This window comes from Paenibacillus sp. AN1007 (assembly GCF_040702995.1).
Classification (GTDB): Bacteria; Bacillota; Bacilli; order Paenibacillales; family Paenibacillaceae; genus Paenibacillus.
On record NZ_CP159992.1, the window covers coordinates 4340802 to 4456144 of the forward strand.

The following is a 115343-nucleotide window of genomic DNA, read 5'->3' on the forward strand; positions in this document are numbered from 1 at the left end:
GCTCGGTGATCTGAAGAAAGCCCATTTTTCATTCGAAACGGCTGTCATGTCCGGCAAGGAAGTGCTTCGCGTAGATCAGCTGTCGGCTGCATATGATGAAGGTCCACCGCTGTTCCGCAATGTATCCTTTGATCTGCGGCGCGGCGAGACGGTTGCACTGATCGGACCTAACGGGATCGGGAAATCAACGATGCTGAAATGCCTTACCGGAAGTCTTCGCCCTGCGCAGGGCGACATTCAGTGGGGCACCAAAGTACAGATCGGTTATTATGACCAGGAACAGACCGGACTTAATCCGTCCAATACCGTACTGGAGGAACTTTGGAGTGCCTACCCAGGCATGGAAGAAGCACGCATCCGTACCGTACTGGGTAACTTTTTGTTCAGCGGTGACGATGTGCTCAAAAAAATATCCTCACTGAGCGGTGGAGAGAAAGCGCGTGTGTCTCTGTCCAAGCTTATGTTGAAGGAAGCCAATGTGCTGATTCTCGACGAACCGACGAACCATCTTGATCTCTTCGCCAAAGAAGTGCTGGAAGCCGCGTTAATGGATTACGAGGGAACACTCCTCTTTATCTCCCATGACCGTTATTTCCTGAATAAAATGGCAGAACGTATCGTTGAACTTCATCCTGAAGGTACAGAGCACTATCTGGGCAACTATGATGATTACGTGGAGAAAAAGCAGGAGCTGGAAGAGATTGCGCGCGAAGCCGCCGAAGCTCGCCAGTCAACGTCAAAATCAGCTTCATCAGCCGCAAAGACGAGTCCGCAAGCTTCCGAGAAATCCGGTGCAGCTTCCCTTCGAGGCAGACAAACAAGCCAAGCGCGAGGAACGGAACAGACAGCGCAGACAGGAAGCTCTGGAACAGCAGATTTCCGAGCTGGAGGCAGAGATTACCTCACTGGAGGAACAGATGGCTTTGCCCGAAGTTTATCAGGACTATATGAAGCTTCAGGAGCTTCAGCAGACCTCCGAAGAGCACAAATCCCAGCTTGCCAAGGCTTATGAGGAATGGGAAGCACTGGCTATGGGCTAGACCGCGATCGTAATCCTGGTTACGAATAACAATATCACTCAGGGTATGTGAACGGGGTAAGTCCTGTTGAACATTCATATATTAAATTCATGTAAAAGGGGCACACCGTTAACATGGTAACGGTGTGCCCCTTTTCGTATACCCCCATAAACTCTCGGGTGACTATATAGAAATTTAGATGTTAAGAATGGTAAGATCAGAAATCTGTCGACTCGCCAGAGATCCTGAAATCATGTTTTCACAATTGTCAAATTCAATCGAATTTCGCAAAATAATTTTCCAGGTTGTACACCGTTTTTATCCACAAGAGCAGGCATTCCTTCTCAGCCCATTTCAAGTAATTAAACGTTGGTAGAATAAGGTTTCTTTAAAAAAGCCATAATTATCCACCATTTTATCCACATTATCCACAATGTTGTGGGTAAATGAGGCACATTATATCCCCTATAAGCTGTATGTTTCGAAAACATGACTTACAGGGCTTTGCCTTAGTTACCCACATTTTACACTGGATATGTGGATAACTATAATAACACCTTGACAGATTCGAATACTGCACAGTTATTTCGCGCTTAAGCTAATACTTCTTCATCTTCCGCAGATTCGACTTTCAGGCCTGCTGCATTACACGCCGCAACGTAAGCCAAACCTGCTGCCATGACGATATCATGATGTGTAGCAGTTCCCCGGAATTCTCGTCCGGCACGCTCTACCGTCACCACCGCTTCCGCACTGGCTGCTTCTCCACCGCTCAAGGCATGCATCTCCATGTCTACAAACGTAATATCGTCCGAAATACACTGCCCAATCGCCTGAATCGTCGCGTCTACAGGACCTCCGCCTACAGCAGAGTAAGAATGTTCCCCTGCACTGGTTCGAATACGTACCGCCGCCATGCGGTCTGTCATACTTCCCGCGGTCACCTGCAGCTCAACCAATTCATAATCCTGAGCCGGGATGTTCATCGTTTGGCTCACCATCTGCAGCAGCTGGTCATCACTCACCACTTTTTGTTGATCCGCGGTGACTTTGAACACTTCGTACAGCTGTTCCATCTGCTGCTCATCCGGTTCAAAACCGTATTTGCGTACCCGATCCTTCAGGGCGTGTCGGCCGGAGTGTTTCCCCAAAATAATCATGCTCCGCGGAATGCCCAGTGCTTCCGGGTCCATAATCTCATACGTATTACGATTCTTCAGCAGACCATCCTGATGGATGCCTGACTCGTGCTGGAAGGCATTGCGTCCAACCACCGGCTTGTTATATGCAATCGGAAAATGCATAGCCCGGCTGATCTGGCGGGATGTTTCATACAGCTGATTCAGCTTGATGTTGGTTGCGGCTCCGATAACATCACCACGTGTCTCCAATGCCATAATCAGCTCCTCCAGCGCACAATTCCCCGTCCGCTCGCCAATTCCATTAATCGTCACTTCAATCTGTGAAGCTCCGTTTGCAATGGCAGCCAGACTGTTCGCAACCGCAAGCCCCAAATCATTGTGACAGTGTGCACTATAGCGAACCCGATCGCCGCCTCTTGCTCCTTCGCGCACTCGCCGGAACATCTCTCCATATTCATGCGGCAGCGCATAGCCAACCGTATCCGGAAGATTGATAATACTTGCCCCAGCTTCAATGGCCGTTTCGACCATTTCGATCAGATCATCCATCTTGGTACGCGCAGCATCCATCGCCGTGAACTCAACCGTATCTGTAAACTGGCGTGCATAGGCGACCATCTCCCTGGCAGTTGCGACGACCTCACTCCGTGGACGACGAAGCTGATGCTCGATATGAATATCCGACGAAGAGATAAACAGGTGAATCCGGCGCCTCGCGGCATCCTGCGTCGCTTTCACTGCTGCGTCAATATCCCCTTTGACTGCACGTGCAAACCCGCAAATTTCTACCTGCTGCAGCTGCCTTGAAATCGCCTGAACCGCCGCGAATTCTCCTGGACTGGAGATCGGGAATCCAGGCTCGATGACGTCAATACCAAGCGAAGCCAGCTGATGAGCCAGTTCTATTTTCTGCTCAGGCTGCAGACTGGCTCCCGGTGCCTGCTCTCCATCACGCAGCGTCGTATCAAAAATTTCAATCATTCGTTTATTCGAGTTAGTTGTCATCGTAAATCAGCCTCCATTAAATTTCGGGTTATTGTGCACGTTTCTTCATAGTCATATCGCTGAAAACACGGGTGAAATACTTCTCTCAGCTCACTTCGTTGTTATATGTTTGGGGTTGTAAAAAGTTATATTCAAGGTAATGATTCAAAGTGTACGTCGACTTACACTCTGACCTGATTCTGATGTTGACTTGATGCCGCATCCCATATGGTTGTTTCTTTTGCCCACCCTGCTGCCGGCAGCAAATACAAATAACCCGCCATCTCATCTAAGAGACGGCGGGTTATTCTCCCCTCCGCGGTACCACTCTCGCTTGACAGCCTCAGCCCTGCGCTGACACCATCCACCTCGTGTTCTCCATAAATGCATTGAACTGCGCAGCCGTCTGCGTGAAGCCAGTCAATGAATCCAAGAGAAACACCCTGTAACGGGGGTTAACCGTTGCTTTGTACACATGAGATGCCGCCTCCAAGGCAGTGGTTAATCAGATCCCATGTTTCCAAAACTCTGTTCCCGGGCGAGATTCAAACGTTTCCGGCCGCTGCGTCGCACCACCCCGCAGCTCTCTGAGCACCTTTGCCGTTCTACTGCTCCCGTTCATTACATTTGTTTGATATGTTCACATTTGTCGTCCAAAATCAAAAAAGCCTGCCCTCTCCTGCATAAATGCAAGAGACGACAGGCTGTTCACCTTCGCGGTACCACTCTTGTTGACTCCCATCCTGTATAAATAACGGGTTGAAAGTCCCCTCAGTATTGTTCATCGATCTTTCGGTTAGACTCAGGTATCGTCAATGTATCCCCGCTCTAATCTGAAGTAAATCGATAACAACGCCCGTTCACGGAGGCCAGCCGTAACAATATACTGCCGGGTTGCTTCAGCCTTCGGCTCTGCAAACAACAGCGTTCCATCGTTCCGCTTCCAGGTGAGTTTCAGGTTTCCTTCGGCTGCGTTGCACCATCCCGCAACTCTCTAATGACCGGGAGTGACCTTACTGTTCCTGTTCATTGCGTTTATCGGTTCAGGAGATAACTCCTGTTTAAATTTGTAACTAATATACAATCTTCACAACCTGCTGTCAACTACCTTCTCACCGTCTGCTGTCAGACATTCAATCCAAAGCTAAATAATCTCTTTTCAGAATGCGCTTTGCTCCTGCAAAATCATCAGGCTTCAGCCTGTACCGACCAGGCTTCCAGAGAAAGCCCGGGATCAGCCTTCGCGTCAAAATCAGTCCCTTCGCCGCGAATCCATTTCAGATGCGCTGCCGCACCAATCATGGCTGCATTATCTGTGCAGTATTCCATCGGCGGAATAACGAGTTCCAGCCCTTCCTTCGCACAGCGTTCCTGCAGGGCCGTCCGCAAGCCGCGATTAGCCGCAACTCCGCCGCACAGGAGCAGCTGCCGTGAGCCGTATTCCCGGACAGCTCGTACCGCTTTTTCAACCAGCACCTCCACGACAGCTTCCTGAAAACCACGTGCCACCGCAGACGGCTCCAGTGTTTCGCCGCGCATTTTAGCCTGATTCAGCGCATTCAATACCGCCGATTTCAGCCCGCTAAGACTGAAATCATAGGACCCTGCTTCAAGCCATACTCGCGGCAGCGGAACAACGTCCTCCGCTTCGGACGCCATCCGGTCTACATGCGGCCCGCCCGGATAAGGGCACCCTAGGGCGCGGGCAACTTTGTCGTACGCCTCACCAACCGCATCGTCTCGTGTGCGGCCAATCAGCTTGAATTTGCCTTCGGACTCCAGATGCACAAGCTCTGTGTGCCCCCCCGATACGACAAGGGCCATTGCCGGATACTGCAGTTCACGCACAAGGCGGTTTGCATAAATATGCCCGGCAATATGGTGGGTGCCGATTAGTGGTTTGCCCAGCGCCATCGCCAGCGTTTTGGCAGCTACGATGCCCACCAACAGTGCGCCGACCAATCCAGGTCCCTGGGTGACTGCGATCGCGCTCAGATCACGTGGACGAATGCCCGACTGTTCAATCGCCTGCTCCAGCATCAGAGTGATGACTTCGACGTGCTTACGCGAAGCCACCTCCGGTACAACTCCACCGAACGCTTTATGTGTTTCGATCTGACTAGAGATCAGATTGGACAGCACTTCCCGCCCGTCTTTGACAACGGCTACCGATGTTTCATCACAGCTTGTCTCTACCGCCAGAATATAGGACGGGGCATAACTTTGATTATCTATAAAATCGTTCATGAATCCAGTACGCTTCCTTCCTCTTCGCCGCTCCGGCTCACAGGCGGCAGTGCCGCCCACATGATCATTGCATCCTCTCCGTTATCGGAGTAGTACCCTTTGCGCAGACCTGCCGATTCAAACCCTTTTTTCTGATACAAATTCTGGGCTACGATATTGGACACCCTGACCTCCAGCGTCATTCGCTCCATGCCGAGATAAGCCGCTGTTTTCATCAGCTCGTCCAGCAGCTTCTCGCCCAGCTTGCGGCCTTGGTATGCTTTTCTTACCGCAATATTGGTAATGTGAGCTTCGTCCATAATCGTCCACATGCCCGCATACCCAATGGCTGTACCGTCTAACTCCATGACCATATATTTTGCAAAATGATTATGCTTCAATTCATTATGAAAAGCCTCTTCCGTCCAAGGGAGGGTAAATGCCTCATGCTCAATCTCCATCACATCCGGAATATCCGCTACCGTCATGAGTCTGAACTGAAACATGGTTTCCTGTCCTTCTTTCGCTGCGTTGTCCATCCGCTCTCCCTCTCCCTTCAGCCTTTGCGCAGCAGGTTCGCTTCCGCTTCGGACAGCTGGGTGTAGTTTGGCACCAAAGCATGTACGTCGTCGCGCTGACCTGCCAGCAGCGCTTCAGCGCCGAGGCGCCCAATCCAGCGGCCTTCCAGCTCATATGGTACGAGCTGAAGCGCCGTTCCTGCGGGACAGCGAAGCGCTGCCGCTGCCTCCGCATGCTGGCCCGTCTCGCCGACGATCCAGACGGCAGCGGGCCGCTCTTCCGGCGCCGCCTCCGCTATGCGGGCGGCGAGCTCTTCCAGCCATCCGTCCATTTGACGGATGGCATCCGGCGCCAGCCGGCGGGGCGCATCGCCGCCGGCGGAGGCGAACAGCGCGGTATAGGCTTGACCGCGCCGCGCATCCACGAGCGGAACGATCCAGTGGACAGGGGCGGCACTCGTGCCGCCCTGGTCCGCGGATGGCGTTCCGCCAGACCCGGCTGCGGTATCGTCTGCCGCAGCCATCGCCTTGGCGGCGAGGCCGCTGTGCCAGCCGCCCCAGGCGATGGCCTGAAGGCTGGACACCCCCGCAACGGGGATGTCCCATGCCCAGGCCAGCGTCTTCGCCGCGGTCACCGCGATGCGGATGCCCGTGTACGATCCTGGCCCAATGCCGACGGCGATCCCGCTGAGCTGGCCCGGCTCGGTACTGCTGGCGGCCAGCAGCTGCTCCATTACAGGCACAACGTGCACCGAGTGGTTACGTTCAGCTCGTTCATTGCGCTCCTCCAGCAGTGATCGTTCTTCCATCACCGCTGCGGCCATCACCGCGGTAGATGTATCCAACACCAAAAACCGCTGACGCGGCTTTTCTTGCAAAGGTTCGATCAGATCCTTTTCTTGCGAATCCTTGATTATACTTTTATTTTCCATATCCTTGATCATCTTCTTATTTTGCAGTTCTTCCATCACACTCTTGTTTTGCAGCTCTTTTGTCATCCCAAGACTCCATTCTGTCTGAACTGTCGGCACAGCTCAGCATACACCTCACCATACCCATCCAGCGTTATCGTTCGCTCTTCAAGACCTGTCGTCTCGATCTGCACATGAAGATGCTCCTGCGGCAGCAGCTCGGGAATGATGCTGGACCACTCTACCAAACTGACACCATCACCGTAAAAATACTCCTCAAGCCCCAGCTCGTCCGCTTCTTCCAGCGAAATACGGTACACATCCATGTGATACAGCGGCAATCGCCCTTCGTATTCCTTGATCAGTGTGAACGTCGGACTGCTCACGACATCTCTCACACCCAAATGCCAGGCAAACTTCTGTGAAAATGCTGTTTTGCCTGCGCCCAAATTGCCATCCAGCGCAATGACCATTCCGGCCTGTGCCCGCACCGCGAGTGCGGACGCAAGCGCTTCTGTATCTGCAATGCTGCGGGATGGATACACCCACTGCTCATGCGTCTGATTCAATATACGCCCCACCTTTGACGGTTCCCCGCCTGAGTTCACTTTGACCCTTATTATATCGGTCCCTTTCCTCGCCCGCAACATTGAAGGAACAAGCTGGAAGCCCTAGACTTCATAACCATCTTGATGGACGATCGTGGATAAAATCAAAACAAATAAACCGGCACCTTTAGGTACCGGATTTGTGAATCCATGAACAGCTGGAATTCCCCTTCTCCTCTTCATCAATCACCAATAGGCCCTACCTGCTATTCCTCCAGACGATCCACACGGACTGTCTGTGTATTGCCAGGTCTGCTGCCAACCTGTACGGTCGCCATACCGTTAGCTTCATCTACATTCTCAATCCAGACAGGCTCCCCTTCAAGCATGACTGCAATCGTATCTTTGGATTCATATATTGCTTTTGCCCGCTTCGCATCCATCATGTTATTCGTAATCTCCTTCCGGGTCTTCGTTATGGGTTTCCTGAACCATCGTATCTGTCGTACTATCCCCAATATAGCCGTTGTCCTCCGTAACCTGACCGCCGCCTAAACCTTCATTGACCATACGATCGATGTCCAGCATAAATGATTCACGATCCAGCGGCAGCTTCTCCGAAGTAACTGCTTCCCAATTTACAGCCGATGCGGGGGTATAAAACTCTTCTGCACTTTCGGCATCCTCCAGAGGATAGGGTGTGAACGTATGCTTGTGCGCCTCTTCCTCGTCCCGCCTGTTCTTCATTTGGCACCTCCCCTGTTGTTTCTGTTATCATCCCCGACTCTTACAGAACCATTCAGTCCATTACACTGCCCCTGCGAAACCATGTAATCAGCGGATTTACGATTATCCCTCATTACAGCTGCCCATACTATTATAAAAAAGAAATTTCGAAAGGAGCCGCCCCCATGCATACCGTCTGGAAAGGCGCCATCAGTTTCGGCCTCGTGCATGTGCCCGTCAAAATGTTCTCCGCTACAGAGGACAAGGATATCTCCATGCGTTATATCCACAATGTCTGCGGAAGTCCGCTCGCTTATGTACGTCAGTGTCCCTCCTGTGAGGTTGAAGTGAAATGGGAAGAGATCACCAAAGGTTACGAATATGAGAAGGGTAAATTTGTTTTGTTTGAAAAAGAAGAACTCGAGGCGTTAAACGAGTCCGCCAGCAAAACCATTACCATTCTGGATTTTGTAGATTTAACCGAGATTGACCCGATCTACTTCCAAAAAACCTATTACCTCTCTCCCGATCAGGCTGGCGGAAACGCCTATCAACTGCTTATGAACGCCATGCGGGATACGGGTAAAATCGGAATCGCCAAAATCTCCATCCGTTCTAAAAGCAGTCTAGCCGCCATTCGTGTACTGGATGACTGTTTATCGATGGAAACGATCTTTTACCCTGATGAGATTCGCCCGGTGTCTCAAGTCCCTAACCTTCCTGAAATTCAGAATGTGAATGAAAAGGAACTCACGATGGCCAAGCTGTTGATCGATCAGCTCTCCACCCCGTTTGATCCTGGTAAATACACAGATGACTACCGGGCGAAGCTGCTCGATCTTATTCAGCACAAAGTAGCAGGTGAGGAAATTAAAATTGCACCAGCCAAACCGGAAGCCAATGTGATGGATCTCATGGCAGCGCTGCAGGCCAGTATTGAAGCGGTTAAACCGATTCCTGCCGATCCGGGCACATCTACGGCCAAACCAAAAAAGCGTGCTCCACGAAAAACAACTGCTCAGGCTGCCGCCGGAGGAGAAACCGATGTTACTGCTGCACCCAAACGCAAAAAGGCCCCAGCCAAGCCAAAAGCTTAACCCCTCTGGGAAGAGCTGATGTAACGATCTGAGAAGCTGTTTCTTGAAATTCAAAGGTAAATAGTCGATTCAATACTCAAAATTCAAGGAACAGCACTTCTCAGGTTCTTTCGGTTATAAGACATTGACGAATAAAGATAAATATTTTATACTTAATTACGAAAAGTAACTTGTTTATATTTTTAAAGTGAGTTTACTCTTATTGTTTTTCAATACTCATCATCTCCCTTGATCCCGGCGTTCTTTCATTTGTTATTCAATACTTATCTTATACACATTACTAGGAGGAAATCATGATGAACACCCCTTATCAAATTCCAGCGACAACCCATCTGGGTGAGGTTAGTCTTAAAATCAGCGATCTGGACCGCTCTATTCAATTCTATTCAGACGTTGTCGGTCTAAAATTGCTGGAGCGCGAAGATCACATGGCTTCGATGACTGCGGACGGAAAGAACGTACTTCTTCGCCTCGAAGAGGTCAGCGGCAGCATCACTCTGCCTGAGCGTTCCCATACAGGTTTGTACCACTTTGCCATTTTGCTTCCTGACCGCAAATCACTTGGACTTGCCGTTCGTAATCTGGCCGCATCCGGTATCGAGATTGGTCAAGGAGATCATTTGGTAAGTGAAGCCTTTTATATCTCTGACCCCGATTTAAACGGGATTGAAATTTACGCCGACCGCCCTCGGGACACCTGGAAACGCGATGCGGATAACAATTATGTTATGGCCAGTGATCCAGTCGATGTACAGAGCTTATTTGATATTTCGGAAAATGAAACCTGGAAGGGTCTGCCCGCCGGCACCGTTATTGGTCATGTTCACTTTCACGTTCGCAGTCTGGAAGAAGCCCGGAGCTTCTATTCGGATATCCTCGGATTTGATGTTGTAGGAAACTTTGCTAATATGTCCGCGTTGTTCGTGTCTGCAGGCGGTTACCATCATCATATCGGGCTGAACATCTGGGCGGGCGTTAACGCTCCGGTCAATCCTGCCAATGGTACGGGGATCGACTATTTTACCATTGTGTATGCTCATTCGGACGAAGTCGAACAGGCTGCTGCACGTTTGCGCCAATCGGGTGTTGAAGTGATTCAAGATGACAAGGCATACTATGCGGCAGACCCGCAAAACATTCGGATCCGTATGATCGCAAAAGCATAAATAAATCTCTACTTCACCAAGCAAGTTATAATGAACTCGGTAGTGCAAAAATGCCTGACAAATGTCTCTTCGCAGCTTTATCTGAAGAACATGCTGTTCAGGCTTTTTGATATGTTTTCATAAAACCCGAAATGTTGGCACATCCTAACCCTACCCAAACAACGCCAGATGAAGGAGTTTTATTCCAATGATTGAAAAGGGACGTTTGACCGTCAGGCAGCTCGCTTCGCTCATGTTCCTTTGTACGATCGGGGAGCAGATTCTGGTCTTCCCCTCGATGATTACGTCTTATGCACAGCAGGATGCCTGGATTTCCTCCTTACTTGGAGTGGGCGGTGGGCTGGGGGTACTTCTAATCCTGTTCGCTGTGTACAACCTGAATCCGCGGCTGAATCTGATTGAACATATACTTCGCATCCTGGGGCCATGGATCGGGGCTGTAGTCAGCCTGTTTTATTTATTTTACTTTCTGATCAGCACATCCACCTTTATCCGGGAAATCGGCGACTTCATGGCCACCGAAATTCTGACCAGTTCTCCACTATGGGTGCTGCATCTGGTATTTATCTGTGCACTGGCCTGGGGATTAAAATCAGGACTCGTGAATATCGGCAGGACCGCCGAAGCTTTCTTACCTCTAATTGTGCTGTTTCTGATTATTCTTACTTTGTGTCTGCTGCCCAAAGCAGAACTGGATAACATCAAGCCCGTTCTCGCTCAAGGTTTTCTCGCCCCTTTCAAGGGCTTTATTGCTGTACTTACATATCCGTACTGTGAACTATGTATTTTCATGATGCTTTTACCTTACACCGAGCGGAGTCCCCATCTGAAAAGAGACTTTTTACTCATGGGTATGATTGGCGGATTACTGTTAACGCTAACACTAAGTATATGTCTGCTGGTTTTGGGACCATTCATGACACAGCATCACTGGTTTGCATCGTTTAGCGTATCTCGATTGATTAACATCGGCAACTTTGTACAGCGGATTGAAGCTTTCATGGCCTCCGTCTGGGTTATCGCTGTGTTTTTCAAAAGCGTTCTCTTTTTCTACAGTTTTGCACTCGGCATGGCTCACCTGTTTCGATTATCCAGTTACCGGATTCTGATACTGCCCGCCTCACTTCTCATTTTAGCCTGTTCCATACTGGTGGCTCCGAATGAAACTTTTTACCTTAAATTTGTCATCCCCTACTGGATCGATTGGGATTTAACCTGCGGCATCTTCCTGCCGCTGCTGCTGATTCTGATTCACCACTTGAGACATCGTATGCAAAAACAATGACTGCCTTCGCCCGTTTATGTGTACCTTTATTATTCCAGCGCTGGCTTAAGGAAAGGAGTCACCCATGTTCAAACCCGTTATTCCGTTCGAACCCATCTCCCGCGACACCCTGCCTGCAGGCTCACAGTGGACTGCCCAAATCAAGTGGGACGGCGTGCGCATGCTGGCTTACGAGAACGGACAGGAGCTGCGGCTGGTCAATCGCAGATTACATGACCGGACAGCCCAGTATCCCGAACTGGTACAACCGCGTAATCTGTGTGCCGGCTCTTCTTACATTCTGGACGGAGAGATTATCGCGCTGGACCCGGACACGGGACGCCCCTCCTTTTACCATGTACTGCGCCGGGACCGGATGAGCAAACCGGGTGGTATCGCCCATGCCGTTCAGCAGATACCGGTTACTTATATGGTATTTGATATTCTTTTTTATGAGGGGAAATGGATCACTGACCAAGCGCTCGAAGTTCGCCAGCAGCTGCTGCACAAGGTGCTGCAAACCAGCGATCATGTACAGGAAGTGACCAACTCACGAGATGCATCCGCTCTGCTTACGGTGATGAGACAGCACCAGATGGAAGGCATCGTCTGTAAAGATCTTTCCAGTACCTACGGGATCGGAGGTAAAGATGCGCGCTGGCAGAAGGTCAAAATCATGCATGACCTCTATGGCATGATTGGGGGAGTTACCTATCGAAGCGGTATCGTCAATGCTGTTGCGATCGGCGTATATGACGGACCTCATTTTATTTATATCGGTCATGTCGGGACAGGGAAATTAAACATCAATCGCTGGCGTGAACTCACTGCACAAGTTGAGCCGCTTATTGTAAATGAAAGGCCATTCCATAACATTCCTGAACGCAGCGCGGAGACCACATGGGTAACACCACGCATCGGCCTTAAAGTGCAGTATATGGAACTGACTCACCATCAGACACTGCGTCACCCCAGCATCCAGACTTTCGCTGATGTGAAACCTGAAGATTGTCCGATAAGCCAACTTGAACAGTAAAAGTCTATCTCGCGGATAAACCATTTCACTCCTTTCATACGTTTAACCAAGAGTTACATACACAGGAGGTGCTCTGCCCTATGCCGCATAAAATCAAAGGTTCCATCACAATCGAAGGTGTGGAACTCACCGTCACCAATCCAGACAAGCCCTTATGGCCTGAAGCAGGCATAACCAAAGCCATTTATTTGCAAAAGCTGGCCGCACTTGCGCCTTACCTGCTGACCTACACCCGTAATCGACTTCTGACAACGATTCGTTACCCTCATGGTGCAGGCGGAACGTTCTTTTATCAGAAAAATGCGCCCGAACCTGTGCCTGATTTTGTTCATACACACGATCACGAGGGCATCCGTTACGTTGTTATGAACGGACTGCCGGAGCTGCTCTGGCTTGGCAATCTTGCGGCACTTGAGTTTCACCCTTCGCTGCATGCCATTAACAGCACACTTCCATGTGAATGGATGATCGATCTCGATCCTTCAATGGAACATGAGCCGCGGATTATGCAGGCTGCCTTGATTGTAGGCGAAACGTTATCCTCTCTTGGATTGCAATCGGTTCCCAAAACGTCCGGGGCCACGGGTGTGCAGATCATTGTGCCGGTTACCCGTGGTGTGACATTTGATGAACTGCGGGATATCGGTCATTTTGTAGGCAAATATGTCACGCAAAAACATCCTGAACTGTTTACACTGGAGCGGCTGAAAAAAGATAGGGGTGATCGAATTTACTTTGATTATCTCCAGCATTATGGCGGCAAAACGCTGGCCTCTCCCTATACGCCTCGCGCCAAACCAGGCGGCACTGTCTCCACCCCCCTGACTTGGGATGAGGTCCGCCGAAATGTCTCCATTCAGGATTATCACCTGATGAATATTATCGAACGGTTGAATGACGTCGGCGATCTGATTGCAGCGGTTCCTCCGCAGCCAATCGAGCTGATTCTGAAACATTTGCAGAAAAAATAGCCGATCCCCTGTGAACCAGGGAATCGGCTATTTTTTCTGCACAATTCGTGCAGGATGTTTCCTTCATTATCTCATCCTGCAGCATGCTCCGAAATAGAAGCGGCTAGTGGATACCTTTTTTCTTGAAACGTCCACCCTTAACATCGTGAATGTTACCGATTGCTACGAATGCCTGCGGGTCCCAATCCTCTACAATAGACTTCAGCTTCGCTTCTTCCAGACGGGTAATCACAACAAAAATAATTTTTTTCTCATCTCCGCTGAATCCGCCTTCTCCGTCCAGATACGTTACACCACGACCGAGACGATCTGTCAAAGCGGAACCGATATCGCGATACTTCTCACTGATGATCCAGACCGACTTGGACTGATCAAGCCCCTCGTTCACGATATCAATCATCTTCATAGCGATGTAATAAGCAATCATCGAATAAAGGGCATTCGGCCAGCCGAATACGAAACCTGCACCCGCAAAGATAAATACGTTAATGATCAAAACAATCTGCCCTACTGACAGCGGAGACTTCTCACTAAACAGAATGGCAACAATCTCTGTACCGTCCAGTGAACCACCGGAACGAATGACCAGACCTACCCCCACACCCAGAATTAAGCCGCCGAATACAGCACCGAGCAGCGGTTCGCCTGGTGTAAGCGCCGGAACTTTGTGCAGTAGAGATGTACCAATGGACATCACAACAATGCCCAGCAGCGTTGATAATGCAAAGGTCTTACCGATCTGCTTGTATCCAAGGATCAGAAAAGGCAAATTGAGCAAAGTCAGGAATATCCCCAGCGGCAGATGCGTGAGCTCCGAAACCATAATTGAAATCCCCGTGATCCCGCCGTCGATGACGCCATTCGGCACCAGGAACACTTCAAGTGATACAGCCATCAGCGCGGCACCGATCAGGATCATTACAATACGCTGCAGTAACTTCAGCGTAAACACCGAGCTTTTGACGCCGCGGTCAGCTTGTTTGGCCGTTAGTTCTTTCACCGTTACATTGGACATGGTATCCCCCCCGTTAAGTTAAATCAGAATGTGAATCCATTTTATATATCCATTAAATAACTCCACGGGGAAGATGCATGTAGAAAAAACGAGCCAAGCTTTATTCTGCATGTACTTTAACCCAACATCAAACGGGCATCTAAAGGCGATATAAAATAGATTCAAGATATACTGCTTGCCGGATCACACTTCCAAAAGAGAGCAAAAGGGAGCCTGTTTCCCCAGACTCCCTCCTTCGCCACGACATGATTTATATAACTATTATATCATAAAAGATCAAATTGGAGCAAAATACTTAGCAAAAAGAAGATAAATTCGCAAAAAGTGAATTTATCTTCAGAAATCTGCCTTAAATCGGCTATAGAAGCGGAGAAAGCATCCGAGAAAGCATTTCAGCCCCTTTTTGCAGGCGTGAGCGATGTTGGAATACGAGGGGTTCGATCTGGCTGCACTCCTCCAGATCCCGTTCAAAATCATGCAGTAGACGATGAATTGCAGCGTCCTCAAACAATACAGCCGTTAATTCAAAGTTGCAGAAAAAACTGCGCATATCCATATTGGCTGTGCCTACCGTAGCCAGCAGCTCATCTACAATCATCACTTTCGCATGAACAAAACCTTTGCGGTATTGATAAAACTTCACACCAGCGCGAAGCAGCTCTTCTACATAAGAGAGGGATGCCAAATGCACCAGCCGGGAATCGGATTGATAAGGAATGATAATCCTTACATCCACACCACTGACTGCTGCGGTCTTAAGAGCCTCGTAAAGGGCAGGATCAGGAATAAAGTACGGCGTTGTTATATATATGCGTTCACACGCAACGGAAATCGCGCCAAAACACATTTCCTGTATGGCATCCCAATCCTGATCAGGCCCACTCCCCAAAATCTGAATGCGTTCCCCTCCACTGCAAATATGCGGTGGAAATAATTCCGCAAGCTGAGGCTCCATAATTCGTTTTCCCGAAGCGAGTTTCCAGTCATTCAGAAACGTGCTTTGGAGAAAATAAACCGCATCCCCTTCAATCTGCACATGAGTATCCCGCCAAAAGCCAACCTCCGGGTATAGACCCAGGTAATCATCACCGACGTTAATGCCACCGACAAAGCCAACCTTGCCATCGACAACTACAATTTTACGATGGTTGCGATAGTTGACCCTGCGATCAATTGTGGCAATAAGCGGCGGCAGAAAAAAATGAAACTCGACACCTGCATCCTGCATTTTGCGAATATAATTCCAGCTCAGGTGATGACTGCCTAGTCCATCGCAGATGAACCGGACCTTCACTCCCTCCTGCGCTTTACGGATCATCACCTGCTGAAAGCGAGTTCCGATTACATCATCCCTGAAAATATAAAACTCCACATGCAGATGATGCTCGGCCTTCTCCATCTCTCTAAGCATCGCCGCGAAAGCCTCTTCTCCATTCGTCAGCACCTTGCTCCGATTACATCCCGTAATCGGACTCTCGGACAGATGAGATATAAGGTTAAACAGACGATGCTGGTGATTGTATTTATCTCCTGGCATTTGAGCAATCTCATGGACGATGTGGGCCTGCTTCCATATAGTTTCACGCATTTCCCGGAAAATTCGCGATCCGCCCTTTCGCAGCTTTTTACGTTTACTGTAGTCTTGAGCCACAAAATAATACACCACAAAACCAATCAGAGGCACACAAAATAAGATGAACAGCCAAGCCACCGCTTTGGCCGGGTTGCGGAATTCCAGTATAAGAATTGTAGCAGCCTGAAAAATAAAAATAAGTAAAATAATAACCAGCCAGAACATGCGGCCTCCCCCTTAACCCCTTACTTTTCTATTGTTCCGTTCTCCTGTTTTCAAGCTTGTCTATTTGTCCGTCATTTTAACCAGCTTTGACGGTATTGCTCCCAGCTAATCATAGATACCCAATGTCGACCCGGTTCGTAACGATAACTTAGATAAAACTTTACATAGCCAGCTTCTCGTAAAATTTGGGTAAGAGATTTTTCTCTCCAGGCTTGTCCATAATGACTCTGTATCTTATGACATAACAGCTGAAGCTGCAGAAAAATCCCCTTATGCTGTACTGTTTTGACCAACCTGCCTTCCAGACTCTTCCTCTTTTCTGCAGGAGAAGGTGGTCTTCTTACGTAAAATTAGATATAATACTCGTTAAAACTTATTACTTAGAAGGAGAAGAGTAGTGAATGGACAGTGAGAGGTATGCGATAAATTTGGTTATGGTTGCATTTTTGATAGGATTATCAGCATTTTTTGTGGCAGTGGAGTTCGCTCTGGTACGGGTTCGTCCGAGCCGAATCGATCAAATGATTGCTGAAGGGAACAAACGTGCACTTGCGGTCAAGCAGACCGTTGCCAATCTGGATGGGTATCTGTCTGCATGTCAGCTCGGAATAACCATCACGTCTCTCGGACTGGGCTGGCTTGGTGAACCCACGGTTGAGAAGATCCTCCACCCTGTGTTCGAAAGCATGAGCATCCCGGATGCACTTGCTTCCTTCTTGTCATTTGTTATTGCTTTTGTAGCGATTACTTATCTGCACGTGGTTGTAGGCGAGCTTGCGCCCAAAACCATTGCGATCCGCAAAGCCGAGACCGTAGCACTGCTGACGTCCGGTCCTATCATCTTGTTTAACCGAGTGATGTATCCTTTTATCTGGCTGTTAAACGGCTCTGCGAACCAATTGGTTAAATTGTTTGGCATCAAGCCAGCTTCTGAACATGAAGAGGCACACTCTGAAGAGGAGCTGCAGATCATCATTAATGAAAGCTTCGAGAGTGGTAAAATCAACCAGGCTGAATTTGGCTACGTGAGCCGAATTTTTGCTTTTGACGAGATGCTGGCCAAAGAAATCATGGTTCCACGGACCGACATGGTCTGCCTTTATCTAAATAAAACGAACGAGGAAAATCTGGAGATCATTCGAGAAGAACAGTACACCCGTTTCCCGGTCGTTAATGAGAGCAAGGACGATATTATCGGAATCATTAATACGAAACAATTCTTCCTTGAACTGTACGGTAATCATGAACCTGTGGACCTGTCTTCGCTGATTCAGCCTGTGTCCGCTGTGCATGAGACAACTCCCGTCAAGGATCTGCTCAAGAAAATGCAGAAGGACGGCGTACACATCGCTGTGCTGGTTGATGAGTACGGAGGCACTTCCGGTATTGTAACGATCGAGGATGTGCTGGAGCAGATCGTCGGCGAGATCCGCGACGAGTTCGATGCAGATGAAGAGGAAGAGATTCAGATTGTGAATGAGCACTATGTCATTTTCGACGGCAAAGTTTCACTATCGAAGGTCAACGATATGTTCATGTCTTCCCTGGATGCAGATGAGTGGGACACCATCGGCGGATGGCTCTACAGCCATCGTCCGGAGATGGATGAACAGGAAGAGTATGAATATGAGAACATGACCTTCGTTCTGCTGGAAAAAGATAAAAATCGCTTCTACAAAGTCGCCATCGTTCCGAAAGAACCGCTGGATATGTCAGGGTACACTAATCAAGACGAAAAAGAAGCACAAGCATAATTTTAAAAGGTCTGTCTCATCGTTATCATTGACGAAGGACAGACCTTTTCTATTCCACCACATGAAGCATTTGGCACTGTTCGCTCCCCTCGTACCACGATCCTGTACTGCTTCACATGAATTCAACACTCTCTCATTTCACCTCTGCTTTATCCTCAACAATCCGGTTCTGAATTTTACGGAATATAATTTTGAGAATCATATACAGCGGGATAATAATTATCATCCCGAGAATGCCGCCGAGGTCCGCTCCGACGAGCAGCAGGATGACCGTGGTCAGCGGATGAATATCAAGCTGCTTGCCATACACATACGGCGAGATCAGATTATCCTGGATCTGCTGGGCAACTACGATAATAATTAAGGACCAGAGCGCCATGGAAGGTGAGTCGATAAAAGCAACGATTACAACGGGAATGGCAGCCAGCAGGGCCCCCACATAAGGGATAAAGTTCAGGATGATGGACACCACTGTTAATAACAGCGCATAAGGCAGGCCGATTAAGATAAAACCGATAAACATCAGAATACCCAGTGCCACATTAACGATAACCCGGCCTACAATATAATTGCTCAAGGCCTCATCAATTTCATGTACGGTCTCTTCTCCGTCTTTCCGATAATGCCTTGGCAGCAGCAGTGTCAGGTTGGTACCAAACTTACTCCCTTCCTTGAGCATGTAATAGAGCATAATCGGGAAGGTGGCCAAAATAATGACCAGGTTGGACACGACGGAAAACAAACCGGAAACATAATCGGTCACCTGCGTAATCCCCTGGCTTAGATACTGGGATAAACGAGTGAATAAATCCGAATCCTCAGGCAGGTACCGGGCGAGAAAACGATTATTTTCCAGTGCTTTAATCTGCTCTATAAGGGAAGAAATAAGCGCAGGTGTGTTTTCAATAAAATTCCATAACTGCTCCCGCAGCGAAGGCCATACGACAACACTGAATCCTGCGATAAGGAGTCCAACAGCGACATAAATAATGAGAACAGCCAGCGCCCTTTTGATTTTGTGTCGCTCCATGAAGTCCACGAGCGGACGCAGCAAATAATAGAAAAATCCTGCGATCAGCAGCGGGATAATAATGATATGAACCAGCGAAGTGAGAGGGCGGAAAATAAAGTTGACTTTATCCCCCAAATACACGATTAGCAATAGTAAAATAATTGCCGTGCATATGCGGTAAAATTTGTTGTTAATCAAGAAACGTGATCCCCCCATGCGCTGCCATGCCAAAGTGACTGCGACGATAATATGATTCTAACATTACAATTAATTCTAATATTACAATACCAGTATGTACCCTAAATAGACAGCTATGCCTCATATGAACACAAAAAAGAGGCAGGAATTAACCTGCCACATCTCTTTTGTTAAATACAACCCAGGAAATCACCATAAAGATGACATAATATACACCGAGAACCGCTAAAGAGAACCCGAGAGTCATCCCTTCACTTGGGCCGTTTAATAATCCCATGCCCGACGAAGGGTTCATATATTTGCTCAGATCCATATTGTTGAACAGAACATATTTAGCCCATTCATATCGATCCGGATTAAAAATCAGTGAAAATATATTTTGCGTGAACATGATAAACAAGGACAAACCGATTGCAAGCGCACCCGAACGAAATACAGAAGATACCATAAAAGCAATCGCGAGTGTAATGAAAAGGTCGATATACAGATAGCTCCATCTCGTAAACGCATCGCCTGCCATTACACCACTCTCTACCGAAACATCATGGGAGAACAGAATATAAGAACTGAGCATGGCCATACCAATGACGAGTAGTGTACTTAGTATACTAAAGCCCACTACCGTCAGATATTTGGAAGCCAGAATTTTGCTGCGTGACCACGGACGGATGAGTAACAGTTTAATGGTGCCCCATGTGAATTCACCCGCTACCGATTCCGCTGCAACGACGACACAGAAAATCGTATTCAGGAAAAATGCAATTTGAACCGTTGTAGCTGCTGGCTGCCAATACAGCACATCGCTTGTTCCCATCCCCTGCTTCATTAACACAGGCATTAGAAGCGATATAAGAGCAAGAATAGCTAACATAACCCAGGTGCGCACACGACGGAACACTTTCATATTTTCATTCAGCAGCAGATTGCCGAAACTACCCAATACCGCCACCTCCAGTCACTTGCAAGAATTGATCTTCCAACGTACGAGTCACACTGCGAATGCCGTAAACCTGCACGCCTTCACGTACCAGTCTGGCATTCACCTCCGGAATCTGTTCCCGTGAGAGAGACATGACGATAACGTTACCCTGAATAACGGCCTCTCCCTCCAAAAGTTGGACAGCACGCTCAGCCTCATTCACTTCAAAGGCAACTTCAGTTAAAGCATCTGAACTCTGCTCATCCCGCAGATTTCGAACATCGATCAGTTTGCCGTTCTGAATAATAGCCACGGTGTCACACATCAATTCCATCTCGGACAACAGATGGCTCGATACAAAGACGGTGATCCCTTCTTCATGCGTGAGAAGCCGCAGATAATCTCTCAGCTCCCTAATCCCCTGAGGGTCCAGACCATTGGTTGGCTCATCCAGAACAAGCAGCTTAGGTCTATGTAGTATAGCCTGTGCGACACCAAGACGCTGGCGCATACCCAAGGAATAGGTTTTGACCTTGTCGTGAATGCGGGCTGTCAAGCCTACACGCTCAATGGTTTCTGTAATGCGCTCCTTGGTAACACCCGGCGACATGCGGGCAAAGTGCACCAGATTCTGGTATCCGGTCAGAAACTTGTACATTTCCGGATTTTCTACTATTGCGCCTACCTGGGATATGGCCTTTTCAAACTCATTCTTCACACTGTGTCCAGAGATCAAAATATCTCCTTTACTAATGGACATCAAACCGACCATCATACGAATAGTCGTTGTTTTCCCCGCGCCATTCGGTCCTAAAAAACCAAAAACCTGCCCCGGAGAAATATCCAGGGTCAGGTCGCTGACCAATGATCGGGAGGAAATGATTTTACTGACACCCTGAAGTCGGACAACCGGCTCCTGCTGCATTCAATCCTCTCCTTCATGGACGGGCTTATGTTATGCCCGTTTCTCATATGAGCATAGTGTATCATAATCTTTAGTATATTGTCCTGCAAACTGGGATTTCCCTTCTCGTTTTGACTCAACTACACACGCTTCACAGTATCCAAGCGGCATTTCACTCCGATAAAATCCGGTACGAAACACGTGATTGCCTCCGCAGCCCTCATCCTTCAAGGCTTCGTCTCTGGCGACCGACACAATCATCCCACAACTGACACAGTAAAAGCGGCCCGTTTCATTCAATGGAATACCTTCCCCTCACAGGGAGCCTCTGGTCCCCTGTTATTTGTCGTTAGACGCTGAAAATTGATACATTTTGTATCCTAATTCGTAATTTACTTGACACCGGGACTATTGTCAAGCTTTTTAAGCATAAAAACAGGGCCGAAACTAAAAAAAGCGCTATAAACGCGACAAAAGTCTCGCATTTACAGCGCTTGATTAGGGACTAATGATACAAATCGGTCCGGTCAACCTTCAAATACATAACATAATATGTAACAGTCGATTCATTCACTGCTGTTATGCAGCAGAATCGCTCACGACTTATTTTCAGTGTTGGTATTCCTCTCATCAGGATAATACCACAGCAGCGTCCATTCCTTACCATCCTGTACCAGATAACACATCTGCACTAGATCAAATTCCCCAAAGGTTCCGGAATACGTCTGTGTAACTTTTATTTTGTAAGCTTCCGGAAAAGGTTTCACGCCTTGAATGATCTGCACATCGAACTCCCGCTCCGGCGATTCCATCTGTAATTTAAAGGTCTGCACACCAAAATGCTGCATGAAAATATGCGCCCTGTTCTGGACATAGGCACTCTTCGGGAATCGTTCTTTCATTAATGGATGAAACAGCTCCCAGGAGCTCCCGAAGTCACCTGATTGCTCGTATTTATAGAACTCTTCCGCTGCTGCTGCAGCCTCATCAGGGGCATCTGCACGGAACAGTGCGGGTAAGCTCCTGCCGATGAGCCACAGTAAAAGCAGCACGAACAATATAAAAACAATCCTTTTGAGCATTGTATTCCGATTTCTTCTTCGCAGCATAATCCAGCCCCCTTGTCCTGCTATCCCATAATTATGATGGTTGGCAGACAAGTAGAAGTTCAATGGGACAGGAAACTGCATTTCCTGGGAAATCCATTTTATTTTTTGGTAAATAAAGCTCTGATCCCGGTATAAATCGCGATCCCGCAGCACCCGCCGATCAAATCCACACCGACATCCCAGATTGAACTTGTCCGATTAGGACTGAACTGTTGGATATATTCGTCGGTGGAGGCAATGATCACTACAATGACCAGGGCCGTAATAATACAGGTCATTACACGTACTCTCTTGTATCGCAATCCTCCATAAACCAGCACGGCGAGTACAGCATACACAAACAAATGTGCAGTTTTACGAAATACAAACTCGATAAACGCGTAAGGTCTCTGCTGCAGCGAATACTCATGACCATTATAAAACAGGTGCACATCGGGTAGTGTAACCCCGATGTGCACCTGTTGGGTTAATCGATGAAGCCACGGCTGAATGTCCTGCTGCTGATAGGATTGACCGGATAACGACCAGATGACAGCAATCCAGCATCCAGCCAGCATCAGCCAAAAAATATAGGTGTATGCTCGAGGCTTTCGCTGCTGTTTTCGTATTTTACTTGCTTTCCGTCCCTCCGTCTTGAGCAATGTTTTCACCACTTTCCTTGCTGTACTGCAGACTATCTTTACGGCTCCAGATGCTGCTTCAGTATTCCATGAATGCGATCCTTTTCCTGCTGATTGACGATAAAATAATAAATTCCGTTGATTTTCTCACCCTTACCCTTGATTTCTACCGTATCAATCTCTTCTAGATCACCTGGATAGTCCAGAAGCAGCTCTTTCATCTCATCAAATGTTAGATCAGTCCTGACATGTGTTCCCAGTTCATCAAGCATATTCTGAAGATGAAGCACACTGGAGAACTGCATCGTATTCTTCAGCAACTGTTTCAGCACCTCCCGCTGACGATCATTACGGCCCAAGTCTCCCTTCGGATCATCGTAACGCATTCTGGAGAACCCGAGTGCTCGCAGCACCATCCAGGTGGATACTGCCCTGCTCATACCGTCTCCCTTCATAATCAAAGGCAAAAGGGTTATTCACATCTACTCCACCTAACAGATCAATAATTTTGGAGAAGCCCTCCATATCTACTTTCATGTAATAGTGAATGGGCGTGCCCAAAAATTGCTCCACGGTAGCCAGAGACATATCCACGCCTCCAAAGGCGTACGCATGATTGATCTTGTCTTCGGTGCTGCGCCCCACTATTTCCGTTCGCGTATCCCGCGGAATATTAAACATAAGCACTTTCTTTTTCCCCGGATTTACACTTAGAACAATCATTGTATCCGAACGGCCTCTGTCATTCGGGCGCTCATCCACCCCTAGGATTAGTGCATTGAAAGGCTCTTTGCGGTTGATATCCACCTGAAGTCCGCCTCTCTCATCAGTTACCGCAACAGGCTGCACCGGATTGCGCGGCTCATATATCTGATCTGCGGTTGATTTGACCGATTGATAGAGATAGATGGCGTAACCGAATACAACGATAACAAACAGCGAAACCAGCCATGCTGTCCATTTCATCCACTTTTTCATGGGGATCTTCCTCACTCATATTCTTAATATTCATCAGCCCGTCAAATGATCGCTGCTGCTTTCCCTTCCAGCTTGGTCAGACTTGGACGTCCCACCGAGTAATATTGGATGGCAGATGCCTGAATCTGTTCTGCACTGTAAACATTGCGGCCATCAATCATAACCGGCACCTTCATCATTTTAGCTAATGCATTCAGATCTACCTGGGCAAACTCTTTCCATTCCGTCAGCACACAGATTGCATCTGCACCCTCGGCAGCTTGGAGCGGATTATTCCCCCACGAGATGGAGGTTATGTCGATCTCTTTACGGAAGTTATCTGCTGCAATCGGATCATACGCTTTGACTGCAGCTCCAGCATCTATTAAGTATTGAATAATATCAATGGCCGGAGCGTCACGAACATCGTCCGTATCCGGTTTGAACGCAAGCCCCCAGACCGCAATCGTTTTACCAGCCAGTGACCCGATCGCTTCCTCCAGCTTGTAAATGACCTGCATACGCTGATCCTGATTCACCTGCACGACGGATTTCAACAGCCTGAAATCATAATCGACCATGCCTGCAATCTGGATCAGCGCCTGCGTATCTTTGGGAAAACAAGATCCTCCATAACCGATACCCGCCTTCAAAAAGGAAGCCCCAATGCGCTTGTCATACCCCATGCCTTCTGCAACGCGTGTAACATCAGCTCCGACTTTCTCGCAAATATTCGAAATCTCATTAATAAATGAGATTTTGGTTGCCAGAAATGCGTTGGAGGCATATTTAATCATTTCGGCCGAGCGGATGTCTGTGATGACCAGATTGTTGGTCAATGGGCGATGAAGCTTCTTCAACGTTTGAATGGCCCGATTACTGCTGGTTCCGATTACAATCCGGTCGGGGTTCAGCGTATCCTTGATCGCCGATCCTTCACGCAGAAACTCGGGAACCGAGGCCATGTCGAAGGGCTGAGAAGATATGCTGCGAATGAGATCACGAATACGGTCATTGGTACCTACAGGGACGGTGCTTTTGGTCACGATTATTTTGTAGCTTTCGATGTGGGTCCCGATTTCGTACGCTGCCTGCTCTACATAACTCAGGTTGGCCTCGCCATTAGGAAGAGATGGAGTGCCTACCGCAATAAATACAATGTCCGCCTGGTGTACTGCCTCACCGATCTTGGAAGTGAAGGATAATTTGCCTGCCTGCATATTGGAGGTCATCAACTCTTGAAGACCAGGTTCGTAGATGGGCACGACGCCCTTGTTCAGCATCTCTACTTTGTCCTCATTGTTGTCTACACAGATGACCTGATTGCCGATCTCCGAAAAGCATACCCCCGATACAAGACCTACGTATCCCGTTCCAATCACCGCAATATTCATCTTGTTTTCCTCCAATTCACGCAATTTTGTAAAATATCCTGCCACTCCATCTCAACGCGCACGATATCCTCTTCTACCAGTTCTCGGCCCATCTGCACCTCGATAATTTCGAGTTCTGTCACTGCCTTTACACTGTGTTTCCCGCCTGCAGGAATCACAACGACATCCCCCTGATGAAGTGGCCTCAGCTCACCATCCAGAATGAACTCACCTCGACCCGAGACAACGGTCCAAACTTCATTTCGCTCGAGATGGTACTGATAAGAAAAGTTTTTATTTGGCTCGATGATAATGCGCTTGGTTAGTACCTCTTCTCCTTTGACATTGCGTGTATAATCCAGAACCTTGTAACAGCCCCAGCGGCGTTCCTCATACATAGGTCGCTCAGCGCTATCCTTCAGCACCTCTTTAATCTGCGGACTTGCCTCTTTCTCACTAACGAGAATCCCGTCAGGACTTGCCGCGACGATAAGATTGGATACGCCCAGCACACATACCGGAATGTTTAATTCATTGATCAGATGTGTATTGACGGTACTGTTCGTCATGACACCTTTGCCTACAATATGGGTGCTCATCTCGTCCGTCAGTGTGTTCCATGTGCCCAGGTCTTTCCAATATCCTTCATACGGTGTGACGACAATATGACGAGCCTTCTCCACCACCTGGTAATCAAAGCTGATTTTCTGCAATCTGCCGTACTGCTTCAGCATTTCTTCATATTGAATGGGCAGCTCCAGTGAAATCAGCAGATTGATTAGATAATTCAGCTTGAATGCAAAAACCCCGCAATTCCAAAGGGCAGATTGTTCAATCATCTCTGCCGCTTCAGCTTCACGGGGTTTCTCATGAAAACGGGATACTTTGGTGTAACGCTCGGATTGCTTGGTTTCAAGCTGCTCTGGAATGATATATCCATACTTCTCGGAAGGATACGTCGGTTTTACTCCAATTAAGGCCAGTTCTGCACCGGACTCGTGCAGCACGCTCTCCAGCTCTGTAACTTTATAAAAAAAGGATTCGTCCACGTAGGGATCAACGGGAAGCATCACGACCGTTTCATTTAAGCCGGCTCCCTGCACGGAGTATAGATATACGGCTGCCAAAGCAATGGCAGGAAAGGTGTCCCTGCGTTCAGGCTCCACAACCAGATCTACGTCATAACCCAGCTGGCTTCTCAAAATTTCCACCTGAGGTTTGCTCGTTGCAATCACTGCCTGCCCACCAAGCCCTGTACGTTCCAGCTGCCTCCATACGCGCTGTACCATCGATTCCGTCTGTCCATCTTCACCTTCAAGTACTTTCAAAAATTGCTTGGACCTTGTGTCGTTGGACAACGGCCATAACCTTTTGCCCGATCCGCCGGATAGAAGTACAATTCTCAAAGCAACCACTCCAATTCGTGTATTCGGCTTTAGACTGTTATTGTTTGTTTCTCTCTGTAATTCGGCTTCACAGATATGCTTCCAGATATGGTTTCAGCCAGATTTGCCGTGTTAACTTTATGCGTCCAGAGATGATAGTAACCGGAATTTTTACCATAGGAGTTGTCAATAAGCACATTGGGTTTGGCCATCAAACAGGACAGAATATGTCCGTGCAATCGGGAGGTATAAATGGTTTCGTATTTGGCAAAACGACGAATTGCCTTATTGACCAAATAATCGCTGTACAGCCTCCATCCTAACTGAAGCAGTTTGCTTCCTTTCATTCTACGAAGCCCGCCTCCTGCCCACTGCACCAGTTTTCTCTCGTACCTGTTATACAGTGTATGCCAATCCAGCGTATTGTCCTGCATCTGGGAAGCGACAGCAGCTTGTTCATCGCCTGCTTCAATATCCATTCGTAGAAAGTTTAACCTCTCCTTACTTGGTGATCCCTTGAACGGAATAGGCCACAGTTGGTGTGCCATATCAGGCATTAATCTCGCCTTACAATTCGGGAAATGATCGGATATAAGCTGAAATGATTTCTCATCTCTAAGGTATAGATGAAGATCTTTATGTTTATTAAAAATAGAGACGGTCTGTCGCAAAGCTTCTTCACTTTGGTAATAGACAGTCTGCGGCAGCAGTACGATCCGATGATGCGGATAATTTTCCACTATTTTTTCCCGCAAGTTCTGATGCATTACGTACAAATCACCGAAGTTTCCTCCTCCGTGCAAAACAAGGATATGATCACGAGGAATGTCCATTCGCTCGTCAAAATCATACACGCTGAACCGCTGGATCACTTGAATTTGATTATCCTTGAAAAAGGCCTCTGTTCCTTTCATGATCAAAAGGTCGCCGCAATTACTATGAACGGGATAATCGATATAATAAACTTTTGAACGCGGAGGAATGACCTCCAAGATCTGTTCAAGACGCTGTTTCAATTCACTCATGGGATGAATCTGCTGCACGTTCGGCATCTTTCCCGGCTCCTTTGAATGGATTTTTCTCTCTGAATTTTCTTCTCAGAAATACGATATCTTCTTTGTTGTAGAGCATGCGGCGCATAGGAAGTTTGAATAGGAGGGAAATCGAGATCAAAGACATCAAAATCCGGACCATCGCCCCCGCTAACAATGCCACGCCGATCCCATTAAGACCGAATGTTGGTGTAAGTATAAAAAATAACGTAACTGTCACAGCCAGCGCACATATCTGCCTTAACAGAATAACACCTGGCCGCCCAAGCGCATTGAACGCCGAAGCGAGAATCCATGAACCTCCACCAATGATGCATTCAAACGAAAGTAAATAAAATACTGTACTTGCTTGCAAAAATTCTTCGCCATAGAAAAGACCGATAAAATAACGCCCGATAAACATGCTTGGTACAACAATTAGAGTCATTAGAAAAATACTGATCCGAAAAGCTCTGCCCACTAACGACAAAACCTGGTCTTTATCCTTGCCAGCGACTTTTGGGAAAATGACGTTTGCGATCGCATTTTGAACAACATCGAACATTCTGGACAGCGCAAAAACCACTGAATACAAACCGAAATCACGCGGAGTAAGCAGTGTGATGATAATAATCTTGTCAAACTGCGTATAAAGCGTTCCGAGAAGCTCAACGCCATATACGCGAACACCGTAGTTGAAGAGCTCCATACCGGCTTTGAATTGGCGGAACAGCGTACCAACCGACTCAAAAATATGAGTTCGCATCATGTACATGTACATGCCTAATACGATTAGTGTCGAAATCAGACTTGTCACTACAGCACGTTCGACTGTCAATGTACCGGAAATCCACAATATAAGCAGACCAATCAAGTTAAAGCAAGGTACAAGCAGACGTGAAAGATTATAAATAATGAATCGTTCAGTTCCCTGTGCAGATGCCGCAAGAACACCCATAAGCAGCAGCAGAGGAACCATGAGCACTGTATACCACTGAGCCAGAACTATAATCGATTCCGAATACCCGCCCAGCCAAAAGGATACCCCATACCAGCTAATACATCCTACAATTACACTAATGGGTACCTGGATCGCAAAACTCATACCGATATACGTCGACAGCTGATGCTGATTTCTTTTTACATTAAAGATCAATGAAGTCGGCAGCCCCAAAGCTGCGAGCCCCGACAGAAAAGATGGCCAGAACAAAACCGCCGCCAGTTCACCTCTTCCCTCTGCCCCAAACATGCGAGCTGTCAGAATGGAGGTAAGCGTCGTTACGGCCATAATCAAAATATTAGCGAAACTCGTCATAAGAATCGTATGGAGCAAACCAAACTGCCGAGTTGAGGGAGCTGCGACGCTGCTCATTAGACATTCATTCCTTTACTTTTACGAAAAGTCCCAACGATACTCCCATTCCGATAAACGATTTTAGCTAACCCCTTGGTGACTTTTTTGACGTTCGTCATGGAAACGATGATATAGACGCATGCTAGAATGATAACCAACAGATGCTTGAAGATTCCGCTTGAATTTTTCTGCTGTAAAGCTGCATCACTGATTCCCTGCCAATAGACTCTGCGCAGCAACCAGCGTCGATTAAGCCTGCTTTTTGAAATCTTGTGTTCAACCGCTGCGTATGGATTGTAATAAATCTTATATTTTGCTCGAACACGTCCGATGAGATCCGTTTCTTCACCAGACAATAGATTTTTTCCTATTCGCCCCAAATCCGTTCTGAATGGCTCAATTTCCTTAAATATACTCTTTCTGAAAGAAACGTTCGCTCCAAATGGAATATGGGGATCACTCATCTCTACGATTTCGTTCGAAAAGTCCAAAATGGAGTACATACTCACAAAATCGTCCGGTATCCAATCCGGCTTTCCGCCTTCCCATATGGGAGTAATCTTTCCCCCTACACATCCTATGGCAGCATCCATATCAAATATTTTCACGACTTCTCTAATCCATGACGTTGAAGCCAAGGCATCATCATCCAGAAACATGACAATTTCCCCTTCTGCTTCTTCAATTGCCCTATTCCTTGCGAAGGATAGTCCCAATCGAGACTCGTATACATAACGTACATGTGCAGGGAAATCCATAGACTCAAATAATACTTTGGTATGATCCGTGGAACAGTTATCAATGACCAGAATTTCATAGGATGCAGCATCGGTATCGCCTTTCAACAGACTTTCGATCGCCTGCATCGTATCACTGCCTCGGTTATGTGTGCAAATGGCTACAGATGCCCTCATGTTCTCACCTCAGACTTGCCGTTTTTTTCTTGAAATACTCCGTTATACTGCATTCATAATGATGTTAATCGTATCTTTGGCACATTTATTCCAGGAAAAGAAGGAAGAGTGTTCCTTACCCTTGGCGGATAATTGCTGCACCAGTTCCGGATTAGATGAAATTTCCACCAATCGCGAAGCTGCCTCTTGAGGCTGATGGGGATCAAAATATAAACCGACCTCTCCGCAAACTTCAGGAATAGACCCTCTGGAGGAGACAATTACCGGGCATCCTAATGCCATTGCTTCGAGTGGGGGTAATCCAAAACCTTCATACAATGAGGGGAATATGAAACCTGCTGCATTTTCGTAAAGTGCCTTAAGTTCCTCATCCGATACATATCCCACCCATTGAACAGCCTCTGATTCATCCTGAATATGACTGCTGAAGACCTTGCTGTTTTGTGAGCCAACAATGACGACATTCAGGTTCTGAGCCTTTACTTCAGGTAAAATTTCGAATATCAGCTTGAAATTTTTATAGGGGTTCATCGTGCTTACAGCCAAAACGTATGGTGATTCAATGCCATATTTCTCAAGCGTACCTTGAGCCGCCTGCCTTTCATGAATATGATCAATGCCCAGATGCGTAACGGAAACTTTTTGTGCAGCAATTTTACAATGTTGAATCAACTCTCCCTTGGAGAAGTTGGATACGGTGATCACCCGTTTAGAGATTTTCCCCAAACGTACAGTCAAAAACTGATACCATGAGCGAAAAGCAAACGAAAATGCGTTAGGGTAACTGAAGACAGATGCATCATGAATGGTGACCACCTGATTACGTTTAAACGCCGGACCAGTATTGCACAGGTTAATTAACAGTCCACCCTTGGAATAGAACGGAAGTTCAAACTGTTCCCATGCATGCCCCTTGAGTTTCCCGACGCTCCGATGACGAATATGTTTTAAATCCAAATGAGTGAGTACATTGGTTGGAGAAAGCAAACAGAACTCATACTTCGTGCCGTCAACTTCTCCGCAATCAATGAGTTTATCGATTTCTTTCATGAGTTCGATGGCATACCGCTGCACTCCCGTAACGGTCTGAGTCAAAAAGCGAGCATTAATGTATATCGTATTCATGTTTAGGTGACTCTCCATTCCTGTTATAGTTTTCAGAGCGTGAGGTAAGTGTGCCGTGCTGAAGCGTTACATTCACATTGCGAGCTTCATAATACAAGCTGACAAATTCTTCATTCATCCGATCCGCACTGAACTTTTCCACAAATATACTTCGTCCGATTTCTCCCATTTCAGTTAGTTTCTTCTTATTCAGTCGTCTCAATATGTGCACCAATTCCTCGGGCTGATCGAGATCAAAAATGTATCCATTAACTTCATGCGATACCAGTTCCGGCAAGGAGGCACGGCTGCTCGATATAACCGCTTTACGATTCTTCATTGCTTCGAGTGCAACCAGCGGAAGCCCTTCCCATCTAGATGGCATAATAACGGCATCACATTGCTGGTAATACAGGTCAATCGAAGCGTTGTCCACCCACCCTAGACGTACGACATTCTCCGGAAATGTCCACTCGTTTTTTTCAAGCACACTGTCTCCGATCACATACAATTGGGTCAGGTCCTGAAGATCCGGATATTGGGCGAGTACATCCAGAAGCACATCCAATCCCTTCTGACGATCATATCGGCCAACAAATAAAAGCCGGATTACGTTATCTCCTTTTACAGGATCGAGGAGAACTGAAGTGTTGGATTCTGATGGAGGTCTTGAATTTCTCTCTCGCAAACCACTATATACGAATCTGGATTTGGTAGATGACATGCCTAAACGTACGGATTGTTCCAATTCATATTTTGAAATATTAATAATAAAATCCGTCTTGAACTCCAACATCTTCTCGATCATGTAGTAAGCCTTTTTCAGCCTAGGTTTGGTATCCATTAAAAAAGACCACCCGTGGGAACAATAAAATACACTGGCTTTTGGGGGGAAAACAAAAAATAAGCTCCTTGCCAGCATCCCTGCAAAAGAGCTGTGGATATGAATGATATCCGGTTGAATACGTTGAATCGCTTTGCGAATGCAGTTCATGGCCGACAAGAAATACTTGGGATGACGTCTATACTCGTAACGCAGGATATGATCCGGGTCCAAGTCAAAATCAGAGGCTGAATTGTAGTCGCTCATCATTAGATACACATCGAAAAATTGACTTTGATACGCTGCTAGTTCGTTTAGATAGGTTGCTACGCCACCAACAACGTATTCTCCTATATGCAAAACCTTCATGAATACCCTCACCTGCTTTGTATTGGTATTTCGTCTACATCCCTTTGTTGATATAGTGCCATGCCAACAACCAGCCATATGGATACATTGCCTGGGAACAGCTCCAGTACATTTGTAGTAAAACTGGCTGCTGCCGCACCCATTAACAGTGCAATGGCCATCTGAGGCAATCTCATGGCATCGGCTGCGGGAAGACTTATCATTCGTTTATGAAGGCATGCCGCCATCCATGCAAACAAAACAACCAGATAAATAATACCGATCCAACCGATCTGTTCATAGAATGAAAAGTACTGGTTGTCTACCGGGTAATCACGAGATTCCAAACCAAGCATATGGGTTCGGCGGCTGGCTGCACCTACCGCGCCGATTCCGTTCCCAATCACGCCGTTCATTGTAAATGGAGATGTCAAATAAGATCCCCAGCTCTGAAATCGTACTAACATAGAATTGATGGAAAGCAGATTATAGTTCTCCATTAAACGAAATCCAAACACGACTGCTCCCGGCAGCAGTAGGAACACACCGGACAGCAGCAGCATATTATTACGATTGTATTTGCGAACACGGAGAACAAATGTCACGATCTGATAGATGATCCAGAAGACCAAAGCAGATCGGATCGTGGATAAAAGCAGGAAGCTGAAAACCAGCAAACGGATAAACATCTGAAATAAACGATATTTTTCTGCTGTTCGGACTTTTTCAGCAATTAGTCCTGTTATCAACAGAGCATATGCATAGCTATCCGGAGACACCGTGATGGAATTCAGACGAGGAACTCCTTCCAGATAATGCTTGATGTTTACACCATAAACAAAACCTAACGAAATAAGCTTATCAATCCCTAGAGAATATTGGATCAGCCAGCCTGTAATTAACAGAAAAAGAATGATTAGATTGGTTCTGGCAAATGTATAGATCGCCTTTTTTTCAGCTATATACATTCCGGCAAATAACATTAACATAGGCAAAAAAGTAACCTTCACTCCGTACACCCACGAGACGATGCTCCCGCCCAGAAGAAGATTCATAGAACCTATGAATAATATCGAACTAAACAGGAACAGAAACAAAACGATGAAATTAGGCTGACCGCGATACAGCCTGCTCATACCAACTACAGCTAACAAAAGCATTCCGACGTCCTTAAGTGAGCGAAACACAATGTTATCCACATAGACCGATACCAGGCCGTAAAACGACAGATACACCAGCAAAACGTAAAACATAACCTGATATGCTGATCCCTTTGATTCGACATACGAAGTGATATATACAGGTTTGCCTCTATTCATGGAAATCGTCTGCATCTTAACCTCCACACTCGATAAGCCTATCGTAAACATCCGCATGTTTTTGGAGCTGGTAAGATTCATTAAAAGTCAGGCTGTATTGATGGCATTGCTCCTTTAACGCCACCTTCTCGCTTTCACTCATATGAAAGTATTCCAGAATAGAACGGGTTATATCTTCTGAGCTATTAGGTTGAAACGAATATTTCTCCGTATTGAGCAGGATCTCGGCCATACCTCCAACCCGCGAGGCATACACCGGTGTACCCACTTGATAGGCTTCAATCACGACTAATCCAAAGGGTTCATTCCACGTAGAGGGAACAATGACCAGATCTACCGCTGCCATATATTTCATGACATCCGTTTTGGGGATCTTACCCTTGAATTCAATACGATGATCCGGTAACGCACACTCTTTCAATGAATCCAACAATGGACCGTCACCAAAGATATACAGTTTCTCGACAATGTCAGGACCAAGCGCCTTGACTGCACGAATCAGATAATGCACGCCCTTCACATCCGTGAGCTGTCCAAAATATCCGACGATCATCGGTCCGCTTGTATTCACCTTTTTCTCTTTATACCGTTCCGCGGCACATGGATTGTTATCAACAATGTTGTATATGACATGTTTCGTGGAGTTTTCAAATAGTCCTAGCGAGGTATGCGTACCCAGAATGTGATTGGAAACTCCAATAACCGATGCAGTCATGCGGCTGAACCTTTTGGAGATCAATCTATACATTTTGGAATATGCAGGTATTTTTATTGGATCAATAAGAGCAAAATCATGAATGGTGTGTACTACAGGGATATTCAACTCGTGAGCAGCTCTCCACATGGCCAGACTTAGTCCAGCGAGGTTATGCGTATGCACCAGATCAGGTTTATGTTCGGTAAGATGCTTCTTAATATGCTGATACTGTCTGAAATTGAAAATATCTCGAACCCGCCACACGACCTTGTTTAGAACAGATGAATTTCTTCCATGTTCTCCAATCCAATACCGATTGTTATAGGGAAGGCGAATCACGTTGATTCCGTTTACGATGTCGGTTCGGACCTGGCTGTCATTATGTCCACCAACCGTCATAACCTGTACTTCATATTGACGGTTTATCGTTTGGGCCAGGATCTGAGTAGAAACTTCCGCACCTCCAATCATATCCGGCGGGTACAGACTGTGGGCGATCATTATTTTGGCCATGGGATCAGATTGCCCCAAGCAGCATGGAACGATAATGTTGAATCATTTGTCCCAGCCCCTCTTCCAGGCTGATTTTTGGTTCCCAATCCAGCAGTTCCTTCGCTTTATCAATCACCGGTCTTCTGACTTTCGGATCGTCTTGAGGCAAAGGCATATATACAATTTGACTTTCCGACTGTGTCAGCCTTTTGATCATGTGGGCTACTTCAACCACGCTGTATTCAGATGGATTACCTATGTTAACGATTTCCCCCTCTGCCTGTTCCGACGCCATCAATTTCTCAAGGCCTTCGATATTGTCGTCTACGTAGCAGAATGACCGGGTCTGCGAACCATCACCATACACTGTAATATCCTGACCTGTAAGTGCCTGAGTAACAAAATTCGAGATGACTCTGCCATCATCGTTGCGTAGGCCTGCAGAATACGTGTTAAAAATACGGGCAACTCTTACAGCTACCTGATATTTTGTGTAGTATTCGTAACACAGCACTTCCCCCAAACGCTTGGACTCATCGTAGCAAGCTCGGGGGCCCCATGTATTCACATGCCCGCGATAACTCTCGGGTTGTGGATGGACCTCAGGATCCCCATAGGCCTCACTCGTACTGGAGTATAGGAATCGAGCTTTTTTATTGCGAGCCAGCTCCAGCATATGATAGGTCCCCTGCGTATTGACCCAGATTGTCTCTATCGAACTGGCTTGATAGAATTTGGGAGAAGCGGGTGATGCAAGATGATAGATTTCCTCCACGGGTTCTTGATTCAGAAAATCGAGCGCCTCCCGGTTCGTAACATCGACTTCAGCAAAAGAAAAAAGGGGGCTTTTCGCCACCTCTCGCAAATTGGAAATCATACCGGTGGAGAGATTATCCAACCCGGTTACCCGATGTCCTTTACTAATTAGAGATTTGACAAGATGCGATCCCAGGAATCCCGCTGCCCCCGTAACAACAATATGTTTCAATCCAATCATCCTCCAATTCAGCAGCTTAAAATGTATTGCTTTTAATCATGACACGTACCGTTCGAATGATAACTTTAAGATCCATGACCAAAGACATATTTAAGATATAATGAAAATCATATTGCAAGTTGTGGTGGATTGGCTCTTTACGTGCTTCGCTTACCTGCCACAGGCCGGTAATTCCCGGTTTTACGAGAAAACGTCTGCGTTCCAACTCGGTATAGTGCTGCTCCACGATCGTTTTCAGCTCAGGTCTTGGCCCGATAAAACTCATTTCTCCTTTGAGAATGTTGAGCAGCTGCGGTAATTCATCCAGACTCGTTTTTCGAAGAAATCGACCAACTCTTGTAATCCTCGGGTCCAGACTGCTCGTAGGAGAAACACTGTATTTGGGTGCATCTACATACATCGTTCTGAATTTATAAATACTGAACTTGACTCCATTTTTCCCATAACGGTCTTGGCGAAAAATGATAGAACCCTTCGAATCAACCTTAATCAATATAGATAACAGTATCATCACAGGCGAAACCGCAAGCAGCAGTATCGCGGCTGCTGTAACGTCGATTAGGGGTTTCCAAAAATTGGCGTATCCCCCGAGCCGCTGCGAATAAGTCTGGCCCAGAACAGCTGCACTTCCTTCTAGGGCCGCAGTTTCATGATTTACAACATATTCTGTTCCTGATAAATTCACAGATTATCACCTCCCGCCACTAACAGCCGTTGATTTGCCTGTTCTCTCATTAAAATTTCTTCAATTGAAGTGAGTACGGAGGCTCGAAGATCCGCATTATTCAATGCAAAATCAAGGGTAGTTAGAATATAACCCAGCTTCTCGCCAACATCGTAACGCGTGCCTTCAAAATCATAGGCATACAGACCTTCCTCATTGTTCAACTTCTGCAATGCATCTGTCAGCTGTATTTCCCCACCAGCTCCAATATGCTGCTGCTCCAAATACTTAAATACATCAGGAGTCAGGATATATCGCCCCATAATCGCCAGATTGGACGGAGCCGAACCCAATGGCGGTTTTTCTACCATGCTGTTAACTGAAGACAATCGTCCTTCCGTGCATAGAGGATCAATGATCCCATATCTATAGGTCTCGCTTGGGCTTACCGTCTTCACGCCCAGGACCGATTGTTGAACCGTCTCATACTGCTGAATCAGCTGCCGAGTGCAGGGGACATCCGAAACAACAATGTCATCACCAAGCAGCACGGCAAAAGGTTCGCTGCCTATAAAGTTTCGCGCGCACCAAACGGCATGTCCCAGACCCAACGGTTCCTTTTGTCTTATGTAATGAATGTCCACATTGGAGGATTTTTTGACTTCTTCAAGCAAAGAAAGTTTTCCTTTCTCAAGCAGGTTCTGCTCCAGCTCAAATGCACTGTCAAAATGATCCTCAATTGCACGTTTTCCCTTTCCCGTCACAATAATAATATCTTCAATACCTGAAGCGATGGCTTCTTCAACAATGTATTGAATCGTTGGCTTATCAACGATAGGGAGCATTTCTTTAGGCATCGCCTTTGTGGCAGGCAAAAATCGGGTTCCCAGACCCGCCGCAGGAATAATTGCTTTCCTAACTCTACTCATAAATACCACCCTATCCTCTATTATTTTTATGAAATCAGAACCACATGACATCAAGAGCAAAAATATTGTTTTTATTGGGCATTTAACCCTGCCTCACGTCACACCCTTGACGATTAACGTCTAAGGTACACTACCCACAGTGTGACCGAGTGCCTACCTTGATAAAGGTGTAGTAGACATGACCTTAAAATGGTAGATGAAGGGTCAACGTGATTCACGGTAAATGAGCTTCTATGCCTCCTCACCGTAACGTCTTTTGGATTGTTGGACATTATTCAACGCCGCACCCAAAATACGTGCATTCACATGTTCCAAATAGCCCTTTGCTTTTTTTACAAGATCCTTTTTGACCTTGCCTGCACTGACAACAAGAATGACGCCATCACATAGTGAGCTGATAATTAACGCATCCGTTACAGTCAAAACAGGTGGAGTGTCAAATAGAATGACATCATATTCCTCCTTTAGATCCTCAAGCAGTGCAAGCATTTTTCGTGAGCCGATCATTTCTGAAGGATTGGGTGGAATTGGACCAGAGGTCAGCACGTGTAAACCTTCAACAACCGTTTCCCGCAACACTTCGGTTACCTGATATTGGCTTGATAACACGCTCGTTAATCCGATGTGATTTGGCACGTTAAACATTCGATGCAGCGCTGGTTTGCGCAAATCCGTATCCATGAGCAATACTTTCTTCCCTTCTTGCGCATACGCTACAGCTAAATTTCCAATGGTTGTTGTTTTACCTTCACCCGAGACAGCAGAAGCGATCATTATCGTTCTAATCTGACTATCAATCGAAGAAAATTGAATGTTAGTTCTTAATTTTCGATAAGCCTCTGACGAAACAGACTTTGGGTTAGCGACCGTAACGAGGTTGCCTTTGTCATTGGTTTGCCGTGACATATTGTCCATCTCCTACTTTCTTTTGAGGTGTGGATGATTGTTTGGAAGGACGTGCCTCTTCTTTACGTATTTTGGAGATGACTGCAAGAGCAGGTATTTCAAGTTCCTTCTCCAATTCATCTTCCGTTTTCAAGGTGTCATCCAAGTATTCCAATAAAAGGACAAAGCCGATAGCAAGCATTAATCCAACGAAGAAACTGATCAGGATATTCAGTGCGGGTTTAACATTGATAGGTTTGGAAAGTTCTGTAGGTTTGGCTTCACTAAGAATCGTCACGTTATCGACCTTCATAATGACGGGGATTTGAGATTGAAATACCTTTGCGACTGCATTTACCGTTTTTGCCGCTTTCTCGGATGATATTCCTGAGGCGGTCAGGCTCATCACTTGGGATTCATTCGCGGTAGATACCCGAATGCTCTCACCCAATTGGTTGGCAGTCAGACCAAGATCGGGGTATGTAGTAACGACTTTATCGAGGATAGCGGAAGATTTGATGATCTCCATGTAGGAACTGATTACTTTAATATTTGTTTGAATGGAGGAAATATCCAGGTTAGGCACACCGTTCGCGTTATAGACTTGATTCACAATTAATTTTGAATTTGCTTCATATATAGGTGTTGTAAAGAAGTAGCTTTTCACCCCCGCACCGATGCATGCAACCAGAACAAAAGCAGCGATAATCCAGATCCTTTTGCGCAGAATCCCCATGTACTCCTTCAATCCCATCTCATTTCCTCCATTCAACTTTGCTTTTCATCCGTTGAAACATGGGCAGCCCCTCAAAATAACGATAGCGTCTTCGAATAGGCGGCTTCTGCCCTTCCACCGTTTGGTTACACCACAACAAGGCTGCATTTTCCTTGAGAATCTGAACGACACTGTAATCGAACTTTCGAGCAATTAATCTATAGGCCCCGTTTAATTCAAATGTTCTCAGCCTCACATCATGTGCGTCTGATGAAATGAAATGAAACCCGTTTTCTTTGCAAAAATGAAAACACCACTTCTGAACTTTTCGTCCGAAAAGCCCCGTGAAAGATTGAGCCGTAAGCTGACACAGTCCGCCTTGATTCAAATAATCGGACAACAGCATTGGCTTTTTCAAAATAACAAGGTTGCGCTCAGGATGAGCGATAATTGGGGTAATTCCCGCGATTCGCAGTTCATGCAGTATTTCGGGGAACTGTGAGGGAATATGACCAAAGGGCAGCTCCAGCAGCATGTAGCGGCTGCCTGCAAGTGTGCAGCACTTACCTGCATACAAGTCTTCAATCAGTCTGTCGTGCACTCGGATCTCCTGTCCGGGTCTAACCTGCAAACGAATATTTCGTTTGGCGAGCTCTGCACGAAGCATATGAACAGCCTGATTCACTACCATTGGTTCATTGTGGTACTGTCCGTTCAGGTGATGCGGAGTTGCAATAATGGAGGTTATTCCTGAGGCTGCTGCCTTCTCAGCCATCGCAACGGACTGCTCCATTCGAACAGGGCCATCATCCAGACCGGATAAAATGTGGCAGTGCATTTCAACCATATCCAAACTTCCTCAATGTATGATCCTCCTCGCCTCTTTATTCATTGCGCAAATGCTTTTGGTGTTAAAGAACTAATGCATAACGCTATGAAATATAGTAAAATGGCGTTAAGTACATGCTTGTTCAGAAATTGTTCAGATTTAACCAACACTATATGGTAAAATCGATGTAACGATAAGGTTTTGACTGAGGAGATGGGTCTGCCAACTTCTCATACGCAAAACGGGAAACTGCCTCAAATTCAACTTCAGTGAGCATTCTGTTTAACTGTCCAGTTATATATAGTGTCTGCTCTTTGTGAATATGCAAGTTCGAATGATACAATATTAGCTCTCCAAAGGGCTGCTTCCACTGCAGCTTGGCATGAAGCCTGACGCATACACGGCTGTCTTCGACATCCAAACCTATTAGCATTTCTGATATTACCGGCAGGTTCAGGTCGCTCAGGAAAGTGATCGCTTGTGTGTCCATACCAAGTAACAGGACGGGACGTCTTTTGCGGTCTACCATTTTTCCATGAAACTCCTGAATGTACATATGGACATTTGGTTTGAGATCAGCCCATTCCTGAAGAAATTTTGAATTCATGATTTCATTCCTTTTAGAATGGATTAGTCTGCACGCACTGCCCCTGTTCCTCTCTGAAAGGTATAAAGCCAGGGCAATGTGGAAACACTTTAAATACTTCGAATGATACATTTTGTAACTCCATACGTTCAATTTACGATACAAAACGTATCATGTCAAGCGGTATTTGGACATGGTTCTTTTGATTTACGACAATTTGAGCTGTCCTTAGACAGACCTATTTACAGGAGTATATGAGACGAATGAGGCGTAGTACATTTGCAGGAAAACTTGCCCTGATCAAAGACTTGGCTCAGGATTGTTTCAATATATATGATGGTGTTCAGGGGGAAATAGCTTATGAGCTACGGAAATCGCATTGCTGAATTAAGAGAACAGCGGGGACTTACTCAAGAAGAACTTGCGAACTCCATTCATATCACCAGAGCGGCTCTCTCCCACTACGAGAAAAACCGGCGCAAACCGGATTTCGAGGTGTTAACACGACTTGCCGACATCTTCGATGTGTCCATTGATTATTTGATTGGACGTACGAAGCAGAGTGATATGGTCATGGATGAAGACGTGCGTGAATTCGTGGATGCTCTTGAATTATCGGATAAAGAAGTGTTGGAACGTTTTGATCTGATGATCGATGGTAAACCTCTAACGGAGGAAGAAGCTCGCCGCTTTATCGCTTTTGTGCGCATGGAGCGCAGTATGGATTAATCAGGAGCTTACCCGAAAAGAAAACCCAGTATCCGAGTACATACTGCTCCGGGTTCTGGGCCTTTTTGTGTATCTTGAATTCCCTCCATTCTATGGTGTGTACTGGATCAAGAACGCTTGATGTCGGAGGAAACGAAATGTTTCAAACGCTCCGGGTCGATTCCACATTGCAGCAAAACTTTCATGATGTCGATCTGGGTTGCTTCGACTGGTTCACCTGTCGGCTTAGAATCGCCCATGTTTGGATGCTTCATCTTCATTCCGCTAACCTCTCTTATCTTATACTTTCTCTGCACTCCAAAACTAAGCCTAATTATACTTGAGAACGTTCCTTGATGTTGTCGTCTCATGGCGATAACGTTTTTTGAGCGGGTTCTAATTTTGTCGAAAGCAAAAAGGAGCCTTATGACGCCGGGGTGGCGACCATAAAAGCTCCCTTTGTTTTATATCTTTTTGCAGCGATGAATAAAGACTTAACCTCCGGTACGTGCAAGCTCACGCATATTGGCTTCAAATGCTGCAAGCAGAGCAGCTTCACCTGTCAGACCTGTCGCTTGTACGCGTTCGATCTGTTCCGTCATGCGTTTGAAGTCCTTTGGAATAACACGTACAAAATGATTCAGGGAATCCTGCCAATTATCCAGAATGCGCTGACCTGCAGCACTTCCCGTGAGCGCTGTGTGACGCTGAATCATACCGCGCAGATCTGCGCTCTCGGAAGCATCCTCGATACGCTCCAAAAGAACCATTTCCAGGTTGCAGCGCTGCAGGAATGTGCCGTTTGGATCGTACACGTAAGCAATACCTCCAGACATCCCTGCTGCGAAGTTACGGCCTGTATCGCCCAGTACAACGACACGACCACCCGTCATATATTCGCAGCCATGATCGCCGACACCCTCAACGACCACTTTGGCACCCGAGTTACGTACGGCAAAACGCTCTCCAGCAATTCCGCGAATGTACGCTTCACCACTCGTCGCACCATACAGTGCTGTGTTTCCGATAATAATGTTATTCTCTGCCTCAAATGTTGCTTTTGGCGAAGGCATCACAATCAGTTTGCCTCCAGACAATCCTTTACCCACGTAGTCATTGGAGTCTCCTTCGACCGTGAGCGTCATGCCTTTTGGTACAAAAGCACCAAAGCTTTGTCCGGCAGAGCCGACAAACTTGAATTGAACGGTATCTTCAGGCAAACCGGCAAGGCCGTATTTGCGCGTAATCTCACTACCCAGAATCGTACCGACTGCACGGTTAACGTTGGTAATTGGCAGTACGGCCTCGACCGGTTGACCGGATTCGATTGCCGGCTGTGCGAGTGGTACGAGCTGCTGCATATCCAGCGTCTCCTCCAGCTGGTGGTTCTGGTGCTGCGTACGATAACGTGCAGAACCTTCAGGCATCTCAGGCACGTGCAGCAGTACAGACAGATCCACACCTTTTTTCTTCCAGTGGTCTACCGCTTCGACCGCTTCCAGACAGTCTGTGCGACCAACCATCTCCTGAATAGTACGGAAACCGAGTTCAGCCATAATCTCACGCATATCCTCCGCCACAAAACGCATGAAGTTCACGACATGTTCAGGATCACCCATGTAGTTTTTACGCAGCTCCGGATTTTGTGTTGCTACACCGACTGGACAAGTATCCATCTGACATACACGCATCATGATGCAGCCAAGTGCAACAAGTGGTGCAGTAGAGAAACCATATTCTTCCGCTCCAAGAAGTGCGGCAATCGCAAGATCGCGCCCGTTCAGCATTTTACCGTCTGTTTCAAGGACTACACGATCACGCAAATTGTTCAGCATCAGCGTTTGATGCGTTTCCGCCAGTCCCAGCTCCCATGGCATACCCGCATGACGGATTGAACCTTGTGGAGATGCGCCTGTACCGCCATCATATCCACTAACCAGGATAATGTCTGCACGGCCTTTAGCTACACCGGCTGCAATCGTTCCAACGCCGACTTCCGATACCAGTTTCACGTTAATTTCGGCACGTGGATTGGCATTTTTCAAGTCGTAGATCAACTCGGCCAAGTCCTCGATCGAATAAATATCGTGATGTGGTGGCGGTGAGATCAAACCTACGCCCGGCGTGGAACCGCGAACCTCAGCTACCCAAGGATACACTTTACGTCCCGGCAGCTGTCCGCCTTCACCCGGTTTAGCCCCTTGAGCCATCTTGATCTGAATCTCGTCCGCATTCACCAGGTAGTTGGATGTTACACCAAAACGTCCGGATGCAACCTGCTTGATCGCACTGCGGCGGGAATCCCCATTGCTGTCTTTAATGAAACGAGCCGGGTCTTCTCCGCCTTCACCTGTATTGGATTTACCACCCACACGGTTCATGGCGATCGCCAAGTCTTCGTGGGCTTCTTTACTAATCGAACCGAAGGACATCGCACCGGTTTTGAAACGACGCATGATGTTTTCTACGGATTCTACTTCTTCCAATGGAATGGAAGCTCCTACCGGTTTCAGCTTCAGCATGGAACGAATGGTCAGCAGCTGATCATTCTCACCCTGCACAAGTTTCGAGTACTTTTTGTACAGTTTATAATCTCCGGTACGTACGGCATGCTGCAGCGTGTGGATCGTTTGCGGGTTGAACAGATGCTCTTCGCCATCATTACGCCACTGGTATTCACCGCCGGAATCGAGCACTCGGTCATTGCCGTCTTTATCCGTGAAAGCACGGTTATGATGCGTGAGCGCTTCTGCGGCCACTTCCTCCAAGCCGATGCCTCCGATTCGGGAAGGTGTCCAAGTGAAGTAACGGTCAACGAAATCGGATTTCAGACCCACTGCTTCGAAGATTTGAGCACCGCGATACGACTGAATCGTGGAAATCCCCATTTTGGACAAAATTTTAATAACGCCTTTGGTTGCGGCTTTAATGTAATTCTTAACGGCTTTCTCATGGGAGATACCGCGCAGCAGACCTTGCTGAATCATGTCATCCAGCGTTTCAAACGCCAGATAAGGGTTAACCGCACTAACGCCATAACCCAGAAGCAGTGCGTAGTGGTGAATATCACGCGGCTCTCCCGATTCGAGCAAAATGCTGACTTTGGTTCTTGTGCCCTGACGAATCAGGTGGTGATGCAGCCCTGCAACAGCAAGCAATGCAGGAATTGCGGCATTCTCGGCATCCACACCGCGGTCAGACAGGATCAAAATATTATGTCCCTTGTCGATAACACGGTCTGCTGCTTCAAAAAGCAGGTCCATCGCTTTACGCAGTCCTTCTGCTCCTTCAGCAGCAGTGAAGAAGATCGGGATCGTCATCGAGCGGAAGCCCGGACGACGTACGTGGCGAATTTTTGCAAAGTCTTCATTAGATAATACCGGCGTATCCAGACGAATCTGGCGACAGCTCTCCGGTTCAGGGTTAAGCAGGTTCCGCTCCGGACCGATCGTTGTCGCTGTAGATGTAACAATCTCTTCGCGGATTGCGTCAATCGGCGGATTGGTTACCTGTGCAAACATCTGTTTAAAGTAGTTATACAGGCGCTGCGGACGATCGGACAGAACGGCCAGCGGCGCATCATAACCCATGGAACCTGTTGCTTCCATTCCCGTGGATGCCATGGGCTCCAGCACTTTGCGCAGTTCTTCAAACGTATAGCCGTAAGCCAGCTGAAGCTGGGTTACGTTATCATGTTTAGGGTCTGGCAGCTCCGGCGCTTCAGGCAGCTCGTTCAGATCCATCAAATGCTCTTCCAGCCATTCCTCATAAGGGTTCTCGGCTGCAATGATCGCTTTGACTTCTTCATCCGAGATAATGCGGCCCTCTTGGGTATCTACGAGCAGCATCCGTCCTGGACGAAGACGATCCTTATACAGGATGTCTTCCGGTGCGATATCCAGAACACCGACTTCGGAAGAAAGGATGATTCGGTCATCCTTCGTTACATAATAACGGGCGGGACGCAAACCGTTACGGTCAAGCGTGGCACCAATCTGTAAACCGTCGGTAAATGCCATTGCAGCCGGGCCATCCCATGGCTCCATCATTGTGCTGTGATATTCATAGAAAGCTTTTTTCGCAGGGTCCATGCCTTCATCGGTGCTCCACGGCTCGGGAACCATCATCATCGCCACATGCGGCAGAGAGCGTCCGCTCAGATACAAAAACTCCAGCGTGTTATCGAACATTGCTGTATCCGAACCATCCGGATTAATAACCGGTTTTACTTTGGCAATATCATCGCCGAACAGTTCACTTTCGAACAAGGATTGACGCGCATGCATCCAGTTCACGTTACCACGCATCGTGTTGATCTCACCGTTGTGGATCATGAAGCGGTACGGGTGAGCCCGTTCCCAGCTTGGGAAGGTGTTCGTACTGAATCGGGAGTGCACGAGCGCAATGGCCGATTCAACCAGTTCTTCCTGCAGATCCAGATAGAACTTGCCTACCTGTTCGGTGGTCAGCATGCCTTTGTAAACCACTTTGCGGCACGACAAGCTCGGCAGGTAGAACGATTCCCCCTCCGCCTCATCTGCGGAATAGCGAATCGCGAGTTCGGCGCGTCTGCGAATAACATATAATTTGCGCTCAAATGCAAGCTCATCCTTCACTTCATCCGATCTTCCGATAAATACCTGACGTACATAAGGTTTCGCAGCCAGTGCCGAACGGCCCAGCATCTCATCATACGTAGGTACATCCCGGAAACCCAGGAAGATCTGTCCTTCTTCTTCAATAATGTTCTTCAAGCTCTCTTCATGTGCAGTCCGAACTGCTGGATCATGAGACAGGAACAGCATGCCTACGCCGTAGAAGCCCTGTTCAGGCAGTGCAAAACCGAGACGGTCTGCTTCCTTGGCAAAATAACGATGTGGAATCTGAATCAGGATCCCCGCTCCGTCGCCGGAGTTCGGTTCACTTCCCTGACCTCCGCGGTGCTCCATATTGCTGAGCATGGTCAGTGCCTGACTAACGATATCGTGTGAAGGTACTCCTTTGATGTTGGCAACAAAACCCATTCCGCATGCATCTTTTTCGAATTGTGGATCGTACAGACCTTGTTTTGGAGGTAATCCGATGTGTCTCATGGAACGCAACCTTTCTATAATGAAGTATTTCGGAAAGATCAAGAACATAGCAACAGGCAACAATGAAACGGGAGGAGCCGGCATTTCGCTTGCGATAAGCCTGCCTGCTGAAATGAAGAGGTGACAGCTTCTTAGGATCAGCCATCGGTTATAAATCTGGTACTGCGGCAAAGGCCGCGACATTTGCGAGGGACTGACACCGATCATCCGGTAACAGCATGTATACAACAAGACGCAGTCGCTGGCACGACTACTCCTTGTGGAGCGACGTTTTTTGATATAGTTCTATTATTTTAACACCGACCTAACATCAGCGCAATTTAAACTTTTTAATATCTCTGATAAGAAATGCTTTGCAGTACAGCTTTAGTGTGATGACGTTTAAAAACGTCTCTTTTTCGAATAATTATACACATTTTAAGGCAGAGCACAACTGATTTTAATTGCAGGTAAAAGAAAATCGTTCCATATACAGCATGCGTTTGACCATATTTTCGCAATTTTCATACTCAAGCTTCCAATAAAGCTTTCTATTTTCATACAATCGTATACAAAATAGCCTGCAGCTCATTTTAGAGCCGCAGGCTATTTGCACTATTTGACTACTATATTGCATAATTCCGCTGCATATCTTTTAACTTTTTTTTTGCAAAAGTTGTCCGAAATGTCGTTTTGTTTCTCGATTATACGGTCAAGGGCTGACCGGATTCTGCCACTTCAGCTTCTTTCTTCGGACGTCGGCCATTCCAGAGAAAGTACGCCAGCGTCAGCAGAATGGATACACATGCGTAGATGCTCAGTATTCCTGCCTGATGCCACATGACATCAAAGTTACCGCTGGATACGACGGCTCTGAGGCCCATAATGCTGTGTGTCATCGGCAGCCACTCACTGATCGCCTGAAGCCATGAAGGAATCAGTTCTAGCGGGAATGTACCTGCACTCGCTGCAAGCTGGAAGACCAGAAGCAGGATGATAACATAACGTCCAGGCAGATCAAGCCAGGTCACCAGTGCCTGAACGATCAGCATGAAGGTCAGGCCCGTTATGATGGTAAATAGATAGAACAACCCTGTACTGTGTGTTTCCAGTCCAAGCCCGTACAGCATAAAGCTTGCTACGATAACCGACTGGAATATGCTTACCGAACCAAACACAAGCGTACGGCTGACAAACCGATTCCAGCCTGACGCACCCGGTACGGACGTTTCACGCATTTTCAGAACAATAGTGGAGATCAGCGATCCCACAAACAAACCGATGGACAGGAAGAACGGTGTCATACCTGTTCCGTAGTTGCTTACGTTTTCCGCTTTATTCTCGGAGGAGCTGACCGGTTCTGCGAACATATTTACCACGTCATCCGTTTTCTTCACTTCGGATGTTTTCTTGGCTGCATCTTTCAGCTTGGTCGCCAGTTCACCGGAGCCGTCTTTCAGTTCAGAAAGGCCGTCAGCCAGTTTGCCCGCACCGTCTCCAAGCTGTTTGGAGCCGTCAGCCAGTGATGTAACACCGCCGCTGAGCTTACCAACACCGGTCTGCAGTGCCGTTGTGCCTGTACCCAGCTGTTTCGCGCCTGCGGCCAGCTGTGTGCCGCCCGACGCCGCTTCACCCAGCTTGCTGCTGAACTGCTTCAAGCCGTCGGAGAGTTTCGCTCCGCCTTGGCTGAGTTGTCCAGCACCTGCGAGCAGCTGTTTCTGCCCATCTGCCAATTGAGATGCTCCGGCGAGAAGCTGCTGCTGCCCGTTATGCAGTTCGGATGCCCCTGCAGCCAGCTGTTGATTTCCTTGATGAAGCTGATCCGCGCCCTGCGCCAGCTTCTGTTCGCTCTCATGCAGCTGTGCGCTGCCGTCAGCAACAGCCTGGCTCGCCGCAATCAGCTTCTGTACATCTTCGCTTGCAGCCAGCTCGGGGCTGTTTGCAGCAAGCTGTTTCAGACCAGCAGCCACGCCCTGTGCCCCGTCAGCAACTTTACCGCTGCCATCCACAGCGGACTGCAGTCCACCTGCCAGTGTTCCACTCCCCTGTACTGCGGTCTGCAGTCCGTCAGACAGCTTGGCGCTGCCCTGCTCAGATGACTGCAGTCCAGCCTGCAGCTTGTTGGTGCCGTCTAATGAAGACTGAAGACCTGCCGCGAGTTGGCTGCTGCCGTCTTTCAACTGGTCAGCACCGCTTTGAAGCTGACCCGTGGCTGCCTCATGGAGCTGCTGTAAACCCGATACCAGACTCGTTGTTCCAGTCTCCAGTTTCGAAGCACCGTTGTGCAGTGCATTAACACCATTACTTAATGGAGATAGTCCATCCTGAAGTTTCAACGTACCCGATGCAAGTTTAGCCAGATTATCCTTGAGCTTCACAGCGCCGTCATCGAGCTTGCCTGCTCCGCTTTTCAGATCTCCCGCACCATCGCCCGCTTCAGCCAAACCGTCTGATACCTCAGAGAATTTATCAAGCAGTGTCTCTGCGTAGGATTCTGTAACTTTGGCTGAAACTTTCGCTTTCAAATCCTTGATTGCCGTTTTACCGATCTGTGCCCCGACAAAGTTGTAATTGCCGTTTGGCTCATAGATCAAATCTGCTGGTGCAGGTTTATCATCGAGCAGTGTCGTTGCTTTCGATGAGAAGTTTTCCGGAATCGTAATCTGCATGTAATATTTGTCGTTCTGCATACCTTCCTGTGCCTTGGCAGCACTAACGAAATCCCATTTGAAATCTTCATTTTTCTTCAATTCATCAATAAGGTCCTTACCTACATGAAGAGATTTACCTTCAAGCTCCGCACCTTTATCCAGATTGACAACAGCCACCGGCAGTTTATCCACATTACCGTAAGGGTCCCAGTAAGCTGCCAAATAAATGCCGCTGTACAGGATCGGTATAAATAGAATTGCAATGACAGGGATCAACACCTTCGGGTTTCTCACGGCTGATCCCAAATCCTTGAAAAACACGTTTAATGATTTCATGTTATTTTCTCCCCTTAATCTCTCTGCCGACAGCAGGAATATCCAATATGAAAACAGAATGAAAATCTCTGGAATTTTTACCGAAATACGTGATGACCATTTCTCTCAAACGGTCAGTCCAGAGCAAAAAACAAACTTGTCCTTAGACAAGTTTCATATATAACGCGTTGTGTTCATGACCTTTGACGTCCTGCACGTCCTCTCACAGACCTTCGGCTGATTGGATGGCCGCAATGCCTTCCATTAGGAAAAGACGAAAGTAGTTCTTGATTTCTTCTTTGCTAAGCGGCTCATGGTGCTTGCTCCAGTCTGAGGTTAGTGCGATGTACAGACGAATCATCATAAAAGAAACCACTTGCGGATTGCAATCGCGGATTTCTCCGCTATCTCTTGCTTTCTCCAATTCACGGGCCAGAAAATCCGTAATGACTTTCTCTACTTTTTCAAGACCCTCTTTGGCCTGAAGCGTTCCGAAATCCTTCAATTCCTGAGACAGTTTAACGAGCAGTTCATGATCACGGCGGAATTCCAGCAGCGCGTCCAGCACGCGAAACAAGTTATCAAAGAATGCACTCTCCTGATGAACTTCGCGCTGCGCGATATTTTTCATCTCCTGAATGACTTCCACCAGAATCTGATCAAACAGCTGTTCCTTATTCGTAAAAAAAGTATAAATCGTGCCTTTGCCCACATTGGCGATCTTGGCAACTTGATCCATCGTGGTCGCTTTGTATCCAAACATGGCAAACGACTGGGCGGCTGCATGAATGACCTGCTGTCTCCTGTCGATCGGAGCCATCTTATCTCCTCCTTGCTTCATATCAAATGTGATGAGTGATTCAATCGCTCTTCTTCGAATGACCAGAAATACAAAACGGTCATTTGGTCAAAAACTACAATATCACCTTGAAAATAAGATTGCAAGCCTAACAATAAAAAAATGTATTAATATTTTTTAACCGAAATGCAGTGGAAACTGTCCGCTTCGTCGTCTATAGTGTAAGATGACTTAAACAATCCGCACATAACTGAAGTTTGCTGTCTCAAAACTCGGTGTACCGTGTAAATATTGTTTGGATGAAACATGATTCGGTGTTTTACTGTATATTCATGTAGTAACAAACCTAGCAGGACTATCCTACTTAAAACTTACGAATGCTGTTTTTATTCCATTTTAAATTAACTCAAACTTATGAATAAAGGTGAACTCATGCGAAAACCAAGAGTGCTCTTATTATCAGAAGGATTCGGTACTGGTCACACACAGGCAGCTCATGCCTTGGCACATGGTATCAAAAAAGTTAGTCCCCATGTTCACAGCCGCGTTATTGAACTTGGGAAATTTTTGAATCCGACCGTCGCTCCGCTGATCTTTTCTGCATATCGAAAGACACTATCGGTTCAACCCAAACTTGTCAGCCTGTTGTACCGCACACAGTACAACAAATCGTTAAACGGCTTAACCAAACTGGCGTTGCACCGTATTTTTTACACACAAACGGCGCAGGTCGTATCCCAGTTGAAGCCGGATATCGTGATCTGCACTCATCCGTTTCCCAATGCGGTCATTTCCAGGCTTAAACGTCAAGGCCTGAATATCCCGCTGTATACGTTGATCACGGATTACGATGTACATGGAACGTGGATCAACCCTGAGGTAAACAAATATCTGGTTTCCACGCCTCAAGTCAAAGCTATGCTTGAGATTCGAGGTATCCCCTCTTCACAAATCCAGATTACAGGAATCCCTGTGCATCCTGATTTCTGGGAAGCCGGCGACAAAGTCAAACTGAGAGAAGAGATGGGACTGAAAAACATGCCGACGGCGCTGCTGATGGGCGGCGGCTGGGGACTTTCTTTTGAAGAGGATCATATGAAAGCTCTCGCATCATGGGCAGATCGGGTACAGTTAGTCTTTTGTCTTGGAAGCAACCAGAAAATGATAGACAAAATGAAGGAAATCCCCTGCTTCCAGCACCCAAATATACGTATTTTGGGCTACACCAGGGAAGTCAGCAAACTCATGGATGTCTCTGATGTTCTCATCACTAAACCCGGAGGCATGACATGCACGGAGGCGATGGCTAAAGGTCTTCCGATGCTCTTTATCCCGCCACATCCAGGACAGGAAGAGGAGAACTGTGAGTATTTTGTACAAGCTGGATATGGAGAGATCATTCACTCGGCGGACGTCATAACCGATCGATTCCGGGAACTGTCTGAACACCAGTCTATGCAGGCTGGTCGTCCTCAGCGGCGAGTGCACCAATCCAGCCGTTCTTTGGCTTACGATCCAACCTGCTGTGCTCAAGCCGTTCATGATTTACTGTTCCCTTCAAAGACTGAAGTCACAACAACGTCCCTGGAGCGCTTCTCAGCCGGAATTGCCACCAGACCCTTGTCTGGTACCAGACTACCTTTATAACGCCTCTAGCCCACCTTAGAGTTCGTCTGAGTCTATGATTAACATTACACAATCCATCTAGATGTTAATCTGGACTCCAATAATAAAAAGGTTCCCCTTCATGCAGCGAAGGGGAACCTTTTTGAATTCTGCTCAATTTTATCGAATATTCTGCCAAAAAAATGGGTAAATTACAGATAGATATTTACTCAAAAATGACGAAATAAAACTGCTTCCCAGAATTTTCAGGGCTCATGCGGCACTCACATAGTTAACTACCCTGCCTGTTTGCAGAATTTTAAGGTCTTTTACTTGTAAAAAGTATGATGACCAATCGTTTGTACTTCTTTCTTCGTGCGGGCCACGGTCAGATCGTCAGCAAGTGTCAATGATAAGAAATAATACGTATCATCAGAGACTTCCTTCTGTCCGTTCAGTGCAGCATTGACTGCCTTGATGCTGTCTTCATTCGGTGTTACCCGTTTGAGACGTCCATTCGCCACAGGACTGAACTGGGATTTCTGATAGATGACCTTGTAAATGGTATCGGGAAAATTGGCTGACCGCAGCCGGTTCAAGACAACGTTGGCCACAGCCACTTTGCCTTTGTACGGTTCGCCTTCCGCCTCTGCCATGACAATTTTTTGCAGCAGAAACAGCTCTTTATCGGACACACTGTATGACCAGGTTGCGAGTTTTGCATCTTCCTGATTTAGAAGTTTGGTCCGCGTAAAGTAAAGTTTTTGGGGGGGAGTTGACATCGCAGCCGCTGCTTTGGCATGTTCCAATTTGGCCAGTTTCAGGGCAGCTTCTTTCTTCGCTTTGGCGTCAGCTATAGCTTTTGCTTTTTGCTTGGCCGCAGCTTTCTTTTGCTCCTGCTCTTCCTGAGCATTCAAAAGCCAGTTTTTGGCTGGCAGTGCATTCGTCCACGCAGCGGTCTGCACAGACGAGTCAGCAGATAGACTTGTCCCGTCTTCCGTCATTCGCCTCTGCTCTTGCGGCAATGATGAGTTATTATGAGCCGAAGACGCAAGCTCCGTCATTTGTTTACTTTCACTCGCTTGATACCATTTCCCAGTCGCCTGAACGACATTTACCCCCACTATACATACAAGCAGCACAGATAACATCGGTGCTACCCAACGATTCTTACTTATAATTTCCATTCGAAGATTCCTCCTGTCCAAACAATTCCCTAATCTAAGTAACCCAAAAAAAAGAATTTGAATAACGTTGGCTAATATTACATAGGGATAAACACAATGTCAATGTGAGTTTATGGTATAAAAAAGTTTTTCAGGAAAATGAAAACGTATCCAGCACCTCATACATTGGCGTTTGTCCAAGCCTCGTCACATAAAGTACAAAACCTTCTACAGACCATGAATTACCATGGGAAGCATATTCTGTAATGATCTCGGAAACACCATGTTTGTCCATACCTGGAAGGGATCCAAGATATTTTCGAGCTGCAGTAACATGTGGACGATATGGTCTTAACTCGGCCTCAAAACCTAAGGGTCTGGTGACCTCTACTATACGTTTTTGCAATTGATGCAAGCGCTCCAAATCTCCGCTAACACCTCTCCATAGAACCTTGGTTGCTTCTTCCAGACCAAATGTCCCCCATGCAGCAAACTCCAGGTCAAATGCATGAAATTCGGCAGCAGCAGCGTGCAGCGCAGCACGAAGGTGACCGACATCACTCATCAACGTATCTCCCAGAAATTGCAAAGTTATATGATAATCCCTATGGTCTGTCCATTTGCGAAAATCAAGCTTATTCCGTAATAGCTGCGTCTGCATATGAAGAGACTGTTGAACGGATTCAGGTAGACGCAGAGCAATAAACAGACGTTCACGTCTGGATGCATGTTCTTGAAGTATTCGGGAATTCACCGGCATACACCTCTCTAAAGTTCGCTCTATTATTCCATATTTATGCATATCATTTCAAGATGGGTATATATAGAGTGACACACGATATGGATTTTGCATATCAGACTTCATTCCTGCATTTACCGTGCTTGTGCACATCATGTACTGAATCTGCTACACTTGAAATGACTAATTCATTCGCTCAGGAGGAACAGACACTATGGGTAAAATCGTATGTTTTCCATCTTTATCCGAAGAACAGCAGCAGCAAATACAGCAGGCCGCACCAGGATACACCATTAAAGTAGGTAAAGCCAAGGACCTGGACCCTGCCGAATTAAAAGAAGCCGAAATCATACTGGGCTGGTCTCCCCTTGTTACCGAACATGCCTTGAAACAGGACAGCCCTCTGAAATGGATTCAGGTCTGGTCAGCCGGTGTTGATAATCTCCCGTTTGCGGAGCTGCAGCATAAAAATATTCAAGTTACCAGCGCCAACGGGGTTCACGCCATCCCTATTACAGAGATCATTCTGGGCATGATGTTATCCCACAGCCGTTGGTTGAGACAAGCTATGCTGCATCAGCAGCAGGCTGAATGGAAAAACCCGGGCAGGGCGCTGCCAGAGCTTCATGGCAAAACGGCCGTCATTGTCGGGGTTGGCGAGATCGGGACAGAAACTGCCCGTGTACTAAAGGCCCTTGGGATGCGTACGATCGGGGTACGACGTTCTGGAAAAGACGTACCTCATGTTGACCATATGTACGATATGTCTGGACTATATGAAGCTCTTGGCCAAGGCGACTATGTTATTAATATTTTGCCGCTGACCGATGAAACCCGTCATATTTATAATCAGGATGCATTCGACCATTTCAAGACAGACGCATGTTTTGTGAATGTTGGTCGGGGGCCAAGCGTGAATACAGAAGCATTACTGCATGCCCTCGGCAGCGAAAAAATCGCATTCGCTGCTCTGGACGTATTTGAAGAGGAACCTCTTCCGGCAGACCACCCGCTCTGGAGCATGGACAATGTGTTGGTCACACCCCATATCGCAGGAAGCACAGAACAATATACAGCCCGTGCCCTCGATATTTTCATCCAAAACTTGAAAGCGTACGTGGCTGGTAAAACTCTTCCGCTCAACCTTGTCGATTATAGTCATAAATATTAACACAAACACCCGTTCCCATGCAACACGATTCATATGAGTACAGCTGCATCACATAACACAACAAAACACTCCACTAGGGAAACATTCTATTTACCCTAGTGGAGTGTTTATTATGCACATGATCGTATCATTACATACATACCCAGACATGGCGTATAAATGAGCCTTTTTGTACAGGTACATACTGTTCTATCGACCAGCCGGCTGTCAGCAGGTGCTCCTGCACCCACTCTGTAGAAACAACAACAGCTCGTCCGGATAACTTGCGTAATTTCACCAGCATTGCTCGCTGTTCCTGCTCGGGAAGAACAGAGCAAAGGTTATAGGGCATGTCGAATACTGCCGAATCATATTCACCTTCCAAACTCTTCATATCCCCCAAAGTTATCCGATCAGGATCATATCCAAAGTAGTGTAAATTGGTACGAGCCCCACGTACAGCAAGTGCATTAAGATCATTACCTTTCGTATCAATCCCCATGGATAAAGCTTCAATAACCACTGTCCCCATTCCGCAGCACGGATCAAGCAAGCGATGATTCCGAACCTCTGGAACCGCAATATTCACCAGTGCTCTAGCCAAAGTAACTCCAAATCCTGTGGAGTAATTTTGAGGTTTTTGCTGATGTACCTGCCACGACTTGTCGGATTCTGTCCACTGACCGAAGATCCATTTTCCCTTCGTTTTAATTAGGCCGAAAGTCACTTCAGGTTTCTTCATCTGCGCTGTTCCAACGATGCACATCCCTATCTCTCTTTCAAGCTTTCGTGCCTGATCATAGTCTGGGGGATGATCTCCCGCTTTCAGACAAATCACTTTAAACGTCTCATCCTGCGTCAGACGGATTTCACGAGCTATAGGAAGCAGTTCAGTGACAGAGTCACCTTCCCCCAGTACATCCAGCCGTCCATGAATAAACGGACTTCTCCCCGGCGGGATACAGCGTTCAGACCAAACGTAAGAACCACTGTCCGAATACACCATTGAAGCCGATGCGAGCAGCGCGCTCAGTTCAAGCTGGCATAATTGTCGTTCATTCTCATGACAGGCATACGTGTATACATATTTCACCGGAACCATAACTTTTCTCATTCTCCCATCTACCTTATGCTCGAAATCTATATCACCAGATGGATTAATCCGGCTTCATTTCACTTTTCTTAAATCTGTTTCTTAAATCTGTTTAAATTCAGGTTTACTTTCATCGATAAGCGCTGTAGGTAGTTATTGTATCCAATGCCAAGCTGAGAATCAACGACGCCGAAATATACCTTCGCTTTCATATGAGAACACAGCAAAAAAATAAGGATTCCCCGCATGGGAATCCCTATTGCTGCATGTTTTTTAGGACCTGATACTAAACGGAACATGATACGTTAAATTTGTCAATTCAAACAATTGTTTTACCTTGTTTCTTCTATTATATAGAAAAGGTTATACTTTCAATTTTTCAATCGATGCAAGAAGATCGTCGGACATTTCTTTCAGGGTCTGAATGTTGCTGCTGATCGCCTCCATCGAGCCTACCTGTTCCTCTGCCGAAGCAGATACTTCTTCCACACTTGCAGCGGATTGCTCGGACACCGCAGAGATCTGCTGGCTGAAGTCATTCATTCGACCACTGCTCTCTTCCATACCTGCGAGTCCTTGCGACATCGTTCCGATCACCTCTACCATACTTTCAACCGATGTATTGATCGTTTTGAACAGCTGACCTGAAGCAGATACCCGTTCCTGTCCCAGTTCCGTCTCCTGCACACCCAAACGCAGCTCGTTCACTACTCCTTGGGAATCCTGCTGAATATCCTGAGTAATGGTTGTGATCTCTTCAACCGATTCCTGAACAGCTTCGGACAATTTCCGAACCTCGGATGCCACAACAGCAAAACCACGTCCGCTCTCTCCAGCCCGTGCCGCTTCAATCGAAGCGTTCAGCGCCAGCAGGTTAGTCTGGCGGGCGATATCATGAATCACCAGGACCAGCTTGGAGATATCTTCATTTTTGCGATTCAGCTGTTCCATTTTGCTCATCGAGGACGACACAGCGCTGGCAATCTGCTGCATCTGCTGTACCGATTCCTCCATGGCTTCACGTCCACTCTGCCCCTGCTCCAGCACTTGATTGGACATGGAACGAAGCTGGTTCCCCTGCTCGGCATGTTTCTGAATATGATCATTCAGTTCATCCACGGTGCGAGCCGACTCGACAGCGGTCTGAGCCTGACTTTCGGCCGCCTTGGCAGACTCCTCCATCGTGATCGCAATCTGTTGACTGCCGATCTTGACTTCTTCAGAAGCGATGGCTAATTCGTTGCTTTGACGATTTACCGTTTCGGCTACACGCCTTACATTTAGCACCATGGCAGTGAGATTAGCCTTCATCTCATTGACTGCTTTGGCCAAGGCACCGACCTCATCTTCATGTTTGGTGTGCACATCCTGTACGTTCAACTGACCTTCCGCGATCAATTTAACAGCACTGATGACACGAAGCAGCGGTTTGACCACCTGTGTACGAATAATCGGTACAAATACGGCCGTGATGAGAATCATCGCAAGCACACCTATAATGACAAACAATCGGCCATCCTGAACAGAACGAATCGTTTTCGCTGCCGAGATGTCTGATTGCTGCTGATTGTAATTAACGAGAAAATCCAGATTCACCTGCATGGTATCAAAGGATTCTGCCCCTTTATCAGCTACTTCTTTGGCGAGCTGCGTCTCTCCTTCGTCACTCAACCGAATCGCCTGAGTGTTGATTTTCAGATATGCTTCCCACTTCTGTTTAAACTCCGACCAATGTTTCGCTTCTTCCGCAGACTTTTGCTGTTTATCATAAATAGTCATAGCCTGTGATGTTTCACGAATAAATTTGGTACGCTCTTCATTAATCTTGGGTCTGTCGGATGTGTCTGCATCAAAGTAACGATAGCTTAGAGACAAAATATGCTCCGTTGTATAGTTCAATCGGTTAATCTCTTGAATAGATGGCATCCAGTTACCTGTAATATCATTTGTGTTGGTCTCAATCGAATTCATTCGGCCAATGATGGTAACGCTTAAAATAATCAAACAGAGGATTAACAAGTAAAACGCGATGCTGATACGCAGACCGATACTCTTGATTTTAAATCTGCTGAACATATGATTTCCCCCTCATAACAACTTTCTCCACATTTACAACTTAGTACTATTTTCGCAAATAAACCCATCTATTGGCCCCTTGCAAATCAAACTCGTCTATATTATATCTGCACAATTGCCGTAAAGTATTATAGCATTCTTTGATCAGTAAGCGCTGTAATTCGTGAAAATTTGTTGAAATTTATCGAAATGAAAAGAACTGCAGCATCCGGCAACGTTCAGATCTGCAGCTCTTGGTCTCTAACATATGATAGATTGCTAGTTTGATCATCTTTCATTTGATACGACCATGTCGATTTCACAACATCCGACTCATTAAGTTTATCATGAAAAAAACGATTCATTGCTGTTCACTCAAGCCCTCCATCAGCAATCGATAAGATTCCAGTCTCCGCTCATAATCAGGTCCAGCCGTGACCACGAGTATGCGGTTCGTCCTCAGTCGCTGACCCAACTCTCGGATATAACGCCATACTTGTTCGGGTGTCCCGACAACCTGCCGAAGTGCATCGTTATCTCCTGCCTGTGACGTATTATTATAAGGGGCAGTTTGGGTAGTGTCCTCTCGGATTGGATACACTTCCTGTTCCTTCTTACGTCGTTCCGCCATCTCACGACTCCACGTTAAAGCCTCGTCTTCAGATGCTGCACATAATACCCGGATGGCCACCATCACTTCTGGTTCCTTCAGCCGGGCACTTGGCACGAAGTCTTTCCGATAACGCTGTACCGCCTCCACTCCATCGGAATCACTCATAAATTGACCAAATACATACCCCATACCAAACTGTGCGGCGTATGCTGCACTTTTGACATTGGTCCCCAGCATCCATAGGGATAACGGAATATCGGGGATTGGACGCGCTGTAACCGGAACATTCTCATACGTATACCGGTCTTCCAAGAGCTCGGTCAGGGAAGCAAGTGCGGCAGGAAGAGTCGCAACATGCTGCAGGTAGTTGCCGCTGAGTGCCATTGCTGCATGCGGCCCTCCGCCAGGAGCTCGTCCCAGGCCAAGCTCGATGCGGCCCGGATAGAGTGAAGCCAGCAGGCGGAACGACTCCGCAACCTTAAGCGGGCTGTAGTGCGGAAGCAGAACGGCGCCTGATCCAAGCTGTATCGATTCGGTTCTGGCACCTATATGTGCCAGCAGCACCTCAGGAGCAGCAGAGGCAAGCTCATCCATATCATGATGCTCAGACGTCCAGTACCGGGTATATCCCCATACTTCAGCACGTTGAGCCAGAAGGACAGCCTGCTGGAGAGCCTGTTCAGCAGAAGCGTCATTCAGCCTGGGAACAAGGTCCAGCACACCCAGACTGAATTTCCCCTCCGCATTGTCTCCAGCGTTCTGGCCAGCACTTTTACCATTATATTTACTACAACTTTCACTTAAGTTTTCGCTAAAGTTAGCAGTCAACTCCTACAACTCCTTTGCCGCTGCTCGTCTCTCTTCTATTAATCCAGATCATAGATCGAACCGACCTTCAGACCGTAAAGTTCATTGTAGATCTTCTCGGCAAACGCATCGGTCATCCCTGCTATATAATCAATCACCATATGCTCCCAAGTCCAGATGGGCTGTGCTTTCGCTTGATCTTTCTCGTATCGCTGCAGCCAATCAGAAGGAATGATGGATTTTGATGTTTCCGGATCCAGAAAGGCATCCCACAACCGTTTAATCATCCATTCACTGCGTTTCTGCAGCCGCTGTACGCGCAGATCCCGGATCATCGTCACCCAGGCGAAGCTCTTGAGCACACTCACCGTGCGCAGCATGTCGAGGTCTTCCGCGCCTTCCCGGACGAAGGTTACCTTTTTCCAGTCCCCGTCATCAATTACACCAAGACTGCCTACGAAAAGGCTGACCCAATACGCTTTCACCTCACGACGGGTACGGGAGTAATCGTGCTCACAGAAAGGCATCTTCTCATTCCAGATGCGTAGAAATGACGCAAGCACCTCTTCTACTTTTGCCGCGATCGCTTCTCTTGTCCAGCCCTTCCAGAACAGATCCTCCAGTGTGGTGATTTTGTCGACGATAAGCCGGTTGATATGTTGGTCCTGCAGGAAATGCTCATGCACCTCGATTTTGCCAGCTTTGATGCCATCCTCCAGATCATGTGCAGAATATGCGATGTCATCGCAGAGGTCCATCAGCTGGGCCTCGAGTGTTTTCTTGCCTGCCGGGATGTTCCATCGGTCCCGAATCTCGCGGATGTACTGCCATTCATGATGGTACATGCCTTTTTTGCTTTCGGTGCCTGGATAGGGATACTTGTTGATCCCCAGCAGAACGGCATCGGACAGGTTCAGTCCGTCAATATCCTCACGTTTCTCCAAATACATAATGAGCCGGAAGTTATGTGCGTTCCCTTCAAAATGCTCGTATTTGCGCTTCAGCTCCGCTCGTACATCGGATTCCGCCTTAGGGGTTTTCGCTGCACGGCTTTTCTTCATAATCTTCTTGGTCTCGCTGTTAATCAGATCATCCAGGATACCGTCCAGCACCTCTTCCCCTTTATGTCCAAAAGGAGGATGGCCGAAATCATGTGCGATTGCTGCACATTCTACAACTTCCGAGTCGATGATCAGTCCTGGACTCTCCGCCTGGCTCCAGTCTACCTCCGGGTAATGCCGTAACAGACTTCTGGCCGCTTCTCGTGCAATCTGCGCCACCTCAAGGGAATGAGTTAGACGTGTCCGATAATAATCACCGGTTCCGGCCCCGAATACCTGTGATTTGCCCTGCAGTCTGCGGAAAGTCGGTGAATGAATCAATCTGGAATAGTCACGTTCGTATGCTGCACGCGAGCCCTCCAGCTTCGTAAGTTCAGGATATTGTCTATGTTCTCTCAGATCGTTCCATTGCATGTGGATCACTCCTAGCCGATTGTCTCTATTTTGAGTGATTATACACAACATCTGCGGTTTCGAAAAGCAAAATCCGTCTGTCATGTTAACTCTTCTCACATCAACTGATGATGTACAGCCTCTCTCTGTATATTATACCCGCAAGATTATCCTCTGTGCATCGGATTAAAGTGCTGCGCTGTGCTGCAGAGGAGACGGCTGTACACAGATACGAATGGAATGAAGCCAGAACGCTGAGAAATGGAGCTCCTACGAATGCTCGTACTGCGCCACACTTGCGACCAGATTTCAGAACATTCCATGAAAAAGAACCCGGCAGGCACATCATGTCCTGTCGGGCTCAGTCTCAAAGTATAGTTTTAAATACCAACGTATCGGTCCGTATGACCATGCAGCACTCACATTTTCATACCCTTTCCTTCCAGACCTACACCATCACCTTACAGATATCGTTTGTAAACTCAACAGGGTCCTGAATCGGTAATCCTTCAATCAGCAGTGCCTGATGATACAGCAGGCTGGTGTACAAGCTCAACTTTTCCTTATCCTGTGCAAAAGCTTCCTTCAGCGATTTGAACACATCGTGGTTCACGTTAATCTCCAGCACTTTGTCAGCTTGTACATCGCCGCTGTTCGGCATCGCTTTTAACACTTTTTCCATCTCGATCGTCAGTTCGCCCTCGGTGGACAAACATACCGGATGGCTGCGGAGGCGCTTGGAGGCTTTCACCGCTTTAACTTTGCCTTCCAGCTGTGCCTGCATCGCTTCAAACAATTCCTTGTTGTCATTGTCCTGCGCATCGGTCTCTTCTTTCTCCGCGCTGTCTTCAATGCCCAGGTCACCGCTGGAGATCGATTTAAATTCTTTTTCCTTATAGTTCATAATCATCTTGATTGCGAACTCATCGATATCGTCGGTGAAGTAAAGCACCTCATAGCCTTTTTCGAGTACTCCTTCGATCTGCGGAAGCTTCTCGATCCGGCTGATGGATTCACCTGCGGCATAATAGATATATTTCTGATCTTCCGGCATTCTGGAGACGTATTCGTCCAGGCTGACCAGCTTATTCTCTTTCGAGGACGTGAACAGCAGCAGATCCTGCAGTGTATCCTTATTTACGCCATAATCACTGTACACGCCGTACTTCAGCTGACGACCAAAAGCTTGATAGAACTTCTCGTAGTTCTCCCGTTCGTCTTTGAGCAGGCTCTGCAGCTGGCTCTTGATTTTGTTTTTGATGTTCTTCGCGATCAGGCTGAGCTGACGGTCATGCTGCAGCATCTCACGAGAGATATTCAAAGACAGATCCTCCGAATCCACCATCCCTTTAACAAAACCGAAGTAATCCGGCAGCAGGTCGCCGCACTTGTCCATAATCAATACCCCGTTGGAGTACAGCTCCAGACCTTTTTCATACTCCTTGGTGTAGTAGTCAAACGGCGTGTTCTCCGGGATAAACAAAATCGCATTGTATACCACAGCGCCATCCGCGCTGATATGAAGATGCTTCAGCGGTTTGTCGAAACCGTACCGTTTCTCCATATAGAAATTGGTATAGTCTTCTTCGGTGAGCTCGCTTTTATTTTTACGCCAGATTGGCACCATGCTGTTCACGGTTTGTTCTTCCTTGTATTCCTCAAACTCGTTCTCCGTACCTTCCTTCGGACGCTGGCTGGTCACATCCATTTTGATCGGATAACGAATGAAGTCAGAGTATTTCTTGATGATCGATCTCAGGCGATACTCTTCCAAAAACTCGTCATAGGAGTCTTCTTCGGTATTTTGTTTGATCGTCAAAACGATCTCTGTCCCTACGCTGTCTTTCTCAGCGGGTGTGATCGTGTATCCATCCGCGCCTTCGGATTCCCATCTCCAGGCCTCGTCGCTGCCAAGCGTTTTACTCGTTACCGTCAGCTTGTCCGCTACCATAAATGCGGAGTAGAAACCAACCCCGAATTGACCGATGATGTTATGGCCATCTTTGGCTTCGTTTTCTTTTTTGAACGCCAGGGAACCACTTTTCGCAATCACACCCAGGTTGTTCTCCAGCTCTTCCTGCGTCATACCAATCCCGGTATCGGTGATCGTGAGCGTGCGGTTCTGCTTGTCGATCGTAAGTTTGATGAAATAGTCCTCTTTATTAAAAACGAGCGTGTCGTCGGTTAGAGCTTTGTAATATATTTTGTCGATAGCGTCACTGGAATTGGAGATCAATTCTCTGAGGAAAATTTCCTTTTGGGTGTAAATGGAGTTAATCATCATATCCAGCAAACGTTTGGATTCCGCCTGAAATTCTTTTTTAATCGCCATGAATGAAATGCTCCTTTCAAATTTGGGTATCAAATGATCCTGTCCACAAACACAAAATCATTCCATATGTAATGGTAACTTCGCTTATTTGTTAGCACTCAAATAGCCAGAGTGCTAAACCCTTCTTTTTATATAACATATGGGAAAATTGGGTGTCAATATAAAGATGGTTATTTTCACAAAATGATGGATTTCCGCTCGCAGGCTGATGCTCCATCTCTAGCTGTATGACCTCTCTTCACAGTTTAACGCACTTGCTCGATCAACACAAAAACCGTCTCAAAATTTGGGACGGTGTGGAGTGCGGTTGAATGGTAACGAACAGCTTACAGGCGCAATTCACAAGAACGCTATTATATTTCAGCCCCGCCTGTATTTTAACATTTCTGCTCCCTACTTTTTTGCCATCTTGGGGTCGAGTGTGTCACGCAGGCCATCGCCCATCAGATTAAAGCCAAGCACAGTCAGCATGATCGAAAGGCCCGGGAAAATTAGTGTCCATGGAGCCTTTTGAATAAACTGGCGGGAGTCTGACAGCATTTTGCCCCATTCCGGGTCGGGAGGCTGCGCTCCCATGCCTAGAAATCCAAGTGCGGCTGCCTCGATAATCGCTGTGCCGATTCCGAGTGTACCCTGCACAATGAGAGGCGTTAGGCTGTTTGGTAAAATGTGCCGAAACAAGATGCGTCCGTTTCCCGCTCCCAGCGTTCGTGCCGATGTAATAAATTCCTCCTGTCGTAAGCTGAGCACCCGGGACCGCACCAGCCGCCCATATGTAGGAACATTCACAATCGCAATAGCAAGCAGCGCATTTTGCAAAGATGGGCCTAGTATGGCAACGATGGCAATGGCCAGCAAAATACCCGGAAAGGCCAGCAGAATATCGAACAAACGCGAGATCATCATGTCAGCCCATTTTCCATAAAATCCGGCGATTAATCCCAATAGCGCTCCTGCAATAATGGAACCGATAACCGAGAAAAAACCAACCCACAAAGATATTCGTGCCCCATGCAGTACACGGGAAAACACATCCCGACCCAGGTCATCCGTTCCAAACCAGTGCTCCGCCGAAGGAGCTTGAAGCCGATCCTGCAGCACCTGTTCTTTGTAGTCATATGGCGCGATGTATGGTGCCAGGAAAGCCAGCACGATGAAAAAAACGATAATGATCAAGCCTGCCAGCGCAAGCCGATTTCGCCGAAACGTTCTCCATGCCTCACGCCAGGGGCCAGATCTATTCATTCGCACCGCGTCAACGCTTTGTCCGGTATTGGTCGACAATTTGGCCATACAGGTTCTCCTTTGCTGAACTTGAATAAGGTTGAAAGATGAAGAGTTCACTTGATCTAAGAAGTACACAGATGCACAGATTCAAGCTGCTTTCCTGTCTTTCCGTGTTTCCCCGCAGCTCTGTCTCTTTACTTGTAACTGATCCTCGGATCAAAAACAGCATAAAGCAGATCCACAATCAGATTGATCAATACAAAAAAGAAAGCCACGATCAGGATTCCACTCTGAATCACAGGATAATCCCGTGAACTAATCGCTTCATATATATAACGCCCTACACCCGGCCAGGCAAAAATCGTTTCCGTCAGCACCGCGCCACCCAGCAGAGATCCAGTTTGGATGCCGATGACAGTCAACACAGGGATAAATGCATTTTTCAAAGCATGTCCATATACAACAAAAAACGGCCCTAATCCTTTCGCCTTGGCGGTACGAATATAATCGGAACTCATCACTTCCAGCATGCTGGAACGGGTCATCCGCGCAATAACCGCCATCGGGATGGTACCGAGCGCCACACTTGGCAGAATCAGATGTTTTGTCACCGTCCACAGCTGATCCCAGCGGCCTGCAAGCATCGTATCCAGTACGTATAAACCAGTGATTGCGTCAACCGGATCACGCGCATTCATTCGTCCAATCGAAGGGAGCCACTGCAGCTTGTTCGCGAACAGCCACTGTTCCATCAGACCGAGCCAGAAGATCGGCATGGATACCCCCACAAGAGCAATCACCATACAGCAGTAATCAAACCAGGAGTTGTGCTTCCATGCGCTGACAATCCCTGCATTGACGCCAATAACGACAGCAAACAGCATACTTGCCATGGTAAGTTCAAGCGTTGCTGTCAGATAAGGTGCAATTTCCTGGGCAATAGGCACTTTGGTGCGAATGGAAGTGCCCAGATCCCCTTTGAGCAGATCGCCCAGATAGGCGAAATACTGCTGTAACCAGGGTTTGTCCAGTCCGAGTTGGTCCCGAAGGGCCTGTTTGGACTGCTCGGTTGCTTTTTGCCCCAGAATCGTCTCTGCCGGATCACCTGGTATCGCATGAATGATCGAAAAAACGATTAATGTCATCCCCAGCAAAACGGGTAACAGTACCAGCACGCGTTTGACAATATAACTGTTCAATTCCAGATCACCTGCCCTAAACGTACGTATCATGCATGTCTTCAGATCTTCAGATAAGAGAAAACGCACCAGCGAATACGTATGCTTTGGATCGTTATCTCCAGATGCAGCTTCCGCCAAGCATTACATGTCCGCCAGCGCGTTCCGGTTCAATTCTTACTCAGAACCGCAAAACCATTATTCAAAGTAAGCACCTGCGTACGATTCGCTTCCGAGCGGAGAAGGTACAAACCCTTTCAAGTTCGCTTTACCAGCCAAGATCGGCGTTGTATGCACAAGCGGAATCCAGGGTGCATCTTCCTTGATGATCACTTGGGCCTGTTTGTACAGCTCGGCACGTTTGTCCTGATCCGTCTCTTTCTGCGCATCTGTCAGCAGCACATGCAGATCCTCATTCACATAGAAGCTGCGGTTGTTGCCCGGAATGGCATCTTTGTCCAAAAGGGTATACAGGAAGTTATCCGGGTCTCCGTTGTCCCCTGTCCAGCCAAGCATGTAGATATCGTCCTTCTCCCCGGCTTTGGCATCGTCCAGATAAGTCGCCCACTCGGGGGATTCGATGTTTGTTTTCACGCCAATTTTCTCGAAATCTGCCTGAATCGCTTCCGCTATCTTCTTGCCATCTGGCATGTACGGACGAGATACCGGCATGGCATAAAATGTCACCGGATCAGGCAGCCCGTCAGGGAAGCCGGCTTCGGCGAGTAACGCTTTTGCTTTTTCCAGATCATAGGTGTAATCTTCAATCGAATCATTGTAGCCCCATAACGTAGGCGGCATCGGGTTCACGGCAGGCTTGGCCTGGCCGGCAAAAAAGGCATCGATGAGTGCTTGTTTGTTAACGGCATGGTTGAGGGCTTGTCTGACTTTGACATTATCAAACGGTTTTTTCTTAAAATTAAAGCCGATATACGCCACGTTGAACGGTGGACGTTCAATCTTCTGCAGCTCGCTGCTGCTCTCCAGAATGCTCAGATCATCCGGGTTCAGGTCTTCCATGACATCAATCTCGCCATTCTGCAGCGCATTGAAACGGGCCGTGTTATCCGGGATGGAGCGCACGATCACCTTGTTCAGCTTCGGCAGTCCTTCCTTCCAGTAGTCCGCGTTTTTCTCCAGGGTAATGGAGTCGTTCCGCTTCCACTCTTTGAATACAAATGGACCGGTGCCTACGGGCTCGCTCTTAAAGTTTTCTTTTTTCTCCTGAATCGCCTTTGGACTGCCTATGCCAAACGGGGTCATCGCAATGTTTTGCAGGAAAGGTGCCTGCGGCTGGTTTAAAGTAAACTCAACCGTTGTTTCATCGAGCGCCTTCACTTCCTTGATCACGCGTCCGTCCTCCGGCCCAAACATCGAATCATAGTAATCGAAGGAATCTCCTTCGAATTTATATTCACTTGCCGGATCACTCCAGCGATTAAAATTGAAAACGACCGCATCCGCATTGAAGTCGGTACCGTCATGGAACTTCACCCCGGATTTCAGCTTAAACACATACTTGAGCCCGTCCGCGGAAATTTCCCAACTCTCGGCCAGCCCCGGCACAACCTCGGTTTCGCCCTCCTTGTAATCCAGAAGGGAATCAAATACCTGATGCCCAATCTTCAGGGATTCCCCATCGGTCACAATGGCTGGATCAAGCGCTACCGAGTCTCCGCCGCGTCCCATAATCATCGTATCCTGGGCAGCTGTTTCCGCCTTGGGATCACTACCTTCCGCAGGTGCTGGCTTGCCCTCGCCGCCCTCATTGCTGCTGGTGCAGCCGGACAGCACAAGTACCGTACTCAGTGCCAAAGTTAATAAACCGGACATCCATTTTTTTCTCATTCGCATACGTACAACACCCTTCCCTGACTCATAATGTGTGTAATGCCTGCATGAAAAAACGGCAGCTCTGGCAGTCTGTACAATGATGTTAATGGTGATGCTGGTCAGTCATCCGATGATTTTTCGTCGGTCGTAAGCATTGGAAAACTTGTATCATCTATTAAAGGCTTTAACTGCCTCTGATACCTGTGTTAGAGTGTTGAGCGCAGAGAGGTGGTTCAACCACCATAACCAAGCGGGAGAATGCAGTAGAACGTACAATTAAAAACAAATATCAAAGGTCTAAATAGATAAAATGAAATAACAGCTGTATAACCTGCGGGACCAGCCATTAGAAAAGACAACAGCAAAGTGGACAGCGATCAGCGAGCTGTAAGAAGTAAGCAGCGAACCTTATGCAGCAGTACGCAGTAAGCTTCTTTTAATTCTCTTAATCAGACTCAGCTTAGGTCCTCTATTAAGCATTCCTATTTCAGTGGATCACAAAGAAAGGCTCGGACCTAATTAAACTAAGGTCAATTATTCTCAGTGCATTTTGCTTGAACTGGGCAGTAAGAGTGAGTTTGTTTTTCGTGAGGTGTCATGCTGATAGAATTACGGATAGATAAGAATAGAACAGAACGACGCTACAATAACTTACAATGTTATAGTTTTGTCATGATGAGGAGGATTCTGTAATTAAATCGTGGTAGAAAATATTTTCGTGTAACTTACTTTACATCACATTTACCAAATAGACAAGAGATTTACAGACATATGTTTTAAGCGACCTAATACACGTTATTTTTACTGACATTATGTATAAAAAAGGAACACAGATCGACAATAACCGCCGTGTTCCTTCCTGTTTTTCTCCAGATTCAGATCTGTTCTATTTCTACAGATGATTCATTATGACTTAACCATAAACAGATCAAATGTTTACCCGTAAGTATGTCAGCAAATGTTTAAACGAACAGACAGTTAAGCACAATACTACATTTGAAAACCGTTCTATATAATGATAAAATTGTATAATATAATGAACAAAAAGGGGGTGTGCCTACTTGGATGCTATACACATCAGGATAGGGAACAACCTGCATCGTATTAGAAAACATAGGCAGTTAAGCTTAGATAAGCTTGCTAATTTAACAAAGGTTAGTAAAGGTATGCTTCATCAAATTGAGCGAGGAGAAACGCAGCCCACCGTAACAACCGTGTGGAAAATTGCTACGGGACTCAATATTTCGTTTTCGTCTCTACTTAAAGAGGATGAGGCAGTAGTATCCATTGCAGCTCGAAAAGAAATTCCGGATTTAACAGAAGACAATGGAAATTGTAGAGTATACTTACTGTTTCCGTTTGACCCCCAAACCCGTATTGAAATGTTCACGATTATTCTTAGTCCTACTTGTAACTATGTTTCACTCCCACACAATGATGGGGTTCAAGAGTACATTACAGTTATCTCTGGAGTGTTTAATCTACAGATTAAGGATGAAATATATGCCTTACAAGAAGGACAGGCTATACGATTCGCAGGCAATGTCGAACACCGTTATATCAATAAATCGGACGAAGATGTGACAATCCAGGTTGTTATGTATTATGCGGAATCTTAATTGCTTGTGATCATTAAGGAGGGATACACGTTGACAAGTCAACTTAAAGATAGTGCACAACAGTTTCAAAACAAACTAATAGAGTTGGGATATGCAAATAAAGTTATAGAACTACCTGACAGCACACGAACTGCACAGGAAGCTGCCGATACGATAGGCTGCGAGGTTTCACATATAGCTAAGTCAATTATCTTTCGACTCAAAAGTAACGATAAACCCTTATTGGTTATAGCCAGTGGAGTAAATCGAATTAATGAACAACAAATTAACACCCACGTGAATGACAGTTTAGGAAAAGCTGACGCTGATTTTGTACGTGAACACACAGGGTTTGTTATTGGAGGCGTACCACCTTTAGGACATATAGAGTCCCTCATCACTCTTATTGATGAAGACTTGTTACAATTTAGAGAGATATGGGCTGCTGCCGGACACCCAAAAGCAGTGTTTCAATTAACACCCGAAGAATTAGTGCAAATGACAAAAGGACAAGTAATCTGTGTAAAATAAACTTGTGTTAACTTTCTGTCATTTCATTAACGGGACACGATAGCTCAATACATTCAAGTGAAATCAATCGTAATAGTGATTAGCTTCTTTGACTTTCAAGATTTCATTTGTGTTTGTAGATGGGTGAATTGGAAGCATAAGTTTGCCAAACGGCAAACTTATGGGTTAAGTCTCACATATCATTTACTTTTTAAATAAACCTCTGCGGTGCATTACGGTAATGAAACGATAGAAATCGTAACTCGCTCCGTTATCGATGCTGAACAGCGGATTTTTGGCATCATAGGCCAGCGCGGCCTCCACGGCAGCTTTCGCCCATACCGGAACTTCCATCTGCTGACGTGCCTGCAAACGGTCAACCTGTGCTTTGAGCGCTTCAAACGCGGCTTTTTCTTCAACTGTCATCGGTTCGCCCCCTTTCGGTGGTTCAGCTGGCGGATTTGGATTCGGGTTTGTCGGATTGGTTGGATTTGTCGGGTTTGGGGCTGCTGCCGTGTATCTCGCTCTGAGCTGCTGCGCTGTTCCCTCGAATTCGTTCATATCCACATTGCCGCTGATTCCGTTCACCCTGCCCGAGTCCGTGTACTGCCAGAACGTCCAGCGCTTCCATGCTGTCTGTTCATCAGGCACACGTGTACTGCTGTACCGAGCGATCCACAGATCGTAAGAACCCAGGGAAGCATCAAAGTTTCTGGCAAATGCGTTGCCTGTGTATATGATCGGTTTCACACCTGTCAGACGCTGTAATTCCGTTAAAAAGGCTTTGGCCACCGTGTTTATCTGTGCTTTGCTCAGATTACCGGGGTTGTTCTCATAGTCCAGAACGGGCGGCAGCTGTAAGGCTTTGGCTCCCCCGACTTTGTTCAGCGTATTGGCATAATGCGCCGCTTCAGCCTTCGCGATCTCGACAGACGTTCCGCGGAAGAAATGATAGGTTCCTACCATCATGCCCGCCGCCAGCGCACCCGTTACATTTCCCTGAAAATTCGGATCGATATACGTCCGCCCTTCGGTTGCCTTGATAAACACAAACGTCATGCCGCTTGCCTTCACCTTGGCCCAGTCAATACTGCCCTGGTACCGGGAGACGTCAATGCCCTGCGTGTTGCCCGGGGTTCTATTTTGCAAATTCTCACACCCTTTATGCGGCTGCTGCCGTTTGTATATAGTTAATGCGGACGGGTTAGGAACTGCTTGTGTGCGTGTCCCTTAATGAAGCAAAGAAAATGAATGAACGTATTATGTCCACAGGAGTCGAATAATGACGGTTTGCAGACAATTCAAGAACAAAATAACCTGGAGAGACGCAAGTCTCCCTAGGTTACTTTAAGCTCATGTTGTCGAAGTCCAGCTCCACCTATCTGTAAAATAATAACTTGCAGCATCTATTGTTTCTTTACATCATCTTGGGCTGCTGGCAGTTCTGTTTCATCCGGTTCGGTTTGTGAAAAAGAATCTTTGGTATACGAAGAAAGGTTACCGGGGGATTCCCCGGCTCCTCCCTTCCCCTTCAGCACCTCGATCGCCTGCCGAATGGCTGGCGGAATCGGTGCACCCAGCTTGCCCCCATTTTCGATGATCGACAACAGCTCATTGGCGATATAAAAAAAGGCGACCGCATCTCTGAACAAATGTCCGTCTCCCAGAACACCGTCCACCAGATGAGCCACCGATACCATTGCAAATATAAATACCTTCCGTGCGATCCCGAACATCCCGACATTACTTTCAAGCTTACCCGTCATCCCCGCTGCGGCGATGCCGGTTAAGTAGTCAAGGATGACGAACACGAGCAATACGCCGAGCACCCCTGACCATCCTCCGAAGAAGTAGGATGCCGCCGAGCTACCAACTGCCATGATCCATTTACCTACTGTCTCCAAACCGCTTCCTCCATCCGAATATAATATGAAAAGCCCTCTGACCACTCCAGAGGGCATAATAAAAGCGCACCATTTAGGTACGCCGATTAGATTCCTTCAGTTTTCTCTAAAATGTAATCCTCTACTGCCTGTCGATAATCAGGATTAGTAATATCATCAAGTAAGTACACCTGACCAGTTTTCGGGTTCATGCCCTTATTTAAAATTCGCTCAGCAGCAATCCTTACTACAACTTCGTTTACCATCACAAAATCCCTCCCGTAGTTTCGTTGGTTAATAGCAGTAACTGGTCTTCTAGTTCCTTCATTTTCTCTTCAGGAGTCAATTCAGGACGAATCCTTTTTATAACTGGCTTTTTGGTTTCTGGATCAATCTTCTCTACATAATAGATGTTAAGATCGATCTCATCATATTTCAAATCAACGTAATCCAGTTTCTTAATTTCGTTTCGCGGCGAACCATCACCGGGCATGTAAGAAAGTACAATCTCACCATCTTGGTCATATATGATTCTCATACCTGTTTGCATTGTACTGTCACCTCCTTCCCCTATCTCTATATATTGCGAACACTTGCCAAAAGAAACGTTAAGTAATGACATTAATTCTGAAAATATCAGACGTAAGCTTTCCAAGTGTAATTTGCACCTGAAACGTTGACGGGAATTCTAAATCCCGATGAATTGATATAAGCGGTATCGTCTCTAGAAGATAACTCGGCTAGTGAATTTCCGGTGAAGAAAAGGACAAAAAAATTACCGTTACTATTTTTAAGACCTCTGATTAACATCGCTCTTGTGCCAGTGCCGAAGCTGGCGATTACAATGTTTGGTACTGTTGATCCAAAAGGATAGTCTACTTTTAGAAATGGCAATAAACCATTGCTAGTATCATCTACAAAACGATAAGTTTGCATCAAGCTGGTATCGTTCGTCAATGTCCCAGAAGCAATTAACTCTAAATCTGCGTTTTTATCGAATCCATCTATTCCGTAATTGTTCAACGAGTAGTTATCTATCCCTGGCATTATGTCACCTCTTTACCGCTGATAAATACTGATACTGCGCCAGCAGGAGTGCATGAAAATTGAATAGTCTCCCCTGCGTTAATTATCTGATCTAAGAACGGGATAGTTATCGTGTCATTCCCTTTAATTTGGTGGTCAAATATGATATACCACCCTGCTATTACCATTCTAAATGTAGCGGCAGTGGTTGTCATATTGCATACACTAACCGCCTTTATCATTGCTAATGCACCAGCAGGAACGGTGTATGAAGTTGTCAGTGACGATGTTGGGACTCCTCTATAAAACCTTTTTGCTATTGTAGCCATCTATAACGCCCCCCATAGGTCCGATTCATCAAATTTTGCATCAGTGTAAGTTTTAGCATTTGACTGTGCTGTATCAGCCTTTGTTGTGGCATCTGACGCAGCAGTTGATATTGCATTTTGACGAGCGAGATTTACTGCATTAAGCGTTGCTGCAACTGTCTGTTCAGAGCTGTTTATTTCGTTTCCTAATCTGGTCTTACCTTTGACCATAAGGGATGCATCTGGAATATCGTTTTCCCTTATCACTCGGCGTAACATTTCTACTTCATCCTTTGTTGCCACGCTCTCATCAATCTTCTCCCAGTTCTGATCCAAATACTTATCCAGATCAAAATAGGTCGTTGATGGCGAGGAACGATCAATTTTATTCAGCCCTAGATTGGGTGTCTTTGGTTCATTCATTTATGCTCCACCTCCTGCGAATTTATCCTGCCGAATTTGTTCAATTTCATTCAAGGTCATGCTCTCTACCTCGGCGATGGTCAAATATCTCAGACGGTACTCTACCATCATATGGGCGGGTTTAATATCTTCGATCGCATTCTTCAGATCGTCCAGATTAGGCGGCAATCCCCACGTATCGATAAAACGGATCAAGATACGGTACTTCCCTGAATCGACCGACACATCAATGCCCCCATTTTCGTACGCTTGGGCAACGTTCTTAAGCATGGAGCCTGAGACTTTGCCGCTGCCGCGCATTTTGGAGATGATGACGGATCGGCGCTGATCGTCCGGTTTGGCCCGGTTGATCGGAATCTGCAAATCCCGTTCATATCGCTGCAACGCCCAGGTTGCTGATTCCGGGTAAAACTGCTGCAGTACATCTTCTACCCCAGCAGCAAGCTGGTCTAATGCTGCGCCTTCCGTCTGCGTCAGAAGCTGCATCTCCAGCACATTTTCATAGAGCGGAGGCAGCAGATTCATTAATACATCCGCTTTACTCACGTCACCTTCACCGTCCCCAGCACAGCGACAGCTCCCGGTGCAATCTCCAGATTGGACATGCCGCCGTTGACCAGCAGATTGCTGTAATCGATCACAGGCGGAATATCCAGAATGACATTGGCAATCCTTGTCCAACGAACGAGCGGATCAGCAAAAGCCAGTTCTTTCAGATATGCCGTCACCCCCGTCTCAATCAAAGATTCCACGCCTTCATACGTTGATCCTGAAGCGAGTGTAACCTGTACTTCGATATCAATGGGGACTTCTTCCGCCCCCACAACTGTGACAACAGGGCCTATGGGGGCGGCCCCTTCGCCCATGCCATCCTGCGTAGGATCGATATACTGCTGCACGGCCTCAATGATGCCCTCAGCAGGAGCATGCATCTCATTATTGAGCAAAGCCACCTTAACCGTGCCCGGACCATTCCACAGCGGAAATGCCTTCGCTTTGCCAACTCCGGAATTTTCCCGCGCCCACAGCTCATATTGATACTTGTTCGCACTTGTGACCGGGCGAGAAACTTTGTCCTGATAACGATCATACAGAGCTTGATCGGTCTCCTCGTCTTCCCCTGGAACCAACAATTTGTTTAATTCGGCGGTGGTCAGTCCTGCAATGTAATCAATGGGTAACAGTGTCCCGGTGTACTCATTGCCTTCCGCACCAGCAACCTCACTTTCGAGCAAAAATTGCCCTGCGGTGATCCGCTCCACAGCTCTATATACTCGTTCGCCTGTCGAAAAACGGCTTTCCAGCGGAACATCCACAGGTTTGCCCGCATTATCTCGAAAGCTTGCAGACCAACGCGCCTTCGTAGGCGGTTTGCGGGTAATGCCTGACCACGCTACCGCGCGATCCAGATACTCACCCGAAGCGGTATCCGCAAATTTCAGATTGGCGTTGATATCCAATTCAATATACATCTGGGCCATCTCCACCGCTGCTGGAGCGAGGGCATCATAGATGATGCTGCCTTCCCGCTTGTCCACGCCATCCGGAACCTTGTCCAACATCCGGGTCAATATGACTTCAAATGTTTCCTGTTCATACATTCATGTTCACCTCCGTCTCCTGTCTGAAGCTTCCGAAATCCGTTGTTACGGTAAAAGAAACCTTGACTCCATCCGGCTCATGGACAAAATGAAATTCGGTGACTTCCGAAATTCGGTCGTCTGGAAGAAGTGCTTCCTGAATCCAGCGTTCCAGTTCGGATTCAACCATGGATTTCCCGGAAATACCTTCCCAAGACCATTCCATGCCGTAATCAGGCGAATAAATCAGATGTTCATAACGACGTGTGGACAAAACTTTGTACACTGCCTGTTTAACTGCCTCTTTTCCGTCTAACTGAAGCCTTCCAATGCGCTGCCCTGAAGCCTGAAGCACATAAGTTAGACTCGGAAGCACCGAAACTTCTTCCTGATCTTCTCCACCTATTTGAGAACCTTGAGGAATCATGGCTTCACCAGCCGATCCAATACAACATAACTGTCCCCACCCTGTACACGCAGCAACAAAGCCGAGTCTCCCATCATCCAGCTTTTTTGGGCTACCGATTCCGTGAGTACGAGAAAAGGGTCACTCAGTGCAAGCCGCTGCTCCACGGTGATCTCCAAAGGCTGCGTGTTCGTCACGCTTCCGTACATAATCTGTACGGGTGACTTGGCATCTACAGCGGCCACCGCCGCTTTTTTAATCACATCAAGCATCATTACTGGTTACACCACCTTCAAATCCAGTGACATTGTGTGCACACCCCCCTGTACCTTGTGCGTACACTCGTCCACCAGAAAATATTGATTGATCTTCAATTCATCGATCTGAATGTTGACGAAACTTCCGGCTCTCACCTTGAAATCGCCAAGAGCATCGACTTTCAACGTCTGTGTCTCCCGGTTACGCAGGGTCATCAGCGTTTTCAGCATGTCATCAATCTGACCTTGATTCAGACCATCGTCCGCTTTTTGGTACAAAAAAGCAGCCCCCATCGACGGATGCTGCCTGAATCCTGATGCACAAACGTTTCCCGTTTGCCCGTATCCTTGTTATCCCGATACAACTTGATTTTGTTATAGGTCTGCTCGTCAATCGACCTTGTGTAACTGTAATCCGTAAGCAGGCTGTGATCCCCAATGACAAAGCCATAGGGCATCTCTTCTACGTCCCGAAGGGTAAGCCTGCCGAAATCATCGTAAAAGATATAGTTTTTACCGCCATAAATCAGCGTCCGATCCAAAGCTTCACAGATCATATCCATCAGCTTTTTATTATCAAAAAGCATACGTGGAATGACATACTTGGGCTGCTTCAACTCACCCGTTTTCAGCTGAAAATCCGCTGCAATACGCTTGATCACATCCGCCGCTGTGGCGTTAACAAACTGATACGTCTGATTCGCGGTGAGATAACGTGTCTGGTCATAGGCTTTGATCTTCACACTCTCGTCCTTGCTGCTGTCCACTGAGAAAACATATCCATAGAATATACCTTCTTTCCCATGAGAGTATCGTACAACATATCCATTCTCGTAACTAAATTTCCGATTCTGAAATATGCTGCCCTTAATCAACGTAAATTCGAGAGAGGATGGCTTGCCGATTCGAGAGGTTTTATACGAAATATCGCCAGCAATATCGCTGATGTCCCAGATGTTACCTTGTTTGTCATCCAACAACAGCTCTTCCTTCTCAATCAATTTCCGGTTGTCCAGATGGATCACCTGCTGCATATCGTCCCTCCTTTCACGGAAGCTTAATAACAAGTCCAACGGGCAGCTTCTTGAGCTGTGCGTCTTTGATGCCATTCAGCTTCTGCAGCTCTTTCCAGCGTGCTCCGTCACCCAGATGAGCTTTGGCGACAGACCACAGGGAGTCTCCAGCTTTCAGCGTGACGGTCTTGGGTTTTACTTTTTCATTCGGCCGAGAGGCTTTGGTTTTCATTTTCGAAGCCGCAGTCTTGTTCTGACTGTTCTTCACAGGTTCTACTTTTTTCGCGGCATAAAAAACATACTGCTTCAGCTTGAGATCATACTGAATATCCCCTACCGTACCCGCTGTCTCCTTCCAATCAAAGCTCTCGATGGAGACAGCCATGTTGACCGTATATCTTGCACTGGAAAAGATCAGCCTGACGGGTCGTCCTGTCTGCATCCAGCGGATGATATCCTTCACATACTCATAGGGATCACGGTATAACTCTTTCGGGGCTCCGGGGTCTCTAGCGTCGTATTTGTAATGATATGGACTGTAATCAGCCGGAAAAATACCGCTGAAGCTTACTTCACGAAGTTTTGGGGACTTGATCACATTGATCTCCCCTAGACGGCTAACGTTAAACGTACTTCCGTCCCCTGCATCTGAAAACTCAATACTCTCCGGTATAACCGGGAAATAAATATATTCCGCACGGTTGTTAAAGCTTAACTGAATCGAATAGTCCACTTATCCATACACCCCCTGGGCACTGGAAACGATCTGACTGTTCAGTCCATCGGTAATTTTACTAATAATACTGTCTACATCATGACCACTATTTATATCACCTGTCGTCACCTGCACCGTTGGTGTCAGACTGACGAAGCGCTGGGTCGCCTGCATCTCGGCAAGCTCACGCATCAGTTTCAGATCCTCGCTCGTTACGTCCACGGTGCCGTCCACATCACCGATTTTGTCCACCTGTCCGATATTGTTAATCTTGTTGAGGTTACTCATATTGTTCATGTTTGTGGGGGCAGGTGCTGTTGGTATGGATGGCATGGGAGGAGTTTTGGGGTTCGCACTCTTGCCGAAACCGTTCCCGAATCCACCAGGCAAATTTGTGTCTATAGAGTTTGGATTGGGCATAGAAGGTATTTTTGAAAATAACTTTTTTGATACATCCTGTCCATTATCAAGTACCTTGGGATCGAACTCTCCGTTCATCCGCTTCATATGGAATACATCTTTATCACTCTGAGGCTCCATTAATTTAATAGTGTCCATCCATCCCTTGACGTTTTTGCCCACGATGTTGATATCAGATTCGGACAAGACTGCCAAATTCGTGCCAAAAGTATCGTTGATAAAGGAAGCCACTTTACCAATTGCCCCCATTGCTTTCCCAAGAAACCCCTCGATCCCTACTATAATATTGTAAAATGTCTGCAATGCGAACATTCCTAAATCATAGAGCAGTTTTTTCCCTGCATAGATCGGGGCATTAAACACATTTGCTATGAAATCTGCGAAGATAGCGAAGCCATTCCACATGTTCGCAATCACTACTCTTACCATCTCTCCAAGCAGCATAAATGTACCGATAATTACTCCTAAAATCTCGGTTCCTGATACGCCCATCATGTTCAAGATACCAATGACTGCTGCGATGGCAGCAATGGCAAGCAGAATCGGCCAATTCAGCAATAACCAAGCAGCAGCGAGACTATAAACTTGGGCAATGACCAAAGCCAGAACTACAATCGCTAACGCCATCAGGATCGGCTGAATAATATCCCAGTTCTGCTGAATTACAGCAGCGATATACAAGATACCATCGACCAGCATCTTCAGTGCGTTAGCAGCTACCATAAATGCATTGCTGATCCATTCAATTATGCCCGTAAATTCTCCATTGGCAAAAGCTTCATTCAATCGATCTAATAGAGGTGTCAGAGCCATGAGGGCTGCCTGTCCAATCTGACCAAGTACTCCATTGAATTGGTTTACAAGTGCATTCCACTTCTGGAGAGGTGAATCCAGCATGGTTTCGAAAGCTTGTTGGGTGTAGCCTTGCTTTTGCAAAATCACATCTAACTTCTGAATAAACCCGTCCAGATTGGATGCATCAATCGTCTGCTGCAGCCCTGCCCCGTTTAACACTCCTTCTGGAATATTAAAAGACTTAGCCAGATCACCATTATCTCCATTCATGGCGGCAACTAAGGCTCCTGCTGCGTCTGACATGTTTTTGCCATCTGGAGATAACATGCTCATCCGTTTAGCCATATCCCGCAGCTTGTCCATCTGATCTGTATTCTGTGCATATGGGATAAGGGACAGTGCACCTTGTAAACCATCCGTTACATTCTGTCCACTCTTGAATCCTTCTGCTCGATAACGATTAAATATCGTCTCTCCCTGAGCATCATCGCCTGCTGCAGCCATATACCGATGCTTCAGGTCCTCCTCCTGTGCTGCCGGGGACAGAACGGCTTGTCCTGCTGACTTGATCATGCCAATCCAGGCTCTGACTCGCTGAGCCCCTTCAGCAAAAGCCGCATTCACTTTAGCCTGCTCCTGAGATACCTCTCGAAGCAGATTACCTGCAGCAGCAATGCTGTTCAAACGCGCAGAGCTAAACGCAGTACTGATCGCCGCAGGCATCCGTTGAAATTGCTGAATCATTCGGTTGGACATGACATATAACCTTGCAAACATGGCATACATACTTTCATTTCCCTCCTTCCTTCATTATTTCTTCCGAGTGCGGCTTCTCGCCCGCTCTTTCTTCTCTTCCTCCACCCGGACCTGGATCATCGCATAGATCGCGGCCCTTTCTCGCATCGAGAAGGCCATTAGCTCATGCGGCAAAATCTTTAATTCATGGAGAGCGTAATACGCCAGATTGGCTTCGGAATCGCCCTCTTTGATTAGTTTTTTACGTCATCCACCAGTTCGTTCATGTCCTGGTTAAAGCCATTCAATTTCTGAACTTGTTCCCCAAGCGAAGCAAACTCACCAGGCAGCAGCATTTTTCGCAAAAGCGATTCCGCACCCATCACGCCATAGGAACGCTGCAGTTCGGTATTTTTCAAATCCGGGTACACCACGCTTGCCGTCATCAGACGAGCCATGTAATCATTGGCATCAATGTCAGGTGTGTAAACGCCGTTCTTGCCTTTGATTTTGCGGGTAGCCGCCTTGCGGCATTCTTGGTTCTCATCCTCGGTCATGCTGCGCAGCTTCCACGCAATCGGCGCACCTTTGTCGTCTTTGAAACGAGGCGAGACGATAAATTCCTCCGTTGTATCTGCTGCCGCATTTTGTGCAAAAAACATACTCAATCCACTCATGTGTAGTTCCTCCTTCTAAGTTAAAACTCTTCGCCGCGTAGGGCGGCGAAAGAGTCATTGTGTGAGTTTATAAATACCGAGCAGCGCCGCATAAAGTTGAAGCGATACTCGAAGAATTATGACACGCCAAATAGCCCGTAACACAGGCAGGCTGCACAGATTTCTTTTACAAAACCGATGCTCGATTGATCATTATTTCTCTTAGGATACGAGCTATCCACGCATTGTGTTTACTTCGGCAAATTAAAAGATACAGGCATATCTACATCTTCAAATGTAAAGCTCACTTCTTCCTCCAGCGCCTCGGCCTCGGTATCCAGGGATGCCATGATCACACTGTCGAGGTTGACACCTTTGAGAGTCACGGTCTGTTTGCCAATGGTGGATGAAGGATCTTCGTTGGTTACTTCAATGTCAAAGTAGGTATCTACGCCATTTTGCATGTACTCGAGCATCAGTTCGCGGAAACGGGAAGTTGTATAGAAAATTGTCATGGAACCCGAGCCGGACCAGCCTGTTGCTTTGTGCTGCACGCCGCGGCGGCCCAATGTCTTGACCTCTGCCTTTTGCTTCTCCACCGTTGCTTCCAGCGTCTTCACATAGAACATCTCTTCCGTTTGTCCATTAATCGTTGCGTATGCGCGGCCCTCCTGGCCGGAGATCGTATCGCTTGCTTTCAGAAATGCCATCTTAAACCACCTTCACTTTCATGTATACTTTTTCAACGGAATCCACAGGCTGCACCTGCACTTCGATCAAAATACTGTCGGTTTCACTGCCCGGAAGCACGGTAATGTCCGTTTTGGAATCAAAGTTTTGAATCGCTCCAATATCTTGAAGCTGCTTCAGATATGTGACACATTGGGAACGGAACAGGCTGCGTCCATCCTCGTTGTTGTTTACTTTACCGATGTAATAGGATTCGAAAATACGTTTCATGTCGTTGGCGATGCCATCCAAAACACGGACCACACGGTTTTTGGCAAAATGGCGCGCCTTATCCGGTGTCACCGAACGTAAGGTATTCACATCCTGCTCAACCAGCGCACGGCCTGCTCGCTGTGAATACAAACTCCCCGTTACGCAGCGCCGTCTCTGTTTCGGTATGGGTCAACCGTCCGTTTACATCCACAGCATCGTCGTACGCCCGGAATGTCAAGGATTCGTTCAGATTAGCTCCTGCGGTTGCACCAGCAGTCCAAGCTACGGCTTGTTTCGGTGTAAGAGCTGTACCATCTGCAAGCACAACCCCATTTTTGACACTAATGACGCCTTCATGATCCGCAGCCGGGTAATTGGAAAGCACCAGCTGTACCTTCTTGCCCTCTGTATCACGTAAACGTCTGATATATGCAGTATAAACGGACTTCAGTGATGCATCGTCTGAGATCAGACCAACCGTGTTGAAATCAAGCACCTCCAGTTTGCTTAGGAAATCGGCATGCTCTTGGTTCGTAGATGCGCCATCCTCTCCACCTGTTAGCGGAAGTGACGCAGTAGTTGTAAGTGTACCTTCGCCAGTGAAGGTGATAAATGCATTGGATTGCAGCTGACCGATGGTGGACACCGTCTGTTTGTGCACTTCTTTGCCAGCGAGCAAAGTAGATACATCGAATTGCTCTGGCTCATTCATATTGGCCGAAATAACAACTGCCAAATCGTTGCCGCGTACACCCCCATGCTGAGCAGTTACTGTAAGAGTGTCCAAAGCGGCCTTGGCCTTCGTCCCAGCATTAAGTCGATACAAAAGTAAGGTCTGTGCACGTTTTAAAGCTTCACGAACCAGCAGCAGTTGTGGTGCTGTCCAGTCGTAACCGAGTTTCGTTTGTACATCGTCACCTGCTTGTACCGTCAGGATTGTACCCGCTTGTCCCCAGGACAGAGGAAGTGCCAAAGCTGCGGTTCCCCGCTCTCCAACCGTTCCGGGCAGTTTGCCCTCCGATGCAAAATTCATATATACGCCAGGGCGTACCTTATTTTGAGTTGTCCATGTTCCTCCAGCCATTATTGTGCCTCCCCATTCATAAATTGTTGAATATGCTGCTGTGCTTCCTGCACGGTGTAAGTTTGCTGCTCCAACAGCAGCGCTGCCAGAATATCTTTCTCCAATCGGCTAAACTGCCGGGCTTCGGCAAACTGTGCTTTGCTGTATTTGGTATCGTTATGCTGCTGATCTACCTCAAGGTTCTTTCGATCTGCTTCTTTCTTGGTGAACATCGCGAGTGCGCCTCCTATTCCTTTCATAATAATTCCCCCTAAAATAAGTTCATCCTGTTATGTTAATTTCAAAGCAGTTGGCCGTTGTTCCAGCTGCTGCATTGGACCGGAGGACCCCGACACTTTGGTGGTTCGCATCGTGTAATACACCCACAGTTTGGGTGTCTCCCCCCACGCTTTCCATCGCAGCTCCGTTGCCCGATAAGGTGTTCCGTCGACTTCAATGGTCTCCAGTGCTTCAAAGAGCTTGTCTGGCAATCCCTCTGGAATGCTGTTCTCATCCAGCCAACGGATCTCGAAGATATGAGACTGAACAAACCGATCACTGCGTTCACGAGTGAGTTTTGCTGTGATTAGACGGTAGCTTAGACCTTGATCTTCTGGGATGGCTTCATAGGCAGGAATGATTGGGATATCAATGAAATGATATGATAGTTTTGCAGCGATAGCAGTGGTTAATTGAGTTGTGGTCATGATTCACCTCCTTTTTTGCTGATTTCCATTCTAAACTTAAAAATATTATCTGTTCGACAATGATAAACCCACATTTAATAGCCCCAAGCTTCCCAAAAAATCTGATTATATTGCCAATTGTAGTTAGTAACGCTAAACCCATTACTGCTTATTTTATTTTCTCGAATAGTACCTCCGAATCCAGACATTCCAGTACCATCAGTACTCGTATCTGGGGTGATAAAACCGTAAACGCGATGAATAGCTTCATCAAAGAGAAAACAAACAGTGAATCTATCATCGTTATTAGCATAACGACCATACATTTTGACCATTTTAGGTCTGAATGCGATCCCACTAACACTAACTCTTCCCTCAGAGGCATAAGTACTATCTCGAGTATACTTTGTAGTTTCAATCATACTGATTTTTTGGGCAAGTACGGCATTCGAATCACTCGTCGTTGCCCGTACACCTTTAGCTGTTATCTGATTCGCTATGCTTTGTTTTTCAGATGTAGTCATACGTTCTAAAGCCCCTGTTACACCAAAAAATGTTTTGTCTTTAGGCAAATTCCCAGCTATAAGATTAGGCTCACCTTTAATTATAATTGATGTCGTATATCGTCCTTCCGCTTTAATTTGGTCCACAACCCCTGGTACAACTGTTCCACCAGTTCCACGATCAGGAATAGTACCCGTTAAGCCATTTGCATTTGCATTGCTAAACGTTTTACCAGCTATTACGTCATCACTTGTTACATCTCCTGTTGCAAGAATTATTGATGATAATTTGGGAATAAGTTTATCCCATGATTCATTTGTGGTTGCTGATACGCCGACGGAGTTAAGCGCGGCAACCACTTCCGCTTTTCGCTCAACTCCAGCTTGAAAAGCTGCGCTCACCGCCTTCTCCGTCGCCGCCACCGTCTCGGACGTGCCGTCGGTCTTGTTGGACAGCTGTACTATCCCCGGTTCAGTCAATGATGCAGGCGGGATGGTTGCGTTTTGGAGTTCCTCCTGCAGCTGTTGAATTTCGTCCCTTGTAGGTACTTTTTTCCACGAACCCCATCCGAAATAGTAGTTGCGTTGAAAAACTTGTAAGTCACTCGGCTCGAAAGTTGTTAGAGTTTGGACGACACCAGCATGTTTTTCTATCGTCAAATGAAAAGCTACACCTGTTGGAGAATTAGCTAAAGTTTCTACCGTGGCATTCTCCGGGCAATAATACTCCCCTTCTGTAATATAACTATTAAGATCAGAGCCAGCAGATATAAGAATTGCTTCACGTGTCGCCACACCAGCATCAATCTTTTCAAAAATCCTGTTAATACTCTCCCGGGTCACATTCTCGTTCCCCAAGGGAAGAGGTAATTTCAATCGATCCGTTTCTTTTGGCATTACGCCCACACCTCCAGTTCATTCCACGTCAGGGACGCAGCATCAAGTTCATCCCAAGTTTTCTGCTTCTTGTCCAGATCGTCCCAGACCAGATAACGGTATTTATATTCCACAGCCATGTGGGCCGGCTTCAGCTCATCAATGGCTCGTTTCAGATCATCAATATTGGGCGGAATGCCCATGGTATCTACAAAGCTCACCGTAAAGCTCCACGCTTCAGGCTGAAAATTGACATCAACCTTGCCCCCGGCATACGCTTCAGCCACGTTAGCTACCTGCCTGCCCGAAAACTTGCCTGCCCCGCGCAGCTTCGACTCTACCACAGCACGCCGCTGCTCTACAGGTTTGAGACGATCCGTCTCTATGCCAAGCTCCTGCTCCCAAAAGTCCAGTCCCCACGTCGCCGTACGGACAAAAAACTGCTCCAGCGTCTCGTCCAGAGCCTGATACAGCATATCTATCTCCGCACCTTTGGCCTGCATATCGGCCTGCATGACACGGGAAGTCTCATAGTACCGGGGCAAATAGGAGAACATCTCCCGGCCCTTCTCACTCGTCAGTCCAGCATGTACAGCAGAAGGAGCATTCATGTCCTGTGTCCTCCTTTCTATTCACATTCGAGGAAGAGGTACGCTCACGGGACTGCTGCGCCCGGAAATAACTTAATCCTGGTCCCAAATCTGCCTCGGCTCCGTCAAGCTTCTCCACCAAGGAATTCAGGACATTCACCAATGCCTGTCCATCCATCTTGTCGACTGACCCCCTCACCTCTACCCCCACACTACTCATAGACATCCACCGTCCCCAGCACAGCCACCTGGCTGGCGGTCATCTCGATATTTTGGTCGCTGACATCGTTCACAGTCAGCTCCGAATAGTCGATAATCGGCGGAATGTCGAGTAGGATTGCGGCGATGCGGGTGTACCGCACGAGAGGGTCGGCAAAAGCAAGCTGCTTCAAATACGCGGTCACTCCGCGTTCGATTAATGCCCGGACATCTGCCAGCGCCGCATCACTTGCCAGCGTAAGCTTCACCTGAATGTTCATCGGCACTTCCTCTGCCGGCATCACCGTCACGACAGGTCCAGCCGGGGCAGCACCTTCGCCCTGTCCATCCTGCGTCGGGTCAACATATTTTTGCACTGCAGCCACCAGATCTGAGCCTGCAGCACGCTTGTCCGTGTCCAGCAGATACAGTCCAACCGTACCCGGCCCCTGCCACAGCGGGATCACCCGCGCTGCCCCGACGCCCGGCACTTCACTGGCCCACTGCACATACTGTGCCTTGTTGCCGCTTGTTCCCTGGTTGCGGACTTTGGCATAAAAGCGCTCCAGCAGCGCGGTATCTGCCTCGATGTCCGCACCGCCCTTAATCACATCTGTGTTCACCACAGATGTTACGCCGCTTACCGGTGTAGACAGCACGGTTACGGTGCCTGCGGGTACATTGCTTTCTTTTCCGGCAGCGAGTGCTCTTATGCCTACAGTCCCGACACCATCCTCACCAAGCTCCACACGGCTCACGGTTTCATATTCCAGCGATGCTTCACCAGACACTTCGTCCGCAAGTGTAGCCACCACCGTTCCTGCTGGCACCACTTTACCCGGCTCACCCGTAAATTTCACTGTGCCCTGTGCTGCGACCGCCGCCCGGCGTGTAATGCCATGTTCCCCCGCCCGCAAGTCCAGCTCCTCCGAACGAAAATTCGGATCACGGCTTGCTGCCGTGCTGGCAAATCCACGCCGCAGCAGCTCCTGCGCCCACAATGCTGCTTCGGACAGCATAAAGGCTGCCGGAGCCTCTGCATCCCACAAAAACGAACCTTCCGACTTATCCAGATCCGCGGGTAGACGATCCAGCATACGCTGCATGATCTGTTCCTCCGTCTGGTCCTCCAAATAACGCGGAATCTCAGCCATCCCGTCAGATCACCTCACTTTCCAGAATAAACGTCTCTTCCTGCACACTCATCACCCGGCACGAAAACCGGCACTGCTCCCGGTCCCAGTCAAAGGCAAACTGGTCCACCGCATCCGTACGCGGATCCGCGAGGAGCGTTTCCGTCACCATCCGGGCAATCTCACTTTCCATCACACCGCGGCTGTCCCCCTGGCCCACCAGATCCTCCAGTTCCGAGCCATAGTCTCGGGAGTAGATCACATGTCTGTAACGCGGGGTTTTCACCGCCTTGATGCACCACTGGACCCACGCCTCATGTGCGTCTGCCGCAGCCACTTTGCCGCTTGGGGTCAGCACAAAATCACCGGCATCATAGTCGTAGCGCCAGCTCCGTCCAAAACGTACCTCCTCCGAAGCCGCACCCGACAAGTCCTCTTCATCTCCCCAGACCATACCCGTTTCCGGAAATAAACTAGGCATGGGCACTCACCACCTTACACAGCACCACAATATCGTTACCGCCATTTACCCGCATCGCCAGCACACGGTCCCCGGCCATCAGGCCTTTTCCCAAAGACCAAACCGCTTCTTCCACTTCCCCTTTTTGCAAAAGAAACCGTCCCGTGCTTGTCGTACCGCCGTTTGCCACGTCAGATATGCCGGAGATGGCGCCAGCCAGCTCGCGCTCCGGCAAATATAATGTCCCAGGCAGCTCGGCCACGAGATAATCCTGCACTTCGTGCTTGAAATCGTCCAGCTTCACACCGGACGCTGTCATCGTACCCAGCACCGCACCAAGGCCGCTCACCGCCTGGCGGGAATGGTTACTCATCGCTCCCCGCATCACATCGGCAAAGTGCCCATACGGATCTTCTTTACTCAAGGTAAACCCTCCTTTTTACCAGCTCCGCCGTACCGAGCTCCAGCGTCATTGTGCCCGGCCCAGCCGACAGATCACGGCTGACCGACATGACGATCAGCTTCAACCCTTTGAGCGTGACCGCGTCTCCGGCGCGAATGGTATTGATATCCGGGACCGAAACCGTAAATGTCTCCTGGATACCCGTCAGCTTGCTTTTTGCCAGCTTTTTGGCGGCGCCGGTTGTTTTCACCTGATCGTCCTCGATCAGTTTTTGCAGCGTACCCAGCTGTTCTGTATCCCCCTGCTCAATCGCCAGCACTTTCGAAGGCACCTCTTTGCCACTACCGCCAGATTCAGACGCAGCCATCACCTTTACTTTGGTGACTGCCCCCTCCAGCGTACGCAGCTGCGTCAGATCGATCAGCCGATCCAAAGCATGCACCTTGGTATTGCTCCCTACCTTGAACAGCTGCAGCCCGCCGGGCGTCATCCGCGGATGGTACATCTCTCCCCCGGATTTAGCGGTTTCTTTGAGGTCGGCGAACATCATTGCAAAAATCGTCTGCGACCGGTACACCGCCTTGCCCAGCTTGGTCTTGATTTCCGGCATTGCAGCCAGAGGAATTTTCCATTCCTTGGCGTACGATTTAAGCCGCTGCACAGCGGTCTGATCCTTGGGAAAGAGGAATTCGTCCTCTGATTTTTCGAGATAAATCATCCGGTCGTAGACCGTGAGGGACAAGCGTTTTGTGCCGCTGTTTGAGCTTTCCATTTCCCAGATAACTGCCGGATGCAGCAGATGTACCATTGATTTCTCGCCAAAAGGAACCCCGCTGATCCGTACCGGCATTCCCGGTGAAATCGCAGGCAGCCCGGAAGAAGCCGACACTGCCAGCCGAATGTTCGCCTGGTAGGCGATCTGATCCAGCGAATCCTTGAGTGTGATCGTCTCGACCAGGTTGGTGACATCATGCTTGTCATCGACAATGACTTTGTAGGTCATGGCATCACCAGCTTTTGCCCCGGCTTGATCCGGTTCGGATCACTGCCGATCGTTTTGGCATTGAGCTTGTAAATCTCGTTCCATTTGGAACTGTTCCCCAGCTCAAGCTTCGCTATTTTTGACAGAGAATCCCCGGCTTTGACGGTATAGGTCCTGCTCGTCTTTTTCAGATCTGTTCGTGAACTAGACTTACTTGCGGCAGCCCCCGAACCCACCTTCTCCACTTTGGAATCCCGCCAGGTTCGCAGGGTCAGGTCAAAATAAATATCTCCCGTCTCTCCGCCGCGGAAGCTCGAATTAAGCGAAATCAGAAACACCGGCACATTCACTCCGGTCCCGGAAATGATGAAACGCAGCGGCTTTTTGGAGATCAGGAACGTATTCAGCACATTCATCGCCACGCGCGGATCGGGAATGTCCGTCACCGTACAATAGGACTCGTCGTACTCTTTGGGAAAAAAAGAAGAGAAGGTGATCTCCTTCACCTTCTCCCCCTGCGCAAAATCAAATTCGCCATGCTCCAGCATCTGGATTGTTTCGTACCCCTTGGATCTGGAGATGTTGACCTCCTCCGGGTTGACCGGAAATTGAAACGAAGTGCTGCCGTCCTTCAACGTGAACGACATTTGGTTAGGTCCAACTTCATCTTTAAGTACAGACATATCTGCGGCCTCCTTTCTGCTTAGGCCATAATCGTTTTGCGATTTTGCATCGCGCGGCGCAGCTCGTTAGTAATCCGCTGTCCCACCTGTTGACTTACAATATCGTAATCTATAGCGTTCTCGCGAACTGTCACTTGTACCGTTCCCGGCGCAATATGGACATCGATCTGGTTCGTTGTTTCGGTTTTGAAATCCTTGAGGTAACCCGCCAGACTGCCCATCTGCTCTTCGGAAATGTGAACCGTCATCGGGGAAGCTTTACTATTCGATTGAGCGGTGTTATGAACGGCTATGGCTTGGGACTGCATCATACTGGCGCCCATCAAACCCGCGGAGGTTGATGTACCCAACTGATTATTCATGTAAGCTTCAGGACCAGTGATTGATAAAGCTGCCGGCCTGTATGGCGGCGGCATCTGCGGTGCTGCCGGCACGGAAGGCGATGAGGATGCTGCTGCAGGCGGAGCGGTCTGTTCTTCCTTTTTCGAACCGAAACCGAAGAAATTCGAGATGCCTTCTGTCAGCCCTTTTGTTTTCTCAGAAAAATAATCCGCTACTCCAGTTATTGCTTTACCTGCTCCCTCAGACGCTTTGGAAAAGAAGTTTCCGATATTCTGTACTTTACTGCCAATCCAGCCGCCTGCTTCACTTCCCAACCAGCCTCCAACTGCACCCCCTACGTATGTTCCAATCACTGGTGAGATCAGCGTTCCCAGCGCGCTGCCAAGCGCAGTACCTGCGGAACCTCCAAGCATAGAGCCGATCGCACGGCCTTTTTCTTCAGGAGGTGCACTTGCAATGTCAGCTACATCCGCCAGCATGCTGATCGGACCCAGCAATCTCTTAGCTCCTTTGGCAAGGCCTCCGCCCAACTTCCCCATCATTCCATCACCTGAGAAAAAGTTGGACATCGCCATGGGTGAAGAAGACATTAGACCAGAGCTGAGTTTAGATTTTCCAACAGCATTGTTCGCTGCATATTTCGAATCTTTCATAACTTCTTTAAACGTTTGATTTGACGTGTCGGTAATTATTTGAGCCTTCGGAGATGAGGGTGAAGATGAAGCAAATTTTCCAACTTCGTTCTTACCGGTTTTTGCATCTCTCAATGCTTCTTTAAAGGCACGGTCAGAGGTATCTGTCAGTATTTTGGGTGTCGGAGCTGCTGCTGGTTTATCTTTCAAGTCTATTCGTCTAAATCTTCCAACAGGTTCACTTGGATTGGCGGCTTTATTCTTGTTAGCTTTTCGCTCAGACCACCAATTTTTAACTTTCTTACCCTTCTCAAATAGGTCACCAACATTGTTAAAGATATTCAATACTGTGTCGGCATTTTCCCACCATGCCTTACCCTCTTCTTTAGCCACATTATTAATCGTTGTATTTGTATTGTGACTCCCAATCACAACGGACATGGAAGAGGCGCTCGCCGGGGTCATTTTCCCCATCGCCACTTCAACCTTCTGCTTCACCTCAACCGACACCGTTCCCGAAGCCTTCACTAACTGATTGCGGAAACTGTTCAGTTTGACCAAAGCACGATCCAGAGCCGGGCTTAACTGATCATCCAGTCCGATTTTGGGTGTGATGCGCAGCCGACTCAAACGTACAGCGGTGCTGTAGATACTTTCCAGCCTGCGGCCCGTTGTTCTGAGCTCATTGTTTACTTTGATCAGGCTCTGGTAACGCACCCTGCCCAAGCGTTCGGTAGAGCGCTGGATTTGATCCAGATAACGAAGGGTGGTCTTCATTTGTGTATTGGATTGGGATAATCCAATAATCAATTCTGCCATTTGTTCACCTCCTGCCTTGTTGAACTAACGATTCATTTGAGCGCTAAGCGCGGCCATCTCTTCTTCCGAGAACGCAAGCAGCAGCGAGCGCTCGCCGCGCGGCAAAGACCAGAACTCTCCGGGACGAAGATGATGACGCACCCACATGTGGTAGAGGAACGTCGTCATCCCGCCGGAGCGAATCAGTTTTTTAGGTCTTCAATCTCCACGCCGAAGCCGGACAGTTCCAGCACTTTATCGCCAACGGCATCCAGCTCACCCGCCAGAAGCATGCGGCGAACCGCCTGCTCTCCACCGGACAGCTTCATGCGGCCCGTGATGCGATTGTCTCCCCAGCCGGACAGCTCCAGTCCGCGGACATTCATTTTTACTGTGGCCTCGGAAATCAGCAGAGCATTGAATGTTTCGGTATCCACTTTCTCCTCGGTGCGCCCCTTCGTCGTCTTGCGAATCGTGCAGCGCTCGCGAATCTGATCCACCTTGGACGAAGTCAGTCCACGCAAAGTAAGCAGCAGGTCCAGACGCTGAATGCGCACATTCTCTTCAGGCAGACGTTCCGCTGCTTCAAACAATTGATCCAGAATCTGTTCCTCGGACAATTTCTCGTTCATGCTCATAAGTCGTATTCTCCTTTTTTATTCCCATATGTTCTCTTATACGGCTGACATTTCAGCTTCACCTAGTAAGGTCATCTAAGACACCAAAAAGACCGAGATGTCCTCGGCCTGCATTAGTGTTCTTGTTTGTTTCTTCGCAATTGTTATACGGAGCCTAGTTCGCCACAATCGGATTCAGCAGCTCAAATCCTTCGAAAGTAAATCCGGTCTCCTCAGGCACTTCCTCGCCTGCCGTCCAGTTGGCGAGCTGGATTTTATCCACCATACATCCCTTCAGCAGCACACTTTCATGTCCATACGACTCGGGATCATCCAGCTTCGAGATAATCTGAAATTTAGTGAAACCACGCTGGATCATATCGGATGTGACTTTGTAACCTGTCATCGTACCTGTACCCTTTTTGGCTCCGTTTTTATGTACTTTCCAGTCATTGCCGACCAGATTCAGCTCCCGCTTCTCAATCTCCACGCTGGCCTCCAGCTTGTTGATGTTTGTCTGCCATACGCCATCCATATGCAGCTGACCATGTGTACCGAGAATCACTCTTGATGCATCCAACATGTATAATTCCTCCTTATTATGGTTGAGCGGCTGCCCTTACACGGTATAACTGCGCGGTTAGAACCCTCTTCCGCTCGCAATTCCTCCTGCAGACCATCCGCTCAGCATGTCCTTCTGCTTTTACCAAATCGTTTATCTACCTGCCTATTAACCTGCTGTCAAGACTTCCTTACTGCACGTAAAACGTACCGAACAGCTGCTCCATCACATCCGTCAGCTTCACGTTCCACTGCAGGAAGACCTGATCTGCCTCCGGTTTCAGCACCGGGGAGGCACCGTAATATGCCGGGTCGAGAACGACGTCATACCCTTCGGCTTCAATGACATTGCTCTGTGCCAGCAGCGCCAAATAGGCCTTCATCGCACCAATGAGTGCCTGACGACCTTCCTCCGTATTATTCACTTTGCCGATATACGTATCTTCTGCGGAACGCTGCAGATCCGTATTGATTGCATCCATTACACGGATGGAACGAATTTTTTTCCAGGCATTATTCTGTCCGGCAGCTGGTGTTACCAGGGTGTTCACACCGCGAAGCGCTTTAACCCGGCGGCCATCGTGGAAGAAAATAAATACCCCATTCTGTACAGCCTGCTCCTGTTCGGCGCGTGTCCAGCGGCGGGTGACATCATCAAACGGCGCTGCCGCATACGTTGTCGATTCATTGAGACGCTGTCCGGCAATAAGACCCGCTACATAAGCGGATGTTTGAGCAGAGCTGTAGAACGCATCGCCCAAACGCACGCCCGTGCCCACATTAATCACACCTTCATGGTTCAGTGTATGTGAACGTGTCGCCGCCTTCTGAGCTGCAGTCGCCGAAGTGTCATCTGCTGTGGAGCCGCCAAATACAGCCATCACGGGTTTACCTTCACCGCGCACACGCTTCACCCATGCAGCATAGCTGGCAAGCAGTGCTGCATCTGCCGCATGATCCAGTGCCAGCACATCGAACTGCTCCCCTTCCAGTGCTCCCTGCAGAGCAATATATTCCGCATTAGTCAGCGCATCGTTTCCACTTACGCCGCCTTTGAACGCCGCACCCGATACGTTCGCAACCTCTCCTGTCCCATCTCCAATCGCCTTAGCTGTGATCCAGATATTCTGCTCATCCGCATTCATCGCTTTGGCCAGAGCAGCCGCCGTAACGTCTGCCGTCAGGAGCGCGTACAGCATGCGGCTTCCTTCAAACAGACGCACTTCAAACTTCGTATTATCAATGACACCCGGCTGGATCGTCACATAGAATCCATTGGCACGGTCGCCCGGATATTTCGCATCAAGCTGCAGCACATCCGCACCGTCACTATCCTTCAACGTCAGAGCAGCTGCTTGGGCGGTCGAACTTGCGACACGATATGCAAGCAGCTTCTTCGGGCCGCCCAGCAAAGCCAGCTTCAGAGACGTATACGCCGTCCCGTTATCCCCTGCATTTGCCGCAAACGTACGATCAATGGCTGCTTCACTGCCAATTTCCACAAATGTGCCAACTGGACCCCAATTAGCCTTCACCGGCACAACAACGGTTCCACGACTGCCTGCCTGAATGGCCGAAGACGCTGCCGCCTGAAAATTCATATATAAGCCCGGAAGTACCGGACGATTGGTTTGCTCCCATGTTCCACCTGCCATTATTCCTTCACCTTCGCTTTCAAAAATTGGTTGAGTCGTACCTGTGCTTCTTCAATAGAAAACGTCTGCTGCGCCGCTTCGTGCAGCGCACCAACCAGCACCTCTGCCTTCACGGCAAAGAGGGCTTCCGAATGATTCATCAGTTCAGCCCGCGTATACTGCGGAAGAACCGTTATCTTTTTGTTCACCGAGCTGGGCATGTTTCTCTTCACCTCATGGATTCACTTCAATTCATATGATCTGAGGCCGCCTGCCAATATCGGCCCCTCTGGACTTCCATTTACTGTATCCCTTTGGTATGGTGGATTTCGCGCATAAGCGGTGCACTCGTAACCGGACGACGCATCCGCTGCGTCAGCGTTAGACGAATCTGTCCATTCAGATATGCATCGGCTTGCAAATCCGCTGCTGCCTCATCTACCGTCATATAACGCATGCTGCTTTCGCCACCTGAGTCAGCTCCATCACCTTCACTGCTCAATGAGGTGACGGCGATTCGGGATTGAAGCGCCAGCTGCTTAACCAAATGACTTATCGTCTGCTCTGTCAGACCTGTGTGATCTGTCAGGACATGTCCGACACATTGTTTGCGCACCTCCATTGCGGCAGTTCCTGCCGCCGCGGTACTGCACCCGGTCAAACGCCATAATATCGATGGCATTGTATATCCTCCCGGCCAGCGGTCTGTGTACACCGAATAGTCTGCGCTTAACTCATTTACGGTCCACCGCTGCAGCGCAGCAAGCCAAGGATCACTTGTAACAGCAGCATTTTCAGAAGTAGAGGCACGCTGTGGTTCGGGAATGTACACACCAAAACGCAAGCTGCGCGTAACCAGCCCTGATTCGGTATCCATGCGCTCACTGTCCGTTGATCCCAGATAGATGCATGTAAAAGCGCCGCCTGCCTCATCCTCCAGCCGTACTTGGTGGAGCCCTGCAATCAGGACTGCAGACCAAGTTTCTATCTGCTCCGCGCCTCCATCTTCCTGCCGGGCATAAGGCGAAATCTTGATGATCCGCCGATACCCTGCCCAGGTTGACTTCGGTACTTCTTCCGCAAAAGCGGCCACGGCACACGGACCTGACAGTACTTCACCCGAAGCTGGCACATCCTGCACGCGGCCTTCCCATGCGGGGACCAGAGCTGTCAGCTTGTTTTTTAACGTCTTTTTGATACGTGTACTGAGCCGAATATTCGGTCCGGTACTGCTGCCGCTGTGGCTTTGTTCACTGCCTGCTCCACTGCTTGCTTCATGACTTATAGACACATTCATTTCGCCTCCTTCTGCTGTAAAAATAATTTCTGTCCCCATGTTACAGCAGCCATGCGGCAGTTCAGGACTCCCCCCTTTTTCCGCACTCCATGTGGAACCGGATCACATGCAGGGACAACTTCACCGCATCAAAAAGACCAGCCATCCTGGCTGGTCTGTACATTAGCGTATGTGCTTTCGGTGTGTCCCCTGCGATTGATCCGATAATACAATCTTACACCCTTTCTCCCCAAGCGCGGACGGTCATTCGGTTGACTTCAGTGCGATTAAGGGAGAAGCTTGGGCGGTAAAAAGACGAGTTAAGATGGCCATTTCTTAATCAAGCGTCTGGCTATACAAATTGCAAAATTATACAATAGATTGAAATCTGTATAACTCTAAAAAGGGAGCCTGCCATGAAAAAAAACCTCACGCTTTACTTATTTATGCTTATCTTCAGTTACTGCACAGGTTTAGCAGCGTATGCACTCTTGTTCAATGTATTTTATAACGAGTCCATTACGGATTGGGGTCAGCTCATGATCTGGACTGCGCCAGTCTACTTGATCTTCAATTCAGCCTGCTTCATTCTTTCCTATGTTCTGCTAAACACCGTTCAAAAGTAATTCTTTTGGACACAAACCCTTCTCTTCGTCATTTCAAGCGCTTTTTCGGTTTATTTAATCCCGTTTATGTCAGGGATATTTATGATTAGACCCAACTTTATATTTACGAGAGAAGGGCTATCCTTTTACGTATTATTCGGCATCGCATCCGTCACTGCTTCATATATCCTATGGCGAGCACATCAACGAAGAGTTTGATGCTGCCTAGTTTAATCTCACCTTAGGGCTCAATGTAATCTCAAATGCACGGCCCCAAATGAAATCTGGGTTATTGTATTCCAGCAGTGCACCGTTGTAAACCGCATACGTCAGCTGCCCGTTACAGATCTGGCGAACGGCGGGATTCCCCTGCTGGAAGGCTGGTCTACTTGCCAGTTCAGCAGTGTGGGTCTGCATCAGATCACGCAGCAGGCTTTGCAGATGAGCATAATCCTCATCCGAATTGAACAGTGCCATATTTTGATCCGCCAGCGTGGCCGCATTGGTATACAGGGCGTGAGCACGTGAATAGGTGCGAACATCGGCAATAGCCACCGCTTTGTAGCTGTAATCCTTCAAAAATCGTTTAAACAGCAGCGAACCATGTGCATTCATCGCTTCCCGCAGCTTATGTTCATGCTTTTCCGTGGTGATCAGCGCATATCTCGATTGTGCCATCCCTACGGCAAGTCCGATTTTGTTCCCCGGCGTGTTCCAGGCACTATAACCAAGCACCCGTCCGGTATATGGACTGTTCAGGAGCGCTTCAGCCACATCGACATTCGCAGGCCCTTTACCCACAAAATCAATCAGGATGGATGGAAGTCCCTGTTCTCCATTTAACGCCAGACGCTCTACAGCCGCCTGCACCTGATCCAGTGCCGTTACAGCGATAACCTCCATGTCCACTGCGGTATCAGCCGCATCCTCAATGACTACACCACCCACAATATCGACATGGTGCAGGATATTTTGGTGTACGTCCATATATTCGTAGGTGTTGATAATTGTAGAACCGTGCGGGCCGAAGTATTTTACCCCATACTTTGTCTTAGCCCCACCGCGGAACAGCTGATTCGCCATTCGCGCGACCAAAGCATGCCCCAACCCGTCTGCATCCGGCAGTATGATTGCCCGATCCGGATTCTGACCATCCGTTCCGCCGAGCCATTCATTAATTCGTGCTTCCACATACTTGATTTCATTAATCTGAACGCCCTGCGTATTGGCATCATCCACACCAACAGCAAGAAAATCGATATAACCCGTGCGGGCCAGCTGATCCAGAATGTAACGATTCGTTTTGAACTTGTGCTGCCTTGTATTGTAATATTTCTGCTTATCAAAATAGGTCGTATCCCCGTATGCCTCACTCGCTGGAGATACGTTATACCCTTCAATAATATCTTCAAATTCAGTGTAGGTCTGGCGCGGCTGCTGCATCAGCGCACGGGATTCATTATACGCATCAAGCGCCAGGCCATCGGCGAATGAAGTCGTCGCAAGCCGCATAATCGTGTCCATCACAAACAGCGGTTTACGCGGGTACTTTGTTTTAATGTCGCGAATAACATCCAGCAGATGAGTAGTTTGCTCATCATACGCCGGGTACGTCCCCCCACCGTCTTCCCGAAGCTGACGACTGCCAATCAGTCCGCCGTAGGCAAGCATGTCGGAAGAAATAATAAAACCATCCACCTTGGACGCGTGTTTGAGTACAAAATCATAAATTCTGGACGGATGCCCGTAAATGGGTGCGGAAGTACCGAGAAGCGTGGTACCGTCTGTCGTCTTTTCCGTATCCAAACGATTTTTGATATCCTTCAGGTCAGGTGTAATGATGTGAAGACCGGCTGCTTGCCCTTGTACAATTACGTCATCCAAATTCGCGGGACGATCATCGAGTGGAACATACAATACTGTTTTCATATCCTGTAGCCTCCTGTTTTTGATATTCTTCAATACCCGATCAGAGCAGGGAAGCAATCATCGAATAGAAAAAACCGACAGATTGCCGGTCTGATCCTTCGTCTGTGAGCTGCTTAACGCTTTTGCCTACCTGCTTGTACTTCTGCTTTCCCTCCAGCTTGCTCTCCAGCTTTCTGCCCTTCCTTGCTTCTGATCCGATAATACCATCTTACCGCCTTTTCCTTCTCACGGAGACGGCTTAACGGATGATTTACGTCGGATTGTCGATGGTTTTAGGATCATCAAATGGCGAAAAAAAGCACCTGCCGCCTGGGCAAGTGCTTCTTGATTATGAGTTATTCATTATCTGTGAATTACGGTTTGCTCGCTATTTATAGATCATGCATTCTCTGCTATCAAGCTTATGCGATAATATATCGGAAGTTCTCCCAAATCTCGGGCTCAGCTTCCACGTTCCTAGCATGGTGATAGAAGCTGAACGGGAACTTAAATACATGGCCGCCGTACCAGTCATGGCACCTACGATCCGTCAGCCAGTACTCCAGCTCATGCGGCAGTGCGCCTGAGCGTTCGGCTCGGGTTAGCGGCAGCACGTCCACAGGAGATTGCAGCGTGGCTGTTTTGTCCGTTATAACATCGATACTGCGGCTGAGACGCAAAGCCTTCACCATTTTGAGGAATGGAGGGATGCCTTTGTCAAACAATTCTCTGTAACCCAGCTCATAAAGTATATTCAGTGCATGCCCATAGGTAAGCATATGACCGATCAGATCATGGTGTGATTCTGCCTGATAGATCGTTTGAAAAGCACCCAGTTCCTCCAAAATCAGCTGCGACAGCTGCATCGGATTTTGGATTTCAAGAAAACCGTCCTTTTCTTCCAGACGCATATGGCGAATCTCTTTCACCGTGGTATTCACCCAGGATCTGCCTGGAATCGTTCGTTCGAATGATGCAATTAATTGAGCAATCTGCTCAATCTCTTCTGCTGTGCCCCATCCTTCCAGTTCGCGAATAGCCTTGAGGCTGACCGCTCCATAGATGGCCTGATGTCCCACCCAGTGCAGCTCCCCAATCGTTTGTTCCAGAGCATCGGCTATACGCGCTTCAGCTTCAACCAGCGGCAAACACGCATCTGGCAGGTCGGTCGGTGCGGGACGTGTCCCATGCTGACGAAGCATCGCTTTGGCTTCGGCGGTAACGCTGCCAGCGGCGAGGGAGGTGAGCCGATTTTCTCTTACGTAAAAATAAGCTGCAATCGCCCCTGCCCCATAGTGGGCATGCCACAGGTCTCCTGTGCGTTCCCGACTGGACGCAATGGTCGCTAATCCCTCTTCCAACAAACGTCGATCCAAGTCTGCCATCCCCCTTCAACTTATAGAAACCTCGTTAACAAGCTGGACGGACATTAATCCCCCAAAATAAAGCGTTTACTTCTATAACATGATCCGGTTCAGACACTTATGACCTTTTGGGCTGTATAAATCGAATTAAAAATGTCGTACAAGGGTACTCGGCTGGCGGCATAATCTTCCATTCCCATCAAATTGAAGCCTGCCCACGTCGCGGATTACAGCTTCCAGGGGGAAGATCAGTGCCTTTTGAGATGAGAAAAACCAGACTCGTTCCTGCTTCACCACGATAAACAAACCTCTTCGGTCGCCTACCGGAGAGAAGGTATCACTGCCCTCGCCCCAGCGAGCCAGTCCGACCTTATCCAGTTCTTTCACCGCAGCCGGTACATCCTCCGAAACCAGTCCAATCTCACACACCTGCAGGATAGCTGCTGCCGAGAATGCACGCTGCTGCTCATTATTTTCCCGATGATGGGCGATCAGCTCTACAATATTTCCGGCGGGATCTTCAAAATACAATGAATGAGAATCCCAATTGTTCGAATACGTTTCATCCCGCTCCCCATCTGTACTTAGCGTTACACGTGATGCCGCCCACTGCTTGGCTTCCTGAAACTGATTGCGCGGAATCATCCAGGCAAAATGGTAAAACGGCTCTACCGTTCTATTCGCCGCTTCAGACGCGGTGCTCCACTGCTTGAATACCATCCTGGTTGTTCCTGCCTGCAGCGTGAACGTCCCTTCCGAAGGTTGGAGTTCGGACACCGGCATACCCAGCGTAACCCCATAGAAATGGTGCAGTTCCTCCAGCTTCACGGTATAAAATAACACCTCTTCAATGATCATACGCTTCTTCCCTGCAGCTTCTCCCATTCACTCCACGGCACCAAGCCCAGTTCAGGCCTTGCTTCATCGGGCAGCACAGCGATAAATTCCAGGGAGTGACCATCCGGGTCGGCAAAATAGACGGACACCGCCGGCATCCAGCCAAACACATATAACTCCCCAATATCGTCATCCTGAAAATTGCGAGTGGCAATGCCCTTGTTTTCCAGATATTCAACCGCATGTTTCATATCCTCCAGAGACACGTGAAAAGCAAAGTGCTGGCGCTGCACCTGAGCAGGGTCCTTCTCCCACAGCCCCAGCATCGCATTACGCTCGCCGCCTACCCAATAGAACGAAACTCCGCGCTCCGGTTGTCCATGTGCATGAGTCAATCCCAGTACCTTTTCATAGAAATGATGTGACTTCTCCAGATTCGTAACATTAAGATGGGTTTCATATATGCCCTTAATCATGATACATACCTTCTTTCCAGGTTCATTACCAAAATTTTAATTATTAAAATGAGTGATGGTCGGCTTGTCATTCCGAGCTGCTCTACAGTGCCTTCTTTGCGGCCGTTAACGTCTGAGCCAGATTCAAAAATGAACCCAGCACTCGCTGTACCCTGTCCTCGACATCCTGGCTTCCCTCGAATTCCTCGTATCCATCCAGTGCTGCTTCAAAACGTCTGCGCTGTGCTCCCCCAATGGAGATCCATTCCGGGGCATTGATGCCGTGCAGATTGCGAACCATCGTCTGCATCTGGGTAAGCGAACTTACGCCCACTGCTCCTCCGGCAGAGCTGATCGACAGAACCGGTTTACCACTGAAATGTGCCTGACTGAGATGGTCCAGCGCATTTTTAAGCACACCGCTGATACTGCCGTGGTACTCCGGGCTGGATAAAATAACAGCATCTGCTGCAAGCATCAAGGCATTCAAAGCAGCCAAATGCTCGTCTGTATCCTGTTTTTCATCCGGAGCGTAGAACGGCAGCGGTTTTTCATATAGATTAAACAAGTGGGCTTCATGCCCCTGTGCTCGAATAATCTCTGCTGCATATTCACCCAAACGTGTGCTGGTTGCGTTTTTTCGATTGCTGCCTGCCAAAATTACGATATTCATGTCTTTATTCATGTCATTCACTCTCCTGTGTTTTAGTTCGAACCGAATGTGTTGGTATACTCCCGAATTCTCCTGCCGCTTCAGTTTGGACTGTTCTGATCTTCATCCTGTCTTTATCCTTATTTTACCTTGTATGTATGGCCGAATTCGTCAGCTAATGGACTTAACTTCCGCACAAAAAAACTCAACCTTTCGGTTGAGTTCATACGACTTTAGTCTGAGTTTGTCTGAATTTGGCGGCTGCTTCGCTCACAGTTCCCAGCCATTCCGGACAGCATGAAGTGCTGCCTGTGTGCGGTCTGCCAAGCCTAACTTATCCAGTAGATGACTGACATGTGTTTTTACCGTTTTTTCCGTAATGACAAGTCGAACTGCAATCTCCTTATTGCTCAGTCCTTGGGTGAGCAGTCCCAGCACTTCCCGTTCACGGCGAGTGAGTATACTCAGGCCAGTCTTTGACAATTCGGACAACACGCCTGTTTCGCTCCATTGACTTGACTTACTTGATCCGCTGTTTTGAACAGCCTGCGGGATCGTCTCTTGATCTAAACGCGGTAGAGAAGCTGCATTGTTTCCATCTTGTGCTGCGCACAGAGACTCGGACAGCGTATCCATAGACGCCATAACATGCATCAATTGACCTGCGGCCGCCGGATGAAGTTCGACCTGGCCTGAATATACATTCCGAATCGCAATGGCTAAATCCTCCGGTTCAATATCTTTGAGCAGATAACCCTTCACGCCTGCACGAACAGCAGGAACAACATGATCCTGGTCCGAGAAGGAAGTCAGCACGATGATCCGTGTATCGGGCAGCAGACTGCGCAGGTGTCTGGCTGTTTCGATCCCATCCATAACGGGCATGTGAAGGTCCATCAGCACCACGTCCGGTCGCAGCTCCTGCGCCAGTGCCAAAGCTTCCTGTCCGTTGGACGCTTCACCAACCACCTTCATATCCTGCTGTGTTTTCAGAAAAACATGCAGGCCCCGTCTGACCATCGCGTGATCATCGGCAAGTAAAATTGTAATCGGCATTGCTGCCAACCTCCTGACTTTATTCAGATTCATATGGAAGTGGTATGACTGCCGTTACGGTTGTTCCTTTCCGTGAAGAACTCCATATTTCCAGCCTGCCGCCCAGCGATTGTGCACGCTCTCTCATAATCGATAAGCCCAGTGAGTTTTCAGAGGATGGTTTACGCCGTTTGGCGCCCCCCTTTCCCCGATCCGAGATCGTGAGCTTCGCTTCGTGTTCATTACACTCAAGTAGAATGTTTGCGGTAGACACTTCTGCGTGCTTTCGAATATTGTTAAGCGCCTCTTGACCGATACGCCATAACCCTTCTTCCATGACACGTGGAATAGAGCGTATCCCTATTCGGTCAGCGACCACTTGAAGCCCCTGTTTGGTTCCATACTCCTGCAGTGCACTCAGCAGTCCGGCCTCCAGTCCAGCTGGACGAAGCTGCATAATAAGCGCACGCATTTCCTTGAGCGCCTCCTGAGATAAAGCTCGTATATCTTTCATGGCTTCGGCTGCCGGATGCCTCGGCTCCGTGCCCGACAGCATACTTTCTGCACCTCTCGCCGTCAACGATAAAGAGAACAAAATCTGATTGACCGAATCATGCAGGTCCCGGGCAAGCCGATTCCGTTCTTCAAGCCTTGCCAATTCACGTCTGTGATCTGCAAGCTTCAAGCTCTCTCGGGCAGCGATAATGTGCTCTGCCAAAGCCTCCATCACTTCGCTGTCTGCTCTGATCAGACCCAGGGATCGTGTCCCTGTGCCAATAACCAGCACACCAGGTTCCTCCGGTGAAGGGTAGGGCAGCGGTACACCAATTCCGGTTCCAAACTGTCGCGAATTCAGTTCAAGTTGATCCGGGCCGAATATGTCAACCAGTTCATCTGCTGTCAGCACGGCTGCACGATAATGATCAATGATACGATCCATAAGACGTGTCCCTTCCAGTGAAAGGGGGGCTGCTGCACCCATGCTTACGTGACCATCCGCATAAACTGCCTGTATATGAAATCTTTCATCCGTCTGTTTAATCAGTGCAGCAAACGGGCAGTCAAAATGTTTTCCCAGCAGCCTTACCACGGTGCCAGGCAATGCATCTGTCTCTGTGCATTCATTGACTGTAAGACTTAATGCTGCACCGAAATCCCCCAGTCTGGCATACAGCTGAGCCCGGCGCTGCTCTGCACGATACAGCCGCATCCGCTCCATCGCACTGCCGATCTGATAGGCAACCGCCTGTAGAAGTGCCAGCTCGCTATCGCTAAAATGCACCTTGTCAGGCGCAGCCACATTAAGCAGTCCCAACATCTGTTCGCCCGAACGCAGCGGAACTGTGGCATGGTGGGTAATATCGGATGTATCCCCCCACTTGAATTCCACCGCATCCTCCAAGCGCTTGCAGTTAATGATGTTAACCGCGTACTGCAGCCTGCCATCCCGGAAACGATTGACACACCAGCATGTTCCTGTACGCATCGGCTCTTTGTCATTTCGCATCAATGCCGGAGGCAGATTATAATCCGAGACACAGGTATATTCTCCGCGTTCGTCGATCAGAAAAAGCCAGCCTGCAGATAACCCGGTCAGTTCAAGTAATTTGCCAACAACCTTATCCAACATCAGGCTGAGATCATTGGAGGTATTCAATGTTTCCGCAATGGTCTTCAGCGTTGCCATCTCCTGCATTCCAACCTCTTCCGGCATAACTTCCTCCCTTCCGCTGCTGCACACCGTAATTTTGTCCCAACTATTGTAACCAATCCCCCGGCGATATTAAAGCTTCAACTTTGAGCCGAAAGCTCAGCCGAGCTTTTGCCGCTCTTTTCTCTTCAATGATAAAGGTTCCATATTAATCAGCCCGCGATCAGACAAGGCCAGCGCCATTTTATAGAAAGCACGCGTTCGAATTTTGGTGTACGTATCCTTGCTTACCGGTGGATCAAAGACATGGTTATATATTTTATAGTCAAACACATCATCGTCCTTCATATACCGCTCCGTCACAAGCACACGTTCTTTTTCGCTGAGCCTGGACACGATATGGTCCATTGTCTCGCAGTAAGCCTGACGTGCACGCTGCACATCCACATTAAAGATTGCAGTTCTTGCCGTGGAATCACTGGTCACATTGACAGTACCATGCAAACGTTCCGTGTAACTTGCCGTTACCTGCACCTCTCGTTCTTCAAACGCAATTGTTTTGTAAATCCGATACTTTTCCAATGCAGCTTCAACAGCTGCCTGCGTTTTACGACGGTCCAATTCCGGTAACATCAATTCCATATTTGCCATATCGTTATGCCCTCCTGTTATATGTTCGTTTATATCTCCCAAAATGATGACGACTTATCTCTATCTTTTAGTGTAGACAGATTCCTGATTCATAGAATGGCTGCTTACCTCAAACCCCAACAATCGACAATCGTTTCCTTACTTAAGGTACCTATGCTGCCTTTTGGATTTGATTATTATTTACATTTTGTTCGTATATTGTTCGTATTTCTACTAGAGGATACCACTTTCTGGAGATTGAAGTAAACCTTCATTTTGGATCGTTTAGGCGATAAAATAAAACCTACGCTCTCATTTTCTATACCTTTTGGCATAATTGTTTCGTATCCCTTTACCTAATGGTATATATACGATATAGTACAGATAATTACTGAACTCGTATAAGTCATTTGTTTTTTATAAAGAAGTCCAAGGCGCTGGGAATGACTCAAGCGTTGGCATGGCGTGCAAACGTAGTGCAGGAGGCGGAATCAATTCTGAAGAAGCGAAGCGTTCGCCTTTATCCCCGGATTTCTCCCTTTAAGGAGAAGATGATATGGAATCCGGGGATAACAGCGATCGAAAGAATGATCCGCATCCGGAACGGGCAGGTTTGCAGACAGTCCCCATGAGCAGTTACAGCAGACCTCTTTATAATCACAAGCATTTATAACGAGTCGAAGGAGATGGCATAATTGTGGAGCACGCTTTTGGTCCTTATATGAAGCAGCTGCGAGAGCAGCAGGGATTCAGCATCAACCAGCTAGCCGAAGCAGCCGGAATAAGCAATTCCCAGATTTCACGTATTGAAAATGGTGTGCGCGGCGTACCCAAACCAGCGACCATCCGCAAAATTGCCGATGCCCTGGCTGTACCTTATACGGATATGATGAAACAGGCGGGATACATCGAAACAGGCAGTGAAGAAGCCTATCAGGATGTTCCGGAATGGGCTACGTACAAAGACCGGCGGGATTTCAAAAAAATGCTGGAAGATGAAGACGACCTGATGTTTGACGGCATTCCGCTGGATGAAGAGGACAAGAAACGAATCAAGGACGTGCTGACAGGTTTGTTCTGGGAAGCAAAGCAGATGAACAAACGCAAAAAGCCAGACGAATCGGACCAGCGCCCATGAGGCCAAGACGCGAGTTCAACTTACTGAAACTGCAGGTGAGATCATATGGATGACATCGTAACCAAGCTGATTCGAAAACACCGGACCAATTGTCCGTTCAGCATTGCCCGTGCTGTAGGCATACAGATTCGTTTTGCCAATCTCGGCAGCTCTACCAAAGGGCTGTATTTCCGCAAACTTCGCCGCAGATTTATCGTGATACACAATGATTTACCGCCCGAATGGCAGCGATTTGTATGTGCGCATGAACTGGGTCATGACAGGCTGCACAAAGGCATTAACCGTTTCTTTCTGGAGGAGCATTCCTACTTCGCCCCAGGCAAGCTGGAGAGGCAGGCCAATCGATTTGCCATTCAATTGTTGACGGCCGGAATTGTTCCCGAGCGGGACGAATCCCTTGAGAAATTTTGTCTGCGCACCGGACTGCCGCGTGAAGCGCAGCATTTTTTTTACATGTTTTAAGAACATATGTTCCTTAATAACACTTTGGCTGTATGTTCAAACAGCAGATTAACATGTCACTTTCAGGTTACTTATTTTTACGTAAATCACGAGATTTCCTTAGGGTAGTCTGTTAAAATACTACGTGAGCTGTGTAAACGCTCTAATAGATTACTATTTTGGGAGGTATCGGATTCATGAAAAACTGGAAACACATTGTTTCACTTCTGCTAACGGTTTGCTTACTGTTCAGCAGTGTAGGCATTGCGGCAGCAGCAGATTCCGCTCCAGGCACAGGCAAACATATTACGATCCTACATACGAATGACATGCATGCTCGTGCAGTTGAGCAATCCCCTGCCATGGGGTTCGCCAAAACTGCGGGCATCGTGGACAACTATCGCAGTAAAAATCCAAACACGCTCCTGCTGGATGCAGGCGATGCCGTACACGGCACCACTTTTGCCACACTTGTCAGAGGTGAGAGCATTGCAAAGGTCATGAACGAAATCGGCTATCAAGCGATGGTACCCGGTAACCATGAGTTCAACTATGGCTCCGATCGTCTCGTTGAACTGGCAAACATGATGAACTTCCCTATGCTCAGCGCGAATGTGAAGAAAAAAGATGGAACTCGTCTCTTCGAGCCGTACCTTATTAAAGAAGTAGATGGTGTGAAGGTCGGAATTATCGCCCTGACCACTCCGGAAACGATGTACAAAACAAATCCTAAAAATGTAGAAGGTTTGCAGATAACAGATCCTTCCGCTGAAGCCAAAACACTTGTGAATGAAATTCGCGGTAAAGTGGATGTTGTCGTGGTGCTTGGACACCTTGGACAAGATGCTTCCAGTACCGATACCAGCTTCAAAGTTGTCAAAGAGGTGCCCGGCATCGATGTTTTCATTGATGGACATAGTCATACGGTACTGAAGGACGGCCTTGTATCAGATCACGGCACATTGATCGCAAGTGCAGGTGAATACACGAACTATGTGGGTGTCATTGATCTGTGGGTAGACGGCGGCAAAGTTACGAAGAAAACGGCAGCGTTAATCGACGAAACCAAAGCCAAAGAAATCAAACCAAACGAGAAGGTTGCAGCTCTCGTAAGCTCCATTCAAAAAGAACAAGAACCCATCCTGAAAGAAGAAGTAGCGAATACCGCTGTTCTGCTGGATGGTAAACGTGAACAAGTACGTGCAGGCGAAACCAACCTGGGCGATCTGCTGGCGGATGCAATCCGTGATGTCAGCAAAGCCGATATCGCTTTGACCAACGGCGGCGGAATCCGTTCTTCGATTGAAAAAGGCATCGTGACCAAAGGTGATGTTATTACGGTTCTTCCTTTTGGAAATCAAGTGGTGACCCTTGATGTAAAAGGCTCCGATGTCCTTGCAGCATTGGAAAACGGTGTGGGTTCTTACCCTGAACCAAGCGGTGGATTCCCGCAGGTGTCCGGAATCACATTCAAAATTGATGCTGCGGCTCCAGAAGGCAGTCGTGTGCACTCCGTTATGATTGGTGATAAAGCTCTTGACCCGGCAGCAACCTATACACTGGCAACTAATGATTTTACAGCTGTCGGCGGTGATGAGTACACGATGTTTGCCAAATATCCGACAACCGGGATGTACGGTGCGCTGGATGAAGCGTTGATCAACTACATGCAGAAGCTTGGCGCAGTGGATATGCAAACCGATGGCCGCATCAGCGAAGGCGACAAATCCGCTGCCCAGCCGGAAGAAACACCAATAACTGAAATTCCAGCTCCTGTTCCAACACCTGAACCAACGAAACCTCAACCAGAGAAACCAAAACCCGAGAAACCTGTTAAGCCAGCACCAGATAAACCAACTCCAGCCCCTGCTAAACTGCATATTGTAAAATCAGGAGAATCTCTCTACTCGATCTCCAAACAATATGGAACAACTTGGCAGGCACTGCAGAAGCTGAATAAAATCAAAAATCCACACCGAATCTATCCAGGTCAAACTTTGAAATTGCCAGCTGCTTCTTAATTCAAGCCACTTCAACTGAACGAGAAAAGGGAGTCCTTACCAGAAAAAACTGGCCGAGGGACTCCCTTTCGTTTCGTTCATGTTGTGTAGAACAGCGGTGGTAGTATCGTGGTAACATCGATTCTGCAGCGCAGGCCGTCCAGATTGCAGACAAACTCAAAAATAAATCTCCTGCAACCAGCTTGCGTCTCGAATCATGACGTTTCCAACATGCTGAACTAGAACAGATTGGACTTCAATATCCGTATCTATGCGATTTGTCGTACAGATGAGGTATATCAGCTTTTAAGCAAGCTTTGCATACTTACACCAAAAATGTATCAAACAGTCAATCCGGTCCCTGCTTTATGAGCAAAAAGATGAACTAACCTATTCTTTCAGTTCGGTTGTAGTCGCTTGGTCTGATAATGTTCTGAAAATACACCCTTTTCTACTTCTGGAGTCCTCATTTTCTGGATAACCCCATGCGTATACAGCTGCTGTATAACAGTCGACATCATATTCAGTCCTATTATATATATCAATGTTATCTTTCAGGCCATACCACTGTTCCGCACTTCTCTCACGCCGTATACAAACTAAACTCGCCGGATTTGATCCGTGACATATTGAACCGCTTCCTGTGCTGTCATATGGACACGCTTCGTTTCACCTGAAGAAGCCAGTATATGAGATCCCAGCTCAACCTGCGCTTCAGCAGCACCTCTGCCGACGACAATATGTATCGGCAGTCCGATTAACTCGGCATCCTTGAATTTTACGCCCGGGCGTTCGTCCCGATCATCAACCAGCACGCGGAAACCGTAATCCAGCAGCTGCTGTTCGAGTTCAAGAACAAGCTTCTGCTGATGCTCATCCTTCCAGCTTACCGGAATGAGATGCACATCATAAGGCGCAGTCGATACAGGCCACTGAATGCCCTGCTCTGTCGCGTGCTGTTCAGCGATCGCTGCCATCAAACGGGATACACCTATGCCATAACATCCCATTACAGGTGCACATTGCCGGCCATTCCGGTCCAGGAAAGAGGCTCCCATGGCGTCACTGTACTTCGTGCCCAATTTGAAAATGTGCCCGACCTCAATTCCTTTAGTGAATACAAGCGGTTCACCACAAGAGTCACAGCAATCCCCTGCAGCAGCAAAGCGGATGCGTTCGACTTGATTCAGAGCAAAATCGACGCCTGGACGTACGCCTGATAAATGCATGCCAACTTCATTAGCTCCGGTTACTGCCTGTTTCATAGCAGCCACATCCGCATCCACAACCATTCGTAGTCCAAGTCCTACAGGGCCGAGGTAACCAACGGCGAGATTGGGATGTGAGGCAATCGATGCATCATCGGCCAAAACCAGCTCTTCTGCTCCAAGTGCCTGCTTCAGGGCGATGTCATTTATTTCATGATCCCCGCGAACAAGCGCTGCAGTAAGCTGACCATCAGCGAGATAGAGCAGTGTCTTGATCATGGTCTCTGCCTTTTGACCGAGGAATGAACTTAATTCCGCAATCGTGCGAACATCTGGTGTCGCGATGCGCTGCACTCCCGCATGAACACCTGCTTCTTGCTCTTCCGTAAGGGCTGCGGACCAGGCTGGTCGATAAGCCGCTTTCTCCAGATTTGCAGCGTAACCACAATGTTTACACGTCACAATGGTATCCTCACCTACATCGGCCAAAGCCATGAACTCATGTGTTTCCCCTTGTCCGCCAATCGTTCCCGCATCCGCCTCCACCCGGATGTATTCCAATCCGCAGCGTTCCAGTATACGGCAGTACGCTGTATTCATGGCTTGATAGGTTCGGTCCAGTTCATTCCAATCCGCTGCAAAGGAATAGGCATCCTTCATGATAAACTCTCGCCCGCGCAGCAGACCAAAACGCGGCCGGCGTTCATCCCTGAACTTGGTGCCGATCTGATATACCGTAAATGGCAGCTTACGGTACGAGTTGATCTCGTCACGAGCTAAAGCTGTAACCACTTCCTCATGGGTTGGTCCAAGTGCAAACTCCCTTGAATGCCGGTCCTTCAGACGCATGAGCTCCGGGCCGTACTGTGTGTATCTGCCAGACTCCTCCCACAATTCGGCGGGCTGCATAATAGGGAGCAGCACCTCCTGACATCCTGCGCGGTCCATTTCTTCCCGAACGATCCGTTCCACGTTCAGAAGCACACGCCGTCCGAGCGGTAGATAACTGTATACACCGGCTGCCAATTGGCGAATCATGCCCGATCGCAGCAGCCAGCGGTGCCCTGCCGCATCAGCCTCTGCAGGTGCTTCACGTAACGTTGGAATAAACATTTCACTTTGGCGCATCTCTATACACTCCTCGTTTCGTCTGATTGCAATCATGTGAAAATATCAGTCCTTAAACAGCAAAAAGACACATTCATCAAGGGACGAATGTGTCGTGGTACCACCCTTATTTAACTGCACACGATCCGTAAACGCGTAAAATTACACAGGTTCCGGCTGCAGTCCTATGAGGCATAACGGGCCCTTCCGGCGCAGGCTGCATCCCTTATTCTGCAAAGGCATTCTCCTGCGCAGCTGGCGAGGTAGGAATTATGCAGCAGCAGCAGGAATGTTGCACCGATCCATTCCCTCTCTGTTGAAGCCAGCTTACATAATTATGTCCTCGATATACGCTGTTCTCATTTTTGATCACATTAGAACATTTACAAGCACTTGTCAACAAATCATGTTCTTAACAATCCTTAAAACAATTCCATAACAATGGCTGACATGGCTCAACGTTCACTGTAAAATAGAGAAATGAAATAACATTTCAGGATCGAAAATACAGATCCCGAATGAAACTTGTACTCTTCATAAAAGGAGTTTATCTTATGCCATATATTATATATGATCTTGAATTCACAGTAAGCCGCAATACGCGCTATTCTTCTGAAATTATTGATATCGGTGCCGTCAAAGTGAACGAGGACCCTGCGGCTGGCCTTGTAGTCACTGATACCTTCCATACGTATGTCCGCCCTTCGAATAAATCTGTCCTGTCCACCGACACGGTACAGTTCACAGGCATTACCCAAAAAGACATTGACGCTGCCCCATTGTTTCCGGCCGCGCTCAGTCAGTTTATCGACTGGATGGGCACCGAACCTTATTATATGTGCTCATGGGGACCGGACGACCGCAGTAAGCTCATCTCCCATTGCCGTACACACCAGCTCGATGTATCCTGGATCACCAATCATAATGACCTGCAGCAGCAGTGGTCACGGGCCATGCGCAAAGAAGGAAAGTTCCGGCAGCTCGGGCTTGCCCAAGCTCTTGAACTCTGTGGAATCGAGTTTGATGGTACACAGCACCGTGCTCTGGATGATGCCATTAATACGGCCAAAGTGTTTATCCATCAGTTTGATCAGTTCAAGCTGGAAAACAACTGTGCAGCCGATGATGAAGGCACAGCCTCCAAAGTGGTTTATTCGAGCGCTGCCGATGATGAAGAAAAAGAATCACCATTTGGCAATCTGGCCGATCTGTTCAAAGGCAAGGTTTAGTGCGGCCTAGGGAACCATATATTCCGATTATCTTTGGTTGTATACCTGCTGCCAGCGTTCCAGTCGTTCCTGCATGAGGACTCGGCAGTGCTCCGGTTCGAGAATTTCAGCCTCTGGTCCATACTTGGATATCCATGCGAGCATTTCCTCAATATCACTAAATGCAGCTTCAAACAGCAGGGTTCCTTCGGGCTCTATGGTTAGAATGGGACGTACAAAAAAGCTTTCCTGCATTACACGTTCGACGACAAGGGAAGAAAATCGGATTTTAACAGCGTCTCCCTCCGTGATCCCTTTCGTAATCCAGGGAGCACGGAAATAAGACTGGATCAAATAATCATTTTTGCGGAAGGTACGCGGCATCATTCGTAAGTCATGCATTCGGTTTACCTGGAATGTCTTCATTCTTTCGGACAGGTGACAATAGGCTAACAGATCAAATTGATATTCCCGAGGAATCAGACAGTAAGGATCAATCCGAATCTCTCTCATCTCTCCATGATACAGATAATTCCCTTCAATGCTGTTTTGCGAAATTCCGGCTTGAAGCAGCGTAAGAAGGGAATGATTCGGTTCATGTCCGTCATTTTTCTGCCAGGCAGCTGCTCCTTCTTTGAACATTTCTCTGATCTGCTCAGACCATTCCACCCGCTCGGTCTTGTTTTTCTGACTTGATGCTACCACCTTCTCATAGGCACTCTCAAAAGCTGGCTTTAACAGTGGACGTATATGTTCCATAACGTCGGCAAGATGCATGAAAGCTTGCGCTTCCTCGTCAGTCCAATTGAGCGGATACATGGCAAAATGGCTGATAAACATGTACCCTCTTCCATGTCCCATGTTAGCGATCGGAATATGCATTGCGCTGAGGGCCTCCATGTCGCGGTATATCGTCCTTTCCGTCGTCTCGCATCGCTCGGCAAGCTCCCGGGCAAGAATGCCTGGCTTGGCTTGTACCAGCGTAATAATGCGCATTAATCGGATTAGTCGGTCTGTCATTTTGCCGGGCCCTCCATGATGTTGTTTCAATTCGTGTGATACAGCTCCATCCTCGACTGAGATAGTATTGATATATACATTCGACTTATTGTTTGACTTCACCTTCAAAAAATATGTAAACTCGTCCTCTTAAAACTGCACTCATTCGACTCCGTTTTATTCACCTAACACTGCACTTTCACGATTTCTGTAACCGGTTGTAAATGTAATCCCATAGTGATAACGAAGCTTCTCAACCATTTCAGCTTCTGTGTAATAATCCAGATCCTGTTTGCGTGCAGCTTCGATCAGCAGTGCATCTGCATGACGGCGCAGCAGGTCACTGCCCTCCTCGATCCGGCCTCGTTCATAGGCACGCAGCGCTTGTTTAAGAAGTGGTACCGTTTCGTTCAGCTTTATCGTCTTCTCTACTTTTGGGTCCTCTGGCTGCCGAAGCATGCCCAGATGACTTGTGTACTGAATGTAGAGCTGTTCCCTGCGGAGAAGTACACGCTGGCTCTGCTTCAGTTTGCGTGTGCTCCAATAGGCAGAACATACAGCAGCTTTACCAGAGACATGAGGGCCCACGGAGAATTCCAGCAGGATCTGCTTACTCTCTCCTTTGTAAACGTCACCAAGCCTGAGTACCCAACCTATATCCGTTTCTTTGGACCGGCAGCCATAGATGCCTTTAAGTTGAACTCCATGTTCCGGTTTGAGCAAGAGCTCTAAATCTCTCGACAAAATTTTGGGTGCTATTTTCCTAAGTCTTTTGGCAGGGGCTCCGTAACGCCACTCTATCATCATATATACGGGATCGGCTCCCCCTGTCGGTATGGCCTCTTTATTCCACGAATAAGATACTTCAAAGACTGAGTTCACTGGTAGTCTCTCCCCCGATTTATGTGTATTATCTTCTAAGTTATCAGGGTGAATGGACACTATATTGTCACGGAACATACGTTCTCATTACTTTTTTCCATTATATTAGTTTTATCTCCCTTGATCCGCCTAGAAGCGACAATAAACGACGAAAAAGCCTGGCTGTTAGCCAAGCTTTCCCCGCTCTTCTCTATGACAAGTCCCAACTTATACGGCAGAATGATCAATCTCCATTTTGTGCATGTATTGGGTACTGTCCGTTTCAGCAACAGGTGCATAAGTTACACTGTCAATAATCAGTTTGCGTCCGACTGGCTCGCCATTTACGGTAATCATAATTGTCTTCGTTGCTGTGGTCTGGTTGGATACGTACATATTATTCTACTCCTTCGTTTCACGATATTTATTTCAATCGAATGTATTGGGTTAAGGCATTATATTGCATATTTGTGAACAGGATATACGCGGAACGGAAGTCCAAGATTATGTTTTGCTCTGTTCAAGGTGCAGCTATCCTTGTATTACCCGATGATTTTTACAATTAAACATTTGTTTTTACCATCTTTTCGAGTGATTTCGGGTAATAAAACATCATCATCTTGAACCCATTCTCCCGATTATGACGTATAATGTAAGAGCCGTAATTCAACAAAAGACGACGAATTCGGCAATGAATTAATCTTACCGAAGAAAGAGGTGTACCTTATGCCAAAATCCGTTCAGGGTTATTTCATTCGGGTGTTTGTCACCACATGTATTCTGTTTACCGTCACATTCGTTTCGACTACAAATGCAGCGAGTGCCAATATATTTTCGGATATTTATAGCGGATGGGAGCGCGTGTCAGAACTGCCTGGAGAAGTGAATGCTCTACAGGAAAGCTACAAGCAGACGCTGGAGCAGTTAAATCAAACCTCCGCTCAATTGGGACAAGCCCAGGCCAATGTCGAAGCATTCAAGGCTCAAAATGATCAGCTCCTCGCCCAGAACCAAAAGCTGACGGAAATGGTCAGTAAACTGCAGAATGATCAGGATGCCAGAACAGCCACCGCACAGCGAATTCAAACGATGGTCATTACTGTCGCTGCTCTCATATTAGGTTACTTCCTATTGATTCGCGTGATGCGCTGGGGAATGCGCCGCAGATCCGGCCGATTATAAAAGAACAGGAGCAACTGCATGCAAATACATCTAAATCATGCTGAAAATGGCGGAGTCGGGCAGGTAGTCACATTTTCGCTAATCCAGGATGACCGCCTTCATATTTTGCATCCGCAGCAAATCGTCGCTTTTCGCGGGCCCAGCAGCGCCAGACAGGATAAATTGTTGAACATTTCGGGCATATATCGCAAAAAAAAGCTGATCAAATCCGAAATTACCGGTCCATGCCAGTTTGTCGCTGCCCTTCCTCCCGGATTTACTATGAAAGAAGTGGAGCTTACCGAGCACAGTGATCTGCTCTACGATTTTCGCCATTTGTTTTTTTACTCTGACGGTATCACGATGCAGACCAAAATTCAGAAAATTAAAAATATGCTGATTACCCGAGATGCTGTGAAGATGAAGTTTTCAGGTAAAGGCAGAATCGGCTTGCTGACACAGGGCCACGTATGTCAGCAAGAACTGCATCCCACTGCCCCGCTTTATGTCGATGCCGGGAGTATCATTGCCTACCCTGAGAATGCTCATCTAGAATTAACCGTATATGGAAATAATCTGGCAAGCCAGCATATGAACTATCATTGGAAAATGACGGGGCAGGGTTCAGTGCTTTTTCAAGCCGGACGGGAAAACCACAAGCTGCAGCAGGATATGAACGACGAAGGGTTGTTCAAACGTATACTTAAAGAAGTTATCCCTTTCGGCAATGTCATTATTAAATAAACCGGGATTGAAACTCCATATGCCGATCGGGCAGTGATGTGGTATACTGTTCCCGGACAATTAAAGAAGAAAATCCATGCCTATGGCATGGGAGAGGTTCGCGAACTCCCTCTACAAGACTTGACCTGCATAGGGTCGCTGCAGTCTTGCGTACAGATTTCGGTGGTTACATATAAACTTCACAAGCTAATGCTGTTTATATGCTGACACCGTGTACGTAAAAAACTAAGGACACTTGCTTATTACCGTTTTTTGAAGCGGTTATTAAGAAGGTGTGTTTTTTGATGGATGCCAGTTCATGAACTTCTCTGTTCTTCCGACATTCCCTGCTTCGCTGCAGGGGTGATCTCAAGAAGATGGAGAGGTTTTTTTATGTTGAACAAAGAAAAAGCAGTCGTTGTATTCAGCGGCGGACAGGACAGTACAACTTGTTTATTCTGGGCGAAACAACAATTCGCCGAAGTTGAAGTGGTTACGTTTGATTACGGACAGCGTCACAAGCTGGAGATTGAATGTGCAGCTGCCATTGCGAAGGATCTGGGTGTGCAGCAGACCGTACTGGATATGAGCTTGCTTAACCAGCTCGCACCAAACGCTCTCACACGTTCCGATGTGGAAATTACGCATGAAGAAGGCGAGCTGCCCAGCACATTTGTTGACGGAAGGAACTTACTGTTCCTCAGCTTTGCCGCCATTATGGCGAAACAAAAAGGGGCTCGTCACCTGGTTACAGGTGTATGCGAGACTGACTTCAGCGGATATCCCGATTGCCGGGATTCGTTTGTGAAGTCGATGAATGTGACCCTTAATCTGTCGATGGATTATCCATTCGTCATTCACACTCCGCTGATGTGGCTGGACAAAGCCCAGACGTGGAAAATGGCCGATGAACTGGGTGCTTTCGATTATGTGCGTGAACGTACGCTGACCTGTTATAACGGTGTCATCGGTGATGGATGCGGTGAATGCCCTGCCTGCAAGCTGCGTAAAGCCGGGCTGGATCGTTATGTACAGGAACGTACAGCCGCTCGTACTACAGCACCTTCCACTGGAGCAGATGCATGATGAGAGAGCCTGGAACATTTCGAATCGTTGAACGGCTGCAGCGCATCGACCAGGATATTCTGCCCACCCAGCTGAGATATCATCGCAAACGGGTACTGGTCAGCAAAGAGTTTACTTTTGATGCGGCGCATCATCTGCATTGTTATGAAGGCAAGTGCAAAAACCTGCACGGCCATACGTATAAAGTGGTTTTTGGCATTAGCGGTTATCCGGGTGAAACCGGGCTGACGGTTGATTTTGGACATATCAAGGATATCTGGAAAAGCCGGATTGAAGGTTATCTGGATCATCAATATTTGAACGAAACCCTGCCTCTGATGAATACGACAGCTGAAAATATGGTTGTCTGGCTGTTTGAACAGATGGAACACGCTTTACAATCGGAGCCTTATGCCGGGCTCACGGACGGCGCCCGCACCGAATTTGTGCGCCTC

The 115343-nt window shown here is 47.7% G+C and carries 113 protein-coding genes, 2 pseudogenes and 2 other annotated features (2 of these 117 cut by a window edge); of the genes and pseudogenes, 21 read left to right on the forward strand and 94 right to left on the reverse strand.

Going from position 1 to position 115343, the window contains the following annotated elements; translation table 11 throughout:
• Window positions 1-1040, forward strand: a pseudogene (locus ABXS70_RS19615) (ABC-F family ATP-binding cassette domain-containing protein); it begins 923 nt to the left of the window's first position.
• Between the two features lie 572 nt (window positions 1041-1612).
• On the opposite strand, the gene ABXS70_RS19620 reads toward ABXS70_RS19615, so the two are convergent.
• From ABXS70_RS19620 to ABXS70_RS19650, 7 genes are all read right to left on the reverse strand, one after another.
• Window positions 1613-3166: a 2-isopropylmalate synthase gene (locus ABXS70_RS19620; RefSeq protein WP_342554665.1), complete on the reverse strand. Its 1554-nt coding sequence runs from the start codon at window positions 3164-3166 to the stop codon at window positions 1613-1615.
• 268 nt (window positions 3167-3434) lie between these two features.
• Window positions 3435-3776: a binding site (T-box leader), on the reverse strand.
• Window positions 3777-3834: 58 nt separating this feature from the next.
• Window positions 3835-4184: a binding site (T-box leader), on the reverse strand.
• 149 nt (window positions 4185-4333) lie between these two features.
• The gene (gene tsaD, locus ABXS70_RS19625; protein WP_342554664.1) at window positions 4334-5392 is read right to left on the reverse strand and encodes a tRNA (adenosine(37)-N6)-threonylcarbamoyltransferase complex transferase subunit TsaD; all 1059 of its coding nucleotides are present in this window, start codon (window positions 5390-5392) and stop codon (window positions 4334-4336) included.
• Entirely contained in the window at window positions 5389-5910 is a 522-nt protein-coding gene (gene rimI / locus ABXS70_RS19630; RefSeq protein WP_342554663.1) for a ribosomal protein S18-alanine N-acetyltransferase, read from the reverse strand. The genes tsaD and rimI overlap by 4 nt, the downstream gene beginning before the upstream one ends.
• 17 nt (window positions 5911-5927) lie before the next feature.
• A complete protein-coding gene (gene tsaB / locus ABXS70_RS19635) occupies window positions 5928-6821 on the reverse strand; it encodes a tRNA (adenosine(37)-N6)-threonylcarbamoyltransferase complex dimerization subunit type 1 TsaB (protein ID WP_342556262.1) in 894 nt (297 codons plus the stop codon).
• A gap of 62 nt (window positions 6822-6883) precedes the next feature.
• The gene (gene tsaE / locus ABXS70_RS19640) at window positions 6884-7369 is read right to left on the reverse strand and encodes a tRNA (adenosine(37)-N6)-threonylcarbamoyltransferase complex ATPase subunit type 1 TsaE (protein ID WP_342554662.1); all 486 of its coding nucleotides are present in this window, start codon (window positions 7367-7369) and stop codon (window positions 6884-6886) included.
• A gap of 245 nt (window positions 7370-7614) precedes the next feature.
• Complete coding sequence (locus ABXS70_RS19645; protein ID WP_342556261.1) at window positions 7615-7791, reverse strand: H-type small acid-soluble spore protein; 177 nt, start codon at window positions 7789-7791, stop codon at window positions 7615-7617.
• Window positions 7792-7795: 4 nt separating this feature from the next.
• Window positions 7796-8095 (reverse strand): hypothetical protein, encoded by a 300-nt coding sequence (locus tag ABXS70_RS19650; RefSeq protein ID WP_342554661.1) that lies wholly within the window; start codon window positions 8093-8095, stop codon window positions 7796-7798.
• A gap of 164 nt (window positions 8096-8259) precedes the next feature.
• Here ABXS70_RS19650 and ABXS70_RS19655 point away from each other — a divergent pair, with 164 nt between their 5' ends.
• The 5 genes from ABXS70_RS19655 (at window position 8260) to ligD (ending at window position 13608) form a co-directional block, all read left to right on the forward strand.
• The gene (locus ABXS70_RS19655) at window positions 8260-9171 is read left to right on the forward strand and encodes a Ku protein (protein ID WP_342554660.1); all 912 of its coding nucleotides are present in this window, start codon (window positions 8260-8262) and stop codon (window positions 9169-9171) included.
• A 296-nt stretch (window positions 9172-9467) separates the two neighbouring features.
• Window positions 9468-10337 carry a VOC family protein gene (locus ABXS70_RS19660; protein WP_342556260.1) on the forward strand — a complete coding sequence of 290 codons (870 nt, stop codon included), beginning with the start codon at window positions 9468-9470 and terminating at the stop codon, window positions 10335-10337.
• 187 nt (window positions 10338-10524) lie between these two features.
• Window positions 10525-11622 carry an endospore germination permease gene (locus tag ABXS70_RS19665; protein WP_342554659.1) on the forward strand — a complete coding sequence of 366 codons (1098 nt, stop codon included), beginning with the start codon at window positions 10525-10527 and terminating at the stop codon, window positions 11620-11622.
• 64 nt (window positions 11623-11686) lie between these two features.
• Window positions 11687-12637 (forward strand): DNA ligase, encoded by a 951-nt coding sequence (locus ABXS70_RS19670; RefSeq protein WP_342554658.1) that lies wholly within the window; start codon window positions 11687-11689, stop codon window positions 12635-12637.
• An 80-nt stretch (window positions 12638-12717) separates the two neighbouring features.
• Complete coding sequence (gene ligD / locus ABXS70_RS19675) at window positions 12718-13608, forward strand: non-homologous end-joining DNA ligase (protein WP_342554657.1); 891 nt, start codon at window positions 12718-12720, stop codon at window positions 13606-13608.
• A 103-nt stretch (window positions 13609-13711) separates the two neighbouring features.
• Here the strand turns inward: ligD and ABXS70_RS19680 are convergent, their stop codons facing one another.
• Both ABXS70_RS19680 and cls read right to left on the reverse strand, forming a co-directional pair.
• Window positions 13712-14623 (reverse strand): YitT family protein, encoded by a 912-nt coding sequence (locus tag ABXS70_RS19680; protein WP_342554656.1) that lies wholly within the window; start codon window positions 14621-14623, stop codon window positions 13712-13714.
• A 358-nt stretch (window positions 14624-14981) separates the two neighbouring features.
• On the reverse strand, window positions 14982-16421 hold the full coding sequence (gene cls / locus ABXS70_RS19685) for a cardiolipin synthase (RefSeq protein ID WP_366290157.1): 1440 nt from the start codon (window positions 16419-16421) through the stop codon (window positions 14982-14984).
• A 401-nt stretch (window positions 16422-16822) separates the two neighbouring features.
• Between cls and ABXS70_RS19690 the strand changes: the two genes are divergently transcribed.
• Window positions 16823-18175, forward strand: coding sequence for a hemolysin family protein (locus ABXS70_RS19690; protein WP_366290160.1), 1353 nt, complete (start codon window positions 16823-16825; stop codon window positions 18173-18175).
• A 133-nt stretch (window positions 18176-18308) separates the two neighbouring features.
• Here ABXS70_RS19690 and ABXS70_RS19695 read toward each other — a convergent pair whose 3' ends face one another.
• The 24 genes from ABXS70_RS19695 to ABXS70_RS19810 form a co-directional block, all read right to left on the reverse strand.
• Window positions 18309-19385: an AI-2E family transporter gene (locus ABXS70_RS19695; protein WP_366290163.1), complete on the reverse strand. Its 1077-nt coding sequence runs from the start codon at window positions 19383-19385 to the stop codon at window positions 18309-18311.
• 148 nt (window positions 19386-19533) lie between these two features.
• A complete protein-coding gene (locus ABXS70_RS19700) occupies window positions 19534-20325 on the reverse strand; it encodes an ABC transporter permease subunit (RefSeq protein ID WP_366290166.1) in 792 nt (263 codons plus the stop codon).
• Window positions 20318-21229: an ABC transporter ATP-binding protein gene (locus ABXS70_RS19705; protein ID WP_366290169.1), complete on the reverse strand. Its 912-nt coding sequence runs from the start codon at window positions 21227-21229 to the stop codon at window positions 20318-20320. Before ABXS70_RS19705 ends, ABXS70_RS19700 begins: the two co-directional genes overlap by 8 nt.
• 30 nt (window positions 21230-21259) lie before the next feature.
• A complete protein-coding gene (locus ABXS70_RS19710) occupies window positions 21260-21508 on the reverse strand; it encodes a hypothetical protein (RefSeq protein ID WP_342554651.1) in 249 nt (82 codons plus the stop codon).
• 296 nt (window positions 21509-21804) lie between these two features.
• The gene (locus ABXS70_RS19715) at window positions 21805-22317 is read right to left on the reverse strand and encodes a hypothetical protein (RefSeq protein WP_366290172.1); all 513 of its coding nucleotides are present in this window, start codon (window positions 22315-22317) and stop codon (window positions 21805-21807) included.
• Window positions 22318-22415: 98 nt separating this feature from the next.
• Complete coding sequence (locus tag ABXS70_RS19720; RefSeq protein WP_366290174.1) at window positions 22416-22967, reverse strand: VanZ family protein; 552 nt, start codon at window positions 22965-22967, stop codon at window positions 22416-22418.
• Window positions 22968-22996: 29 nt separating this feature from the next.
• A complete protein-coding gene (locus ABXS70_RS19725; RefSeq protein WP_366290177.1) occupies window positions 22997-23377 on the reverse strand; it encodes an LCP family protein in 381 nt (126 codons plus the stop codon).
• Entirely contained in the window at window positions 23310-23915 is a 606-nt protein-coding gene (locus ABXS70_RS19730) for an LCP family protein (protein WP_366290180.1), read from the reverse strand. The genes ABXS70_RS19725 and ABXS70_RS19730 overlap by 68 nt, the downstream gene beginning before the upstream one ends.
• A 41-nt stretch (window positions 23916-23956) precedes the next feature.
• The gene (locus ABXS70_RS19735) at window positions 23957-25288 is read right to left on the reverse strand and encodes a UDP-glucose/GDP-mannose dehydrogenase family protein (RefSeq protein WP_342554647.1); all 1332 of its coding nucleotides are present in this window, start codon (window positions 25286-25288) and stop codon (window positions 23957-23959) included.
• Entirely contained in the window at window positions 25285-26673 is a 1389-nt protein-coding gene (locus ABXS70_RS19740) for a sugar phosphate nucleotidyltransferase (protein WP_366290183.1), read from the reverse strand. The genes ABXS70_RS19735 and ABXS70_RS19740 overlap by 4 nt, the downstream gene beginning before the upstream one ends.
• Before the next feature lie 29 nt (window positions 26674-26702).
• On the reverse strand, window positions 26703-27704 hold the full coding sequence (locus ABXS70_RS19745; protein ID WP_366290186.1) for a polysaccharide pyruvyl transferase family protein: 1002 nt from the start codon (window positions 27702-27704) through the stop codon (window positions 26703-26705).
• On the reverse strand, window positions 27670-29055 hold the full coding sequence (locus ABXS70_RS19750; RefSeq protein ID WP_342554644.1) for an oligosaccharide flippase family protein: 1386 nt from the start codon (window positions 29053-29055) through the stop codon (window positions 27670-27672). The genes ABXS70_RS19745 and ABXS70_RS19750 overlap by 35 nt, the downstream gene beginning before the upstream one ends.
• A complete protein-coding gene (locus ABXS70_RS19755; protein ID WP_342554643.1) occupies window positions 29055-29951 on the reverse strand; it encodes a glycosyltransferase in 897 nt (298 codons plus the stop codon). The genes ABXS70_RS19750 and ABXS70_RS19755 overlap by 1 nt, the downstream gene beginning before the upstream one ends.
• A gap of 42 nt (window positions 29952-29993) precedes the next feature.
• Window positions 29994-31076 carry a glycosyltransferase family 1 protein gene (locus ABXS70_RS19760; RefSeq protein ID WP_342554642.1) on the reverse strand — a complete coding sequence of 361 codons (1083 nt, stop codon included), beginning with the start codon at window positions 31074-31076 and terminating at the stop codon, window positions 29994-29996.
• Window positions 31057-32247, reverse strand: coding sequence for a glycosyltransferase (locus ABXS70_RS19765; protein WP_366290191.1), 1191 nt, complete (start codon window positions 32245-32247; stop codon window positions 31057-31059). Before ABXS70_RS19765 ends, ABXS70_RS19760 begins: the two co-directional genes overlap by 20 nt.
• A gap of 8 nt (window positions 32248-32255) precedes the next feature.
• On the reverse strand, window positions 32256-33560 hold the full coding sequence (locus ABXS70_RS19770) for a hypothetical protein (RefSeq protein ID WP_366290194.1): 1305 nt from the start codon (window positions 33558-33560) through the stop codon (window positions 32256-32258).
• 1 nt (window position 33561) lies between these two features.
• Window positions 33562-34755, reverse strand: a complete 1194-nt coding sequence (locus ABXS70_RS19775; RefSeq protein WP_366290197.1) for a glycosyltransferase family 4 protein — start codon at window positions 34753-34755, stop codon at window positions 33562-33564.
• Between the two features lie 4 nt (window positions 34756-34759).
• Complete coding sequence (locus ABXS70_RS19780) at window positions 34760-35722, reverse strand: UDP-glucuronic acid decarboxylase family protein (protein WP_342554638.1); 963 nt, start codon at window positions 35720-35722, stop codon at window positions 34760-34762.
• A gap of 25 nt (window positions 35723-35747) precedes the next feature.
• Window positions 35748-36416, reverse strand: coding sequence for a sugar transferase (locus tag ABXS70_RS19785; protein WP_342554637.1), 669 nt, complete (start codon window positions 36414-36416; stop codon window positions 35748-35750).
• A complete protein-coding gene (gene galU / locus ABXS70_RS19790; protein ID WP_342554636.1) occupies window positions 36413-37324 on the reverse strand; it encodes a UTP--glucose-1-phosphate uridylyltransferase GalU in 912 nt (303 codons plus the stop codon). Before galU ends, ABXS70_RS19785 begins: the two co-directional genes overlap by 4 nt.
• Before the next feature lie 231 nt (window positions 37325-37555).
• Window positions 37556-38230: a CpsD/CapB family tyrosine-protein kinase gene (locus ABXS70_RS19795; RefSeq protein WP_342554635.1), complete on the reverse strand. Its 675-nt coding sequence runs from the start codon at window positions 38228-38230 to the stop codon at window positions 37556-37558.
• Window positions 38211-38963: a Wzz/FepE/Etk N-terminal domain-containing protein gene (locus tag ABXS70_RS19800; RefSeq protein ID WP_366290202.1), complete on the reverse strand. Its 753-nt coding sequence runs from the start codon at window positions 38961-38963 to the stop codon at window positions 38211-38213. Before ABXS70_RS19800 ends, ABXS70_RS19795 begins: the two co-directional genes overlap by 20 nt.
• A gap of 1 nt (window position 38964) precedes the next feature.
• Complete coding sequence (locus tag ABXS70_RS19805; RefSeq protein WP_342554633.1) at window positions 38965-39771, reverse strand: CpsB/CapC family capsule biosynthesis tyrosine phosphatase; 807 nt, start codon at window positions 39769-39771, stop codon at window positions 38965-38967.
• Window positions 39772-39922: 151 nt separating this feature from the next.
• The gene (locus ABXS70_RS19810) at window positions 39923-40360 is read right to left on the reverse strand and encodes a hypothetical protein (protein ID WP_342554632.1); all 438 of its coding nucleotides are present in this window, start codon (window positions 40358-40360) and stop codon (window positions 39923-39925) included.
• 339 nt (window positions 40361-40699) lie between these two features.
• On the opposite strand from ABXS70_RS19810, the gene ABXS70_RS19815 reads away from it, so the two are divergent.
• Window positions 40700-41068 (forward strand): helix-turn-helix domain-containing protein, encoded by a 369-nt coding sequence (locus ABXS70_RS19815; RefSeq protein WP_123063221.1) that lies wholly within the window; start codon window positions 40700-40702, stop codon window positions 41066-41068.
• A gap of 107 nt (window positions 41069-41175) precedes the next feature.
• Here ABXS70_RS19815 and ABXS70_RS19820 read toward each other — a convergent pair whose 3' ends face one another.
• The 4 genes from ABXS70_RS19820 to ABXS70_RS19835 form a co-directional block, all read right to left on the reverse strand.
• A complete protein-coding gene (locus tag ABXS70_RS19820; RefSeq protein WP_342554631.1) occupies window positions 41176-41328 on the reverse strand; it encodes a hypothetical protein in 153 nt (50 codons plus the stop codon).
• A gap of 213 nt (window positions 41329-41541) precedes the next feature.
• On the reverse strand, window positions 41542-46140 hold the full coding sequence (gene gltB / locus ABXS70_RS19825; protein WP_342554630.1) for a glutamate synthase large subunit: 4599 nt from the start codon (window positions 46138-46140) through the stop codon (window positions 41542-41544).
• 683 nt (window positions 46141-46823) lie between these two features.
• Window positions 46824-49106 carry a YhgE/Pip domain-containing protein gene (locus ABXS70_RS19830; protein ID WP_366290208.1) on the reverse strand — a complete coding sequence of 761 codons (2283 nt, stop codon included), beginning with the start codon at window positions 49104-49106 and terminating at the stop codon, window positions 46824-46826.
• 202 nt (window positions 49107-49308) lie between these two features.
• On the reverse strand, window positions 49309-49905 hold the full coding sequence (locus ABXS70_RS19835; RefSeq protein WP_366290211.1) for a TetR/AcrR family transcriptional regulator: 597 nt from the start codon (window positions 49903-49905) through the stop codon (window positions 49309-49311).
• Window positions 49906-50316: 411 nt separating this feature from the next.
• On the opposite strand from ABXS70_RS19835, the gene ABXS70_RS19840 reads away from it, so the two are divergent.
• On the forward strand, window positions 50317-51531 hold the full coding sequence (locus tag ABXS70_RS19840; RefSeq protein WP_366290213.1) for a glycosyltransferase: 1215 nt from the start codon (window positions 50317-50319) through the stop codon (window positions 51529-51531).
• A 287-nt stretch (window positions 51532-51818) separates the two neighbouring features.
• Here ABXS70_RS19840 and ABXS70_RS19845 read toward each other — a convergent pair whose 3' ends face one another.
• Together ABXS70_RS19845 and thpR are read right to left on the reverse strand one after the other, a co-directional pair.
• Window positions 51819-52676 (reverse strand): cell wall hydrolase, encoded by an 858-nt coding sequence (locus ABXS70_RS19845; protein WP_342554626.1) that lies wholly within the window; start codon window positions 52674-52676, stop codon window positions 51819-51821.
• Between the two features lie 130 nt (window positions 52677-52806).
• Entirely contained in the window at window positions 52807-53409 is a 603-nt protein-coding gene (thpR, locus tag ABXS70_RS19850; RefSeq protein WP_366290216.1) for an RNA 2',3'-cyclic phosphodiesterase, read from the reverse strand.
• 199 nt (window positions 53410-53608) lie between these two features.
• Here thpR and ABXS70_RS19855 point away from each other — a divergent pair, with 199 nt between their 5' ends.
• The gene (locus ABXS70_RS19855) at window positions 53609-54565 is read left to right on the forward strand and encodes a D-2-hydroxyacid dehydrogenase (protein WP_366290219.1); all 957 of its coding nucleotides are present in this window, start codon (window positions 53609-53611) and stop codon (window positions 54563-54565) included.
• A 130-nt stretch (window positions 54566-54695) separates the two neighbouring features.
• Here ABXS70_RS19855 and ABXS70_RS19860 read toward each other — a convergent pair whose 3' ends face one another.
• From ABXS70_RS19860 to ABXS70_RS19895, 8 genes are all read right to left on the reverse strand, one after another.
• Complete coding sequence (locus ABXS70_RS19860; RefSeq protein ID WP_366290222.1) at window positions 54696-55658, reverse strand: RNA methyltransferase; 963 nt, start codon at window positions 55656-55658, stop codon at window positions 54696-54698.
• Window positions 55659-56000: 342 nt separating this feature from the next.
• Window positions 56001-57713, reverse strand: a complete 1713-nt coding sequence (locus ABXS70_RS19865) for a methyl-accepting chemotaxis protein (RefSeq protein WP_342554622.1) — start codon at window positions 57711-57713, stop codon at window positions 56001-56003.
• 340 nt (window positions 57714-58053) lie between these two features.
• A complete protein-coding gene (locus ABXS70_RS19870) occupies window positions 58054-59031 on the reverse strand; it encodes an MsnO8 family LLM class oxidoreductase (protein WP_366296697.1) in 978 nt (325 codons plus the stop codon).
• A 140-nt stretch (window positions 59032-59171) separates the two neighbouring features.
• The gene (gene dgt, locus ABXS70_RS19875) at window positions 59172-60587 is read right to left on the reverse strand and encodes a dGTP triphosphohydrolase (protein WP_366290225.1); all 1416 of its coding nucleotides are present in this window, start codon (window positions 60585-60587) and stop codon (window positions 59172-59174) included.
• A 427-nt stretch (window positions 60588-61014) separates the two neighbouring features.
• Window positions 61015-62898 (reverse strand): molecular chaperone HtpG, encoded by a 1884-nt coding sequence (gene htpG / locus ABXS70_RS19880; protein ID WP_366290228.1) that lies wholly within the window; start codon window positions 62896-62898, stop codon window positions 61015-61017.
• A 393-nt stretch (window positions 62899-63291) separates the two neighbouring features.
• Complete coding sequence (gene nikC / locus ABXS70_RS19885) at window positions 63292-64191, reverse strand: nickel transporter permease (RefSeq protein WP_366290231.1); 900 nt, start codon at window positions 64189-64191, stop codon at window positions 63292-63294.
• Window positions 64192-64319: 128 nt separating this feature from the next.
• Window positions 64320-65324, reverse strand: coding sequence for an ABC transporter permease (locus tag ABXS70_RS19890; RefSeq protein WP_366296699.1), 1005 nt, complete (start codon window positions 65322-65324; stop codon window positions 64320-64322).
• A 177-nt stretch (window positions 65325-65501) separates the two neighbouring features.
• Window positions 65502-67151 (reverse strand): ABC transporter substrate-binding protein, encoded by a 1650-nt coding sequence (locus tag ABXS70_RS19895; protein ID WP_366296701.1) that lies wholly within the window; start codon window positions 67149-67151, stop codon window positions 65502-65504.
• A gap of 1046 nt (window positions 67152-68197) precedes the next feature.
• Between ABXS70_RS19895 and ABXS70_RS19900 the strand changes: the two genes are divergently transcribed.
• A complete protein-coding gene (locus ABXS70_RS19900; RefSeq protein WP_366290234.1) occupies window positions 68198-68755 on the forward strand; it encodes an XRE family transcriptional regulator in 558 nt (185 codons plus the stop codon).
• A 30-nt stretch (window positions 68756-68785) separates the two neighbouring features.
• On the forward strand, window positions 68786-69265 hold the full coding sequence (locus tag ABXS70_RS19905; RefSeq protein ID WP_366290237.1) for a YbaK/EbsC family protein: 480 nt from the start codon (window positions 68786-68788) through the stop codon (window positions 69263-69265).
• A 183-nt stretch (window positions 69266-69448) separates the two neighbouring features.
• On the opposite strand, the gene ABXS70_RS19910 is transcribed toward ABXS70_RS19905, so the two are convergent.
• The 35 genes and pseudogenes from ABXS70_RS19910 to ABXS70_RS20080 form a co-directional block, all read right to left on the reverse strand.
• Window positions 69449-70393, reverse strand: coding sequence for a glycoside hydrolase family 25 protein (locus ABXS70_RS19910; RefSeq protein WP_366290240.1), 945 nt, complete (start codon window positions 70391-70393; stop codon window positions 69449-69451).
• A 257-nt stretch (window positions 70394-70650) separates the two neighbouring features.
• Entirely contained in the window at window positions 70651-71148 is a 498-nt protein-coding gene (locus ABXS70_RS19915; RefSeq protein WP_366290243.1) for a phage holin family protein, read from the reverse strand.
• 86 nt (window positions 71149-71234) lie between these two features.
• Window positions 71235-71393 carry a hypothetical protein gene (locus ABXS70_RS19920; protein WP_366290246.1) on the reverse strand — a complete coding sequence of 53 codons (159 nt, stop codon included), beginning with the start codon at window positions 71391-71393 and terminating at the stop codon, window positions 71235-71237.
• On the reverse strand, window positions 71393-71677 hold the full coding sequence (locus tag ABXS70_RS19925; protein WP_366290249.1) for a hypothetical protein: 285 nt from the start codon (window positions 71675-71677) through the stop codon (window positions 71393-71395). Before ABXS70_RS19925 ends, ABXS70_RS19920 begins: the two co-directional genes overlap by 1 nt.
• A gap of 86 nt (window positions 71678-71763) precedes the next feature.
• The gene (locus ABXS70_RS19930) at window positions 71764-72174 is read right to left on the reverse strand and encodes a hypothetical protein (RefSeq protein ID WP_366290252.1); all 411 of its coding nucleotides are present in this window, start codon (window positions 72172-72174) and stop codon (window positions 71764-71766) included.
• A complete protein-coding gene (locus ABXS70_RS19935) occupies window positions 72174-72482 on the reverse strand; it encodes a hypothetical protein (RefSeq protein WP_366290254.1) in 309 nt (102 codons plus the stop codon). Before ABXS70_RS19935 ends, ABXS70_RS19930 begins: the two co-directional genes overlap by 1 nt.
• Window positions 72483-72884, reverse strand: coding sequence for a hypothetical protein (locus tag ABXS70_RS19940; protein ID WP_366290257.1), 402 nt, complete (start codon window positions 72882-72884; stop codon window positions 72483-72485).
• A complete protein-coding gene (locus tag ABXS70_RS19945) occupies window positions 72885-73430 on the reverse strand; it encodes a putative phage tail protein (protein ID WP_366290260.1) in 546 nt (181 codons plus the stop codon). It abuts the gene before it with no gap.
• Window positions 73427-74485 (reverse strand): baseplate J/gp47 family protein, encoded by a 1059-nt coding sequence (locus ABXS70_RS19950; RefSeq protein WP_366290263.1) that lies wholly within the window; start codon window positions 74483-74485, stop codon window positions 73427-73429. The genes ABXS70_RS19945 and ABXS70_RS19950 overlap by 4 nt, the downstream gene beginning before the upstream one ends.
• The gene (locus ABXS70_RS19955; protein ID WP_366290266.1) at window positions 74478-74891 is read right to left on the reverse strand and encodes a DUF2634 domain-containing protein; all 414 of its coding nucleotides are present in this window, start codon (window positions 74889-74891) and stop codon (window positions 74478-74480) included. The genes ABXS70_RS19950 and ABXS70_RS19955 overlap by 8 nt, the downstream gene beginning before the upstream one ends.
• Window positions 74888-75145 (reverse strand): DUF2577 family protein, encoded by a 258-nt coding sequence (locus ABXS70_RS19960; protein ID WP_366290268.1) that lies wholly within the window; start codon window positions 75143-75145, stop codon window positions 74888-74890. The genes ABXS70_RS19955 and ABXS70_RS19960 overlap by 4 nt, the downstream gene beginning before the upstream one ends.
• Before the next feature lie 6 nt (window positions 75146-75151).
• A complete protein-coding gene (locus tag ABXS70_RS19965; RefSeq protein WP_366290271.1) occupies window positions 75152-75406 on the reverse strand; it encodes a hypothetical protein in 255 nt (84 codons plus the stop codon).
• Window positions 75379-76161, reverse strand: a complete 783-nt coding sequence (locus ABXS70_RS19970; protein WP_366290274.1) for a hypothetical protein — start codon at window positions 76159-76161, stop codon at window positions 75379-75381. The genes ABXS70_RS19965 and ABXS70_RS19970 overlap by 28 nt, the downstream gene beginning before the upstream one ends.
• A gap of 13 nt (window positions 76162-76174) precedes the next feature.
• Window positions 76175-76873 (reverse strand): phage baseplate protein, encoded by a 699-nt coding sequence (locus ABXS70_RS19975; RefSeq protein WP_366290277.1) that lies wholly within the window; start codon window positions 76871-76873, stop codon window positions 76175-76177.
• Window positions 76874-78856, reverse strand: a complete 1983-nt coding sequence (locus tag ABXS70_RS19980) for a hypothetical protein (protein ID WP_366290280.1) — start codon at window positions 78854-78856, stop codon at window positions 76874-76876. It lies immediately after the preceding gene.
• 203 nt (window positions 78857-79059) lie between these two features.
• Entirely contained in the window at window positions 79060-79482 is a 423-nt protein-coding gene (locus tag ABXS70_RS19985) for a phage portal protein (protein ID WP_366290283.1), read from the reverse strand.
• Between the two features lie 230 nt (window positions 79483-79712).
• Window positions 79713-80171 (reverse strand): phage tail tube protein, encoded by a 459-nt coding sequence (locus tag ABXS70_RS19990; RefSeq protein WP_272038895.1) that lies wholly within the window; start codon window positions 80169-80171, stop codon window positions 79713-79715.
• Window position 80172: 1 nt separating this feature from the next.
• Window positions 80173-81487 (reverse strand): annotated as a pseudogene (locus tag ABXS70_RS19995) (phage tail sheath family protein).
• Complete coding sequence (locus tag ABXS70_RS20000) at window positions 81487-81726, reverse strand: hypothetical protein (RefSeq protein ID WP_366290286.1); 240 nt, start codon at window positions 81724-81726, stop codon at window positions 81487-81489. The pseudogene ABXS70_RS19995 and the gene ABXS70_RS20000 overlap by 1 nt, the downstream one beginning before the upstream one ends.
• Window positions 81727-81756: 30 nt before the next feature.
• Window positions 81757-82173 (reverse strand): DUF6838 family protein, encoded by a 417-nt coding sequence (locus ABXS70_RS20005; protein ID WP_366290289.1) that lies wholly within the window; start codon window positions 82171-82173, stop codon window positions 81757-81759.
• A gap of 74 nt (window positions 82174-82247) precedes the next feature.
• Complete coding sequence (locus ABXS70_RS20010; protein WP_366290292.1) at window positions 82248-83552, reverse strand: tail fiber protein; 1305 nt, start codon at window positions 83550-83552, stop codon at window positions 82248-82250.
• On the reverse strand, window positions 83552-84142 hold the full coding sequence (locus tag ABXS70_RS20015; RefSeq protein ID WP_366290295.1) for a YmfQ family protein: 591 nt from the start codon (window positions 84140-84142) through the stop codon (window positions 83552-83554). Before ABXS70_RS20015 ends, ABXS70_RS20010 begins: the two co-directional genes overlap by 1 nt.
• On the reverse strand, window positions 84102-84347 hold the full coding sequence (locus ABXS70_RS20020; protein ID WP_366290298.1) for a hypothetical protein: 246 nt from the start codon (window positions 84345-84347) through the stop codon (window positions 84102-84104). The genes ABXS70_RS20015 and ABXS70_RS20020 overlap by 41 nt, the downstream gene beginning before the upstream one ends.
• Window positions 84334-85473, reverse strand: coding sequence for a baseplate J/gp47 family protein (locus ABXS70_RS20025; protein WP_366290301.1), 1140 nt, complete (start codon window positions 85471-85473; stop codon window positions 84334-84336). Before ABXS70_RS20025 ends, ABXS70_RS20020 begins: the two co-directional genes overlap by 14 nt.
• Before the next feature lie 4 nt (window positions 85474-85477).
• Window positions 85478-85933: a DUF2634 domain-containing protein gene (locus tag ABXS70_RS20030; RefSeq protein WP_366290304.1), complete on the reverse strand. Its 456-nt coding sequence runs from the start codon at window positions 85931-85933 to the stop codon at window positions 85478-85480.
• On the reverse strand, window positions 85926-86336 hold the full coding sequence (locus ABXS70_RS20035; RefSeq protein ID WP_366290307.1) for a hypothetical protein: 411 nt from the start codon (window positions 86334-86336) through the stop codon (window positions 85926-85928). Before ABXS70_RS20035 ends, ABXS70_RS20030 begins: the two co-directional genes overlap by 8 nt.
• Window positions 86329-87318 (reverse strand): phage portal protein, encoded by a 990-nt coding sequence (locus ABXS70_RS20040; protein WP_366290310.1) that lies wholly within the window; start codon window positions 87316-87318, stop codon window positions 86329-86331. The genes ABXS70_RS20035 and ABXS70_RS20040 overlap by 8 nt, the downstream gene beginning before the upstream one ends.
• Window positions 87315-87944: a LysM peptidoglycan-binding domain-containing protein gene (locus tag ABXS70_RS20045; RefSeq protein ID WP_342556256.1), complete on the reverse strand. Its 630-nt coding sequence runs from the start codon at window positions 87942-87944 to the stop codon at window positions 87315-87317. Before ABXS70_RS20045 ends, ABXS70_RS20040 begins: the two co-directional genes overlap by 4 nt.
• 56 nt (window positions 87945-88000) lie before the next feature.
• Window positions 88001-89773, reverse strand: coding sequence for a hypothetical protein (locus ABXS70_RS20050; RefSeq protein WP_342554605.1), 1773 nt, complete (start codon window positions 89771-89773; stop codon window positions 88001-88003).
• 24 nt (window positions 89774-89797) lie between these two features.
• Window positions 89798-89920: a hypothetical protein gene (locus ABXS70_RS20055; protein ID WP_260410751.1), complete on the reverse strand. Its 123-nt coding sequence runs from the start codon at window positions 89918-89920 to the stop codon at window positions 89798-89800.
• Between the two features lie 35 nt (window positions 89921-89955).
• Window positions 89956-90390 (reverse strand): hypothetical protein, encoded by a 435-nt coding sequence (locus ABXS70_RS20060; RefSeq protein ID WP_293202845.1) that lies wholly within the window; start codon window positions 90388-90390, stop codon window positions 89956-89958.
• A gap of 154 nt (window positions 90391-90544) precedes the next feature.
• Window positions 90545-90952: a phage tail tube protein gene (locus ABXS70_RS20065; protein ID WP_095288940.1), complete on the reverse strand. Its 408-nt coding sequence runs from the start codon at window positions 90950-90952 to the stop codon at window positions 90545-90547.
• A 169-nt stretch (window positions 90953-91121) separates the two neighbouring features.
• Complete coding sequence (locus ABXS70_RS20070; RefSeq protein WP_366290314.1) at window positions 91122-92585, reverse strand: phage tail sheath subtilisin-like domain-containing protein; 1464 nt, start codon at window positions 92583-92585, stop codon at window positions 91122-91124.
• A complete protein-coding gene (locus tag ABXS70_RS20075) occupies window positions 92585-92785 on the reverse strand; it encodes a hypothetical protein (protein ID WP_366290317.1) in 201 nt (66 codons plus the stop codon). The genes ABXS70_RS20070 and ABXS70_RS20075 overlap by 1 nt, the downstream gene beginning before the upstream one ends.
• Before the next feature lie 80 nt (window positions 92786-92865).
• Window positions 92866-93855 (reverse strand): hypothetical protein, encoded by a 990-nt coding sequence (locus ABXS70_RS20080; RefSeq protein ID WP_366290320.1) that lies wholly within the window; start codon window positions 93853-93855, stop codon window positions 92866-92868.
• Between the two features lie 401 nt (window positions 93856-94256).
• Here ABXS70_RS20080 and ABXS70_RS20085 point away from each other — a divergent pair, with 401 nt between their 5' ends.
• The gene (locus ABXS70_RS20085; RefSeq protein ID WP_366290323.1) at window positions 94257-94466 is read left to right on the forward strand and encodes a hypothetical protein; all 210 of its coding nucleotides are present in this window, start codon (window positions 94257-94259) and stop codon (window positions 94464-94466) included.
• Window positions 94467-94670: 204 nt separating this feature from the next.
• Here the strand turns inward: ABXS70_RS20085 and ABXS70_RS20090 are convergent, their stop codons facing one another.
• The 8 genes from ABXS70_RS20090 to ABXS70_RS20125 all read right to left on the reverse strand — a co-directional run bounded on the left by ABXS70_RS20090 (window position 94671) and on the right by ABXS70_RS20125 (window position 102989).
• Window positions 94671-96374, reverse strand: coding sequence for a DUF4127 family protein (locus ABXS70_RS20090; RefSeq protein WP_366290326.1), 1704 nt, complete (start codon window positions 96372-96374; stop codon window positions 94671-94673).
• A 401-nt stretch (window positions 96375-96775) separates the two neighbouring features.
• Window positions 96776-97738 carry a hypothetical protein gene (locus tag ABXS70_RS20095; protein ID WP_366290329.1) on the reverse strand — a complete coding sequence of 321 codons (963 nt, stop codon included), beginning with the start codon at window positions 97736-97738 and terminating at the stop codon, window positions 96776-96778.
• Window positions 97739-97864: 126 nt separating this feature from the next.
• A complete protein-coding gene (locus tag ABXS70_RS20100; RefSeq protein WP_366290332.1) occupies window positions 97865-98575 on the reverse strand; it encodes a ring-cleaving dioxygenase in 711 nt (236 codons plus the stop codon).
• Window positions 98572-99030, reverse strand: coding sequence for a VOC family protein (locus ABXS70_RS20105; protein WP_342554598.1), 459 nt, complete (start codon window positions 99028-99030; stop codon window positions 98572-98574). The genes ABXS70_RS20100 and ABXS70_RS20105 overlap by 4 nt, the downstream gene beginning before the upstream one ends.
• An 82-nt stretch (window positions 99031-99112) precedes the next feature.
• The gene (locus tag ABXS70_RS20110) at window positions 99113-99682 is read right to left on the reverse strand and encodes an NADPH-dependent FMN reductase (RefSeq protein ID WP_366296703.1); all 570 of its coding nucleotides are present in this window, start codon (window positions 99680-99682) and stop codon (window positions 99113-99115) included.
• 249 nt (window positions 99683-99931) lie between these two features.
• Window positions 99932-100717, reverse strand: a complete 786-nt coding sequence (locus tag ABXS70_RS20115; protein ID WP_366290335.1) for a response regulator transcription factor — start codon at window positions 100715-100717, stop codon at window positions 99932-99934.
• Window positions 100718-100736: 19 nt separating this feature from the next.
• A complete protein-coding gene (locus tag ABXS70_RS20120; RefSeq protein WP_366290338.1) occupies window positions 100737-102410 on the reverse strand; it encodes a GAF domain-containing sensor histidine kinase in 1674 nt (557 codons plus the stop codon).
• 96 nt (window positions 102411-102506) lie between these two features.
• The gene (locus ABXS70_RS20125; protein ID WP_342556254.1) at window positions 102507-102989 is read right to left on the reverse strand and encodes an ArpU family phage packaging/lysis transcriptional regulator; all 483 of its coding nucleotides are present in this window, start codon (window positions 102987-102989) and stop codon (window positions 102507-102509) included.
• Between the two features lie 682 nt (window positions 102990-103671).
• Here ABXS70_RS20125 and ABXS70_RS20130 point away from each other — a divergent pair.
• From ABXS70_RS20130 to ABXS70_RS20140, 3 genes are all read left to right on the forward strand, one after another.
• The gene (locus ABXS70_RS20130) at window positions 103672-104115 is read left to right on the forward strand and encodes a helix-turn-helix domain-containing protein (RefSeq protein WP_366296706.1); all 444 of its coding nucleotides are present in this window, start codon (window positions 103672-103674) and stop codon (window positions 104113-104115) included.
• A 45-nt stretch (window positions 104116-104160) separates the two neighbouring features.
• Window positions 104161-104577 carry an ImmA/IrrE family metallo-endopeptidase gene (locus tag ABXS70_RS20135; RefSeq protein ID WP_366290341.1) on the forward strand — a complete coding sequence of 139 codons (417 nt, stop codon included), beginning with the start codon at window positions 104161-104163 and terminating at the stop codon, window positions 104575-104577.
• A 176-nt stretch (window positions 104578-104753) separates the two neighbouring features.
• A complete protein-coding gene (locus ABXS70_RS20140) occupies window positions 104754-106577 on the forward strand; it encodes a 5'-nucleotidase C-terminal domain-containing protein (protein ID WP_366290344.1) in 1824 nt (607 codons plus the stop codon).
• 578 nt (window positions 106578-107155) lie between these two features.
• Here ABXS70_RS20140 and ABXS70_RS20145 read toward each other — a convergent pair.
• Complete coding sequence (locus tag ABXS70_RS20145; RefSeq protein WP_366290347.1) at window positions 107156-108892, reverse strand: proline--tRNA ligase; 1737 nt, start codon at window positions 108890-108892, stop codon at window positions 107156-107158.
• Window positions 108893-109425: 533 nt separating this feature from the next.
• On the opposite strand from ABXS70_RS20145, the gene ABXS70_RS20150 reads away from it, so the two are divergent.
• Window positions 109426-110100: a 3'-5' exonuclease gene (locus tag ABXS70_RS20150; protein WP_342554592.1), complete on the forward strand. Its 675-nt coding sequence runs from the start codon at window positions 109426-109428 to the stop codon at window positions 110098-110100.
• Window positions 110101-110127: 27 nt separating this feature from the next.
• On the opposite strand, the gene ABXS70_RS20155 is transcribed toward ABXS70_RS20150, so the two are convergent.
• The 3 genes from ABXS70_RS20155 to ABXS70_RS20165 all read right to left on the reverse strand — a co-directional run bounded on the left by ABXS70_RS20155 (window position 110128) and on the right by ABXS70_RS20165 (window position 112335).
• Window positions 110128-111099, reverse strand: a complete 972-nt coding sequence (locus tag ABXS70_RS20155) for a WYL domain-containing protein (RefSeq protein WP_342554591.1) — start codon at window positions 111097-111099, stop codon at window positions 110128-110130.
• 156 nt (window positions 111100-111255) lie between these two features.
• Complete coding sequence (locus ABXS70_RS20160; protein ID WP_342554590.1) at window positions 111256-111960, reverse strand: hypothetical protein; 705 nt, start codon at window positions 111958-111960, stop codon at window positions 111256-111258.
• A gap of 207 nt (window positions 111961-112167) precedes the next feature.
• Complete coding sequence (locus ABXS70_RS20165) at window positions 112168-112335, reverse strand: hypothetical protein (RefSeq protein WP_366290352.1); 168 nt, start codon at window positions 112333-112335, stop codon at window positions 112168-112170.
• Window positions 112336-112665: 330 nt separating this feature from the next.
• Here ABXS70_RS20165 and ABXS70_RS20170 point away from each other — a divergent pair, with 330 nt between their 5' ends.
• From ABXS70_RS20170 to queD, 4 genes are all read left to right on the forward strand, one after another.
• Window positions 112666-113121 carry a hypothetical protein gene (locus ABXS70_RS20170; protein WP_342554588.1) on the forward strand — a complete coding sequence of 152 codons (456 nt, stop codon included), beginning with the start codon at window positions 112666-112668 and terminating at the stop codon, window positions 113119-113121.
• A gap of 18 nt (window positions 113122-113139) precedes the next feature.
• Window positions 113140-113844 carry an AIM24 family protein gene (locus ABXS70_RS20175; protein WP_342554587.1) on the forward strand — a complete coding sequence of 235 codons (705 nt, stop codon included), beginning with the start codon at window positions 113140-113142 and terminating at the stop codon, window positions 113842-113844.
• A 375-nt stretch (window positions 113845-114219) separates the two neighbouring features.
• Window positions 114220-114909, forward strand: a complete 690-nt coding sequence (gene queC / locus ABXS70_RS20180; protein WP_342556252.1) for a 7-cyano-7-deazaguanine synthase QueC — start codon at window positions 114220-114222, stop codon at window positions 114907-114909.
• Window positions 114909-115343 carry the 5' portion of a 6-carboxytetrahydropterin synthase QueD gene (queD, locus tag ABXS70_RS20185; RefSeq protein ID WP_342556251.1) on the forward strand. 57 nt of this gene lie beyond the right edge of the window, so 435 of the gene's 492 nt are visible here — the first part of the coding sequence; its start codon is at window positions 114909-114911; its stop codon lies off the right edge, out of view. The genes queC and queD overlap by 1 nt, the downstream gene beginning before the upstream one ends.

Bases quoted from the DNA above. Each gene is read 5' to 3' on its own strand.
- ABXS70_RS20115 (WP_366290335.1), bottom strand. From the start codon at position 100,717: ATGCCGATTACAATTTTACTTGCCGATGATCACGCGATGGTCAGACGG.
- ABXS70_RS20090 (WP_366290326.1), bottom strand. From the start codon at position 96,374: ATGAAAACAGTATTGTATGTTCCACTCGATGATCGTCCCGCGAATTTG.
- ABXS70_RS19800 (WP_366290202.1), bottom strand. From the start codon at position 38,963: ATGGGATTGAAGGAGTACATGGGGATTCTGCGCAAAAGGATCTGGATT.
- ABXS70_RS19690 (WP_366290160.1), top strand. From the start codon at position 16,823: ATGGACAGTGAGAGGTATGCGATAAATTTGGTTATGGTTGCATTTTTG.
- ABXS70_RS20065 (WP_095288940.1), bottom strand. From the start codon at position 90,952: ATGTTGGATGCATCAAGAGTGATTCTCGGTACACATGGTCAGCTGCAT.
- ABXS70_RS20170 (WP_342554588.1), top strand. From the start codon at position 112,666: ATGCCAAAATCCGTTCAGGGTTATTTCATTCGGGTGTTTGTCACCACA.
- ABXS70_RS19835 (WP_366290211.1), bottom strand. From the start codon at position 49,905: ATGGCTCCGATCGACAGGAGACAGCAGGTCATTCATGCAGCCGCCCAG.
- ABXS70_RS20135 (WP_366290341.1), top strand. From the start codon at position 104,161: ATGGATGACATCGTAACCAAGCTGATTCGAAAACACCGGACCAATTGT.
- ABXS70_RS20165 (WP_366290352.1), bottom strand. From the start codon at position 112,335: ATGTACGTATCCAACCAGACCACAGCAACGAAGACAATTATGATTACC.
- ABXS70_RS19845 (WP_342554626.1), bottom strand. From the start codon at position 52,676: ATGGAAATTATAAGTAAGAATCGTTGGGTAGCACCGATGTTATCTGTG.
- ligD (WP_342554657.1), top strand. From the start codon at position 12,718: ATGCCGCATAAAATCAAAGGTTCCATCACAATCGAAGGTGTGGAACTC.
- ABXS70_RS19650 (WP_342554661.1), bottom strand. From the start codon at position 8,095: ATGAAGAACAGGCGGGACGAGGAAGAGGCGCACAAGCATACGTTCACA.
- ABXS70_RS19930 (WP_366290252.1), bottom strand. From the start codon at position 72,174: ATGCCAGGGATAGATAACTACTCGTTGAACAATTACGGAATAGATGGA.
- ABXS70_RS20150 (WP_342554592.1), top strand. From the start codon at position 109,426: ATGCCATATATTATATATGATCTTGAATTCACAGTAAGCCGCAATACG.
- ABXS70_RS20015 (WP_366290295.1), bottom strand. From the start codon at position 84,142: ATGAATGCTCCTTCTGCTGTACATGCTGGACTGACGAGTGAGAAGGGC.
- ABXS70_RS20140 (WP_366290344.1), top strand. From the start codon at position 104,754: ATGAAAAACTGGAAACACATTGTTTCACTTCTGCTAACGGTTTGCTTA.
- ABXS70_RS19960 (WP_366290268.1), bottom strand. From the start codon at position 75,145: ATGATGCTTGATGTGATTAAAAAAGCGGCGGTGGCCGCTGTAGATGCC.
- ABXS70_RS19680 (WP_342554656.1), bottom strand. From the start codon at position 14,623: ATGTCCAATGTAACGGTGAAAGAACTAACGGCCAAACAAGCTGACCGC.
- ABXS70_RS19770 (WP_366290194.1), bottom strand. From the start codon at position 33,560: ATGCAGACGATTTCCATGAATAGAGGCAAACCTGTATATATCACTTCG.
- ABXS70_RS20155 (WP_342554591.1), bottom strand. From the start codon at position 111,099: ATGACAGACCGACTAATCCGATTAATGCGCATTATTACGCTGGTACAA.
- nikC (WP_366290231.1), bottom strand. From the start codon at position 64,191: ATGGCCAAATTGTCGACCAATACCGGACAAAGCGTTGACGCGGTGCGA.
- ABXS70_RS19660 (WP_342556260.1), top strand. From the start codon at position 9,468: ATGAACACCCCTTATCAAATTCCAGCGACAACCCATCTGGGTGAGGTT.
- dgt (WP_366290225.1), bottom strand. From the start codon at position 60,587: ATGCAATGGAACGATCTGAGAGAACATAGACAATATCCTGAACTTACG.
- ABXS70_RS19805 (WP_342554633.1), bottom strand. From the start codon at position 39,771: ATGGTTGAAATGCACTGCCACATTTTATCCGGTCTGGATGATGGCCCT.
- ABXS70_RS20095 (WP_366290329.1), bottom strand. From the start codon at position 97,738: ATGGCAGACTTGGATCGACGTTTGTTGGAAGAGGGATTAGCGACCATT.
- ABXS70_RS19955 (WP_366290266.1), bottom strand. From the start codon at position 74,891: ATGATTCCTCAAGGTTCTCAAATAGGTGGAGAAGATCAGGAAGAAGTT.
- cls (WP_366290157.1), bottom strand. From the start codon at position 16,421: ATGTTCTGGCTGGTTATTATTTTACTTATTTTTATTTTTCAGGCTGCT.
- ABXS70_RS20050 (WP_342554605.1), bottom strand. From the start codon at position 89,773: ATGGCAGAATTGATTATTGGATTATCCCAATCCAATACACAAATGAAG.
- ABXS70_RS19820 (WP_342554631.1), bottom strand. From the start codon at position 41,328: ATGAAGATGAAGCATCCAAACATGGGCGATTCTAAGCCGACAGGTGAA.
- ABXS70_RS20175 (WP_342554587.1), top strand. From the start codon at position 113,140: ATGCAAATACATCTAAATCATGCTGAAAATGGCGGAGTCGGGCAGGTA.
- ABXS70_RS20045 (WP_342556256.1), bottom strand. From the start codon at position 87,944: ATGTCGTTCACGTTGAAGGACGGCAGCACTTCGTTTCAATTTCCGGTC.
- tsaB (WP_342556262.1), bottom strand. From the start codon at position 6,821: ATGGAAAATAAAAGTATAATCAAGGATTCGCAAGAAAAGGATCTGATC.
- ABXS70_RS19715 (WP_366290172.1), bottom strand. From the start codon at position 22,317: ATGCTGCGAAGAAGAAATCGGAATACAATGCTCAAAAGGATTGTTTTT.
- ABXS70_RS19755 (WP_342554643.1), bottom strand. From the start codon at position 29,951: ATGAGGGCATCTGTAGCCATTTGCACACATAACCGAGGCAGTGATACG.
- ABXS70_RS20105 (WP_342554598.1), bottom strand. From the start codon at position 99,030: ATGATTAAGGGCATATATGAAACCCATCTTAATGTTACGAATCTGGAG.
- ABXS70_RS19840 (WP_366290213.1), top strand. From the start codon at position 50,317: ATGCGAAAACCAAGAGTGCTCTTATTATCAGAAGGATTCGGTACTGGT.
- ABXS70_RS19895 (WP_366296701.1), bottom strand. From the start codon at position 67,151: ATGAGAAAAAAATGGATGTCCGGTTTATTAACTTTGGCACTGAGTACG.
- ABXS70_RS20110 (WP_366296703.1), bottom strand. From the start codon at position 99,682: ATGAATATCGTAATTTTGGCAGGCAGCAATCGAAAAAACGCAACCAGC.
- ABXS70_RS19950 (WP_366290263.1), bottom strand. From the start codon at position 74,485: ATGTATGAACAGGAAACATTTGAAGTCATATTGACCCGGATGTTGGAC.
- ABXS70_RS19705 (WP_366290169.1), bottom strand. From the start codon at position 21,229: ATGCAGCAGGAGCCGGTTGTCCGACTTCAGGGTGTCAGTAAAATCATT.
- ABXS70_RS19620 (WP_342554665.1), bottom strand. From the start codon at position 3,166: ATGACAACTAACTCGAATAAACGAATGATTGAAATTTTTGATACGACG.
- ABXS70_RS20025 (WP_366290301.1), bottom strand. From the start codon at position 85,473: ATGGCTGAGATTCCGCGTTATTTGGAGGACCAGACGGAGGAACAGATC.
- ABXS70_RS19830 (WP_366290208.1), bottom strand. From the start codon at position 49,106: ATGAAATCATTAAACGTGTTTTTCAAGGATTTGGGATCAGCCGTGAGA.
- ABXS70_RS20125 (WP_342556254.1), bottom strand. From the start codon at position 102,989: ATGGAATTGATGTTACCGGAATTGGACCGTCGTAAAACGCAGGCAGCT.
- ABXS70_RS19670 (WP_342554658.1), top strand. From the start codon at position 11,687: ATGTTCAAACCCGTTATTCCGTTCGAACCCATCTCCCGCGACACCCTG.
- ABXS70_RS20005 (WP_366290289.1), bottom strand. From the start codon at position 82,173: ATGACCACAACTCAATTAACCACTGCTATCGCTGCAAAACTATCATAT.
- galU (WP_342554636.1), bottom strand. From the start codon at position 37,324: ATGAGTAGAGTTAGGAAAGCAATTATTCCTGCGGCGGGTCTGGGAACC.
- ABXS70_RS19990 (WP_272038895.1), bottom strand. From the start codon at position 80,171: ATGGCATTTCTGAAAGCAAGCGATACGATCTCCGGCCAGGAGGGCCGC.
- tsaD (WP_342554664.1), bottom strand. From the start codon at position 5,392: ATGAACGATTTTATAGATAATCAAAGTTATGCCCCGTCCTATATTCTG.
- ABXS70_RS19725 (WP_366290177.1), bottom strand. From the start codon at position 23,377: ATGAGCAGGGCAGTATCCACCTGGATGGTGCTGCGAGCACTCGGGTTC.
- ABXS70_RS20070 (WP_366290314.1), bottom strand. From the start codon at position 92,585: ATGGCAGGTGGAACATGGGAGCAAACCAATCGTCCGGTACTTCCGGGC.
- ABXS70_RS19985 (WP_366290283.1), bottom strand. From the start codon at position 79,482: ATGAGTGGATTGAGTATGTTTTTTGCACAAAATGCGGCAGCAGATACA.
- ABXS70_RS19745 (WP_366290186.1), bottom strand. From the start codon at position 27,704: ATGCCGAACGTGCAGCAGATTCATCCCATGAGTGAATTGAAACAGCGT.
- ABXS70_RS20075 (WP_366290317.1), bottom strand. From the start codon at position 92,785: ATGCCCAGCTCGGTGAACAAAAAGATAACGGTTCTTCCGCAGTATACG.
- ABXS70_RS20120 (WP_366290338.1), bottom strand. From the start codon at position 102,410: ATGCCGGAAGAGGTTGGAATGCAGGAGATGGCAACGCTGAAGACCATT.
- rimI (WP_342554663.1), bottom strand. From the start codon at position 5,910: ATGGACAACGCAGCGAAAGAAGGACAGGAAACCATGTTTCAGTTCAGA.
- ABXS70_RS19795 (WP_342554635.1), bottom strand. From the start codon at position 38,230: ATGTCACGGCAAACCAATGACAAAGGCAACCTCGTTACGGTCGCTAAC.
- ABXS70_RS19980 (WP_366290280.1), bottom strand. From the start codon at position 78,856: ATGTATGCCATGTTTGCAAGGTTATATGTCATGTCCAACCGAATGATT.
- ABXS70_RS19855 (WP_366290219.1), top strand. From the start codon at position 53,609: ATGGGTAAAATCGTATGTTTTCCATCTTTATCCGAAGAACAGCAGCAG.
- ABXS70_RS19730 (WP_366290180.1), bottom strand. From the start codon at position 23,915: ATGAAAAAGTGGATGAAATGGACAGCATGGCTGGTTTCGCTGTTTGTT.
- ABXS70_RS20145 (WP_366290347.1), bottom strand. From the start codon at position 108,892: ATGCGCCAAAGTGAAATGTTTATTCCAACGTTACGTGAAGCACCTGCA.
- ABXS70_RS20060 (WP_293202845.1), bottom strand. From the start codon at position 90,390: ATGAGCATGAACGAGAAATTGTCCGAGGAACAGATTCTGGATCAATTG.
- ABXS70_RS20100 (WP_366290332.1), bottom strand. From the start codon at position 98,575: ATGATCATTGAAGAGGTGTTATTTTATACCGTGAAGCTGGAGGAACTG.
- ABXS70_RS19810 (WP_342554632.1), bottom strand. From the start codon at position 40,360: ATGAATTCAAAATTTCTTCAGGAATGGGCTGATCTCAAACCAAATGTC.
- htpG (WP_366290228.1), bottom strand. From the start codon at position 62,898: ATGGCGATTAAAAAAGAATTTCAGGCGGAATCCAAACGTTTGCTGGAT.
- ABXS70_RS19865 (WP_342554622.1), bottom strand. From the start codon at position 57,713: ATGTTCAGCAGATTTAAAATCAAGAGTATCGGTCTGCGTATCAGCATC.
- ABXS70_RS19775 (WP_366290197.1), bottom strand. From the start codon at position 34,755: ATGGCCAAAATAATGATCGCCCACAGTCTGTACCCGCCGGATATGATT.
- ABXS70_RS19765 (WP_366290191.1), bottom strand. From the start codon at position 32,247: ATGAAGGTTTTGCATATAGGAGAATACGTTGTTGGTGGCGTAGCAACC.
- ABXS70_RS19750 (WP_342554644.1), bottom strand. From the start codon at position 29,055: ATGAGCAGCGTCGCAGCTCCCTCAACTCGGCAGTTTGGTTTGCTCCAT.
- ABXS70_RS20020 (WP_366290298.1), bottom strand. From the start codon at position 84,347: ATGTCTATGAGTAGTGTGGGGGTAGAGGTGAGGGGGTCAGTCGACAAG.
- ABXS70_RS19815 (WP_123063221.1), top strand. From the start codon at position 40,700: ATGAGCTACGGAAATCGCATTGCTGAATTAAGAGAACAGCGGGGACTT.
- ABXS70_RS19655 (WP_342554660.1), top strand. From the start codon at position 8,260: ATGCATACCGTCTGGAAAGGCGCCATCAGTTTCGGCCTCGTGCATGTG.
- ABXS70_RS19735 (WP_342554647.1), bottom strand. From the start codon at position 25,288: ATGAATATTGCGGTGATTGGAACGGGATACGTAGGTCTTGTATCGGGG.
- ABXS70_RS20085 (WP_366290323.1), top strand. From the start codon at position 94,257: ATGAAAAAAAACCTCACGCTTTACTTATTTATGCTTATCTTCAGTTAC.
- ABXS70_RS20030 (WP_366290304.1), bottom strand. From the start codon at position 85,933: ATGCCTAGTTTATTTCCGGAAACGGGTATGGTCTGGGGAGATGAAGAG.
- gltB (WP_342554630.1), bottom strand. From the start codon at position 46,140: ATGAGACACATCGGATTACCTCCAAAACAAGGTCTGTACGATCCACAA.
- ABXS70_RS19970 (WP_366290274.1), bottom strand. From the start codon at position 76,161: ATGCAGCAGGTGATCCATCTGGACAACCGGAAATTGATTGAGAAGGAA.
- ABXS70_RS20000 (WP_366290286.1), bottom strand. From the start codon at position 81,726: ATGAAAGGAATAGGAGGCGCACTCGCGATGTTCACCAAGAAAGAAGCA.
- ABXS70_RS19860 (WP_366290222.1), bottom strand. From the start codon at position 55,658: ATGAGAAAAGTTATGGTTCCGGTGAAATATGTATACACGTATGCCTGT.
- ABXS70_RS19645 (WP_342556261.1), bottom strand. From the start codon at position 7,791: ATGGATGCGAAGCGGGCAAAAGCAATATATGAATCCAAAGATACGATT.
- ABXS70_RS19935 (WP_366290254.1), bottom strand. From the start codon at position 72,482: ATGGCTACAATAGCAAAAAGGTTTTATAGAGGAGTCCCAACATCGTCA.
- ABXS70_RS20055 (WP_260410751.1), bottom strand. From the start codon at position 89,920: ATGTGGGTGCGTCATCATCTTCGTCCCGGAGAGTTCTGGTCTTTGCCG.
- ABXS70_RS19925 (WP_366290249.1), bottom strand. From the start codon at position 71,677: ATGCAAACAGGTATGAGAATCATATATGACCAAGATGGTGAGATTGTA.
- ABXS70_RS19920 (WP_366290246.1), bottom strand. From the start codon at position 71,393: ATGGTAAACGAAGTTGTAGTAAGGATTGCTGCTGAGCGAATTTTAAAT.
- ABXS70_RS20010 (WP_366290292.1), bottom strand. From the start codon at position 83,552: ATGCCAAAAGAAACGGATCGATTGAAATTACCTCTTCCCTTGGGGAAC.
- ABXS70_RS19760 (WP_342554642.1), bottom strand. From the start codon at position 31,076: ATGAATACGATATACATTAATGCTCGCTTTTTGACTCAGACCGTTACG.
- ABXS70_RS20040 (WP_366290310.1), bottom strand. From the start codon at position 87,318: ATGACCTACAAAGTCATTGTCGATGACAAGCATGATGTCACCAACCTG.
- ABXS70_RS19940 (WP_366290257.1), bottom strand. From the start codon at position 72,884: ATGAATGAACCAAAGACACCCAATCTAGGGCTGAATAAAATTGATCGT.
- ABXS70_RS19665 (WP_342554659.1), top strand. From the start codon at position 10,525: ATGATTGAAAAGGGACGTTTGACCGTCAGGCAGCTCGCTTCGCTCATG.